Annotated in this window: 116 protein-coding genes, 1 tRNA gene, 3 pseudogenes and 1 riboswitch; of the genes and pseudogenes, 59 read left to right on the top strand and 61 right to left on the bottom strand. The window is 63.6% G+C overall.

The features are described from left to right. Positions 1–158: 158 nt before the first annotated feature. Positions 159–374: a hypothetical protein gene (locus X750_RS141130; protein WP_023690098.1), complete on the top strand. Its 216-nt coding sequence runs from the start codon at positions 159–161 to the stop codon at positions 372–374. Between the two features lie 135 nt (positions 375–509). On the opposite strand, the gene X750_RS141135 is transcribed toward X750_RS141130, so the two are convergent. The 6 genes from X750_RS141135 to X750_RS141160 form a co-directional block, all read right to left on the bottom strand. Continuing rightward, positions 510–878: a hypothetical protein gene (locus X750_RS141135; protein WP_023690097.1), complete on the bottom strand. Its 369-nt coding sequence runs from the start codon at positions 876–878 to the stop codon at positions 510–512. 220 nt (positions 879–1,098) lie between these two features. Continuing rightward, positions 1,099–1,980, bottom strand: a complete 882-nt coding sequence (locus X750_RS141140) for a glutathione S-transferase family protein (RefSeq protein ID WP_023748345.1) — start codon at positions 1,978–1,980, stop codon at positions 1,099–1,101. Positions 1,981–2,005: 25 nt separating this feature from the next. Beyond that, the gene (locus tag X750_RS141145) at positions 2,006–2,587 is read right to left on the bottom strand and encodes a VOC family protein (protein WP_023748344.1); all 582 of its coding nucleotides are present in this window, start codon (positions 2,585–2,587) and stop codon (positions 2,006–2,008) included. Between the two features lie 595 nt (positions 2,588–3,182). After that, positions 3,183–3,257: transfer RNA gene (locus X750_RS141150), tRNA-Glu, on the bottom strand. Between the two features lie 92 nt (positions 3,258–3,349). After that, positions 3,350–3,757: a VOC family protein gene (locus X750_RS141155; protein ID WP_023748343.1), complete on the bottom strand. Its 408-nt coding sequence runs from the start codon at positions 3,755–3,757 to the stop codon at positions 3,350–3,352. A 13-nt stretch (positions 3,758–3,770) separates the two neighbouring features. Continuing rightward, entirely contained in the window at positions 3,771–4,151 is a 381-nt protein-coding gene (locus X750_RS141160; protein WP_023748342.1) for a hypothetical protein, read from the bottom strand. 26 nt (positions 4,152–4,177) lie between these two features. Here X750_RS141160 and X750_RS141165 point away from each other — a divergent pair, with 26 nt between their 5' ends. After that, entirely contained in the window at positions 4,178–5,236 is a 1,059-nt protein-coding gene (locus X750_RS141165; protein ID WP_023748341.1) for an RluA family pseudouridine synthase, read from the top strand. 244 nt (positions 5,237–5,480) lie between these two features. After that, a complete protein-coding gene (gene rpoH, locus X750_RS141170) occupies positions 5,481–6,392 on the top strand; it encodes an RNA polymerase sigma factor RpoH (protein WP_023670124.1) in 912 nt (303 codons plus the stop codon). Between the two features lie 300 nt (positions 6,393–6,692). Here the strand turns inward: rpoH and X750_RS141175 are convergent, their stop codons facing one another. The 4 genes from X750_RS141175 to X750_RS141190 all read right to left on the bottom strand — a co-directional run bounded on the left by X750_RS141175 (position 6,693) and on the right by X750_RS141190 (position 9,211). Continuing rightward, positions 6,693–7,565: an MBL fold metallo-hydrolase gene (locus X750_RS141175; protein WP_023690091.1), complete on the bottom strand. Its 873-nt coding sequence runs from the start codon at positions 7,563–7,565 to the stop codon at positions 6,693–6,695. Between the two features lie 145 nt (positions 7,566–7,710). Then, complete coding sequence (locus X750_RS141180; protein WP_023670126.1) at positions 7,711–8,370, bottom strand: peroxiredoxin; 660 nt, start codon at positions 8,368–8,370, stop codon at positions 7,711–7,713. 190 nt (positions 8,371–8,560) lie between these two features. Then, positions 8,561–8,926, bottom strand: coding sequence for a cell division protein ZapA (locus X750_RS141185; protein WP_023670127.1), 366 nt, complete (start codon positions 8,924–8,926; stop codon positions 8,561–8,563). 12 nt (positions 8,927–8,938) lie between these two features. Next, a complete protein-coding gene (locus X750_RS141190) occupies positions 8,939–9,211 on the bottom strand; it encodes a DUF4164 domain-containing protein (RefSeq protein WP_023670128.1) in 273 nt (90 codons plus the stop codon). 273 nt (positions 9,212–9,484) lie between these two features. On the opposite strand from X750_RS141190, the gene tkt reads away from it, so the two are divergent. The 8 genes from tkt (at position 9,485) to X750_RS141230 (ending at position 19,266) form a co-directional block, all read left to right on the top strand. Continuing rightward, a complete protein-coding gene (tkt, locus tag X750_RS141195) occupies positions 9,485–11,476 on the top strand; it encodes a transketolase (RefSeq protein WP_023748340.1) in 1,992 nt (663 codons plus the stop codon). Between the two features lie 155 nt (positions 11,477–11,631). Then, a complete protein-coding gene (gene gap, locus X750_RS141200) occupies positions 11,632–12,642 on the top strand; it encodes a type I glyceraldehyde-3-phosphate dehydrogenase (RefSeq protein WP_023748339.1) in 1,011 nt (336 codons plus the stop codon). Positions 12,643–12,848: 206 nt separating this feature from the next. Continuing rightward, a complete protein-coding gene (locus X750_RS141205; protein WP_023696439.1) occupies positions 12,849–14,735 on the top strand; it encodes a potassium/proton antiporter in 1,887 nt (628 codons plus the stop codon). Between the two features lie 145 nt (positions 14,736–14,880). Continuing rightward, complete coding sequence (locus tag X750_RS141210) at positions 14,881–16,083, top strand: phosphoglycerate kinase (protein ID WP_023670132.1); 1,203 nt, start codon at positions 14,881–14,883, stop codon at positions 16,081–16,083. Between the two features lie 121 nt (positions 16,084–16,204). After that, entirely contained in the window at positions 16,205–17,230 is a 1,026-nt protein-coding gene (locus tag X750_RS141215) for a class I fructose-bisphosphate aldolase (protein ID WP_023748338.1), read from the top strand. 172 nt (positions 17,231–17,402) lie between these two features. Next, complete coding sequence (locus tag X750_RS141220) at positions 17,403–18,143, top strand: thioredoxin family protein (RefSeq protein WP_023737389.1); 741 nt, start codon at positions 17,403–17,405, stop codon at positions 18,141–18,143. A gap of 63 nt (positions 18,144–18,206) precedes the next feature. Continuing rightward, positions 18,207–18,920 (top strand): SGNH/GDSL hydrolase family protein, encoded by a 714-nt coding sequence (locus X750_RS141225; protein WP_023706280.1) that lies wholly within the window; start codon positions 18,207–18,209, stop codon positions 18,918–18,920. Between the two features lie 25 nt (positions 18,921–18,945). Continuing rightward, positions 18,946–19,266, top strand: coding sequence for a hypothetical protein (locus X750_RS141230; RefSeq protein WP_155922469.1), 321 nt, complete (start codon positions 18,946–18,948; stop codon positions 19,264–19,266). Positions 19,267–19,275: 9 nt separating this feature from the next. Here X750_RS141230 and X750_RS1000000164995 read toward each other — a convergent pair whose 3' ends face one another. After that, positions 19,276–19,437, bottom strand: coding sequence for a hypothetical protein (locus X750_RS1000000164995; protein ID WP_023683991.1), 162 nt, complete (start codon positions 19,435–19,437; stop codon positions 19,276–19,278). A 204-nt stretch (positions 19,438–19,641) separates the two neighbouring features. Here X750_RS1000000164995 and X750_RS1000000164990 point away from each other — a divergent pair, with 204 nt between their 5' ends. The 3 genes from X750_RS1000000164990 (at position 19,642) to X750_RS141240 (ending at position 21,250) form a co-directional block, all read left to right on the top strand. After that, positions 19,642–19,812: a hypothetical protein gene (locus X750_RS1000000164990; protein ID WP_023670139.1), complete on the top strand. Its 171-nt coding sequence runs from the start codon at positions 19,642–19,644 to the stop codon at positions 19,810–19,812. Between the two features lie 181 nt (positions 19,813–19,993). Beyond that, a complete protein-coding gene (locus tag X750_RS141235; protein ID WP_031197101.1) occupies positions 19,994–20,404 on the top strand; it encodes a hypothetical protein in 411 nt (136 codons plus the stop codon). Between the two features lie 126 nt (positions 20,405–20,530). Beyond that, on the top strand, positions 20,531–21,250 hold the full coding sequence (locus X750_RS141240) for a YafY family protein (protein WP_023683994.1): 720 nt from the start codon (positions 20,531–20,533) through the stop codon (positions 21,248–21,250). Between the two features lie 63 nt (positions 21,251–21,313). Here the strand turns inward: X750_RS141240 and X750_RS141245 are convergent, their stop codons facing one another. The 3 genes from X750_RS141245 to X750_RS141250 form a co-directional block, all read right to left on the bottom strand. After that, a complete protein-coding gene (locus tag X750_RS141245) occupies positions 21,314–22,006 on the bottom strand; it encodes a DUF1013 domain-containing protein (protein ID WP_023670142.1) in 693 nt (230 codons plus the stop codon). A gap of 326 nt (positions 22,007–22,332) precedes the next feature. Beyond that, positions 22,333–22,473, bottom strand: a complete 141-nt coding sequence (locus X750_RS1000000164985) for a DUF1127 domain-containing protein (RefSeq protein ID WP_023670143.1) — start codon at positions 22,471–22,473, stop codon at positions 22,333–22,335. A gap of 324 nt (positions 22,474–22,797) precedes the next feature. After that, positions 22,798–23,808, bottom strand: coding sequence for an NAD(P)H-quinone oxidoreductase (locus X750_RS141250; protein WP_031196069.1), 1,011 nt, complete (start codon positions 23,806–23,808; stop codon positions 22,798–22,800). A gap of 146 nt (positions 23,809–23,954) precedes the next feature. Between X750_RS141250 and X750_RS141255 the strand changes: the two genes are divergently transcribed. From X750_RS141255 to X750_RS141265, 3 genes are all read left to right on the top strand, one after another. Then, positions 23,955–24,149 (top strand): DUF1192 domain-containing protein, encoded by a 195-nt coding sequence (locus X750_RS141255; protein ID WP_023748336.1) that lies wholly within the window; start codon positions 23,955–23,957, stop codon positions 24,147–24,149. A gap of 95 nt (positions 24,150–24,244) precedes the next feature. Then, positions 24,245–25,483, top strand: coding sequence for an MFS transporter (locus X750_RS141260; RefSeq protein WP_023748335.1), 1,239 nt, complete (start codon positions 24,245–24,247; stop codon positions 25,481–25,483). A gap of 32 nt (positions 25,484–25,515) precedes the next feature. Continuing rightward, entirely contained in the window at positions 25,516–25,779 is a 264-nt protein-coding gene (locus X750_RS141265; protein WP_023748334.1) for a metalloregulator ArsR/SmtB family transcription factor, read from the top strand. A gap of 29 nt (positions 25,780–25,808) precedes the next feature. On the opposite strand, the gene X750_RS141270 is transcribed toward X750_RS141265, so the two are convergent. The 5 genes from X750_RS141270 to X750_RS141285 all read right to left on the bottom strand — a co-directional run bounded on the left by X750_RS141270 (position 25,809) and on the right by X750_RS141285 (position 28,626). Then, complete coding sequence (locus X750_RS141270) at positions 25,809–26,273, bottom strand: SRPBCC family protein (protein ID WP_023715031.1); 465 nt, start codon at positions 26,271–26,273, stop codon at positions 25,809–25,811. Between the two features lie 16 nt (positions 26,274–26,289). Then, positions 26,290–26,664, bottom strand: coding sequence for a nuclear transport factor 2 family protein (locus tag X750_RS141275; RefSeq protein WP_032904808.1), 375 nt, complete (start codon positions 26,662–26,664; stop codon positions 26,290–26,292). 23 nt (positions 26,665–26,687) lie between these two features. Beyond that, positions 26,688–27,014 carry a metalloregulator ArsR/SmtB family transcription factor gene (locus X750_RS0133515; protein ID WP_031198036.1) on the bottom strand — a complete coding sequence of 109 codons (327 nt, stop codon included), beginning with the start codon at positions 27,012–27,014 and terminating at the stop codon, positions 26,688–26,690. 5 nt (positions 27,015–27,019) lie between these two features. Beyond that, entirely contained in the window at positions 27,020–27,676 is a 657-nt protein-coding gene (locus tag X750_RS141280) for a glutathione S-transferase family protein (RefSeq protein ID WP_023748333.1), read from the bottom strand. A gap of 116 nt (positions 27,677–27,792) precedes the next feature. Further along, positions 27,793–28,626, bottom strand: coding sequence for an alpha/beta hydrolase (locus X750_RS141285; RefSeq protein ID WP_023748332.1), 834 nt, complete (start codon positions 28,624–28,626; stop codon positions 27,793–27,795). Between the two features lie 115 nt (positions 28,627–28,741). Here X750_RS141285 and X750_RS141290 point away from each other — a divergent pair, with 115 nt between their 5' ends. The 3 genes from X750_RS141290 (at position 28,742) to X750_RS141300 (ending at position 30,189) form a co-directional block, all read left to right on the top strand. Then, positions 28,742–29,269 carry a helix-turn-helix domain-containing protein gene (locus X750_RS141290; RefSeq protein WP_023684001.1) on the top strand — a complete coding sequence of 176 codons (528 nt, stop codon included), beginning with the start codon at positions 28,742–28,744 and terminating at the stop codon, positions 29,267–29,269. 79 nt (positions 29,270–29,348) lie between these two features. Next, on the top strand, positions 29,349–29,582 hold the full coding sequence (locus tag X750_RS141295) for a hypothetical protein (protein WP_023748331.1): 234 nt from the start codon (positions 29,349–29,351) through the stop codon (positions 29,580–29,582). Positions 29,583–29,757: 175 nt separating this feature from the next. Further along, on the top strand, positions 29,758–30,189 hold the full coding sequence (locus X750_RS141300; RefSeq protein ID WP_023684003.1) for a heme-binding protein: 432 nt from the start codon (positions 29,758–29,760) through the stop codon (positions 30,187–30,189). 245 nt (positions 30,190–30,434) lie between these two features. Here the strand turns inward: X750_RS141300 and X750_RS141305 are convergent, their stop codons facing one another. The 4 genes from X750_RS141305 to X750_RS141320 form a co-directional block, all read right to left on the bottom strand. Next, complete coding sequence (locus X750_RS141305) at positions 30,435–30,836, bottom strand: hypothetical protein (protein WP_023670154.1); 402 nt, start codon at positions 30,834–30,836, stop codon at positions 30,435–30,437. Between the two features lie 193 nt (positions 30,837–31,029). Next, positions 31,030–31,977 carry an agmatinase gene (locus tag X750_RS141310; protein WP_023748330.1) on the bottom strand — a complete coding sequence of 316 codons (948 nt, stop codon included), beginning with the start codon at positions 31,975–31,977 and terminating at the stop codon, positions 31,030–31,032. Positions 31,978–32,173: 196 nt separating this feature from the next. Beyond that, positions 32,174–32,356, bottom strand: a complete 183-nt coding sequence (rpmF, locus tag X750_RS141315) for a 50S ribosomal protein L32 (RefSeq protein WP_008834724.1) — start codon at positions 32,354–32,356, stop codon at positions 32,174–32,176. Positions 32,357–32,509: 153 nt separating this feature from the next. Continuing rightward, a complete protein-coding gene (locus tag X750_RS141320; RefSeq protein WP_050586887.1) occupies positions 32,510–33,217 on the bottom strand; it encodes a transglycosylase domain-containing protein in 708 nt (235 codons plus the stop codon). A gap of 132 nt (positions 33,218–33,349) precedes the next feature. Here X750_RS141320 and X750_RS141325 point away from each other — a divergent pair, with 132 nt between their 5' ends. Next, positions 33,350–34,267 (top strand): polyprenyl synthetase family protein, encoded by a 918-nt coding sequence (locus X750_RS141325; protein WP_023742782.1) that lies wholly within the window; start codon positions 33,350–33,352, stop codon positions 34,265–34,267. Between the two features lie 96 nt (positions 34,268–34,363). On the opposite strand, the gene X750_RS141330 is transcribed toward X750_RS141325, so the two are convergent. Together X750_RS141330 and X750_RS141335 are read right to left on the bottom strand one after the other, a co-directional pair. After that, positions 34,364–35,365: an NADP-dependent oxidoreductase gene (locus X750_RS141330; protein ID WP_023748329.1), complete on the bottom strand. Its 1,002-nt coding sequence runs from the start codon at positions 35,363–35,365 to the stop codon at positions 34,364–34,366. A gap of 67 nt (positions 35,366–35,432) precedes the next feature. Beyond that, positions 35,433–36,248, bottom strand: a complete 816-nt coding sequence (locus X750_RS141335) for an oxidoreductase (protein ID WP_023748328.1) — start codon at positions 36,246–36,248, stop codon at positions 35,433–35,435. A gap of 102 nt (positions 36,249–36,350) precedes the next feature. Between X750_RS141335 and X750_RS141340 the strand changes: the two genes are divergently transcribed. Next, the gene (locus X750_RS141340) at positions 36,351–36,935 is read left to right on the top strand and encodes a TetR/AcrR family transcriptional regulator (protein ID WP_023748327.1); all 585 of its coding nucleotides are present in this window, start codon (positions 36,351–36,353) and stop codon (positions 36,933–36,935) included. Positions 36,936–37,049: 114 nt separating this feature from the next. On the opposite strand, the gene X750_RS141345 is transcribed toward X750_RS141340, so the two are convergent. The 6 genes from X750_RS141345 to X750_RS141370 all read right to left on the bottom strand — a co-directional run bounded on the left by X750_RS141345 (position 37,050) and on the right by X750_RS141370 (position 43,812). After that, complete coding sequence (locus X750_RS141345; RefSeq protein ID WP_023748326.1) at positions 37,050–37,907, bottom strand: sigma-70 family RNA polymerase sigma factor; 858 nt, start codon at positions 37,905–37,907, stop codon at positions 37,050–37,052. Further along, the gene (locus tag X750_RS141350; protein ID WP_023673089.1) at positions 37,907–38,380 is read right to left on the bottom strand and encodes a carboxymuconolactone decarboxylase family protein; all 474 of its coding nucleotides are present in this window, start codon (positions 38,378–38,380) and stop codon (positions 37,907–37,909) included. Before X750_RS141350 ends, X750_RS141345 begins: the two co-directional genes overlap by 1 nt. Before the next feature lie 98 nt (positions 38,381–38,478). Further along, positions 38,479–39,552: an ABC transporter ATP-binding protein gene (locus X750_RS141355; protein ID WP_023748325.1), complete on the bottom strand. Its 1,074-nt coding sequence runs from the start codon at positions 39,550–39,552 to the stop codon at positions 38,479–38,481. Between the two features lie 44 nt (positions 39,553–39,596). Then, positions 39,597–41,741, bottom strand: coding sequence for an iron ABC transporter permease (locus tag X750_RS141360; RefSeq protein ID WP_023748324.1), 2,145 nt, complete (start codon positions 41,739–41,741; stop codon positions 39,597–39,599). 150 nt (positions 41,742–41,891) lie between these two features. Further along, positions 41,892–42,944, bottom strand: coding sequence for an ABC transporter substrate-binding protein (locus X750_RS141365; RefSeq protein WP_031243336.1), 1,053 nt, complete (start codon positions 42,942–42,944; stop codon positions 41,892–41,894). 34 nt (positions 42,945–42,978) lie between these two features. Next, positions 42,979–43,812 carry an inositol monophosphatase gene (locus X750_RS141370; RefSeq protein WP_031198040.1) on the bottom strand — a complete coding sequence of 278 codons (834 nt, stop codon included), beginning with the start codon at positions 43,810–43,812 and terminating at the stop codon, positions 42,979–42,981. A 218-nt stretch (positions 43,813–44,030) separates the two neighbouring features. Here X750_RS141370 and X750_RS141375 point away from each other — a divergent pair, with 218 nt between their 5' ends. Continuing rightward, positions 44,031–45,050 carry a substrate-binding domain-containing protein gene (locus tag X750_RS141375; RefSeq protein ID WP_031243333.1) on the top strand — a complete coding sequence of 340 codons (1,020 nt, stop codon included), beginning with the start codon at positions 44,031–44,033 and terminating at the stop codon, positions 45,048–45,050. Positions 45,051–45,356: 306 nt separating this feature from the next. Next, positions 45,357–47,699, top strand: a complete 2,343-nt coding sequence (locus X750_RS141380; RefSeq protein ID WP_023748320.1) for a response regulator — start codon at positions 45,357–45,359, stop codon at positions 47,697–47,699. On the opposite strand, the pseudogene X750_RS01000000163290 reads toward X750_RS141380, so the two are convergent. The 6 genes and pseudogenes from X750_RS01000000163290 to X750_RS141400 form a co-directional block, all read right to left on the bottom strand. Then, positions 47,700–48,314 (bottom strand): annotated as a pseudogene (locus tag X750_RS01000000163290) (Stf0 family sulfotransferase); the annotation flags it as partial. It lies immediately after the preceding gene. A gap of 219 nt (positions 48,315–48,533) precedes the next feature. Further along, on the bottom strand, positions 48,534–49,664 hold the full coding sequence (locus X750_RS0133505; protein WP_031196079.1) for a sterol desaturase family protein: 1,131 nt from the start codon (positions 49,662–49,664) through the stop codon (positions 48,534–48,536). A 172-nt stretch (positions 49,665–49,836) separates the two neighbouring features. Next, complete coding sequence (locus X750_RS141385; protein ID WP_023684021.1) at positions 49,837–50,388, bottom strand: chloramphenicol phosphotransferase; 552 nt, start codon at positions 50,386–50,388, stop codon at positions 49,837–49,839. Positions 50,389–50,402: 14 nt separating this feature from the next. Next, positions 50,403–51,260, bottom strand: a complete 858-nt coding sequence (locus tag X750_RS141390; RefSeq protein ID WP_023748319.1) for a lytic transglycosylase domain-containing protein — start codon at positions 51,258–51,260, stop codon at positions 50,403–50,405. Positions 51,261–51,263: 3 nt separating this feature from the next. Continuing rightward, positions 51,264–52,517: a flavodoxin-dependent (E)-4-hydroxy-3-methylbut-2-enyl-diphosphate synthase gene (gene ispG, locus X750_RS141395; protein ID WP_023684023.1), complete on the bottom strand. Its 1,254-nt coding sequence runs from the start codon at positions 52,515–52,517 to the stop codon at positions 51,264–51,266. A 287-nt stretch (positions 52,518–52,804) separates the two neighbouring features. Further along, the gene (locus X750_RS141400; RefSeq protein ID WP_023684024.1) at positions 52,805–52,984 is read right to left on the bottom strand and encodes a YdcH family protein; all 180 of its coding nucleotides are present in this window, start codon (positions 52,982–52,984) and stop codon (positions 52,805–52,807) included. 239 nt (positions 52,985–53,223) lie between these two features. Between X750_RS141400 and X750_RS141405 the strand changes: the two genes are divergently transcribed. Next, entirely contained in the window at positions 53,224–53,427 is a 204-nt protein-coding gene (locus X750_RS141405; RefSeq protein ID WP_023673103.1) for a YdcH family protein, read from the top strand. Positions 53,428–53,451: 24 nt separating this feature from the next. Here X750_RS141405 and X750_RS141410 read toward each other — a convergent pair whose 3' ends face one another. Further along, entirely contained in the window at positions 53,452–54,267 is an 816-nt protein-coding gene (locus X750_RS141410; RefSeq protein ID WP_023684025.1) for an IclR family transcriptional regulator, read from the bottom strand. Positions 54,268–54,423: 156 nt separating this feature from the next. Here X750_RS141410 and X750_RS141415 point away from each other — a divergent pair, with 156 nt between their 5' ends. From X750_RS141415 to X750_RS141450, 8 genes are all read left to right on the top strand, one after another. Then, positions 54,424–55,254, top strand: coding sequence for a transporter substrate-binding domain-containing protein (locus X750_RS141415; RefSeq protein ID WP_023673105.1), 831 nt, complete (start codon positions 54,424–54,426; stop codon positions 55,252–55,254). A gap of 69 nt (positions 55,255–55,323) precedes the next feature. Further along, entirely contained in the window at positions 55,324–55,989 is a 666-nt protein-coding gene (locus X750_RS141420) for an amino acid ABC transporter permease (protein ID WP_023693641.1), read from the top strand. 1 nt (position 55,990) lies between these two features. Further along, positions 55,991–56,641, top strand: coding sequence for an amino acid ABC transporter permease (locus tag X750_RS141425; protein ID WP_023684027.1), 651 nt, complete (start codon positions 55,991–55,993; stop codon positions 56,639–56,641). A gap of 4 nt (positions 56,642–56,645) precedes the next feature. Further along, complete coding sequence (locus tag X750_RS141430) at positions 56,646–57,440, top strand: amino acid ABC transporter ATP-binding protein (protein WP_023673108.1); 795 nt, start codon at positions 56,646–56,648, stop codon at positions 57,438–57,440. Between the two features lie 117 nt (positions 57,441–57,557). After that, positions 57,558–58,019: a RidA family protein gene (locus X750_RS141435; protein WP_023673109.1), complete on the top strand. Its 462-nt coding sequence runs from the start codon at positions 57,558–57,560 to the stop codon at positions 58,017–58,019. A gap of 20 nt (positions 58,020–58,039) precedes the next feature. Next, complete coding sequence (locus tag X750_RS141440) at positions 58,040–59,245, top strand: aminotransferase class V-fold PLP-dependent enzyme (protein ID WP_031200643.1); 1,206 nt, start codon at positions 58,040–58,042, stop codon at positions 59,243–59,245. Between the two features lie 74 nt (positions 59,246–59,319). Then, positions 59,320–59,817, top strand: a complete 498-nt coding sequence (purE, locus tag X750_RS141445) for a 5-(carboxyamino)imidazole ribonucleotide mutase (RefSeq protein WP_023706267.1) — start codon at positions 59,320–59,322, stop codon at positions 59,815–59,817. Beyond that, entirely contained in the window at positions 59,814–60,890 is a 1,077-nt protein-coding gene (locus tag X750_RS141450; RefSeq protein ID WP_023733032.1) for a 5-(carboxyamino)imidazole ribonucleotide synthase, read from the top strand. The genes purE and X750_RS141450 overlap by 4 nt, the downstream gene beginning before the upstream one ends. Before the next feature lie 38 nt (positions 60,891–60,928). Here X750_RS141450 and X750_RS141455 read toward each other — a convergent pair whose 3' ends face one another. Continuing rightward, positions 60,929–61,357, bottom strand: coding sequence for a lysozyme inhibitor LprI family protein (locus X750_RS141455; protein WP_023706265.1), 429 nt, complete (start codon positions 61,355–61,357; stop codon positions 60,929–60,931). Positions 61,358–61,599: 242 nt separating this feature from the next. Here X750_RS141455 and ykgO point away from each other — a divergent pair, with 242 nt between their 5' ends. The 4 genes from ykgO to X750_RS141475 all read left to right on the top strand — a co-directional run bounded on the left by ykgO (position 61,600) and on the right by X750_RS141475 (position 64,122). Further along, entirely contained in the window at positions 61,600–61,725 is a 126-nt protein-coding gene (gene ykgO, locus X750_RS141460; RefSeq protein WP_006327841.1) for a type B 50S ribosomal protein L36, read from the top strand. A gap of 113 nt (positions 61,726–61,838) precedes the next feature. Further along, positions 61,839–62,420, top strand: a complete 582-nt coding sequence (locus tag X750_RS141465; protein ID WP_023706264.1) for a hypothetical protein — start codon at positions 61,839–61,841, stop codon at positions 62,418–62,420. Between the two features lie 165 nt (positions 62,421–62,585). Next, a complete protein-coding gene (locus X750_RS141470) occupies positions 62,586–63,650 on the top strand; it encodes an alpha/beta hydrolase (RefSeq protein ID WP_023706263.1) in 1,065 nt (354 codons plus the stop codon). 7 nt (positions 63,651–63,657) lie between these two features. Further along, the gene (locus tag X750_RS141475; protein ID WP_023733031.1) at positions 63,658–64,122 is read left to right on the top strand and encodes a hypothetical protein; all 465 of its coding nucleotides are present in this window, start codon (positions 63,658–63,660) and stop codon (positions 64,120–64,122) included. A gap of 8 nt (positions 64,123–64,130) precedes the next feature. Here the strand turns inward: X750_RS141475 and pyk are convergent, their stop codons facing one another. Then, a complete protein-coding gene (pyk, locus tag X750_RS141480; RefSeq protein ID WP_023673117.1) occupies positions 64,131–65,576 on the bottom strand; it encodes a pyruvate kinase in 1,446 nt (481 codons plus the stop codon). Further along, entirely contained in the window at positions 65,573–66,061 is a 489-nt protein-coding gene (locus X750_RS141485; protein WP_023673118.1) for a DUF1036 domain-containing protein, read from the bottom strand. Before X750_RS141485 ends, pyk begins: the two co-directional genes overlap by 4 nt. 246 nt (positions 66,062–66,307) lie before the next feature. Here X750_RS141485 and X750_RS141490 point away from each other — a divergent pair, with 246 nt between their 5' ends. From X750_RS141490 to X750_RS141500, 3 genes are all read left to right on the top strand, one after another. After that, the gene (locus X750_RS141490; RefSeq protein WP_023706261.1) at positions 66,308–67,105 is read left to right on the top strand and encodes an N-formylglutamate amidohydrolase; all 798 of its coding nucleotides are present in this window, start codon (positions 66,308–66,310) and stop codon (positions 67,103–67,105) included. A gap of 12 nt (positions 67,106–67,117) precedes the next feature. After that, positions 67,118–67,426 (top strand): DUF1244 domain-containing protein, encoded by a 309-nt coding sequence (locus X750_RS141495; RefSeq protein ID WP_023748318.1) that lies wholly within the window; start codon positions 67,118–67,120, stop codon positions 67,424–67,426. A gap of 157 nt (positions 67,427–67,583) precedes the next feature. Beyond that, entirely contained in the window at positions 67,584–68,759 is a 1,176-nt protein-coding gene (locus X750_RS141500) for an MFS transporter (RefSeq protein ID WP_023748317.1), read from the top strand. On the opposite strand, the gene X750_RS141505 is transcribed toward X750_RS141500, so the two are convergent. Further along, positions 68,723–69,631 (bottom strand): LysR family transcriptional regulator, encoded by a 909-nt coding sequence (locus X750_RS141505; RefSeq protein ID WP_023748316.1) that lies wholly within the window; start codon positions 69,629–69,631, stop codon positions 68,723–68,725. The genes X750_RS141500 and X750_RS141505 overlap by 37 nt on opposite strands. Before the next feature lie 95 nt (positions 69,632–69,726). Here X750_RS141505 and X750_RS141510 point away from each other — a divergent pair, with 95 nt between their 5' ends. The 5 genes from X750_RS141510 to X750_RS141530 all read left to right on the top strand — a co-directional run bounded on the left by X750_RS141510 (position 69,727) and on the right by X750_RS141530 (position 74,667). Next, positions 69,727–70,683 carry an SDR family oxidoreductase gene (locus X750_RS141510; protein WP_023708569.1) on the top strand — a complete coding sequence of 319 codons (957 nt, stop codon included), beginning with the start codon at positions 69,727–69,729 and terminating at the stop codon, positions 70,681–70,683. 110 nt (positions 70,684–70,793) lie between these two features. Continuing rightward, positions 70,794–71,654: a xanthine dehydrogenase family protein subunit M gene (locus X750_RS141515; protein WP_023708567.1), complete on the top strand. Its 861-nt coding sequence runs from the start codon at positions 70,794–70,796 to the stop codon at positions 71,652–71,654. Then, positions 71,654–72,136, top strand: coding sequence for a (2Fe-2S)-binding protein (locus X750_RS141520; protein ID WP_023684040.1), 483 nt, complete (start codon positions 71,654–71,656; stop codon positions 72,134–72,136). Before X750_RS141515 ends, X750_RS141520 begins: the two co-directional genes overlap by 1 nt. Then, positions 72,133–74,397 (top strand): xanthine dehydrogenase family protein molybdopterin-binding subunit, encoded by a 2,265-nt coding sequence (locus X750_RS141525; protein ID WP_023748315.1) that lies wholly within the window; start codon positions 72,133–72,135, stop codon positions 74,395–74,397. Before X750_RS141520 ends, X750_RS141525 begins: the two co-directional genes overlap by 4 nt. A 24-nt stretch (positions 74,398–74,421) precedes the next feature. Next, a complete protein-coding gene (locus X750_RS141530) occupies positions 74,422–74,667 on the top strand; it encodes a MoaD/ThiS family protein (protein ID WP_023684042.1) in 246 nt (81 codons plus the stop codon). 276 nt (positions 74,668–74,943) lie between these two features. Here the strand turns inward: X750_RS141530 and X750_RS141535 are convergent, their stop codons facing one another. The 9 genes from X750_RS141535 to X750_RS141570 all read right to left on the bottom strand — a co-directional run bounded on the left by X750_RS141535 (position 74,944) and on the right by X750_RS141570 (position 85,682). After that, a complete protein-coding gene (locus tag X750_RS141535) occupies positions 74,944–75,786 on the bottom strand; it encodes a DUF3618 domain-containing protein (RefSeq protein ID WP_023715052.1) in 843 nt (280 codons plus the stop codon). Continuing rightward, positions 75,783–76,175, bottom strand: coding sequence for a phage holin family protein (locus X750_RS141540; RefSeq protein WP_023693628.1), 393 nt, complete (start codon positions 76,173–76,175; stop codon positions 75,783–75,785). Before X750_RS141540 ends, X750_RS141535 begins: the two co-directional genes overlap by 4 nt. Continuing rightward, positions 76,172–76,780 (bottom strand): hypothetical protein, encoded by a 609-nt coding sequence (locus X750_RS141545; RefSeq protein WP_023748314.1) that lies wholly within the window; start codon positions 76,778–76,780, stop codon positions 76,172–76,174. Before X750_RS141545 ends, X750_RS141540 begins: the two co-directional genes overlap by 4 nt. Positions 76,781–77,310: 530 nt before the next feature. Then, positions 77,311–77,727 (bottom strand): DOPA 4,5-dioxygenase family protein, encoded by a 417-nt coding sequence (locus tag X750_RS141550; RefSeq protein WP_156932437.1) that lies wholly within the window; start codon positions 77,725–77,727, stop codon positions 77,311–77,313. Between the two features lie 350 nt (positions 77,728–78,077). Further along, positions 78,078–78,236 (bottom strand): DUF3309 family protein, encoded by a 159-nt coding sequence (locus X750_RS1000000164975; protein ID WP_023685825.1) that lies wholly within the window; start codon positions 78,234–78,236, stop codon positions 78,078–78,080. A 96-nt stretch (positions 78,237–78,332) separates the two neighbouring features. Next, the gene (locus tag X750_RS141555; protein WP_023742761.1) at positions 78,333–81,497 is read right to left on the bottom strand and encodes an efflux RND transporter permease subunit; all 3,165 of its coding nucleotides are present in this window, start codon (positions 81,495–81,497) and stop codon (positions 78,333–78,335) included. Positions 81,498–81,564: 67 nt separating this feature from the next. Beyond that, complete coding sequence (locus X750_RS141560) at positions 81,565–82,743, bottom strand: efflux RND transporter periplasmic adaptor subunit (protein WP_023748312.1); 1,179 nt, start codon at positions 82,741–82,743, stop codon at positions 81,565–81,567. 518 nt (positions 82,744–83,261) lie between these two features. Beyond that, positions 83,262–84,392, bottom strand: a complete 1,131-nt coding sequence (locus tag X750_RS141565) for a patatin-like phospholipase family protein (RefSeq protein WP_023748311.1) — start codon at positions 84,390–84,392, stop codon at positions 83,262–83,264. 201 nt (positions 84,393–84,593) lie between these two features. Continuing rightward, positions 84,594–85,682: a citrate synthase/methylcitrate synthase gene (locus tag X750_RS141570; RefSeq protein ID WP_023748309.1), complete on the bottom strand. Its 1,089-nt coding sequence runs from the start codon at positions 85,680–85,682 to the stop codon at positions 84,594–84,596. A 93-nt stretch (positions 85,683–85,775) separates the two neighbouring features. On the opposite strand from X750_RS141570, the gene X750_RS141575 reads away from it, so the two are divergent. Then, the gene (locus X750_RS141575) at positions 85,776–86,915 is read left to right on the top strand and encodes a citrate synthase (RefSeq protein WP_023748308.1); all 1,140 of its coding nucleotides are present in this window, start codon (positions 85,776–85,778) and stop codon (positions 86,913–86,915) included. Here X750_RS141575 and ftrA read toward each other — a convergent pair. Further along, positions 86,912–87,925, bottom strand: coding sequence for a transcriptional regulator FtrA (gene ftrA, locus X750_RS141580; protein WP_198021005.1), 1,014 nt, complete (start codon positions 87,923–87,925; stop codon positions 86,912–86,914). The two genes, X750_RS141575 and ftrA, sit on opposite strands and share 4 nt — an antisense overlap. A gap of 68 nt (positions 87,926–87,993) precedes the next feature. Here ftrA and X750_RS141585 point away from each other — a divergent pair, with 68 nt between their 5' ends. Next, positions 87,994–88,413, top strand: a complete 420-nt coding sequence (locus X750_RS141585; protein ID WP_023748306.1) for a rhodanese-like domain-containing protein — start codon at positions 87,994–87,996, stop codon at positions 88,411–88,413. A 227-nt stretch (positions 88,414–88,640) separates the two neighbouring features. After that, on the top strand, positions 88,641–88,808 hold the full coding sequence (locus tag X750_RS1000000165995; RefSeq protein WP_156932436.1) for a hypothetical protein: 168 nt from the start codon (positions 88,641–88,643) through the stop codon (positions 88,806–88,808). A gap of 172 nt (positions 88,809–88,980) precedes the next feature. Here X750_RS1000000165995 and phaR read toward each other — a convergent pair whose 3' ends face one another. Continuing rightward, complete coding sequence (gene phaR, locus X750_RS141590) at positions 88,981–89,595, bottom strand: polyhydroxyalkanoate synthesis repressor PhaR (protein ID WP_023685813.1); 615 nt, start codon at positions 89,593–89,595, stop codon at positions 88,981–88,983. Between the two features lie 302 nt (positions 89,596–89,897). Between phaR and X750_RS141595 the strand changes: the two genes are divergently transcribed. The 6 genes and pseudogenes from X750_RS141595 to X750_RS141615 all read left to right on the top strand — a co-directional run bounded on the left by X750_RS141595 (position 89,898) and on the right by X750_RS141615 (position 98,252). Continuing rightward, on the top strand, positions 89,898–91,082 hold the full coding sequence (locus X750_RS141595; protein ID WP_023673832.1) for an acetyl-CoA C-acetyltransferase: 1,185 nt from the start codon (positions 89,898–89,900) through the stop codon (positions 91,080–91,082). A 129-nt stretch (positions 91,083–91,211) separates the two neighbouring features. Continuing rightward, positions 91,212–91,948 (top strand): annotated as a pseudogene (phbB, locus tag X750_RS01000000163280) (acetoacetyl-CoA reductase). A gap of 691 nt (positions 91,949–92,639) precedes the next feature. Beyond that, positions 92,640–96,191, top strand: coding sequence for a helicase-related protein (locus X750_RS141600; protein ID WP_023748302.1), 3,552 nt, complete (start codon positions 92,640–92,642; stop codon positions 96,189–96,191). 75 nt (positions 96,192–96,266) lie between these two features. Then, positions 96,267–96,653: an RNA-binding S4 domain-containing protein gene (locus X750_RS141605; RefSeq protein ID WP_023748301.1), complete on the top strand. Its 387-nt coding sequence runs from the start codon at positions 96,267–96,269 to the stop codon at positions 96,651–96,653. A 253-nt stretch (positions 96,654–96,906) separates the two neighbouring features. Next, a complete protein-coding gene (fdxA, locus tag X750_RS141610; protein WP_013529180.1) occupies positions 96,907–97,245 on the top strand; it encodes a ferredoxin FdxA in 339 nt (112 codons plus the stop codon). Positions 97,246–97,670: 425 nt separating this feature from the next. Next, positions 97,671–98,252, top strand: coding sequence for a CarD family transcriptional regulator (locus tag X750_RS141615; RefSeq protein ID WP_023673664.1), 582 nt, complete (start codon positions 97,671–97,673; stop codon positions 98,250–98,252). Between the two features lie 197 nt (positions 98,253–98,449). Here X750_RS141615 and X750_RS141620 read toward each other — a convergent pair whose 3' ends face one another. The 3 genes from X750_RS141620 to X750_RS141630 form a co-directional block, all read right to left on the bottom strand. After that, positions 98,450–99,217 (bottom strand): amino acid ABC transporter ATP-binding protein, encoded by a 768-nt coding sequence (locus X750_RS141620; protein ID WP_023748300.1) that lies wholly within the window; start codon positions 99,215–99,217, stop codon positions 98,450–98,452. Further along, positions 99,214–99,894, bottom strand: a complete 681-nt coding sequence (locus X750_RS141625; protein ID WP_023748299.1) for an amino acid ABC transporter permease — start codon at positions 99,892–99,894, stop codon at positions 99,214–99,216. The genes X750_RS141620 and X750_RS141625 overlap by 4 nt, the downstream gene beginning before the upstream one ends. 136 nt (positions 99,895–100,030) lie before the next feature. After that, entirely contained in the window at positions 100,031–100,804 is a 774-nt protein-coding gene (locus X750_RS141630; RefSeq protein ID WP_023707253.1) for an amino acid ABC transporter substrate-binding protein, read from the bottom strand. 397 nt (positions 100,805–101,201) lie between these two features. Between X750_RS141630 and X750_RS141635 the strand changes: the two genes are divergently transcribed. Then, a complete protein-coding gene (locus tag X750_RS141635) occupies positions 101,202–102,059 on the top strand; it encodes an RNA polymerase factor sigma-32 (RefSeq protein WP_023685806.1) in 858 nt (285 codons plus the stop codon). Positions 102,060–102,151: 92 nt separating this feature from the next. Here X750_RS141635 and X750_RS141640 read toward each other — a convergent pair whose 3' ends face one another. The 4 genes from X750_RS141640 to thiB form a co-directional block, all read right to left on the bottom strand. Further along, positions 102,152–103,558 (bottom strand): M48 family metalloprotease, encoded by a 1,407-nt coding sequence (locus X750_RS141640; RefSeq protein ID WP_245260137.1) that lies wholly within the window; start codon positions 103,556–103,558, stop codon positions 102,152–102,154. A 329-nt stretch (positions 103,559–103,887) separates the two neighbouring features. Beyond that, positions 103,888–104,652 carry a thiamine ABC transporter ATP-binding protein gene (thiQ, locus tag X750_RS141645; RefSeq protein ID WP_031198630.1) on the bottom strand — a complete coding sequence of 255 codons (765 nt, stop codon included), beginning with the start codon at positions 104,650–104,652 and terminating at the stop codon, positions 103,888–103,890. Next, positions 104,649–106,247 (bottom strand): thiamine/thiamine pyrophosphate ABC transporter permease, encoded by a 1,599-nt coding sequence (gene thiP / locus X750_RS141650; protein ID WP_023748297.1) that lies wholly within the window; start codon positions 106,245–106,247, stop codon positions 104,649–104,651. Before thiP ends, thiQ begins: the two co-directional genes overlap by 4 nt. Positions 106,248–106,467: 220 nt before the next feature. Next, entirely contained in the window at positions 106,468–107,475 is a 1,008-nt protein-coding gene (gene thiB, locus X750_RS141655) for a thiamine ABC transporter substrate binding subunit (protein WP_023748296.1), read from the bottom strand. A gap of 43 nt (positions 107,476–107,518) precedes the next feature. Next, a riboswitch (TPP riboswitch) is annotated at positions 107,519–107,633 on the bottom strand. A gap of 162 nt (positions 107,634–107,795) precedes the next feature. Here thiB and X750_RS141660 point away from each other — a divergent pair. From X750_RS141660 to X750_RS141675, 4 genes are read left to right on the top strand one after another with little or no spacing between them, the layout of a single operon-like run. After that, entirely contained in the window at positions 107,796–108,455 is a 660-nt protein-coding gene (locus X750_RS141660; protein ID WP_023685802.1) for a thiamine diphosphokinase, read from the top strand. Between the two features lies 1 nt (position 108,456). Beyond that, positions 108,457–110,277, top strand: a complete 1,821-nt coding sequence (locus X750_RS141665) for an ABC-F family ATP-binding cassette domain-containing protein (RefSeq protein ID WP_023748295.1) — start codon at positions 108,457–108,459, stop codon at positions 110,275–110,277. A 55-nt stretch (positions 110,278–110,332) separates the two neighbouring features. Next, positions 110,333–110,575, top strand: coding sequence for a type II toxin-antitoxin system CcdA family antitoxin (locus tag X750_RS141670; RefSeq protein ID WP_023693600.1), 243 nt, complete (start codon positions 110,333–110,335; stop codon positions 110,573–110,575). Beyond that, positions 110,575–110,874: a CcdB family protein gene (locus X750_RS141675; RefSeq protein ID WP_023673676.1), complete on the top strand. Its 300-nt coding sequence runs from the start codon at positions 110,575–110,577 to the stop codon at positions 110,872–110,874. The genes X750_RS141670 and X750_RS141675 overlap by 1 nt, the downstream gene beginning before the upstream one ends. Positions 110,875–110,900: 26 nt before the next feature. On the opposite strand, the pseudogene X750_RS141680 reads toward X750_RS141675, so the two are convergent. After that, positions 110,901–111,522 (bottom strand): annotated as a pseudogene (locus tag X750_RS141680) (hypothetical protein); the annotation flags it as partial.

Below are 111,522 nucleotides of genomic sequence, written 5' to 3'. Positions count from 1 at the left end.
TTCCTGTAAATTCGCTATTACACTTTTGTTTCAAGATTGCGACGAGGCCAGGCTCGGGCGAGCCCGGGCCGCCGCAATCATCGATCCCGCGTTATCGGGCCCTTGCGGATGAAACCTTTCTCCGGTGTCTCGCGTTGTGTCGGGCAAAGGAGACGAAGATGTCTATTCACTTCACTGTCTCTGGCCTGACCAGGAACCTGTTCCACTCGCTGGGGCTGGACCATGAGCGGGCGCCGAGAGCGCTCGATCCCGAACAGAGCCTGTTGCTGGAATGCTATCTGGCCGGACAGATTCCGGAATCCGCCTGGGCCGACTACGTCTTCGAGACGCCGGAACTGCAGCGGCATGTCGATATCAGACGCCCGCACAACTGATCAGAGCAACTTCAGGAAAAGTGTGAGTCGTTTTTCCGGGAAAAGCGCGTAGCGCTTTCCCCTGGGAATTGCGTCAAGACAACGAGAGAGGGGGTCGCCGTTTCTGTGAAAACGGTGAAACGCTCGCCCGCTCGCCTACTGCTTGGGCGAAGCGAATTGCACGGTGAAGACATTGCCCGCGACGCCTTGCGCCAGCGTCGGCGAGAAGCTCAACGGGAGGCACTTTTGCAGGGCAGTGGTTGCGGCGTCGACGAATGACTTCCTGGTATCGGCATCGCCATCGACCTTGATCGCCGTCGGCCGCGGCGGACCGATCAGCGTGCCGTCGCGCTTGAAGCTGAAGCTCAAGGTGACGCTGGCATTTCCAACACCCGCCGGCGGCGTCCAGCACGCCTGGATGGCATCGCCGACCTCCGCCATCGTGTCGAGCGGCGCGGCATTGCACGGGTAGCCTCCGACCAACACAACACCGGCAATCGCAAACACTCTCGCTACGCCCTTCATCGCAAAGCTCCTCGTGTGTCGTCCGCCGACCATGATGGTAGGGTCGAAGCAGACGATGGCAATATGCCTGATGTCGGACTTTACAGCATGAGACGCGCCTGATGGCGCATCGGCGAAAAGCAAAAGGCCGGCATTGCGCCGACCTTTCCCTTCACCCTTGCGCCAGTACATCCGTGGTCGCGCGGTGCCTTCAATAGACAGCGTTCTGGTTAATGAATCCTTAGCGTTGCGCGCTGGCCTGCGACTTCACATAGGCAATGTAGCCTCTGACATCGCCGGCCGGCTCGGCATAGGCCTGGCCGAGTTTCTTCTCCATCGCCGCGACATACTCCTTGGCCCATTTTGGCAGCGCATAGTCGATGACGGCCAGGAACTCCAGCGTCGATGCCAGGCGTATGTCGGCGATCGACGGGTGCTTGCCGCCGATGAACGGCTTGCCGTCCCTGAAGAAGGAGTGAAACACCTCCAGCGGCTCGGCAATCGCCGCCATGGCGGCCTTCTGCGCCTCGGACTTCTTCTCCGGATGAGCGTCGCTATGGCCGACCTCGCCGGCATAGTGCGGGAAACCCAGCGCCGGATAGGTGGCGCGCGCCACATACGGGTAGAGCGTGCCGATCAGGTAGAACATGGCGCTGTCGACCATCGCCCGCTTGGCCGGTGCCTTGGGATAGAATTTCTCCAGCCCGTGCTTGTTGGCGAGATACTGCATGATGGCACAGCTCTCCCACAGCACGCCGCGCGGCAGCCCCTTGTCCTCGATCATCGGCGTCAGATGCGCCGGATTGCGCGCCATATATTCCGGCGACCGCGTGTGGCCCCAGGCGTCGGTCTCGGCGGCGTCGAACCCGGCTGCACGGGCAAACACCCGAACGGTCATGTTGTTGACGCTTGGCTTCAGCATCGAGAGCTTCAGCGCCGGTTTTTTCGCGGCCTTGGCCTTCGGCGCGGATTTCTTGGCAGCCGGCCTCGTCGCGGTTTTGGCGGCCGGCTTTGCGGCTGCCTTCGGCGCGGCCTTTACGGCCGCTTTTGCCGCCGGCTTCACTGCCTCTTTTACTGCTGGCTTGGCCGCTGGTTTGCCAGCGCTCTTAACTGTCTTTGCCATTGTGGTCCTCCCCTTTTGCTGGCCGTCAGTATGGATTCTTCGGCGTCCGGTCGTCTGACAAGGTCGCGCGCGACCATTCGACCAGCGTCTGGATTGCGTCGGCAAGGTGCACTTCGGCGATGTTGTAGTCGCCGCGCACAACGCGCAGCTTGTGCGCCTGCATCAGCACATCGGCGTGGGTGAAGCCGGCCGGCGGCTCGAAGCGGTAGGACGCCAGCTCGATCAACAGGCCGAGCGGATCCTCGAAATAGATCGAATCCATGAAGCCGCGATCCTTGACGCCGCTGTGCTTGATGGCGCGTTCGTCGAGCCGGGCGACCGCCTGCAGGAAAGTGACGCGCGACACCGAGAACGCAATATGATGGACGCAGCCCGGTTCGGTGGGCGTGCGCCGCTTGACCGGCGTGCGGCTCTCGTCGGTGAAGACGGTGATCAACCTGCCGTCGCCGGGATCGAAATAGAGATGGCTTTCGCTTGGCTTGTCGAGATTGGGTTGCTCGAAAATGAATGGCATGCCGAGCACGCCCTCCCAGAAATCGATCGAGGTCTGGCGGCCGGCGCCGACGAGGGTGATGTGATGGACGCCCTGCGACTGCAGTTTCTGCATCGGTCTCCTCCTCGCCGACCCTCGCCTATGTTCCCCGGCGTCTTGCGCGCCGCAAAGAGCCCTTTGGCTAGGCTTCGTACAGTGATGCTAGTGCAATTGGCAGCGCCGCGCCAGAAGCTCGCGGAGACTGCCGGCGCTGGATGGTGAAAGAGGCTTAAGGTTGCATGACCTGAGGCTACGCAACGGCTCTGAGTTCGGCCTCCGCCAGGGTACCCAGGCCCGCGCATTCGGCACATGCCATGGTCTGCCCGGGACAGCCGGCCCGATGCGTGCCTTGCGGGCAGCAATGCCCTTTCGACTCACGCCATTTCAAGCAATCGAAAACCTGCCCGCTGCCGTGACAGCACGGGCATATCATTTTTGCCGAACTCATACCTGCTATGCCCAACCAAATCCGCGTTGCCGCAGATGCTATCCCCGCACCGCAAGTAACAGAGATCGCTACGCTTTCAAGCGTCGCGGTCTGACTTAAATTGGGTGTATCTGTGACGCGGATTTGCCGGGTTTTCGCTGATGCCGCCGACCCTCGCGGTCACACGCGATCCGCGCGGCTGCTGCCCGAAATTGTCGATGATGCGGAAGGAAAGCGGTTGCTTGGTACGCCCAAGGGGAATCGAACCCCTGTTCCCGCCGTGAGAGGGCGGTGTCCTGACCGCTAGACGATGGGCGCGTTCAAGAACCGGCGATATAGGCTGACGGTTTGGAAAAAGCAACTGGGCTTCGAACGGCCGGACCGCTTCTGTGCAATCTCGGTTTGCGGACTTAGCGTTTCGGCTCGATCAGGTCCCACAGATTGCCGTAGAGATCGGCGAAAACCGCCACGGTGCCGTACGGCTCATGGCGTGGCGTTTCATGGAAATCGCCGCCGTTTTCCAGCATCGTCGCATGGTCCCTGGCAAAATCGTCGGTTTCGAGAAACAAAACCACGCGGCCGCCGGTCTGGTCGCCGACGCGGCTTTTCTGCACATCGTCCAACGCTTCCGCCAAAAGCAGCCGGGGGCCTTGCCCGGCCGACGGCGTCACCGTCACCCAGTGCTTGCCGTCACCGAGATCGATGTTGTCGCAGAGCGCAAAGCCAAGCTTGCCGACATACCAGGCAATCGCCTCGTCATAATCGGCGACGACGAGCGTAACGGTTGCTATGCGGCGATGGTCGGCAAACCCGGTCATTGTTTCGGCCCGCTCATTTGTTGCGGATGGCGAAGCGGCCGATGATACGGCGCTCGGCGATGTCGTAGACGAAGATGGTGCGGCTGCCGTCGCTGAGCTCGGCGTCGATTGAAATTCGATTGCCCGACAGAGCCTGGCTGATCACCTTGGCTCCGACCGGGAGCACTATGTCGGCCGCGAGCGGCTCGCCGGGCGGAATTGGAATGTCGTTGGCGAGCGGCGGGTTCGCGGGCGGCGCTTTGCGCGATTTGTAGACAATGGCCGCGATCACCACCATAAGGGCCAGCAAAAGCAGGCCGAGATTGATGGCCATGAAACGGATGAGCCTGCCGCGCACCTTTTCGATCTCGGGATCGAGCGGCTTTTCTTCTTCATCGGCAACGGGCCGGGCCATGGCAGAACTTTCCGGAACTTTTTTCGATGAGCGCTCATAGCGAAGAGACCCCTGAATTGATAGAGGCTGGACAATTCATAGAGGCGGCGCCGACCGTGCTCGAAGCCGGCGCGGAAGCGGCCGGCCAGCGCCTCGACCAGTGGCTGGCGAGCGCCCTCGGGCCTGACATGTCGCGCAGCCGGGTGCAGATGCTGATCCGGCAAGGTGCCGTTTCGATCGACGGCAAGCCGGTCGACGAGACCAAGCGCAAGATGAGTGCCGGCGAGCGCGTATCGGTCGTCATGCCCGAGCCGGAACCGGCCGAACCGCAAGGCGAGCCCATCGTGCTCGACGTGCTTTATGAGGACGACGAGCTGATCGTCATCAACAAGCCGGCCGGCCTCGTCGTCCATCCCGGCGCCGGCAACTGGACCGGCACGCTGGTCAACGCCCTGATCCACCACTGCGGCAACAGTCTTTCCGGCATTGGCGGCGTCAGGCGGCCGGGCATCGTCCATAGGCTGGACAAGGAAACGAGCGGCGTCATGGTGGTGGCCAAGACCGACCGCGCCCACAAGGCGCTGTCGGAGGCCTTTGCCGACCACGGCCGCACCGGCGACCTCGAACGTGCCTATCTGGCGCTGGTCTGGGGAATCCCGTCGCGGCCGGCCGGAACGGTCGATGCGCCGCTTGGCCGTGCCGCCGACCGCGTGCGCCGCGCCGTCGTGCCGGAAGGCCGTGACGATGCCCGCCACGCCGTGACCCATTTCACCGTCAAGGAGCGTTTCGGCGAGGGCCAGCAGGCGTTCGCCACCGCCAGCCTGGTCGAATGCCGGCTGGAAACCGGCCGCACCCACCAGATCCGCGTCCACATGGCCCATATCGGCCATCCCGTCATCGGCGACCCCGATTACGGCCAGGCCTTCCGCACCAAGGCCAACCGGCTGCCCGAGCGGCTGAAGGGTCAGGTCAAGGCATTTTCCAGGCAAGCTTTGCATGCCTGGCTCCTTGCATTTCGGCACCCGGCTACCCATTTATCGATGAGGTTCGAGGCGCCGATACCGGGGGACATGGAGGAACTCGTCGGCGGCTTTCGCAAACTCTGAACCCGAGCAATTCCAGGAAAAGCGTGAAACGGTTTTCCGTCCGGAATTGCGTCTAAACAAGCCAGCTAAAACCTGAGCGGCATTGTTCACTTCAGCGTGACACACTGTTTCGTGTTGAACAAATGCCTGTCTTTTCTGGTTTTGTTCCTATATAAATCAGCTGCCGCGGGCGAGCCTTTTGGTGCTCGCGTCACATGCCCGCCGCGTTTCGGGGGCATCACTCCAATAGAGAGGGGGCGCAATCATGGCCCAGTCACTACCTAGTATTGTTTCCGGCGAAGGCGGCCTCAGCCGCTACCTGGAAGAAATCCGCCGCTTTCCGATGCTTCAGCCGCAGGAAGAGTACATGCTCGCCAAGCGTTACGCCGAGCATGAAGACACCAGCGCTGCGCACAAGCTCGTCACCAGCCACCTTCGGCTTGTTGCCAAGATTGCCATGGGCTATCGCGGCTACGGCTTGCCGATCGGCGAAGTGATCTCGGAAGGCAATGTCGGCCTGATGCAGGCCGTCAAGAAATTCGAACCCGAGCGTGGCTTCCGCCTCGCGACCTACGCCATGTGGTGGATCAAGGCCTCGATCCAGGAGTACATCCTGCGCTCGTGGAGCCTGGTCAAGATGGGCACGACCGCCAATCAGAAGCGCCTGTTCTTCAACCTGCGCAAGGTGAAGGGCAAGATCCAGGCGCTGGACGATGGCGACCTCAAGCCCGACCAGATCACCGAGATCGCCACCAGGCTGAACGTGTCGGAAGCCGAAGTCGTGTCGATGAACCGCCGCCTGTCGGGCGACGCGTCGCTGAACGCGCCGATCCGCGCCAGCGAAGGTGAATCCGGCGAATGGCAGGACTGGCTGGTCGATGACCACGAAAGCCAGGAAGACATGCTGATCGAGCAGGACGAACTGGAAAACCGCCGCGGCATGCTGTCGGGCGCTCTGGCCGTGCTCAACGATCGTGAGCGGCGCATCTTCGAGGCCCGCCGCCTCGCCGAGGAGCCGCTGACGCTGGAAGAACTGTCGTCCGAGTTCGACATCAGCCGCGAGCGCGTGCGCCAGATCGAGGTGCGCGCCTTCGAGAAGGTGCAGGACGCGGTCAAGGCCGCCGCCAAGCGCCAGATGCAGGCGCTGCGCACGATCGAGGCGCAGCCGGCGGCCTAAGGCTGGGTTCGGTTAAGGAACAGAAGGCGGCGTCGGGAAACCGGCGCCGCCTTTTTTGTTTTGTCGTCCGTCGGCGGTTAGCGAAAGTCGGACAACAGCTGATCTCCCCCCTTGAGGGGGAGATGTCCGGCAGGACAGAGGGGGGCGTGACGGATCGCAGCTTGCGATTTTAACTATCCCCAACCTGGAATTGTTCGAGCACACAGCCAAAGGTCAGCGGGACAGCACCCCCCCNCCCCCTCTGCCCTGCCGGGCATCTCCCCCGCAAGGGGGGAGATCGGCAGCTTCGCCACTGCCTTCTCAAAGCCCATCAAGCGGAAACTTCAGATACCGCCTCCCATTGGCCTCCGGTTCCGGCAGCCGTCCACCATTCATGTTGACCTGCAGCGCATGCAGGATCAGCCGCGGCATCGGCAGTGTCTTGTCGCGCGCTTCGCGCAAGTCGACGAACTCGGCTTCGCTGCGCGCCGCAACGAGGTGGATATTCTTTGCCCTCTGCTCGGCGACCGTGCTCTCCCAGCACGGCTCGCGGCCGCCGGCCTGATAGTCGTGGCCGACGAACACGCGCGTATCGTCCGGCAGCGCCAGAATGCCCTCAATCGAATGCCACAGCCGCGCGGCACTGCCGCCGGGAAAGTCCGTCCTTGCCGAGCCGCTGTCGGGCATGAACAGCGTGTCGTGGACGAAGGCGGCGTCGCCGACGACATAGGTGATCGAGGCGAGCGTGTGGCCGGGCGAGAACAGCACCTTGACCGGCAGGTTGCCGATCATGAACGTTTCGCCTTCCCCAAACAGCCGGTCCCACTGCGAGCCGTCTGCGGGGAAATCCGGCCAGTTGTAGATCGCCTTCCACAGCGCCTGGACTTCGATGATCCTGTCGCCGATCGCCGTCGGCGCGCCGGTCTTTTCCCGGAGATAGTGCGCCGCCGAGAAATGATCGGCATGCGGATGGGTGTCCAGGATCCACTCGAGCTCCAGCCCGTTTTCGCGGATAAAATCCAGCAAGGCGTCGGCATTCTTCGTCGCCGTCGCGCCGGATTTTTCGTCGAAATCGAGGATCGGGTCGATGACGGCGCAGCGTCTCGTCACCGGGTCGGTGACGACATACTGGATGGCGCCGGTCGGCTTGTCGTAGAAGCCGGCGACCTCAGGTTTGGCCGAAGCGATGTCCAATGTCCGGCCCCCCTGCCCCTTGCCCGACAGGAACCGTTTTCTCCGTCGGGTTGAACAAGAGCATGGTCATCTGGCAAAGCGCGCCGGTCAAGCACGCCTTGCCACAAATAGGACTGAAGCCCCAAATAGCTCCGACGGAGAAAACCTAGGCTGACGGCTGCTTGGTCTTCCTGAGATAGGGCAGGATCGTCTCGAAAGCGCCAAAACGCTTGACCGCATCTTCGTTCGAAACCGCGGCGGTGATGATCACATCCTCGCCCTGCTTCCAGTTGGCCGGCGTCGCCACCTGGTGCTTGGCCGTCAGCTGCATGGAATCGACCGCGCGCAGGATCTCGTCGAAGTTGCGGCCCGTCGTCATTGGGTAAGTCAGCACCAGCTTGATCTTCTTGTCCGGCCCGATGACATAGACCGAGCGCACCGTGGCGTTGTCGGCCGGCGTGCGGCCTTCCGACGTCTCGCCGGCGCCCGCCGGCAGCATGTCATAAAGCTTGGCCACCTTGAGGTCCTTGTCGCCGATCAGCGGGTAGTTCACCGTCTGGCCGGTCGCCGTCTTGATGTCGGCCTGCCACTTGTCGTGGCTCGCAACGGGATCGACGGAAATGCCGATGACCTTGACGTTGCGCTTCTTGAACTCGCCTTCGAGCCCCGCCATCGTGCCCAGCTCGGTGGTGCAGACCGGGGTGAAATTCTTCGGATGGCTGAACAGGATCGCCCAGCCGTCGCCGATCCAGTCATGAAACTTGATCGGCCCTTGCGTGGTCTCGGCGGTGAAGTCAGGCGCGATGTCGTTGATACGAAGGCTCATGGCATTATTTCCCCAGCAACAGATTTCGTCAGGAGCGGCCGTGGACGGCGTCAACGCTCCGGCATTCCCGCATCTTAGCGCAAAAATCGCGGCTGCAGGACAATAGGAAACTATTATTGGCGACGGAACGAGCACTTTCGTTCTACGGACCGACGTTGGGCCGACAATCTTTCGTTTGTGCGGGGAAGGCTCAGGCCTTGTTGACCGCCAGCGACGTGGCCAGGTCTTCCATGCGCTGGGCGAGCGCGCCGAGCGCGCTGGTCAGCACGGTGTCGTTCTTGTCGGCCTTGGTCAGCGCTTCGTCGCGAGTCTTGCGCAGCGTCTGCACTTCGGTCTCCATGCCCTTGACCCGCTTCTGCAGCTCCGAAAGCTCGTCCATCACCATGATGCCGGCCATCACCGTCAGCCGCTGGTCGCCGATCTCGCCGAACGAATCCTTCAGATGCGAGACATAACGGTCGAACCGCTCGGCGAGGTCGATCAGGTGCTCTTCCTGACCCTCGTCGCAAGCCATGCGATACTGCTTGCCGTCGATGGAAACCGTGACCTGTGCCATGGCCTGCAGCTCCTACCTGTCCAGCACCGCGCGGATGGTTTCCATGGCGGTCACCAAGCGGCGCGACACTTCCTTGTTGGCATCTTCCAGCCGTTCGGCGCGGGCTTCGGAATTGTCGAGTTCCTGCGCCAGCCGTGAACGGTCGGCGTTCATGCGCTGCACCTCAGCCTCGGCTTCGGAATAGTCGCGCTCGTGCTCGAGCTTGGCCGCGACGGCGTTTTCCAGCCCCTCGATGGCCTTGCCCAGCCTGTGGATGACTTCCTTGAGTGTGGTTTCGCCGGTCATGGCCTTCGTCCTGTGCCCTGCCCATCACCGAATCGCTTCGCGTTCAGAACGCGTTAACAAGGAAACATTAGGCACCGGGTGAAGGCAACGTCAACAAAGCTCTCGCGACTGTCCCCCGCTAACGCTAATGTAGGTCGCCCCATAAGGTCTCAAAGCCATCACAAGACCGGCAAATGTGCAGCCGATTTGTTGACTAAAAGCCCGTGGCTGCTATGTGTCGCGCACTCTTTCCTGGGCTCTGCCAAGCCCACAAATCCCCACCCCGGAGGTACCATGACGTCGCGTGAACAACATGACCGGATGGCCAATGCGATCCGTTTTCTCTCCATGGACGCCGTCGAGAAGTCCCAGTCCGGCCATCCCGGCCTGCCCATGGGCTGCGCCGACATCGCCACAGTGCTGTTCACCCGCTTTCTGAAATATGATCCGAAGAACCCCCATTGGCCGGACCGAGACCGCTTCATCCTGTCGGCCGGCCACGGTTCTATGCTGCTCTACTCGCTGCTGCATCTGACCGGTTACGAGGACATGACCCTCGACCAGATCAAGCATTTCCGCCAGCTGGGTTCCAAGACTGCCGGCCATCCCGAATACGGCCATGCCACCGGCATCGAGACGACGACCGGCCCGCTCGGCCAGGGTCTCGCCAATTCGGTCGGCTTCGCGCTCGGCGAGCGCATCATGAACGCCGCCTTCGGCAACGACCTCGTCGACCACTACACCTATGTGCTGGCCGGCGACGGCTGCCTGATGGAAGGTGTTTCCCAGGAAGCCATCGCGCTGGCCGGCCACCTCAAGCTCAACAAGCTGATCGTCTTCTGGGACAACAACAACATCTCAATCGACGGTCCGGTTTCGCTTGCAGACAACACCGACCAGGTCGCCCGCTTCCAGGCCTCGGGCTGGAACGCCAGCCACATTGACGGCACCGACCCCGAGGCGATCGCCTACGCCATCGAAGCCGCCCGCCATTCCGACAAGCCGACGATGATCGCCTGCAAGACGACCATCGGCTTCGGCGCCCCGACCAAGGCCGGCACCAACAAGGCGCACGGTTCGCCGCTCGGCGCCGACGAGATCGCAGGCGCGCGGAAATTCTTCAACTGGGACTCGCCGCCCTTCGAAATTCCGGCCGACATTCTCGACTCCTGGCGCACCGCCGGCAAGGCCGGCGTCAAGCCGCGCACCGACTGGGAAGGCCGGCTCGCCAAGGCCAAGCCCGAGCTGAAGGCCGAGTTCGAGCGCCGCCTCGCCGGCAAGCTGCCGTCGAATTTCGATGCCGTCATTGCCGACTACAAGAAGAAGCTGTCGGCCGACAAGCCGAAGGTCGCCACCCGCAAATCGTCGGAAATGGCGCTGGAAGTCATCAACGGCGCGGTGCCGGAAACCATCGGCGGCTCTGCCGACCTGACGGGCTCCAACAACACCAAGACCAGCCAGACCAAGAACATCACGCCGGACGATTACGGCCAGCGCTATGTCCACTACGGCATCCGCGAGCATGGCATGGCGGCCGCCCTCAACGGCCTGACGCTGCATGGCGGCCTCATCGCCTACGGTGGCACCTTCATGTGCTTCTCCGACTATGCCCGTCCGTCGATGCGGCTGGCGTCGCTGATGGGCATCCGCTCGATCTTCGTCATGACCCATGATTCGATCGGTTTGGGCGAAGACGGCCCGACCCACCAGCCGGTCGAGCACCTGGCGGCGCTCCGCGCCATCCCCAACCACAATGTCTTCCGTCCGGCCGACGCGGTGGAAACCGCCGAATGCTGGCAGATTGCCATTGAATCGGAAAAGACCCCGTCCACCCTGGCGCTGACCCGCCAGAACCTGCCGACGGTGCGCACCGAGCACTCGGCCAGGAACCTCTCGAGCCAGGGCGCCTATGAACTGGCCGCGGCGAGCGGCGAAGCGGCGGTGACGATCTTCGCGACCGGCTCCGAGGTCGAGATCGCGCTCGGCGCCCGTGATTTGCTTGAAAAGCATGGGCACCCGACCCGCGTCGTCTCGGTGCCTTGCTTCGAACTGTTCGACCGGCAGAGCGACGCCTATCGCAAGGAGACGATCGGCAACGCGCCGATCAAGATGGCGATCGAGGCCGGCATCCGTCAGGGCTGGGATCACCTGATCGGCTCCGACGGCATCTTCATCGGCATGACCGGCTTCGGCGCTTCCGGCACCATCGAGCAGCTCTACCCGCATTTCGGCATCACCGCCGAAGCCGCGGCCAAGGCGGCGGAAGCCCGCCTGCACGGCAAGTAAGATCAGGGTCAGTCCCGCGCACCTCCAAGGCGGATTCGCGGGGCTGGACCAACCTAATCGATTTAAATTCGGCGTTCTGCGGCTGGATTCTTGTGCCATCCGCCGCTATGAAGCTGCGGACCCATCTGCCGCCTCCAGCTCCCAGGGAGAGTAAAATGACCGTCAGAGTTGCCATCAACGGATTTGGCCGCATCGGCCGCAACATCCTGCGCGCCATCCATGAATCCGGCCGCAAGGACATCGACGTCGTCGCCGTCAACGACCTCGGCCCGGTCGAGACCAACGCGCATCTGCTGCGCTATGACAGCGTGCACGGCCGCTTCCCGCACGAAGTGTCGGTCTCGGGCGACCAGATCACCGTCGGCAAGGAGACCTTCAAGGTCACCGCGATCAAGGACCCGGCGCAGCTGCCGTGGAAGGAGCTCGGCATCGACATCGCGCTCGAATGCACCGGCATCTTCACCGCCCGCGACAAGGCTGCCGCGCATTTGACCGCCGGCGCCAAGCGCGTCGTCGTCTCCGCGCCTGCCGAAGGTGCTGACCTCACCGTCGTCTACGGCATCAACCACGACAAGCTGACCAAGGACCACATCGTCATTTCGAATGCGTCCTGCACCACCAACTGCCTGGCGCCGCTGGCCGCAGTGCTGCACGAGACCGTCGGCATCGAAAAGGGCATGATGACGACGATCCACTCCTACACCGGCGACCAGCCGACGCTGGACACCATGCACAAGGATCTCTACCGCGGCCGCGCGGCTGCCCTGTCGCAAATCCCGACCTCGACCGGTGCGGCCAAGGCGATCGGCCTGGTGCTGCCCGACCTCAAGGGCAAGCTCGACGGCATCTCGATCCGCGTGCCGACCCCCAACGTCTCGGTTGTCGACTTCAAGTTCATCGCCAAGCGCGCCACCACCGTGCAGGAGGTAAACGAAGCGGTGATCGCTGCCTCCAACGGCAAGCTGAAGGGCATTCTCGGCGTCACCCATCATCCGAATGTGTCGATCGACTTCAACCACGATCCGCGCTCGTCGATCCTGGCGCTCGACCAGACCAAGGTCATGGACGGCAACTTCGTTTCGGTGCTGTCCTGGTACGACAATGAGTGGGGCTTCTCCAACCGCATGGCCGACACCTCGGTCGCCTTCGGCAAGACCATCGCCTGATCTGAAGGCATCGTCTCGCAGCTTCGAACGCCCGGCTGTGCCCGGGCGTTTTTCGTCAGCGCGCCGGGCAAGGCGCGCCGAGCCGCCAAACGCCGGAAAATCAGCGGCATAAGGCAAAAAGCCATCCTTGCGCCTTGCACCGGCCATTCCTTCGCCCCACTCTCCCGTGAATCGGTAGAAAGAGGAATTCGAGGGGCAAATCACGGATGGAGCATGCGATCTATCTCGTCACGCTGGTCGGCACAGCGCTAGTCGTCGCCGCAGCGTTCTCGAGCCTGATCGCCTTTCGCTTCGGCGCCCCTTTGCTGCTGCTCTTCCTCTGCATCGGCCTCGCCAGCGGCGTCGATGGTCTCGGTATCGAATTTGACAATGCGCGCGTGGCATATTTTGCCGGCTCACTGGCGCTGGCGGTCATCCTGTTCGATTCCGGTTTCGGCACGCCGCTCAACGCGCTGCGCCAGGCGGCCGGCCCGGCGCTGTCGCTGGCGACCTTTGGCGTAATCCTGACCACTGGCCTGTTCGGCGCCGCCGCCTATTACCTGCTCGACCTCAGCTGGCTGGAATCCTTCCTGCTTGGAGCTGCCGTCGCCTCGACCGATGCGGCTGCGGTGTTCTTCCTGCTGCGCGCCGGCGAAATCAATCTGCGCGAGCGCGTGCGCGCGACACTGGAAGTCGAATCCGGCACCAACGACCCGATCGCCATCTTCCTGACCATCACGCTGGTCGAGATCATCGCCGCCCACGCCAATCCCGAGACCCATGTGCTGGTCACCGACCTGATCCTCGGCTTCCTCCTCAATATGGGGCTCGGCGCCGTCGTCGGCGTGCTTGGCGGGCTCGGCATCGTGCGCCTCGTCGACCGGCTCAACCTCGACCATGGCTTGCTGCCGATCTTCGTGCTGACCCTGTCACTGATGGTGTTCGCCGCCGCCGGCGCCATTGGCGGCTCGGGCTTCCTGGCGGTCTATCTCGCCGGGCTGATTGCCGGCAACTCCGACATCCGCGCCGTCACCATCCTGAAGCGCTTCCAGGACGGCATGTCGTGGCTGGCACAGATCATTATGTTCCTGATCCTCGGCCTGTTCGCGACACCCTCGCAGTTTCCGGCGATCATGGTGCCGGCGGTGCTGCTCGGCCTGTTCCTGATGTTTGTCGCGCGCCCTGTCGCCGTCTGGCTCTGCCTGATCCCGTTCCGCCTGCCGCGTCCCGAGATCGCCTTCGTCTCCTGGGTCGGCCTGCGCGGCGCCGTGTCCATCCTGCTTGCCATCACCCCACTGCTCGGCGGACTGGAGAACGGCCGCACCATCTTCAACGTCGCCTTCATCATCGTGCTGGTATCGCTGGTGGTGCAGGGCTGGTCGGTCGGTCCGCTGGCGCGCCGGCTCGGCCTGATCGTGCCGGCGAGACTCGGGCCGCTCGACAAGGTCGAACTCGAACTGCCGGGCTCCGCCCACCACGAACTGCTCGCCTACCGCGTCGCGCCCGGCAGCCCGGTGGCGCGCGGCGAGCGCATCCCGCGCTGGGCACGGCCCTCGCTGGTGCTGCGCGACGGCCGCTCGATGCGTTTCCAGGACATGGGCCGGCTCGCGGCCGGCGACCAGGTCTACATCTTCGTGCCCGACCGCTATCCGCGCCTGCTTGACAAGCTGTTTGCCAGCCGCGCCGTAGTCGACCCCGAGGATGCCGACTTCTTCGGCGCCTTTGCCGTCGATCCCGCCCGCTCGGCCGCAGAGCTCGAGGCCGCATACACTCCGGGATTGAGCGAAGCCGAGCAGAAGCTCACCGTCGGCGCGCTGGTGACGGCGCGGCTCGGCGGCCATGCCGAATATGCCGACCGGGTGCTGATCGGCCCGATCGAATTGATCGTCCGCGACGTCGACGACAAGGGCAAGATCACCGGTCTCGGCCTCTCCTTCGAGCCGACCGCGCCGGTGGCGCGGGTTCCGGTGTTCCTGAGCGCCGGCGAGATCGGCGATCGGGTCTCCGCCTTCATCCGCAACTGGCACAAGCCGACCGAGACGCAGACTGCAGAGGCGATAGCCAATGAGAAGGCCCTTGAGCCGACGGCGGAAAAGATAACGACCGAAGGCTGACAAGCGATCGGTTCACGCTGACGTCCCGCATCATCACGACAGCCTTCGCCTTGATCTCAAAATTTAGCTCGCACCCCGGCTCAAGCCTTGCATCGTCATCGATGCGAGGTATGGTCCCGGCGATTTTTCACGGAAAGGTATCAGCATGGCCGCCTTCAAGACACTCGACGATATCGGCAATATCAGCGGCAAGCGCGTGCTGGTGCGCGTCGACCTCAACGTGCCCGTCGCCGACGGCAAGGTCACCGACGCCACCCGCATCGAACGCATTGCGCCGACCATCGCCGAACTGTCCGGCAAGGGCGCCAAGGTCATCCTGCTCGCGCATTTCGGCCGCCCGAAGGATGGTCCCTCGCCCGAATTCTCGCTGGAGCCGATCGCCAAGGCTGCCGCGGAGGTGCTTGGCCGCCCCGTCGGCTTTGCCGGCGACTGCGTCGGCGACACGGCGGGCAGTGCGGTCGCCGCCATGAACAAGGGCGATGTGCTGCTGCTGGAAAACACCCGCTTCCACAAGACCGAGGAGAAGAACGACCCGGCCTTTACAGAGCGGCTCGCCGCCAATGGCGATATCTTCGTCAACGACGCCTTTTCCGCCGCCCACCGGGCGCACTCCTCGACCGAAGGCCTGGCGCGGCTGTTGCCGTCCTATGCCGGCCGCACCATGCAGGCCGAGCTCGAGGCGCTGGAGAAGGGGCTCGGCAATCCGGTCCGCCCTGTCGTCGCCATTGTCGGTGGCGCCAAGGTGTCGACCAAGATCGACCTGTTGATGAACCTGGTGAAGAAGGTCGACGCGCTGGTCATCGGCGGCGGCATGGCCAACACTTTTCTCGCTGCGCGTGGCACCGCTGTCGGCAAGTCGCTGTGCGAGCATGACCTTGCCGCGACCGCCAAGCAGATCATGATCGAGGCCGCCGAAGCCGGCTGCGCCATCATCCTGCCTGTCGACGGTGTCGTCGCCAAGGAATTCAAGGCGGGTGCCGCCAGCGAGACCGTTGCCATTTCGGATGTCCCGGCTGACGGCATGATCCTCGATGTCGGCGAAAAGACCGTGAAGACGATCGGTGAATGGATCGACCGCGCCGCGACGCTGGTCTGGAACGGCCCGCTCGGCGCCTTCGAGATCGAGCCTTTCGACCACGCCACGGTGGCGGCGGCCAGGCACGCGGCGGCCCGCACCAGGGCCGGCAAGCTGGTCTCGGTCGCCGGTGGCGGCGACACGGTGGCCGCCCTCAACCATGCCGGCGTCGCCGACGACTTCACCTATGTCTCGACCGCCGGTGGCGCTTTCCTGGAATGGATGGAAGGCAAGCCGCTGCCCGGCGTCGACGTCCTGAAGAAGCAGGCCTGATCGGGACGAGGGCGTCAAACGAGGCGCTGGAAACTTTCAATCGATTCGAGCTTTCCGATGCCATTCCTTTGGCGGTAGACTTCCCTTAAGCGCGGAACAACACCGTCAAGGAGAAGCAAAAATGAGCGAACGTCTCGAAGACATTGCCGCCGCGATGGTGGCCGGCGGCAAGGGCCTGCTGGCCGCCGATGAGAGCTCCGGCACCATCAAGAAGCGCTTCGACGTTATCGGCGTCGAATCGACCGCCGATAGCCGCCGCGACTACCGCGAGATGATGTTCCGCGCCAAGGACGCAATGACGAAGTACATCTCCGGCGTCATTCTCTACGACGAGACCATCCGTCAGAAGGCTGCCGACGGCACGCCTCTGGTCGACATCATCAAGGCGGCGGGCGCCATTCCCGGCATCAAGGTCGATGCCGGCGCCAAGCCACTCGCCGGCTTTCCCGGCGATACCGTTACCGAAGGCCTCGACGGCTTGCGCGAGCGGCTCGCGGATTATTACAAGCTCGGCGCCCGCTTTGCCAAATGGCGCGCGGTGATCGACATCGACACCGGCAAGGGCGTGCCCTCGGCCAATTCGATTGCCTCCAATGCCCATGCGCTGGCCCGCTATGCCGCACTGTGCCAGGAGGCCGGCATCGTGCCGATCGTCGAACCGGAAGTGCTGATGGACGGCGCGCACGACATTGCCACCTGCTACGACATCTCGAAGGCAACGCTGATCAAGCTCTATGACGAGCTGCATGCGGCGCGCGTTGTGCTGGAAGGCACCATCCTGAAGCCGAACATGGTGCTGGCCGGCAGGAAGTCGGGCAAGGTGAGCAGCCCCGAAGAGGTCGCGGAAAAGACCATAAAACTGTTCCGCGAAACCGTACCGGCAGCGGTGCCGGGCATCGCCTTCCTTTCGGGCGGGCAGTCGGACGAGGAGGCTACCGCCAACCTCAACGCCATCAACGCCATCGGCCCGCATCCGTGGAAGCTGACCTTCTCCTATGGCCGCGCCTTGCAGGCCGCCCCGCAAAAGGCCTGGAGCGGCAAGGCATCGAACGTCGCCGCCGGCCAGGCCGCCTTCACCCATCGTGCCCACATGAACCATCTGGCGGCGCTGGGACAATGGACGGCGAGCCTCGAACAGGCCGCCTGAGCGCAGTCCTCCCGTTGTCATACAACCCGGGCCGATGCGCCCGGGTTTGTTTATGCAAAGCCCGGCTTGGACGGAGTTCGTCCATCCTTATCTCCTTTTCGGCAAAAGCTGACGGCGATGTCGGTTTCTGCCCACCCCAAACGTCCTTGGGTGAACAGACAGGGAGAACTTCATGACTCGCAGCAAGGTGGTTTCGCGTGAAGACTGGTTTGAGGCGCACAAGGCGCATCTGGCGCGCGAGAAGGAATTGACACGGTTGCGTGAGCGCATCGCCGCCGAGCGGCGTGAACTGCCCTGGATGAAAATCCGCAAGGACTATGTCTTCGAGACCGAGCAGGGTCCGAAGAACCTGGCCGGACTGTTCGGCGCCAACAGCCAACTGATCGTCTACCACTTCATGATGACGCCAGGATCGAACCACCGCTGCGAAGGCTGCTCCTTCCTTGCCGACCATATAGACGGCGCCGATCAGCATCTCAGGCACCACGACGTGTCGCTGGTGGTGGTTGCGCGCGCGCCGCTGGCGGAACTGCTGCCTTACAAGCAGCGTATGGGCTGGAAATTCGACTGGGTGTCGTCCTACGCCTCGGATTTCAACTTCGACATGCAGGTCTCCTTCACCGACAAGCAGATCGCGGGCGGCGACACCACCTACAATTTCGAGACGCGTCCGCGCACGTCAAAGGACCTTCCCGGCACCAGTGTTTTCTACAAGGAAGAGAACGGCGACATATTCCTTACCTTTATGTCGCGCGCCCGCGGCGGCGAGGCGCAGATCGGCACTTACGACTATCTCGACATGACACCGAAGGGCCGCGGCGAAAATGGCCCTTATCATAGCCTGATGGACTGGGTGCGGTTGCATGACGAATATCAGGACAAGCAGGCGGACAAGCCGAACTGCTGCGACTAGAAGCTCGTTCACCTCAGGCGAAACTTGCGCTAAGGCTGCCGCTGATCTCTAAACGGTATCGCCATGCGCTTCCCGGCCCTTCTTACCTGGCTCGCCTACCCCGTTTATGTCTGGCAGGGCCTCGGCGTGCGCCGCCGCACCACCCGCATGCTGCCGGCACAAGGGCCGGTCATGCACGAAATATCGGGCAAGGCGCCGGCCATCTCGCTGCTGGTGCTGGGCGATTCCTCGGCCGCTTCCGTCGGCATCGGCAATTCCGAGAACGGGCTTGCCGCGCAGCTTGCAATGCTGGTCGCAAAACGAACCGGCCTTGCCGTGCGCTGGCGCGCCGCCGGATTCAACTCGGCAACGTCGGGCCAGATCCGCGACCATGTGCTGCCCAATCTGTCGGCCGATCGGTGGACGCACATCGTGCTCGCCATCGGCACCAACGACACCAAGAATTTCCACTCGGTGCCGCGCTTCAAGAAAGAGTTCGGCGGCCTGCTTTACGCGCTGCGCGCCAAATGGCCGGAGGCCCGCGTCGTCTGGTCGCCGGTGCTGGAATTCACCCGTGCGCCGGCCATGCCGCCGCTGCTCGGCAAGATACTCGAAATCCGCGCTACCGCAATGAACCGCATGGGCGAGCGCCTCTGTTTCGAGCGCGGCGCCGTGCCGGCGCCACGGCTGCCGATCACCAACCCTGAGGCCGGCTTTGCCTCCGATGGCTTTCATGCCTCGGAAGCCGGTTACCGCGCCTGGGCCGAACATCTGGTCGGATGGGTGCTCGCCGATTGACCTGAGGGGGCACAAGCTCGGACTGGTGGGCTTCAGAGAACTGACGCGAGTATTTCCAAATACTGTTGATTGCAGCCTGCTTCCAATGGATCTGAGCCAGAATATCATCCAGCAGCAATGGATGAGCTACGGCCTGGATTCCGAAACCGGCAACGACACCTGCACGCTGACCGGCAACCGCGCCGAATCGAGCAAGCATGTCATTCCGGCCGGCCCGGCCAACGCCACGCCTTTTATTGCGGCGAACCTGCCGGAATTCATGACGACGCGCGGTGGCGATTACTTCTTCGTGCCCAGCCTCAACGCCATCCGGATGATTGCCATGGGAACGGTGGACCCGACCTGACCCTCAAGGCTATGCCCAGTGCCCCAGCGCACCCGCCAGCGCGATGGCCGCCATGGCGATCAGGGCCAGCTTCCAGAAATCGCCGCGCCGCTTCAGGCCCGGCCAGCCGAGCGGCTTGATCAGCTGAATGGCCATCATGCCGATGATGACGAGCGCGAGGAGTTTCGACATGCCCGCCTTTGAGCAGCATCGCGACAGGCTGTCAAAGCGGTTCTTGCATGGTCTCGGTCGACTTGGCCATTCCTGACAAAAGGCTCGTTTCCGAACCGACCGCCAAGCACCTCGCAGCTTTCTTCAACGAGCTGACATGCTCCTGACAGACTGCTGTCAGGAGGGGTATGCAATAGTGTCTCCATCAGAGAAGAGGAGATGGTCATGAACAGCTTTGGTATTTTGAACAGCGTACAGCACTATGTCGGCAAGATCCGCACGATGCGCAATGAAGTTCGTACCCAGCGCTTCCTGAACTCCTTGCCGGCGGACATCCGCAAGGACATTGGCTGGCCGGATATGTATGAGGGTCACAGCCGCATTCGCGAGATCTGAGGCGTTTTACATGACAATGCTTGGATGCGGACCCCGCAACGCCCGGATCATTGACATCGACCCCCGGGCGGCGACCCCTCGGGCTGGCGCAAAAACTTTGGCGCCTGCTACGGACAATGCTGAAGGCTCCTGACAGAATGCTGTCAGGAGCACCATGCCATAAACGTGTCAGGAGACATGAATGGTGAAAAGCTGGAACGACAGGCTGAACACGCCGGGCGTCAACGGCGTGAAGCCGACGCCACGCACAATGGGCGACGTCGTCGAGGGCCAGCCGATGCTGGTGCCGACGGCCCGTCAGGTCGATGATTTCATTCGCACGATCCCCAACGGCGTCGAGATGGATGTACGCGCCTTGCGCACCGCCCTCGCCATCGAGCATGGGGCGCAAGTGACATGTCCGGTCACCATCGGCTATCATCTGCGCACCGTCGCCGAAGCCGCCAATGAGGATCTCGAACGCGGCATGACGCTGAACGATATCACGCCGTACTGGCGTGTGCTCGACGTGAACACGCCGACAACGAAGAAGTTGTCCTTCGGCGCGGAATTCGTCGCCGTGCAGCGCAGGCGCGAAGGACTTAAACCATAATGCGTGTCGCCCAAAAGTGCGCAGCGGTTTTTGGGAGAACGACAAGCATAAAACAGGACATGGATGTCACCCGGAACCGGTTTTGGGACCATGACATTCATAGACAAGCAGCCGAGGGACCATACGATGCGACGTGCCGACAGGCTCTTTCAGATCGTGCAGCACCTGCGTGGCGGCCGGCTGGTCACCGCCCAGAAGCTCGGCACATGGCTCGAGGTTTCCGAGCGGACCATCTACCGCGATATCGCCGATTTGCAGTCGACCGGAGTGCCGATCGACGGCGAGGCCGGCGTCGGCTACATGATGAGGGAGGGTTTCGACCTTCCGCCGCTGATGTTCACGCGTGACGAAATCGTCGCGCTGGTCGCCGGCGCCCGCATGGTGCGGGCCTTTGGCGGCGCGGCCATGGCGCGTGCGGCCGACGAGGCGCTGGTCAAGATCGGCGCCGTCCTGCCCGACGCCGAGAAGGACCGCATCGCCCGCACCGAGATCCACACGCCGATGTGGGTGGTGAGCGACGCCGCGCGTGAGGCGATCGACGTGATCGAGCGCGCTGTCGAGAAGCGACAGGTGCTGACCATCGACTACCGCGACGAGGCCGGCCGCGGCACCGGGCGTGACATCCGTCCGCTCGGTCTGTGGTTCTGGGGCAAGGTATGGACGCTGGTTGCCTGGTGCGAGATGCGCGACGATTTCCGCGCCTTCCGCATCGACCGCATCGCCTCGGTGGTCATCGCCGGCCGCATCTTCAAGCCTGAGCGAGGCAAGCAGCTTGCCGACTTCTACCGCGCCGTCGAACGCTCGGAGGACTATGGCATGACGCCGGACCGGGCGGCGCGCAGCTGAGACTTCGATAATCAATGAAAAAGCCCGCTCGAAGCGGGCTTTTTTGATGAACTGTCGCAAACCTTACTCGTCGTCCGCATCTTCCTTCTTGGACTTGAGCGCCGAGAGCTTGGCGAACACGGCGTTTGCGTCGAGCTCGGCATCCTCGTCCTTCGGCTTCTCCGGCGCCGGCACCAGGCGCTCGGTCACGGCAGCCGGCAGCAGCGTGTCGCCGACAGGCTGCGCCTGCTCGCGGCCGCGCGAGGCGCGGTTGACTTCCATGTCGAGGTCGATCTGCGAAGCGAGACCCAGCGTCACCGGGTCCATCGGCTGCAGATTGGCCGAATTCCAGTGCTTGCGCTCGCGGATCTGTTCGATCGTCGACTTGGTCGTGCCGACCAGGCGCGAAATCTGCGCGTCCTTCAATTCCGGATGGTTGCGGACCAGCCACAGGATGGCGTTGGGCCGGTCCTGGCGCTTCGACAACGGCGTGTAGCGGGGACCCTTGCGCTTGGATTCCGGCACCCGCACCTTGGGGTCGGATAGTTTCAGGCGCTGGTTCGGATCCTTCTCGGCGCGTGCGATCTCGTCGCGGGTCAGCTGTCCCGTCATGATCGGATCCATGCCCTTGATGCCCTGCGCCGATTCGCCGTCGGCGATCGCCTTGACCTCGAGCGGATGCAACCCGCAGAACTGCGCGATCTGCTCGAAGGACAGCGCGGTGTTGTCGACCAGCCAGACGGCGGTCGCCTTGGGCATCAGCAGCGTATTGGCCATTTCAAAAATCCTTCTCGTTCGCCCGCGTTCCCGCGCGGGCGGTGGTTTAGAGCCACCAAAATGGGAAATTCGCGGCCTGTATAACCGCTCCGTTGCCGTTTCGCAATGTTTTTGGCGCAGGGCGCAGCCGTCGGACACCGGACAGCAGGGGAGGCCAGGAGGACCTCGGCTCCGGCGATCATTGATGCCGAGTTGTAACAGGGGTCCAAAACGACAAAACCCGCCGGACAGGGTCCAGCGGGCTCGGAACCGGCGACGGGATACCGTCTGCGGCGGCTCTTGCTTCTGCCGCGTGGTCAGGCCTCACTGGCCGACCATGCTTCGAATTAGATGGCCTTGCGGGCAATCCTCTCGATGTCGCCGCGGCTGATGCCGAGGTCGCTGAGCTGACGGGCGTTGAGCTTGTTCAGCTCGCGCACGGTTTCGTTGTACATACGCCAGTTACGGAAAGCGCGGATCGGGTTCATGGTTGTCCTCCAGTTGTTGGATCAAATCGTTTCGATGACGCTTAGATAGGCAGTGCTGCCCACGAATTGAACAGACGTCTTTGCATAGCCGCAATGCAAATGCTGCATTGCAGCATTAAGCTTCTGTTCATCTTGCCGACAGGCTGAGCGCGGAGGATGAGCGAGATTCAGGTCAGGCCGAGCCGAGAATGGCGGCTCCCGAGAACCGGCCTACGCCGGCCGTAGCCTTAACTGCCGCAACCCCTCATGGGGGCTTCGGCCGGCGGAGGCGGGAAGCGCAGGGAGCCGCCATTCGCAGGCCGGCCTCACCTGACTCTCGCCCATCTACCCGACGTCGAGAACGATCTTGCCTATATGCTCGCCCTCTTCCATGCGCTCATGCGCCCGCCATGCGTCGGTCAGCGGGAAGATCATGTCCATCACCGGCGCTACCTTGCGGGTGCCGAGCAGCGGCCACACCTGTGCTTCCAGTGCGGCGGCGAGCGCCGCCTTGAACTCGACCGTGCGAGGCCGCAGCGTCGAGCCGGTGTGGGTCAGCCGCTTGACCATGATTTTCGAGAAATCGGCGCTCGCCATCGCGCCGGCCTGGACGGCGATCTGGACGATCCTGCCCTCGACCGCGGCGGCCTCGTAGTTGCGCGCGATATAGTCGCCACCGACCATGTCGAGTATGACGTCTGCCCCGTTGCCGCCGGTCGCATCCTTGACCGCCGCGACGAAATCCTCCTCGCGGTAGTTGATCGCCCGGTCGGCGCCGAGCTTCAGGCATGCGTCGCATTTCTCCTTCGAGCCGGCGGTGGTGACGACATACGCGCCGAAGGCCGACGCCAGCTGGATCGCCGTGGTGCCGATGCCCGATGAGCCGCCATGGACCAGCAGCGTCTCACCCTTTTTCAAGCCGCCGCGCTCGAACACATTGTGCCAGACGGTGAAATAGTTTTCCGGAACCGCGGCCGCCTCCGTGTGGGTGAAGCCGGCGGGCAGCGGCAGCACGCTGCCGGCATGAACCTTGACATATTCGGCATAACCGCCCCCCGGCGTCAGCGCGCAGACCCGGTCGCCGATACGCCAGCGCGATATCTCGTCGCCAAGGGCGGCCACTTCGCCCGATGCTTCGAGGCCGGGCAGGTCGGAAGCGCCGGGCGGCGCCGGATAGGCGCCCTTGCGCTGCTGCACGTCGGGGCGGTTGACGCCGGCCGCACGCACCCGGATCAGGATTTCGCCGGGACCAGGCACCGGCACGTCGCGCGTTTCCGGTTTCAGCACCCGCGGCCCGCCCGGTTGCGAGATTGCGATGGCCGTCATCGTGGCTGGAATTTTATGTCCGCTCGCCATGAAATTTCCCGTCTCGGTCCGCCGGTCTGTCGCCGGCTGCCAGCTTCTTGCCGGCTGTTTGCATCTGCGCCCCTGCCCTATGTATGCTGATTGCCGGATCAGGCAAATGGCCAAATCAGCCCAATACTGAATAGGGAGGAGCGACGATGGCGATCTTCGACGACGAACCCAAAAAGAAAGCCCGCCCGCATGAGATCGGACAGGATCTGTCGCTGCTTTCGGTCGGTGACCTTACCGAACGGATCAGCATCCTGCGCGACGAGATTGCCCGGCTCGAAGCCGAGCTCCAGACCAAGGGCAGCACCAAATCGGCGGCCGAAGCCCTGTTTCGCCGCGGCTAGTTTTCGCGTTAGTTTCGGCGTTGAGCATCCGCCGCCGAAAGCCCGAATGCGCCTGTCTTCAGACCCCGCCACCGAATCTCCAGACGGATCAAACAATGTTTGCAAGCTACAGGCCGATCCTCTCGCTGCTTCGCGGCACCGCTTTCCTGCTCGCGGCTTCGGGACTGCACGGCCTGTTGTTGCCGTTGCGAGGTCAACTCGAAGGGTTTTCGACCGCATCGCTCGGTCTGATGGGCACGGCCTGGGCCGGTGGCTTCGTCACCGGCTGCTTCTTCGCACCGCGCCTGGTGCGCCGCGCCGGCCACGTCCGGGCGTTCGGCGCCTTTGCCGCTTCGGGCGCCATCGTGGCGTTGCTTACCGGCCTGATCATCGACGAATATGTCTGGATCCTGCTGCGTGCCTTCACCGGCTTCACCATGGCCGGCGCCTTCATGGTCATCGAAAGCTGGCTGAACGAGAAGGCCACCAACGAGAACCGCGGCACCGTCTTCGGCCTCTACATGATGGTCACCTATGCCTCGATCATGGGCGGCCAGATGATCGTTGCCAGCGGCGACGTCAGATCGGCGTCGCTGTTCATGATCACCGGCATATTGTTCTGCCTATCACTGATCCCGACCGCGGTGTCGTCGGCTTCGTCTCCCAAGCCGCTGCAGGACGTCAAGCTCGACGTCAAAGGCCTCTACGCCAACTCGCCGGTGTCGGCGATCGCCTGCCTGTTGGTCGGCATCGCCAATGGCGCCTGGGGCACGCTTGGCGCCGTCTACGGCGCCCGTATCGGCATCTCCACCGCCCAGATCGCACTGATGATGAGCCTTGTCGTTATTGCCGGCGCGGCCATGCAGCTTCCGGCCGGACGCCTCTCCGACAAGACCGACCGCCGTTTCGTGCTGGCGGGCGCGGCTTTCGGCGCCGCACTGTTCGCCATCCTGATCTTCCTGTTCGAACCGCGTTCCGCCGTCCTCGTCATTGTCTTCGCCGCCACCTACGGCGCCTTTGCCTACACGCTCTATTCGATCGCCGTGGCGCATGCCAACGACCACGCCCGATCGGAGGATTTCGTCAAGGTCTCGGGCGGCCTGCTGCTTCTGTATGGCTTCGGAACCATGATCGGGCCCTTGCTGGCTGCCGCCCTGATGGGCTGGCTCCGCCCCGAAGGCCTGTTCCTGGCCACCGCGCTGGCGCATCTCAGCCTCGCCGCCTACACGCTGCTGCGCATCAGCCGCCGCGCGCCGGTGCCGATCGAAGACCGCGATGCCTTCAAGACCCAGCCGGCCGATCGCTCGGTCACCCCTGAAGCACTGCGGCTCAGAAAAGCGGAAGCCGACGGTTGAGATTTGAAAAGCTTTGCCCCACAAGTATAGGCATGATCTTTTCTGACGCCTTCATGGCGATTGCCGACCCCAGCCGGCGCTATCTTCTGGAAGAGCTCCGGCGCGGCCCGAAAACCGTCAACGAACTGGCTTCGGGCCTGCCAGTCTCCCGCCCGGCCGTGTCCCAGCATTTGAAAGTGTTGCTGGACGCCGGTCTGGTTCAGGCCAAGGCCGAGGGCACGAGGCGGGTCTATACAGTCAGCAGTGGCGGCTTCCTCAAGCTCAATATTTGGCTTGATCAGTTCTGGGAAGCATAGGCCGCGATTCCAGCTCGCCTCCCTGGCTTTCAAGTGTCCGTTGCCAGCGCCTTGCCCAGCGCATCGAGCAGGAATCCGGTACCATGCTCGCGCGATGACGGTGTGTCGTGCCCATCGAGAAACGCGCCCTGCTCGGTGAGCACCAGACGCGTGCCCGTGCCTTCCGGGCGAAGCTCAATTGTCGCCAGCGAAACCGAGATTCTGACATCACCGAACAGCATGTCGTAGCTGTAGACGATGCGCTGGTTGGGCACGATGTCCTGATAGGTGGCGGTATAGGTGTGGATCGGCCCGTCCTTCGGCCCGCCGGCATTGACCTCCTGGCCGCCGACGCGAAAATCCATTTCGTGCCTGTGGGTCATCGGGTTGTCGGGGTCGGCGAACCAGCGCCGCTTGGCGGCCGGATCGCTGAGCGCGAAATAGACTTTCGCCGGCGCAACTGGATAGAGGCGCTCGAGGACGAAGGTGGAGTGGACGACGGATCGTTCGGCCATGGTCGGGTCCTCTTGGTCAGCTTGATGGTTTCTGCGCGACGAAGACGCCGTCGCGATAGGACGCGCCGAAATAGACTTCGACGGCGCGCAACCTGTCGCCATGGAACAGATGCAGTTCGGTGTTGCGGAAGGTCTTTCCGTCCGCCGTCTCGCAGCGATAGAGGACAAAGGCGGCGTCCTCGTCCTCGCATATCCGCTCGATGACGATCGAGCTGAAGGCCGGGCTGTCCGGCCAGCAGCGCTCGAAATAGGTCGCACGGTCGATGGCGTCGTCATAGGGGCTGGTGAAGGTGAAATCGTTGGCGAGCACCGCCGCGACGGCAGGCTTGTTATTCGCCTGGTAGGCGGAAAAATAGCCGCGGATCAACTCCGCTCTGCTTTTGCCGGGCATGGTCATTTCTCCTCTGCTTCAGGTCATTCGGTCTCGGCGAGAAAATCGCCGAGCCGGTCGAGCCGACGCTCCCATGTCAGCCGCCGTTCGTTGATCCAGTGTTCTGCACTGCGCAGCGCCTGCGGCGCGATCTGGCAGGTGCGCACGCGGCCGAGCTTTTCCGAGCGCACCAGCCCGCTTGCTTCGAGCACGTTGAGATGCTGGACGACGGCCGACAGCGACATCGCCAGCGGTTCGGCCAACTGGCTGACCGAGGCCGGCCCACGCGACAGCCGCTCGACCATGCTGCGCCTGGCCGGGTCCGCGAGCGCCTGGAACATCAGGTCGAGCTGGGCGGGATCGTGCAGCATCGCGATCAGCCGTTATTGTAGGGAAAGAACTTGAAGTAGGGCTGCGCCTCCTCGATCACCCGGGCGAAAGACGGCCGCTTGAGCAGGCGGTCGTGGCAGCGTTTCACGGCCGGATAGCTGTCGCCGAACGGCTCGACCTTGTTGGCGTAGAACAGCGCCGGCGAGGCCGCGCAGTCGGCCATGGTGAAGGTGGGGCCGGCCGCCCAGAGTTTCGAGCGCATCTCCTCCTCGATGATCGCATAGGCGTTGCGCAGTTGCGCGCGCGCCTCGTCGACCCCGAACGGATCGGTCTTGTCCTGCGGGCGCAACTTGTCGCCGACGATCTTCTGCATCGGCGCCTGCACGTAGAAATCGTAGAAACGGTCGGCCTGGCGGACCTGGAGAGCAAGGTCGGCCTCGGCCGGGATGAGCTCGACCGGCCCGGGATAATGCGCGGCCAGATATTCGATGACGATGGTCGATTCCAGCACCGTGCGATTGCGTGCATCGTCACGCAGCGCGGGCATCTTGCCGGTCGGCGACACCTTCAGGAGTGCTGCCCGCGACTGCTCGTCGCCGAGGTCGACGATAACCGGCGTAAAGGGCGTATCGTTCTCGTAAAACGCAATCAGCGGTTTCCAGCAGAACGATGCCAGCGGATGGAAATGGAACGTCAGGGACATTTTTTGCTCGTCTGTTTGCGGTTCGTCGATACTGGAGCGGTGCCAGCCAGCGCCAATACTGAAGCATTTACTTAACTATTTCCGTGAGGCGAATGTGTCAAGGTTCGAGACTGCCTTCAGGGCTTGGTATGCGTGACGATGGCGGCAACGATCGTGCCCCAGTCGTCGGGATGCAGTTCGTGGCCACCGCCTTCGACGCGGACAAGCCGCCCGCCGGCAACAGCGTCGGCAAGGGCTGCGCCATGCTCGACCGGAAAGATCGGATCCGATGTCCCGTGAATGACGAGCAGCGGAACCTTGATCTCGCACAGGCGTCCTTTCAGATCCTCGCAGCTCTTCAGCATGAAATGGTTGGTCGCGCTCAGGAAGCCGCCGGATCGGTCGTAGTCCTGTTGGACGAACGCGCGCATCGCCTTCTCGTCGAAGGGATGCGCGTTGCTGGCGATCGCACGCGCATCCTTGACGACGAAGCCGATCACCTGGTCGCGGTCCGACCAATCGACCTTGGCGCCATCGGCCGAGTGCTCCATATAGGCCTCGGTCGTCCCCGGCAGGTGCGATGTATCGATCCCCACCGGCGAACTGCTGATCACCGTCAGTGTGATGACACGCGAGGGATGTTTCAACACCAGTCGTTGCGCGATCATGCCGCCCATCGACATCCCGACCACATGCGCCTTGCCGATGCCGCAACCGTCGAGGACGCGCACCGCATCGTCCGCCATGTCGTCGAACGTATACGGCGGCTCGCCCGGCGTATATTTGGTCGACAGGCCGGTGTCACGATTGTCGTAGCGGATCACGAAGTGGCCTTCGCCGGCGAGCTTTTTGCAGAGCGCCTCCGGCCACCAGAGCATCGAGGCCATGGCGCCCATGATCAGCAGAATGGCTGGATCTCCGGGATCGCCAAACGTCTGGGAGACGATTTCGGGTGCTGCGGCCCTTGTCATGGGACTCTCCTCCTATCGGCCAATCAAAGGCCAATCAAACTGGTTGCATTTTGCAATCGGTTGCACGATAATAAAACTGATACGATAATGCAACCGGTTTTTTGAGGAGAGTCGGATGAAAACCGAACACCGCTCGGGATGCCCTATCAATCTGTCGCTGGAAGTGTTCGGCGATCGCTGGAGCCTGATCATCCTGCGCGACATGATTTTTGGCGGCAAACGCCACTTTCGCGAACTGCTCAACGGCTCGATCGAGGGCATCGCTTCCAATATCCTGGCCGACCGGATGAAGCGGCTGATGGAACTCGGCATGCTGACCAAGGCCGACGACCCCTCGCACAAGCAGAAGGCGATCTACAGCCTGACCGAGATGGCCATCACGCTGGTGCCGATCATGGCGCATCTCGGCGCTTGGGGCCGCGTCTGGCTGCCGGTGAGCGAGGAGCTTTCGATCCGCGCCGAGCTGCTGGAGAAAGGCGGGCCGCCAATGTGGGAGCAGTTCATGGACGAGTTGCGCCACGACCATCTGGGCACGCCTGTCGCCACACCCGCGCAGCCTTCCGTCCGCGCTACATTGCAGGCCGGATATGAGGCGGTGGTAGCCCGCAAGGCGTCGAGCGGCATCGAGGCCCCGGCCGCTTGACCAACTTATTTCCCCATTATCAGGCCGGCTCTGCTATCAAGGGGCTGAAAAACATAATTTACGGGATTGGATAACGCTCTTGGTCGAGAACTCTAAGGATGCTGCCCGCGCCAGGGCAGATATGCGTTTCAAGAAGCAGGAAGAGGCAGCCACGGTGCGGCAAAAGGCGATGGCGGAGTATGTCGCCGAGGCCGACGCCCGCCAGGCCAAGACCAACAAGCTCCGGGCATTGCGCCTTGCCAAGGAAGCGGAAGACCTCGCCAACGCCCCTGCCGTTCCGGTCAAGAAAGCGCCCCGAGCCAAGAAAAAATAGCGCGGCCTTCTTCATCGACGCCCGATCTGGATGCCGGCGGATCGTATCCGCCATGTGCCACGATCAGCAATGCCCGCCATTTCCGCTTTCCCACGCGAAGCAATTTCAACCGCAACCGGGATTTCGCATCCCGCATGTCAGGCGATGATTGACGCGTTTTGATCAGGAGACAGCCATGACCGCACTGACCCTCGAAAAAGCCAAGCACATCATCGACGCCGCCTTCGCCAAGGGCGCCGAGCTGAAGCTCAAGCCGCTCGGCGTTTCCGTGCTGGACGCCGGCGCGCATCTCGTCGCCTTCCAGCGTCAGGACGGAGCCTCGTTCCTGCGCCCGCAAATGTCGGCCGGCAAGGCCTATGGCGCGCTCGCCATCGGGATGGGCTCGCGCCGTGTCGAGGCTTTCGCCAAGGAGCGGCCGCATCTCGTCGCCGGCATTTCCGACGTCTCGGGTGGACGCGTGTTGCCAGTCGTCGGCGGCGTGCTGATCCGCGACAAGGCAGGCGCCGCCATCGGCGCCGTCGGAATTTCGGGCGATACGTCGGACAATGACGAGGCCGCCGCCATCGCTGGCATCGAAGCCGCCGGCTTCACCGCCGATCCGGGCTGAGGGGGAGCTTCGTCATCCCAGGGCGAAGCAGGAGCGAAGCTCCGTCGCGAAGACCCCGGGATCCATGCCGCGACCTTTGCCGCAAGTGTAAGCGGAGCAGAATTCTGAACCGTTGCAACGCCTTAGCTTCACGGAATGGATCCCAAGGTCTGCGCCGCGTCGCTTCGCTCCTTGCTTCGCCCCAGGAGGACCAGAAAGAGCAGCCACGCCAATCGCGAACGGATGCGACCATCCAACGAAGGCGGCTAGTTCAAATTTATGTCTCTACTCGCCGACCGCATCGACACCGAAAACCCGGCCAGCACATCGAACAGGGCGATCACCATCAGCGTGAAGAAGACGGAGTGCGCCGCGCCCTTCACCAGCAGGAACTCGACCAGGAACGCCACGAAGACCAGCGTCGACAACAGATGGTCCATGATCGAGGCGTTCGTGGTGCGCACCGACTTCACCATTTCGAGGAACAGGAAGATCAGCCCGATCACCACCATCAGGTCGCCGAGCGTCATCGAGAACACCCCGCCCGACATCATGCTGAACGAGAAGATCTCGGTCGCCCACGGATCGTCGCCGCTGCCGAATATTCCGAGGAGTCCGAGATTGTAGGCCACGAAGGGCACGATCAGCAGCGGGATGGCACCGAACATCAGGCGTCTCCTCTAGCAATTCCAGGAAAGCGGTTTCCCAAGGAATTGCCTAAACAATGGGGGCACCTTCTGTAGAATGCCCCGCAGGCACGCCGTCAAGATTTTTCGCTAGCGCCCGCAAACACGGAAAAAGACCGCGCGAAACAACCCTGTCAGCCACAGTTGCCCCGGCTGACCACCGACACGCCGGGATTCAGCGCTTGAACTGGCCTGTCCGCACGGCGGCGCCGATAGCGTTGAGGATGAAAAGGCCGGCGGTCATCGAGGTGATCTCGTTGACGTCGCGCGCCGGCGCGATCTCGACGATGTCGATGCCGACGACACGTCCCTTGGCGAACAGCCCCTTGACCAGTTCGATCGTCTGCCGGTAGCTGATGCCGCCAGGCGCCGGGCCTTCGACCGCCGGCATGACAGCGGGATCGAGACCGTCGGCATCGATGGTCAGGTAATAGCGGCCACGGTCCGGGATGCGCTTGAGCAGCGCCGCCGTACCGATATCCTGCCATTCATTGGCGGTGACGATGTTGGAGCCGTAGGCGCGGGCCGCCTCGACCTCCTCGAGCCGGGCGCTGCCCTGGCCGCGGATGCCGAGCAGGAAAATCCCGGCTATATGCGCCATCTCCGAAGCGCGGCGGATGGGGCTGGAATAGCCTTCCCTGACCCCGTTGACATTGTCGCGCCAGTCGAGATGGGCATCGATCTGAACCAGGGTGATCGGCCCTTCGCCGTCAAGCGCCCGCAGGATCGGGATCGGAATGCCGTGATCGCCGCCAATGGTGATCGGCAAGGCGCCGGCGACGCGGATCTTTCGGATCGCCGCTTCGGCCAACCTGTAGTGGCCGCCGGCGGCATCGCCGGGGACATCGCCGACATCGACCACCTTGACGTCCTGCCCGTCAAACAGGGTTCCGCCAATGTCGAAATCATAGCGGTCGAGCCCGAGGCTGATGCGCTGCGAGGCGCGCCGCACCGCCGTCGGCGCGTTGGTCTGGTCGTTGACCAACTCGTCGATCGTGTAGGGACTGCCGTAAGGCATGCCGATGATGGCGACATCCGCCTTCAGCGCATCGAGGTCCTCGACCAGCGGGAAGTTCATGAAGGTCTGGAAGATATCGCGCGGTGCTGTGGTGAGCTTGGTCATGCGGTCCCTCTGAAGCCGGCCGATCATCGCGCGGAAGCGCCGCGACAAGGCATCACTCAATACAGCACCGCCGCCGCAGCTTGTATCGCCACGGACGCCCGGTCTTTGGCATAGTTGGCGGCGCGACGCGCACCAAACGCAAAAAAACCGGCCAATGGCCGGTTCTTTTGGCATTCAAACCCTTCGAAAGCTGGTCTCAGCTTTCCTTGGGCGTCAGCACCTGGCGACCGCGATACATGCCGGTCTTCAGGTCGATATGGTGCGGGCGGCGCATTTCGCCGGAATTCTTGTCCTCGACATAGGTCGGGGCCTTGAGAGCGTCGGCCGAGCGGCGCATGCCGCGCTTGGACGGAGAGGTTTTTCGTTTCGGAACGGCCATGGATATGCTCCACTACATGGTCAAAATGCCCCGATAGCCCTCGTGAAAGGGCCGCGTCAGGGCCATAATCTGAGAAAGTCGGGTGCCTATACACGCCCTGCGCCGTTTTGGCCAGCACCGTGGCGATTTTTTTTGAACTGGCAGCGGTTCTACCTAATCAAGACAACCGACATACGCGCCCGAACGGCCGGCGCGGCGTTCGATCAGCGACGCCAGGCGCCGCAGACCCGGACCGGGCTTGGCCGGATTGCGGGCGATCGGATTGGGCAACGAGACGGCGAGCAATGCCGCCTGCCGCCGCGACAGCTGTTTGGCCGAAACCCCGAAATGATGCTGCGCCGCCGCCTCGATGCCGTAAATGCCCGGCCCCCATTCGGCGATGTTGAGGTAGATCTCCATGATCCGTCGTTTTGACATCACCGCGTCGAAATAGACGGCCAGCGGCAGTTCGACCACCTTGCGCACCGAGCCCAGCGGCCGCGACCACAGGAAAAGGTTCTTCACCGTCTGCATGGTGATGGTGGAGGCGCCGCGCGTCGCTTCGCCGGCCAGCGCGTCGTCGACGACGCCGCGCAATTCGCCGAGATCGATGCCGCGATGGAAGCAGAACTGCCCGTCCTCCGACATGATCACCGAATTGGCCAGCACCGGCGACACATCGTCGATCGACACCCAGCGCCGGTCGTAACCGGAGAAGGTCGCGAGGTCTTTGACCATCAAGGTCGATATCGGATGCACGAAGGACGGCAGATAGAGGAAGGTCAGCCCAATGGGTATCGCCGCCAGCACGACGGCGACGACCAGGCCACGCCGTGCCAGGCGCTTCAGACCGGCGCGGTTCACGCGCCTTGGTCGCGCCATCTCAAACCCTTCGGTTTCATGATCGACGATCGGTTCCGTCAAGCCGCCCCCACCCGCGCCACTCTCCCGCCTCCGGCATAATGGCGCGAGGCTTCTTGCGCAACGTCTGAGTGTCGGCTACCGCTCCCGGCCATGACGAAAGACGAGCAATTGGCCTTTGAGGCCGCACTTCTGGGGCGGGCGGCGGCGATCGAGGCCGGGCTCAGGCTGCTGCTCGACGGCCGCACGCTTGCCGGCGAGATCGCCCGGCCGGAGCGTCTGATGGCGGCCATGCGCCATGGCGTGCTGAACGGCGGCAAGCGGCTGCGCCCCTTCCTGGTCATGGAAAGTGCCGCCCTTTTTGGCGCCGATGGCGAGGCGGCGATGCGCGTGGCGGCGGCGCTCGAATGCGTGCATTGCTATTCGCTGATCCATGACGATCTGCCTGCCATGGACGACGACGATCTGCGCCGCGGCCAGCCGACCGTGCACAAGGCCTTCGATGAAGCCACCGCCATACTTGCCGGCGATGCGCTTCTGACGCTTGCCTTCGATGTCCTCGCCGATGAGGCGACGGCGCTGCCGGCGGAGCGCAGGGCGGCGCTGGTGCTGGCGCTGGCGCGCGCCGCCGGCACGGGGGGCATGGTCGGCGGGCAGACGCTCGATCTCGAAGCCGAGCGCAACAGGCCGGACGAGGCCGGCATCGTCCGGCTGCAGGCGATGAAAACCGGCGCGCTGATCCGCTACGCCTGCGAAGCCGGCGCGATCATTGCCGGCGCTGCACCGCAGGACCGCGACCGGCTGGCCGAATTCGGCTCGGCGGTCGGGCTTGCCTTCCAGCTTGCCGACGACCTGCTCGACCTGACCGCCGATGCCAGCCAGATGGGCAAGGCGACCGGCAAGGACGCAGCCGCCGGCAAGGCGACGCTGGTCGCGCTGCATGGCGCGAACTGGGCGCGCAGCCAGCTCCATGGGCTGGTCAAGCAGGCCCATGAATTGCTTGAGCCTTACGGTGAACAGGCAGCCTTGCTGAAGGCAGCGGCAAGCTTCGTGGCAATCCGCAACAACTGAGGTTTGGGCAATCGGATGCCGAACCGTTTTCGGAATTTGTCGGCCTTGCGCTGCCTTGCTTGGTGTCTCTCAAATGCCCCAAAGCAACTGGGCGCGCTATCTGACCTTGACGACGACCTTGCCCTTGGCGCGTCCTGTTTCGACGTAAGCCAGCGCCTCATTGGTCGCTTCAAAAGGAAAGACCCTGTCGACGACCGGGCGAATCGCCCCATCTTCGATGAGGGACGTGATTTTGCTCAGCTGCTCACCTTGCGCCGACATGAACAGGAACGAAAATCCCACGCCCCGGCGCTTGGCTTTGGTCCTGATACCACGGCTCAGCAGCCGCAGCAGCAGCCTTAGCACCACGTTCAGTCCCTGTTTCCAGGCAAATTCGGGATCCGGAGGACCGGAAATCGAGATGAGCTTCCCACCCGGTTTCAGCACAGTCAGGGATTTCTCAAGCGTCTTGGCGTCCTGGCTGTTCAGGACGACGTCGTAGCCCGACAGGATTTTCTCGAAGTCGTCCTTCCTGTAGTCGACGACGACATCGGCGCCGAGATCCCTGACCAGATCGTTGCTTGCCGCGCCCGCTGTTGTCGCAACGATCGCGCCGAGGTGCTTTGCCAACTGGATGGCGAATGTCCCCACGCCGCCGGAGCCAGCCTGGATGAAGATCTTCTGGCCTGTCTTCAGACCCGCCCTCTCGATGAGAGCCTGCCAGGCGGTCAGACCGACCAGCGGGATCGAGGCCGCCTCTTCCATGCTGAGGTTCGCCGGCTTCAGCGCCACGTCGGCTTCATCGATTGCGATGAATTCGGCGAATGTCCCGATCCGGCCGTCGCGCGGCCGCGCATAGACGGCGTCGCCGGGTTTGAATTTGCGGACTTTCGAGCCCACCCTGACAACCCTCCCGGCAACGTCGTGACCGAGGATGAAGGGCCGGCGATAGGGAAGGACGAGTTTGAATTCGCCGGTCCTGATTTTGGAATCCAGCAGGTTCACCCCGGCGGCATGGACCTCGACCAGGACGTCATTGTCCAGCAGCTCCGGCTCCGGCATCTCGGCCAGCCGCAAAATGCCTTTCTTGCTATATTTATCGACAACGAATGCCTTCATGGCAGTGACTTTCTGAGAGTGTCCGTTGGTGTGCCGTTTGTGTGTGAATTCTCCGTCCCACCGTTGTTCAGACCGGCAGGCGGAACTGCTTGCGCAAGGTCTTGTCGAACATCCCCGCGGGGGCGAAGCGGCGCAGCAGGCTGACCTGGCGCGCTGCCTTCCCTGCGGTATAGCGCCGTCGCGGACGGGCGTCGGTCGCTGCCTTGACGACCACATCCGCCACCACTTCCGGCCGATCGGCTTTGGGCATCACATCGGCAAGCAGCGCCTTGAGACCGGCGCGCGCCTGATCGTAGTCCTTCAACAGGGAATCCGGCTCGATGCCGTTCTGGTCGAAGACGGTGCGCACGAATGCCGGCTCGATGACCGAGACGCGAATGTTGAAGGCGCGAACCTCATGATCGAGCGATTCCGAATAGCCCTCCAGCGCGTGCTTGACCGCCGAGTAGTGCGCTGAGTATGGCGCGGGCACCAATCCTAGAATCGAGCCGATGTTGACGATGCGCCCTTGGCCGCGGCGCCGCATCGACGGCAACACCGCATTGGTCATGCGCATGACGCCGAACAGATTGACGTCGAACAGAGCCTGCACCTGTGCGACCGAAGATTCCTCGGCGCCGCCAAGCAGGCCGACACCGGCATTGTTCACCAGCAGATCGATACGACCGGTCTGGGCCAGCACGGTTGCAACGAGGGCGCTGACGGACTCCCCGTCGGTCACGTCGCAGGTCAGCATGGACACCTTAGCCGGGCCGTTGCCGGCCTTGCTGCGGCTTGTCCCGAAGACGGTATACCCCGCCCGCGCCAAGGCCTCGGCACTGGCGCGGCCGATGCCCGAAGAGGCTCCGGTCACGACTGCGGTTCTTCCCGAAAGGGTACTCATTTGATACTCCACAGACATGAGGGCTAGCTTTTTGCCGTTGATTGAATTATGATCGTAATATCACATTACACCTATAATGCAATAGCAGAAAGGAAGAGCGCCATGCGCTACGAAAAGGGCCGAAAGGACGCCTCTCGCGATCGCATCGTGGCGGTCGCAGCCCAGCGTTTTCGCGGTGACGGCATCGCCGCGTCCGGACTGGCAGCCATTATGGGCGACGCCGGACTGACGAACGGAGCCTTCTATCCGCATTTCCAGTCCAAGGCGGAGCTCGTGCGTGAAAGCCTTGTAGCGGCACTGGAGAGCCAGGTGCAGCAACTGCAGGAGGTATTGGCCGCCGGTGGTCCGGAGATGGGCATAGCGGCGTATCTGTCAGCTGCGCACCGGGACAACCCGGGAACGGGCTGCGCCAACGCCGCGCTGCTCCCGGAACTCGCGCGTCAGCCGCTCGAAACGCGACAAGTCTATACCGAACGCTTGCTGGTTCTGGTGCGCCAGTTGTCTGCAGCGCTTCCGCACGCCAGGGATCCGGAAGGCGTTGCCATGGGCGTCTTTGCGACCCTCATCGGCGCGCTTCAACTGGCCCGCGCGGTGGCAGGGACCGAATTGTCGGATCGCTTCCTTGCGGCAGGAGCAGATGCCGCGCGCAGGCTGATCCAGACATCTGAGGGTGAGAAGGCATCCTAGGTTGGGGGCGGCAACCGCAAAAGGCCCCCTGACATCGTCATGCGGGTCGCACACAGGAAAGGCCGGCCTTTGGAGGCAGGCCGAACCGCTATTTCGCCCGATTCAATCTCAGGTCTAGTGCAGATGCCTGAGCTTGTCGGGATTGCGCATGACATAGACGGCCGCGATCTTGCCGTCCTCGATGTCAAGCGCGGTGGTCTGCAATTCGCCATCGGCCTCCCGCGTGACGAACCCCGGCAGTCCATTGACGAAGCCGATGCGCACCAGCGTCGAGCGATTGTCGCGCAGCCAGGCCGCGACTTGCGCGTATTGCTTCATGACGGCGTCGAAGCCCAGCACCGGCGCCAAAGCCGCCGGACGCTTGCCGCCGCCATCGGCATGAGCGCTGACATCTTCCGTCAGCAGCGCGCCGAGCGCCTGCATGTCGCCGCTGCGCGATGCCGCGAAAAAAGCTTCGGCGATCTCCAGGCCACGCTGCTTCTCCACCTTGAAGCGGGGCCGCGCCTGGCGGACATGGCCCCGTGCGCGAGCGGCAAGCTGGCGGCAGGCGGCTGAATCGCGCTCGATGGCGGTCGCGACCTCCTCGAATTCCAGCCCGAACACATCGTGCAGGAGAAAGGCCGCCCGCTCAAGCGGCGAAAGCCGCTCCAGCGCCAACATCAGCGGCAAGGTGACATCTTCAAGATCGTCCTCTTCCACAATCGGCTCGGGCAGCCAAGGGCCGATATAGGTCTCGCGCTGGCGCCGCGTGGATTTGAGCTGGTCAAGGCAAAGCCGCGTCACCGTGCGGCGCAGGAACGCTTCTGGCTCGCGAACCTGCGAGCGGTCGGTCCCCATCCAGCGGATGAAGGCATCCTGCACGACATCCTCGGCGTCGCTCACCGAGCCCAGCATGCGATAGGCGACCCGCATCAGCTTCGGACGCAGCGGGCCGAAGCCCGCTGCCGCGTCGTCGGGTGCCGTCGCCGTCATCAGGCCGCCTTGGCGCTGGCGCGTATCGTTGCTGCGTCGGTGTAGAGCCCGAAGCCAACGGCGATGCGGTTCCAGCCATTGATGATGTTTATCAAAACGGTGAGCTTCACCTGCTCCTCCTCGGTGAAATGCGCCTTAAGATCATCATAGGCGCTTTCGCGGTCCTGTCCTTCCGAGAGGCGCGTCAGCGCATCGGTCCAGCCGAGCGCGGCACGCTCGCGGTCGCTGTAGCAGGGCGCTTCGCGCCAGGCCGGCAGCAGATAGATGCGCTGCTCGGTCTCGCCATTCTCGCGCGCTTCGGTGGCATGCAGATTGATGCAGTTGGCGCAGCCATTGATCTGCGACGCCCGAAGCTTCACCAGCTCGTTGAGGCTGTGCTCGAGCCCGGCGGCGACGGAGAGTTCGGTCGATGCGCGCTGCCACTGCTTGATCAGCGCAGGGGCGGCGGCGAAGAGGTCGATTTTGGCGGTCATGATTGCAGTCCTTGTGTTGGGTACGCCATCATGACGAGGCAGGTCCGGCCGGTGTGACATTCAGGCTGGATTTTTTCGAAGGTGCTTTCCCGGCGCGTTCAATCGTCTTTGATCAGCACGATCTTCGCCGGATCGAAATCGATCCCGACCATCGTCCCTTCCGCCACAGCGGGTGTGACATCAGGCGATGTCGCGAACAGTTCGACCGCCGGATCGCTGATCGCGATCCGGTATTCCATGTGGTCGCCGAGATACGAGCTCTTGATCACCCGGCCCCTCATCCGGCCGGTGGCTGCCTGGTCGGCCAGGATGCGCACGGCATTCGGGCGCACAGCGAGCATCGCCGGTCCCGGAGCGTTACCGCGAGCCGGCATGTCGAGCAGCAAGGGTCCGACCTTGACCCTGGCACTGGTCGCATTGCTGGAAAGCACCTCGACATCGAGCAGATTGGCGTCGCCCATGAAGTCGGCGATGAAACGGTTGGTCGGCTCGTTGTAGAGGTCGCGCGGCGTGCCGTCCTGGGCGACGCGAGCGGCGTTCATGACGATGATGCGGTCGGAGACGGCGAGCGCCTCTTCCTGGTCATGCGTCACATAGACCATGGTCAGTGCCAGATCCTGCTGCAGGCCGCGGATTTCGTCGCGCACCCGCCGGCGCAGCTTGGCGTCGAGATTGGACAGCGGCTCGTCGAACAACAGCACCTTCGGCTCCAGCACGATAGCGCGCGCCACCGCGACACGCTGCTGCTGGCCGCCGGACAATTCGCTCGGCTGGCGTTTCTCGTAGCCGGACAGGCCGACAAGCGACAGCTTTTCGGCGGCGCGCTCGGCTGCCTGCGCCCTGCCAAGCCCCATCGCCCGCAGGCCGTAGCTGACATTCTCCATCACGTTCATATGCGGAAACAGCGCATAGGACTGGAAAACCATGGAGACATCGCGCTCGGCGGCGGACAGCAAGGTGACGTCCTTGTCGTCGATCAGGATGCGCCCGGTGCTGGTCTGTTCCAGCCCGGCGATCAGCCTGAGCGTCGTCGTCTTGCCGCAACCCGAGGGCCCGAGCAGCGTCACCAGGCTGGCCGGCGCGATGTCGAAGCTGACGTTGTCGACGGCGGTCACCGCGCCATATTTCTTGGTGACGCCCTCGAACCGCACCGCTGGCCTGTCCGTCGCAATCGGGGCAACAGTCTTCGCCGTCTGATCCACGCCGCTTCTCCCCATCAGATTGCTGCCACAACGGCTTCCGGACCAGGCCGGCGCCGGCCGAGCCGGCGTTCGCCGACCAGCAGCTGGATGCCGATGAGGATGACCATCATGACGACGATCATCACCGCCGAATAGACAATCGCGATGCCGTATTCGCCGACATCTGCGCGCCCGACAATGTAGACCGTGGCGAGGTTGAACCGGCCGCTCGCCAGGAAGATGACGGCGCTGACCGCCGTCACCGCGCGCACGAAACTGTAGATCATCGCGGTCACGATCGCCGGCTTCAGGATCGGCAGGATCACCCGCCGCAAGGTAGCAAAAGACCGCGCCCCAAGCGTCAGCGATGCCTCGTCCAGGCTCTTGTCGATCTGGCCCAGATTGGCGAGCCCGGCACGGATCGCCACCGGCATGTTGCGGAAGATGAAGGAGATCACGATGATCAGCCCGGTGCCGGTCAATTGCACCGGCGGCACGTTGAAGGCAAGGATATAGCTGACGCCGATTACCGTGCCGGGAATCGCGAAACTCATCATGGCCAGGAACTCGAACATGGTGCGCCCGGCGAAACGCTGCCGGTCGAGCAGATAGGCCGTCAGGATGCCGAGCGCCGCGGTGAACGGCATCGCCACCAGCGCCAGGCCGATGGTCATCAGCAGCGACGGCCAGGCCGAGCCGCTGAAAAACCAGCCATTGACGCCTTTCTCGATCGAAAAGGCGGTGAGGAAATATTCGAGCGTCGGCGTGTTGTCGCGCCCGATCGATTGCACGAAACCGCCGCTCAGGATGATGCCGTAGACCACGATGGTCAGAACCAGCCACGGAACGACGGCGGCGTAGCAGCCGATCCGCAAGGCCTTGGGCAGCGTCGCCGGTACGCCGCCATCGCCCTTGCCTGCGACGGTGACGTAGCTGCGGCTGCCGATCCAGCGGCGCTGGATGACGAAGGCTGCCAGCGTGAACATCAACAGCACGATCGCCAGCACCGCCGCGCGGCCCTGGTCGTGCGCCGCGCCAACCACCGCGAAGAATATATCGGTCGACAGCACGTTGAAATTGCCTCCCAGCACCAGCGGATTGGCGAAATCGGCCATGCTCTCGATGAACGAGATCAGGAAGGCGCTGGCCAGGCCCGGCCGGATCAACGGCCAGGTGACGGTGCGAAACGTCCGCCAGCGACTGGCGCGCAAGGTCTGCGACGCCTCCTCCATGCTCGGGCTGACCCCTTGCAGCACGCCGACCAGAACCAGGAAGGCGATCGGCGTGAAGGCCAGCACCTGCGCGATGGTGATGCCGGCCATGCCATAGATCCAGCGGCTGCGCGGAATGCCGAGATGCACCGACATGAGGTTGGTGACGATGCCGGCGCGGCCGAACAGCAGGATCAGCGCCAGGCCGATGACGAAGGGCGGCGTGATGATCGGCAGGATGGACAGGCCGCGCAGCAGCCATTTGGCCGGCAGCTTGGTGCGAAGCGCAATCAGCGCCAGAGCCAGCCCAAGCGCCGTGCAGAAAAAGCCGACGAGGACTGCGATCGCCACCGTGTTCCACGCCACGCCGCAGGAGCCCTCGCCATAGAGGCAGCGCAGGCTCCATATGTTGGCGCTGAAGATCTTTTCGACGAACAGCGCCGGCACGACATTGCCGTCATTATCCTTGATGGCCGAGGTGAGGATCGACAGCAGCGGATAGGCGACGAACAGGATCAGCGAAGCAATCACGATTGAGAGCGAGCCGACGACGAAACGGTCGCCCTTGCACCAGCCGCGCGCGGCGAGCGCCTCGGCGATGAACATCAGCATCGCCACGGCATAGAGCGCAGCGCCCCAGCCGAGCCCCGGCTGTATCGGTCCCGGCGTGCCGGCGACCTGGGTAAGCAAGCCAAATCCCCAGCCCGAATGGATGATGGAAAAGCCTTCGATGGCCAGCCACAGCAGGCCCGCCGCGCCTGCAATCGCAAGGCTCTTGGGTTTGTTGCGCGCCACCAGCCAGCTCGCCAGCAGAAGCGGCAGGACAAGCGGCAACAGCCAGGGCCGGCCACCGAGCGCCAGTATGATGGCCGGCGTCGCATCCGCCGGCTGTGCCAGCCAGTCGAACGACAGGAAGCGGCCTTCGACCTTGTACCAAGGCAAGAGCACGAAGCTCGCCCACGCGGCCATTACCCAGGCGAGCGCGCTGCGTCCAGGAGCGGAACTGACCATGGAACCGGCCGCGGCCATTCAATGTCTTTCTGTGCCAAAGGATGGTGCGCCAGCTGCCGCGAAGGGCAGCCGGCGATCAGATGCTAGAGTGAGCACGAAAGAACGCGCTCAGCCGCCATTGCGGACCTCGTCGGTGAACTTCTTCAACAGCCGCTTGCGTTCGGCCGACGAGCCGTATTTGGCGAAGTCGTAGTCGATCAGCTTGATCTTCGAGAGGTCCGGCGCCTCGGGCGGCACCGGCGTGGCGGTGTTCGACGGAATCTGGAAGCTGCCGTTCGGCGCCGCGAGCTTCTGCGCATCCGGGCTCAGCGCCCAGTCGTAGAATTTCTGCGCCTCTTCGGCATGCTTGGCGCCCGTCACGATGCTCATCGAGCCGATCTCGAAGCCGGTGCCTTCGCAAGGCGACACCACCTTCACGGCAGGGTTCTGTTTCGCGGCATTGATCACGTCGTGCTGGAAGGAGATGCCGATCAGCGTCTCGCCCTTGCCGACGGCGAGCGCCGGCGCGGCCCCTGCCTTGGTGTATTCGGCGATGTTCTTGTTGAGCTGCTTGAGATAGTCGAATGCCTTGTCCTCGCCCATCAGCTGGACGATGGTGGCAAGCATGGTCCAGGCCGTGCCCGATGAATTCGGGTCGGCCATCTCGATCTCGCCCTGGAATTCCGGCTTGACCAGATCGGCCCAGCACGCCGGCGCGGTCAGCCCGCGCTGCTTCAGATCTTCCTCATTGTAGCCATAGCCGAGTGCACCGAGATAAATGCCGACCGTGCGGTTCTTCGACCTGTCGGCCTGCTTCAGCGCCCAGTCGCGCAAGTTTGCCAGTTGCGGCGACTTGTATTCCTGGGTGAGGCCCTCTTCCGCCGCCTGCAGATGCGGGTCGCCGGTGCCGCCCCACCAGATATCGGCTTGCGGATTGTCCTTCTCGGCCCGGAGGCGGGCGTAGATTTCGCCGGCGCTCATGCGGGTCATGTCGACGCTGACGCCCGTCTCCTTCTGGTAGGTGGTCGCCATCGCCCGGCACCAGGCCTCGTCGACGGCGCAATACATTGTGAGGCTGCGGTCGGCCGCCTGGGCGGCACTCGCCAATCCGAACATGGCCAGCGCCGCGCCAAGGCCAAGCCAGGCGGCGCGCAAGCCTCGCTTACTGTCAAATGTCTTCATCGATATTCCTCCCTGTCTTCTCACTGGAAACGATCTACCCGTCGTCGAGCGGCACTCCGATCACCTGGGACAATGTCGCCGCAACGCCGGGTGCTGCCGCTAGCACGGGATTGCCCTTCGCCATGCCGTCGCCGTCGAGGAACCGGTTCACACGGCCGCCGGCCTCCTCCACCAGCAGCAATCCGGCCAGGCAGTCCCACGAATTGATGTGCAGCTCGGCATAGGCATCCGAGCGGCCGTCGGCCACATAGGCCAGCCCAAGCGCTCCGGAGCCGGAGCGGCGTACATTGGCGCCGAGCGCCCACACCAGGCTCACCTTGTCGAGATACTCACGGTTCGGAATCCTCGGCGACCAGCCGAACTCCACAAAGGCACGGTCGAACGCTTGCGTCGGCGAAACATGGATCGGCGCGCCATTGCGTGTCGCGCCTTGCCCGCGACGGGCAAAATACGTTTCGCCGATGGCCGGATTGGCAATGCCGCCGATCTCGCTGCGGCCGTCCTCGACGAAAGCTATCGAAATGCAGAAATGCGGAATACCGCGCATGAAATTGGCGGTGCCGTCGATGGGGTCGACGACCCACATGCGGGCAGAGCCGATGCCACCGCCTTCCTCGCCCAAAAACCCGTCCTGCGGAAAAGCGTCTGCCAGCGTCGCGCGGATGTGCTCCTCGACCTTGCCGTCGGTTTCAGTGAGAAAATCCTGCGGGCCTTTCATCGCCACCGGCTGGACGGCGCCCTGCCGGGCATAGCCTTCCATCGCCAGTTGCCCGGCCGTGACAAGCAGTTTCCGGCAGACCTCGGCACGCCTGTCCATCTCGGCCTCGGACAGCCGGTCCGCCTTCGGATGCGCCGCCGCCCTGCTCATGCAGCCGGTCCGGACAGTCGCGCCCTCAATGCCGTCTTCGGCGAAATGGACAGGGTATTCCTCCGATGCCACTCTTGAGCCGGCTTGTATTGCACGGCTGTGCAAAGCTGTTGCATTCCGCCATGCCTGTCAAGTGCGGTGGGTGGCAATGGCAGAAGAGTTGCATTACATTGCACGGGCGTGCAAAGAATCACGAAAACAGCAGCGAGAGCGTTCGCTTGACGGTTCCGAGAATCCGCACCGGTTTTTCCAGCGCCCAGCAGGTTGCCGACCTCGCCGGGGTTTCGCGCTCGGCCGTGTCACGTACCTTCACGCCCGGCGCTTCCGTTTCCGGGGAAACCCGCGAACGGGTGATGCTGGCGGCCGAGCAACTCGGCTATCACGTCAACCATCTGGCTCGCGGCCTGATGCGGGCTTCGACCGGCATCGTCTGCCTCATCGTTGCCGATGGCGACACGCCCTATCATGCCCGCCTGCAGAAGGCGCTGACCCAACATCTGCGGGACGCCGGCAAAATGGCCATGGTGTTCAACACCTCCGGCCCCAGCCACCATGTCGACCAGGCGCTGCGCAACACGCTGAACTATCGCGCCGATGCGAGCATCGTTCTGTCCGGCTCGCCGCCGCAGTTGCTGATCCGCACCTGTCTTGAGAACGGCCAGCGGCTGGTGCTGATCAATCGCGATGACCGCTTCGACGGCCCGCACAATATCGGTGTCGACAACGCTGCAGCCGCAGAGGCAGCGCTGCATGCCTTCATCCGGGCCGGCTGTACCCGCCCCGCTTTGGTGACCTCGGCTGCCGGCACGCCCAGCCTGCTCTCCCGCGAAACCGCCTTCCTTACCGCCGCGCAGAAGGAAGGGCTGGAGGTGACCGTGTGGCGCGAGGGCCGCACCGGCTATGCCACCGGAGCCGATGGCGCCAGGCGGCTCTTTTCCGGCCGGCAGCGGCCGGATGCGGCGTTCTGCGTGACCGACCTGATTGCGTGCGGCTTTCTCGATGCGGCCCGCCACGAGTTTGGCATCAACGTACCCCGCGATCTCTGCGTCATCGGTTTTGACGACATCGAACAGGCCGACTGGGCCTCTTACCGGCTGACGACGTTCTCGCCGCCGATCGAGGAGATCGCCAGGCGCGCCGTGCGGCTCGCGACCGGCGTGCGGGAGGAGGCTGGCAGCCGCCTGATCTGCCATGCGCCCATGGTCTGGCGCAGCACGGTGAGGCCAGGCCAGGGCTGATGCGAAACATGTGCCGGTCAAGACGGGAAACGAACTGATGTCCAAGAAAGGCCAGGAAGACCCGCCAGGAGGCAAGACCGGTGGAGATAGCTGTAGGCCCCGAAATCCGGAGCATGATGCGCAAGTTTGGCCTGACCGAGGAAGAAGCACTGCGCATGATGCGCGAATGCGATGCCACCCTCTATGGCGCCAACTCCGGGCACGTGCAGCCAGGATCTTGACGGCCCGCCAGGCGCGAACGGAATTTTAATGTAAATCAAGCGTAATCCCGACCGTTAAAATGATGCGTATGTGTTGGGGTTGCGCATGCCGGAATATTCTTTCTTCATCCGCTCGATCCGGATCCGCTACATCTCGGGATTGCTCATCTTTGCGCTGGCTTCCACCGCGGTGATGTTTGCGCTCAATCGCGTCAATTCCTTCCGCCACGACATCGACGCGCTGAGCAGCAATCTCGTCGTCTTCACCCGCGACCTGCGCAACGCCTCCAGCTTTGCCGAAACCGCCAGCACGACCTGGCGCACCGAAACCCGTGACGGCCTTGCCGCCGCCGCGCGCGGCCATTCGCAACGCCTGACCAGCGAGATCGAAACACTGTCCGCGGAGTTGGCCGCGATCAAGCCGAGCCTATCGGCCAAAACGCTGGACGAACTCTCGTCGGCCGCCGTCAACGGCGACCTGTTCTGGTCGTCGCGCGACATCGTGCGCAACTTCAACCTGATGTCGGCGGCGCAACAGACCGACGAATGGAGTTCGCGCGAAATCCTCAACCAGAACGACCTGTTCGTCCAGCCGATGCTGGTGCGTGTGCGGACCGCCATGGATGGCGAACGCCATCTGGCCGACGCCTCCAGCGACAGGCTGCTGTTGTGGGCAAGCGGCCTTCTGTTCGCGGTTCTTGCCATCGTTGCCCTCTGGATCTTCCGGCCGATGGAAAAGGCGATCCGCCGCGCCTTCACCGAATCCGCCGCATCCTTGTTCAAGGCCGAAGCGGCCGACCGCGCCAAATCGGAATTCCTGGCCAATATGAGCCATGAGATCCGCACGCCGATGAATGGCGTGCTGGGCATGGCCGAACTGCTCGCCAAGACCGAGCTTAACGCGCGCCAGAAGACCTTCACCGAAGTCATCGTCAAGTCCGGCAATGCGCTGCTCACCATCATCAACGACATCCTCGATTTCTCCAAGATCAATGCCGGTCAGCTGACGCTCGATCCTGCACCCTTCCGGCTTGCCGAAGCGGTCGAGGACGTGGCCACACTGGTGTCGGCGCGCGTCGCCGAAAAGAACCTCGAGCTGATCGTGCGTGTCGACCCGCGCCTGCCTGCCCATGTCGTCGGCGATGCCGGACGGTTTCGTCAGATCGTCACCAATCTGCTCGGCAATGCGGTGAAGTTCACCGAGAAGGGCCATGTGCTGATCGATGTCGGCGGCGAGGTGGTCGACGGCATCGTCCAGCTCAAGGTCCGCGTCGAGGACACAGGCATCGGCATTCCTGCCGAGAAGCTCGAGAACGTGTTCGAGAAATTCGCGCAGGTCGACGGCTCGTCGACGCGCCGCCATGAAGGCACCGGCCTCGGCCTTGCCATCGCCGCCCGCCTCATCGACCTGATGGGCGGCAAGATCGGCGTCGAAAGCGAGATCGGCCGCGGCTCGGTGTTCTGGTTCGCCGTGCCGCTGCCGGCGCATCAGCAGGACACGCGCAACGAGATCGTGCCGGTCGATGTCACCGGCGCCCGCGTGCTGGTCATCGACGACAACCCGGTCAACCGCGAGATCTTGCTGGAGCAGCTCAGAAGCTGGAGCTTCGACTGCGCGGCCGCCGAAAGCGGCGCCGTCGGCCTCGCCTTTCTAGACCGGGCCAGCCAACTCGGTGCTGCGGTCGACTGCATCATCCTCGACTACCAGATGCCCGGCATGAACGGCGCCGATGTCGCCAAGGCGATTTCCGCCGACAGCCGTCTCTCCGCCATCCCGGTGGTGCTGCTGACCTCCGTCGACCAGGTCGATTTCGGCAAGATGGTCATCGATTTCGGCATCGCCGCGCATCTCACCAAGCCGGCGCGCTCGGCCATCCTGCTCGGCACCGTCATCTCGGCCATCCAGAAAGCGCGGGCCCAGATCGGCAAGGCCCAGTTCGTTCGCGAGCCTGTTGTTCAGCAGGCGGCACCCGTGACGCCACCCGCCTTCACCGTCATTCGCGGCCCGGCAATTCCGGCGGCCACAGTGCCTGAATCGATCGCCACGCCAAACGGCCCGATCGATATTCTGATCGCCGAGGACAATGACGTTAACCAGCTGGTGTTCGGCCAAATCCTCAATGGGCTTGGCCTCAGCTACCGCATCGCCAGCAATGGCCGCACGGCCGTTGAGATGTACCGGGCGCTGCGGCCGAAGCTGATCCTCATGGACGTCTCCATGCCGGAGATGAACGGCTACGAGGCGACCCGCGCCATCCGGGCGGCGGAGGCAGCGAGTGGCAATCACACACCAATCATCGGCGTCACCGCTCACGCACTGAAGGGCGACCGCGACAAATGTATCGAGTCCGGAATGGACGACTATCTGCCCAAGCCGGTGTCGCCCGACCGCCTCGGCAGTAAGATCGGCACATGGCTCAGCGAAACGGTCGCGGTAAAGAGGGCTTGATCAAATCGCCGCGTCCAGACGATAGCGGCGCATCCAGTCCAGACTAATCTCGTCCGAGAGCTTGGCGACGCCCGGCTTTACGTCGGCGGCATTCGGCGCCGGAACGCCCAGGGCCTTGCAGATGGATGCCAATGCCGCTGCCGGATCGCCTGACAGGCGCTCATAGCCGATGCGCAGCGGGACGATCCCCTGCTCCGCGAACCAGACGTTCCAGCCCGCGTCATAGGCTTCGAGTTCGGCAAGCTCGCGCTGGATCCGCTTGAAATCGTAGCGGGGTTCCTGCGGCGGTGCGACCCGTTCGATCTCGGTTCCGTCGGGCGCGATGTGCCAAAGCCCAGTCTGCTCGGCCTTGATCAGCGACACCGCCTGCGCCAGCTTGTTTTCGCGCGAAAGATGGATGTAGAGGATCCGGCCGAAGGCCTTTTCAAAGCGTGCTTTGTCCGATGGCAGGTCTGGGTAGATCCGGTCGAGGATGGCCGAGAGTTCACCCAGGTTTTCCCGCATCAGGCGCAAGCCGAAGACGGCTGTTCCGCCCTTTCCCGCGCTGATTGCCGCCTTGAGGTAGGCGACATCGAAGTCATGCGCGCTCATCGTATCGGGATGCGGCAATTTCCACTCTTCTGCCCATTCCGCCTTGTCCTGCCGCCGGTAGAACGAGTGCGGATCGCCGGCTGTTTTTCGTCGAGGCCAGAAGGCCGCACAGCAAGGTGCTTCCGGTTCTCGGCGTGCCGCAGATTATGTAGCCGTCACGCATCTCGGGGCTCTGTCGCTTGTCATGGATTGGGCTAACCTCGCCAGGCGCGGTGACACGCGCGCTTCGCGAAGGACTCCAGTCTAGCCGCGCCGGAAGGGATAGAGGAATTGCTGCCAGTATCCGTTCGGAACGGGATGTCCGTGAATGCCGTAGCCGTTCGGCCAGCGCCCTTCGGGCATATGGTGGGTACCGAACAGCCGGTCGAGCAGCGGGAAATGGATGGCGAAGTTTACGTCGATCGCTTCTTTCTCGAGGCCGTGATGCCAGTGGTGGTAACGCGGCGACACCAGCACCTTTTCGACTGGACCGAAACTGGTTCCGATGTTGGAATGGATGAAAGACGAATAGACGTAGACGATCAATATATACGTCTGGATAGCCGATTCATCGAACCCCAGCACGAACATCGGGGTGGCCGTCAGGCTGCGCAGCACGATGATTTCCAGGAAATGCATGCGCGCACCGGCAATCCAGTCCATCGACTTGGCGGAATGGTGCACGGCATGGAACTTCCACAGCCAGGGAATGCGATGAAAGGCCCGATGCACCCAATACTGGGCAAGGTCGGTCAGGAACATTGCCGCCAGCAGTTGCACCAGCCACGGCAAGTCGTGGACCCAGGCGCGCACCGAACCAAGGGCGCCCTGCGCATTGACGAAGTTGGACGGCGCCAAGGTCAGGTAGGTCAAAATCTGCACCAGCAGCGATGAGACCAGATAGTAGAACAGGTCCTCGCGCCATTCGTCGCGGAACACGGTCTGATCCTTGTTGCGCGCGAAAAGACGTTCGAGCGGAACGAACAGCACACCCATGAACAGGGCGTTCAGGATGAAGAAATCAAGCCCGAAGAACACCCCTTCGATGTGCAGTTGATGGCGCACCGGAAGCATGCCGACCAGCGACGCCAGCAGCACAGTGAACATCGCTGCCGCGCCGAGCGTCTTTTGCCTGCGCAGCGTCATGCTGAGGATCGCCAGGATATAGCCGGAGATGAGGACGAAATAGAGCACCGGCTTGAAGAACAGCATCTGGTGGATGGGGGCCAGATCCGGCATCGATGTAAGCGACGGGTAGCGCAGCACGATGACCATCAGCAGGGCGGTGACCCCGGCAAGCAAGCCAATCGAGCCGGACAGCCAGCCAGAACCGAACGGCCGTTTGGCGCGCGGCGTTTCAAGTTCACTTACAACGCGTCTAAGGAAATTTGCCACCGCCCCCATGCCCCGCCTTTTTGACGATCGCAAAAGCTCTCGTCGAGATATCGACCTCTTTTGCTACAGCAGGGCTCATTAATATTTAATCGCCACGACCCTGCACATGACGGGTGACTATCGCTTTCGGGCGATTGGAAGAGCTATGATTGCAACAAAAGAACACCGGCCACTATAGTCGGAATCTTTCCTGGATGCGACGGGCGCATTCAAGCGGCGTCAGCCGGCTGGTGTCGACTTCGAGGTCGTAGTCTATGCCGTTGTGGACGCGTCCATATTGCCAGCGCGCCAGGCCAGGCAGCCTGTCGGCGCGCGCGGCCTCGCGCGCTCCCAGCACCTCCAGCGGCGCCATGACGCCGACCAGATGCAGGTCGAAACCCGACAGCAGCATGCGGTGCTCCGCTATCTCGTCATTGAAGATCACGTCGTCGACAATGAGATTGTTGCCTTGCCCGGCCATGGCGGCGATGGCATGGCGCATGCCGCGCATGGCTCGCGCGCCGACCGGCCCGCTCCTGATCACCACCGACGGCTTGCCGTCTTCCAGCACGGTCTCAAAGGAAAACCCGTCGGCATGATCCTGCAGCGCCGGCGGCAGCATGTCGATGAAAGCATCCATCTGGACATGCAGGAAGGGCTCGGTGGCGATTGTTTGCAGCGCCCTGGCGATCGAGCTTTTGCCGGCGCTGCCGACGCCATTAAGCAGGACGATTTTGGCCGTCATGTCGCCCCCTCGGCCTATCGGTTGCGCACGACGATACAGGCGCCCCCGACGCTTTGCAGTTTCTGGCAGATGACGTTGGCGGCGGCACGGTCGTCGACGCCGATCCTGACGGCGTAGATGCCGCGTCGGCCGATCGGCGTGCGCACCCGGCTGACCACCGGGTCACGACCGGAAAGCAGCGCCGGAAACCGGCTCCTGACCCGCAGCCACTGATTGATCGCCGCGCCCCTGCGGAAATTGCCGGCCACCTGGACGCCCCATGGCTTCACAGTGATCGAGGCCATCGCCACGGTTCTGGACATGATCACCGGCAGCTTGCGGCAGGCGACGGGAAAGCTGGTTTTCGCGTCGAGCGGCTCGACCGTCCCGGCGTAAGCGCTGTCGGAAAACTTGTCGGCCGGTTCGCCCATGATGTCGAAGACGTAGCTCTCGGTCTCCATCGGCAGGAAACCGCCGGAATCCAGCCAGCGCGAAACGCGGCTCTCGCCGGCATTGTAGGCAGCCGCCGCCAGGCCGAGATTGCCGAAGCCGGTCTTCATTTCGGCGAGATATTTCGCCGAAGCCGGGATCGCCTGGTCGATGTCGAAAGGATCGGCCAGCCCGCGCATCTTGGCGGTGCCCGGCATGAACTGGGCGATGCCTTCGGCACCGACCGGGCTCACCGCATTGGGGTCGAAGCGGCTTTCCTTCCAGATCAGCCGGGCGAAGTAATCCTTCGGCAGGCCGTTCCGCTCGGCATGCGTCTCGATCAGGTCACAGACACGGCCGATCAATCGTTTCGCCGCCGAGCGCGATTGCGGTGGATCGGCGAGCGCCTGTCCGGCACCCAGCCCGCAGAGCAGGATCACACCGGCTTTGAGCAGCCCCCGCATGGCTTATTCGGCCGCAGCCTTGCCGTGCTGGCCAAACCGCTGCTCGATATAGTCGGCAACCATTTTTTCGAAATCGGCGGCGATCGACGGACCGCGCAGCGTCGCCGACTTCTTGCCATCGACGAAGACGGGCGCGGTCGGCGTCTCGCCGGTGCCGGGCAGCGAGATGCCGATATCGGCGTGCTTGGATTCGCCGGGGCCGTTGACGATGCAGCCCATCACCGCGACCTTGAGGTTCTCGACGCCGGGATATTTCTCCCGCCAGACCGGCATGTTCTTGCGCAAATCGGCCTGGATGTTCTGGGCGAGTTCCTGGAACACGGTGGATGTCGTGCGGCCGCAGCCGGGGCAAGCGGCGACGATCGGCACGAACTGACGGAAGCCCATGGTCTGCAGCAGTTCCTGCGAGACCTGCACCTCGCGAGTGCGATCGCCATTCGGCTCCGGCGTCAGCGAGATGCGGATGGTGTCGCCAATGCCTTGCTGCAAGAGGATGCCCATGGCCGCTGACGAGGCGACGATGCCCTTGGAGCCCATGCCGGCTTCGGTGAGGCCGAGATGCAGCGCATGGTTGGAACGCGTGGCAAGCTCGGTGTAGACGGCGATCAAATCCTGCACGCCGCTGACCTTGGCCGACAGGATGATCTTTTCGCGGGCGAGGCCTATCTCTTCAGCCATTTCGGCCGACAGGATCGCCGACTGCACGATCGCCTCGCGGGTTACTTCCTGCGCCGTCAGCGGGAAGCCTTGGCGCTGGTTCTCGTCCATCAGCCGGGTGAGCAACTCCTGATCGAGCGACCCCCAATTGACGCCGATGCGCACCGGCTTGTCATGCCTGATCGCCATTTCGACGATCGCCGCGAACTGGCGGTCCCTCTTGTCCTTGAAGCCGACATTGCCGGGATTGATGCGGTATTTGGCCAGCGCCTCGGCGCAGTCCGGATGGTCGGCCAGCAGCTTGTGGCCGATATAGTGGAAGTCGCCGACCAGCGGCACGTTGATGCCGAGCCGCTCGAGCCGTTCGCGGATGCGCGGCACGGCGGCAGCGCTCTCGTCACGATCGACGGTGATGCGCACGATCTCGGAGCCGGCGCGATGCAAAGCCGCAACCTGCGCGACGGTCTGGTCGATATCGGCCGTGTCGGTGTTGGTCATCGACTGCACGACGACCGGCGCGCCGCCGCCGACGACCACGCCGCCGACATCGACGCCGACCGATGTCCGGCGCGCAAAGGGGGAGGAAAAATACCCGGTCATGCCGGCAGCCTCTTGATCACCCGAGCGACATACGTCCACGTCGACGCACGCTCAAACAGCTATCAGCGCATAGCGCTGAGGTTCGGGCATGAGGTGGAGGAGCAAAGATGGCTTGTCAATGGCGACAGACAAGCAGAGCCGCCAAATCGCAGTAGCGCGGCGATCCCACAGACGGGTTTCGCCGGCCAACAGTATCGGAACCAGTAGCAAAAACAGGCCTCCGGCGGCATGTCGCCACCGGAGCGATAGTCACGCGCCAAGGCGGCGCGTCTAATCCTGGAAGGGCGTCAGTGTCTCGTCGGTTTCGCCTTCAGTTTTTCAATCTCGTCCTTGAGTGCCAGCTTGCGTCGCTTCAGATTCACGATTTCGAGGTCGTCGACCGATGGATGGTTCATCGCATCGTCGATCTCGCGTTCGATATCACCGTGTTTCCGCTGCAACTCATCAAGATGGGATGCAAGAGACATGATTGGTTCTCCCTTTCATGGTTTCCTCGATTGCAGCCGTCAAAGGCACGTCCACCGCAGGTCGCATCTGTGACGGCACCATGACAGTCTGCCACCATCCGGCTGCGATGTCGAATGCTGCGTGGTAGCATTCCACGACAATGTGATATGTGATATTGGCTGCGCGCCGGCGGCAATTGATGCCGCCCCCGCCCAATCATGCCCATTGCCGGGCGCCGCAGACATGCAGACGGTAGAGAATGTCCGACCAGGAAAAGGCCGATGTCCGCCTCGAATTTTCCCGCCTGAAGCAGGAGCATGCCGATTTCGACGCGGCCATCAATGCGATGATCGCCATGGGCTGCGACCCCTTGCAGATCCAGCGCATGAAAAAGAAGAAGCTTTTCCTCAAGGACCGGCTGATGGCGCTGGAAGACAAGATCATTCCGGACATCATCGCTTAGCCGACGGCCTCGGGGCCTAACTGCTCACCCCGCTATCGACAGCCGCGCCGCGCGATGGCGCAGCAACGTCAGCAATTCGTCGGTCTTCTCCGCTGAAGTGTCGATCGGCACCACCAGGCACATCGTCGCCTCGACCTTGCCGGCGGCCGCGAAGACAGGGGCGGCCAGGCATTTGGTGTAGGCGTCGACCAGCCCCGAAGTGATGCAATAGCCGGTCGTTCTGGCCGTCGCGATATCGGCGATGAAGTCGTCGAACTGCAGCCTGCGGCCGTCGGGCAGCAAAAGGTCGTCTTCCGAGACCATGTCCTGGATGGCGGCCCTTTCCAATCCGGCCAGAAGCAGCCGCCCCGATGCCGTCCATGGCAGCGGGATCTGCAGGCCGGTGGCCGAGCTGATGCGGAACGGCCTGGTGCCGGGGCTGGAATGGACGATGGTATAGCGCCCGCTTTGCAGCATGCACAATTCGGAGGTCTCGCCGGTCTCGCGCGACAGATTGTCGACCTCCTGCCGGCCCCGCCTAAGCAGGTCGTTGCCCCTGACATAGTCCATCCCATAGAGGTAGAGCTTCTTGCCGAAATAGACCCGGTTGCCGTCGCCCTCCATCTCCAGGAGACCCGCATCGACCAGCGAACGCACCAGCGTATAGGTGGTGGAGCGCGGCGCATTCACCCCCTTGGCGAGATCGCCAATGCCGATGGCGCGCTGCGTAACATGCAGGAAGTCCAGGATCTCCAGCACCCGGTTGAGGCCCTTCTCGCGCGAGCCGGAGGTCTTGTCGGGCGTCGGGCTCTCGGCTGGACCAAGCTCCGCCCGATCCGTGAGTCCATTGCTGTCTTGCATAACTGATTCCTGATGTTAGTATCTGTCTTGTACAGGATACATGTGTCTATTGTAAGAGACAATTCAGGTCGGCGACACGTGTGTCTGTAAGGGGAACTCAAACAACAGGAGGTCGCAGTGAACGACGCATCCAAGCGAGATTTTCTGAAACTGGGCATGGCCGGGCTTGCAACGGCGGGCGTGATGACCGCTGTCAGCGCCGAAAAGGCGGCGGCACAAGCCGCATCCGACAGCGTTCTGCGCACCGCGCTTGACCGCGGCAAGCTGATCGTCGGCACCGGCAGCACCAACGCGCCATGGCATTTCGAAAACGATGCCGGCGAGCTGGTCGGCATGGACATCACCATGGGCCGCATCCTGGCCAAGGGTCTGTTCGACGATCCGAGCAAGGTCGAGTTCGTCATGCAGGATCCGGCGCAGCGCATCCCCAATGTCACCACCAACAAGGTCGACATTACCATCCAGTTCATGACCATGACCGCGCAGCGCTCGCAGCTGATCCACTTCTCCAGGCCATACTATGTCGAGGGCGTCGCCCTGCTGACGCTGCCGACGGCGGAAAACAAGACCTTCGACAAGCTGCTCGCCGGTGGTTCGGCGACGCGCATCTCGATCCTGCAGAATGTCGATGCCGAAAGCTCGGTCCATTACGCCCTGCCGGAGGCGCAGGTGCTGCAGATCGACACCCAGGCCAATGTGCTGCAGGCACTGGAATCGAAACGCGCCGATGCCGCCGCTGTCGATCTTTCAACCGTGCGCTGGCTGGCCTCGCGCAACCCCGACAAATATTTCGATGCCGGCAAGAGCTGGTACTCGATGCTCTACGGCGCGGCGGTCAGGCAGGGCGACCTGGACTGGCTGACCTTCGTCAACCAGACCTTCACCATCGCCATGTTCGGCCATGAGACCGCACTCTACGACGCCGCCTTCAAGGACTATTTCGGCCAAGAGCCGCCGGCCCGCCATCCCGGTTTCCCGGTTGTCTGACAAGTGCTGGCGGAAGGGTTAGCCCTTCCGCCTTCTAGTTCGCATCCCCTTGGTTATTGCGGGAGACGCATGGGCTATACGCTCAACTTCAACCTGATCTGGCGCCATTTCGACAAGCTGTGGGGCGGCCTTCTGCTCAGCCTCGAGCTTGCCGTGATTTCGATTGCCATCGGCGTCGTCATCGGCCTGGTGCTGGCGGTCTGGTATGTCTCGGCCGGACGCGTGGTGCGCGCCATCATTGCGGCTTACGTCGAATTCATCCGCAACGTGCCGCTGATCCTGCTCGTCTATCTTGTCTTCTACGGCCTGCCGACGGTGATCGACGTCGCCTACGACGCGCCGACCTCGTTCGTGCTGACGCTGTCGGTCTATAGCGGCGCCTATCTGGTCGAGGTGTTCCGCTCCGGCCTGGAAGCCGTGCCGCGCGGCCAGCTCGATGCCGGCAAAGCCATCGGCCTGACGCCCTGGCAGCGGCTGGTTCATGTGCGCCTGCCGACCATGCTGCGCATCACGCTGCCGGCGCTGTCCAACACCTTCATCTCGCTGTTCAAGGACACGTCCATCGCATCGGTCATCTCGGTGCCCGAGCTCACCTTCGGCGCCCAGTGGATCAACTTCAACACCTTCCGCATTGTCGAGGTCTATCTGGTGACGACGGCGATGTACCTGGTGACCGGTTACACCCTGCTCTTCGGGCTGCGGCTGGTCGAACGCCGGTTCAGGGCTGCGCGCTGACATGCTGAGCCAGATCCTCTACGCCGTACCGTTCCTCGCCCAGGGCTTCGCCATCACTTTGTGGGTGTCGCTGCTGGTCGTGGTGCTGTCGCTGATTGCCGGCGTCGCGCTCGGCGTCGGCCTGGTCTACGGCCCGGCGCCGCTGCGCTGGGCCGTGCGCATCTTCTCCGACACCATCCGCGGCATCCCGATCCTGGTGCTGATGTTCTTCGTCTATTACGGCCTGCCGGCCATCGGCCTGCATCTGCAATCCTTCTCGGCGGCGGTGCTGGCGCTGACCTTGTTCAAGACGGCGCAGGTCATTGAGTATCTCCGGGGCGCCGTCGGCTCTATTCCCAAGGGCCAGTCAGAAGCGGCGATGGCCATTGGGCTGACTTTTCGCCAGCGGCTCACCTACGTCATCTTTCCGCAGGCCTTCCGGCGCTTCCTGCCGCCCTGGATCAACGGCGTCACCGATGCGGTCAAGGGCAGCGCCCTGGTCTCGCTGCTCGGCATCACCGACCTGATGCAGGCGATCAACCAGGTCATCGGCCGCACCTATGAGGCGATGCCGCTCTACATCCTCGGCGCCTTGATCTATTTCGCCGTCAACTATGCGCTTTCCTACGCCAGCCGGCGGCTGGAACGGCGCTTTGCCTTCATCCGGGACTAGCACGATGGCCACAAGCTCGAACGACAATGCTGCCCTTCTCGACATTGCCGGGGTCTCGAAAGCCTTTGGTTCGGTCGAGGTGCTTCGCTCGGTCAGCCTCAAGGTGGACAGGGGCGAGGTGGTCACCGTCATCGGCCCTTCCGGCAGCGGCAAGACCACCCTGCTGCGCTGCGTCAACTTTCTCGAAAGCTACGACTCAGGCTCGATCCGAATCGACGGCAAGGAGGTCGGTTTTCGTGAGGCCGGCGCGCGCCAGCGGCGCAGCGAGCGCGACCTTGCCAATATGCGCGCCGAAACCGGCATGGTGTTCCAGAGCTTCAACCTGTTTCCGCACCTCACCGCCGCCGGCAACATCATGCTCGGCCTCACCAAGGTGCGCGGCAAGAGCAAGGCCGAGGCGCGCCAGATCGCCGAGCATTGGCTGAGCCGCGTCGGCCTGGCCCACAAGGCCGACAGCCTGCCGGCGGAACTCTCCGGGGGCCAGCAGCAGCGCGTCGGCATAGCGCGGGCAGTCGCCATGGAGCCGAAGATCCTGCTGCTCGACGAGATCACCTCCGCGCTCGATCCCGAATTGGTCGGCGAGGTGCTGGCCGTTGTGCGCAGCCTGGCCGAAGACGGCATGACCATGGTGATGGTCACGCACGAGATGGCCTTCGCCCGCGACGCTTCGAGCCGCATTGTCTTCATGGCCGATGGCGGTGTCAGCGCTGTTGGCCCGCCGAAGGAGATCCTTGCCGAAGAGACCACCAATGAGCGCCTCCGCTCTTTCCTGGCGCGCTTCCGCGCCTCCCATTTCTGACATGGGCGGCCCAAAGCAATTCCAGGAGAAGTGTAAGCGGTTTTCCCGGGAAAAGCGCGAAGCGCTTTCCCCTGGGAATTGCGTAAAACAACAGGCCGGCCCAAGGAGAATTCTTCCATGACGCCTTACATCCGGCTCGCCGAACTCGGCCTGACGCTGCCCGAGCCGCCGACGCCGATCGCCAATTTCGTCACCCATGCGGAAAGCGGCCGGCTGATCTTTCTTTCGGGTCAAGGGCCGTTGCGCGCCGACGGCACGCTGTGCACCGGCAAGGTCGGCGAGGACGTCACCGTCGAGCAGGCCTATGAGCATGCCCGCCTCACCGGCCTCAACCTGCTCGCCGTCATGCACGCCGCCGCCGGCGATCTCGGCCGCATCGTGCGCGTCGTCAAATTGCTCGGCTTCGTCAATGCGACGCCGACCTTCAGCGACCACCCGAAAGTGGTCAATGGCTGCTCGGACCTGTTCGCCAGCGTCTTCGACAAGATCGGCGGCCATGCCCGCTCGGCGATCGGGGTCGGCTCGCTGCCTGGAAACATCACCGTCGAAATCGAAGCGGTCGTCGAGATCGCCGCCTGACCGTCAAGGGATTGCTGAACATGAAAACCTATTCCGACACCGGCTCCAACACCACGATCCGTGAACGGCTGGGACTGCGGCCGATCATCAACGTCTCCGGCACGATGACGACGCTCGGCGCCTCGATCATCGTTCCCGAGGCGATCAGCGCCATGGCCGAGATCGCCTCGCAATGGGTGGAGATGGACGATCTGCAGCGCGCCGCAAGCGTGATCACCGCCCGCCTCACCGGCGGCGAGGCCGGCTTCATCACCGCCTGCTGCGCCTCAGGCATCACAATGGCGATCGCCGGGGCAATGACCGGCACCAATTTGCTGGCGATCGAACGGCTGCCCGACGACACCGAAGGCCTGAAGTCCGAAGTCGTCATCCAGCTTGGCCATATCGTCAATTACGGCGCACCGATCGACCAGTCGATCCGCGTTGCCGGCGCCAAGGTCATTCCGGCCGGCACGGTCAGCGTCACGCAGGATTATCATGTGCGCGAGGCTATCAACGAGCGCACCGTGGCGGCGCTCTACGTCGTGGCGCACCACACCGTGCAATACGGCATGCTTTCCCTCGAGGAATTCTGCGATATCTGCCACGCCAGGGGCGTGCCGGTGATCGTCGACGCGGCTTCCGAATATGACCTGCGCAGCTTCCTGGCGCGCGGCGCCGACATCGTCGTCTACAGCGGCCACAAATTCCTTTCGGGGCCGACCAGCGGCATCGTCGCCGGCCGCAAGGATCTCGTCCGCGCCGCCTATCTGCAAAACCGTGGCGTCGCCCGCGCCATGAAGGTCGGCAAGGAAAGCATCGCCGGCACGATGGCGGCGCTCGAAGCCTGGGAAAAGCGCGACCATGCCGGCATCCGCCGACGCGAGGAAGCGGCGCTCAATCTATGGAGGGATTCGCTGCAGGGAATACCCGGCATCGTCGCAAACATCATTCCCGACCCGACCGCCAATCCACTTGACCGGCTGCAGATCTTCGTCTCGTCCGAAAGTCGCTTCAATGCCGCCGGCCTCGCCTCGGCATTGGCGGCAGGATCGCCGCCCATCATCGTGCGCAACCACGAGGTCGAGCGTGGCCATTTCTTCCTCGACCCGTGCAACCTGCACCCAGGCGAGGCCGAGATCGTCGCCGAACGCCTCCGCGCCGTGCTCACCGCGGCCGACAGGCCGGCGGATGCGATGAGACAGCCGCGAAAGGATTCATCCGGCGCCCTGCGCTGGCCGGACTAGGCTGCGGCGGCCGCCATCCTTGCGGGCCAGCCCGAATTCCGCTAAGGCGCGCCTTTACCGCCGGGAGCATGCGCTTGACCGACCACCGCGCCGACGTCGCCATCATCATGGGCAGCCAGTCCGACTGGGCGACGATGCGCCACGCCGCCGAAACGCTGGAGGCGCTGGGCATTCCGCACAAGCGGCTGATCGTCTCCGCCCACCGCACCCCGGACCGCCTCTATGATTTCGCCAAAGGCGCCAAGGCGGCCGGCTACAAGGTGATCATCGCCGGCGCCGGCGGCGCCGCCCACCTGCCCGGCATGACGGCGGCGATGACGCCGCTGCCGGTGTTCGGCGTGCCGGTCGAATCGAAGGCGCTGTCAGGCCAGGATTCGCTGCTCTCCATCGTCCAGATGCCGGCCGGCATTCCGGTCGGCACGCTTGCCATCGGTAAGGCGGGTGCGGCCAACGCCGCCCTTCTGGCGGCCGCCGTGCTGGCGCTACACGACGAAGAACTTGCCGCCCGCCTGGATGCCTGGCGCACCGCCCAAACCGCCAGGGTCGCCACCGAACCGACGGACGCGCCGTGAGCCTGCCCGCGGGATCGAGCATCGGCATCATCGGCGGCGGCCAGCTCGGCCGCATGCTGGCTGTTGCCGCAGCGCGCCTCGGCTACCGCACAATTATCCTCGAACCGCAGGCCGATTGCCCGGCGGCTCAGGTCGCCAACCGCCAGATCACCGCCGCCTATGACGATGCGGACGCCCTTGCCGAACTGGCGGCAGTCAGCGCCGTCGTCACCTACGAATTCGAGAATGTGCCGGTAGCGGCTGCCGGCGCGCTCGCCGCCAAGGTCCCGGTCTATCCGCCGCCCAGGGCGTTGGAAGTCGCCCAGGACCGGGTGGCGGAGAAGCTATTCCTTAACAGCATCGGCATCAGGACAGCGGATTTCCGCTCCGTCGACAATGACGACGAACTGACGGCGGCGCTGAGAGAGTTCGGTGGCAGCGGCATCTTGAAAACCCGCCGCATGGGCTATGACGGCAAGGGCCAGCGCGTCTTCCGCAACATGGAGACGGGCGGCTTTGCCGGCACATGCGAGACCATGGGCAATGTGCCGCTGATCCTCGAATCCTTCGTCGCTTTCGAGCGCGAAATCTCGGTCATCGCCGCGCGCGGGTTGGACGGCGCGGTCGCCGCCTACGATCCGGCTGAGAACGTCCACCGCGACGGCATCCTGCATACCTCGACCCTGCCGGCCCAGATCAGGCTGGAGACGGCGGCGACGGCACAGGGGTCGGCAGCGAAAATCCTGTCGGCCCTCGACTATGTCGGCGTCATCGGCGTCGAGTTCTTCGTTCTTGCCGATGGCACGCTGCTGGCCAACGAAATGGCGCCGCGCGTGCACAATTCCGGCCACTGGACGGAAGCCGCCTGCATCGTTTCGCAATTCGAGCAGCATATCCGCGCCATTGCCGGCCTGCCGCTGGGCAACCCTGGCCGGCATTCAAACTGCGTCATGGAAAACCTGATCGGCGACGATGTGCTGCGCGTACCCGCTTTGCTCGCCGAGCCCGATCTGATGCTGCATCTCTACGGCAAGGCGGAAGCGCGCCCAGGCCGCAAGATGGGCCATTTCACGCGCATCAGCCGCCGTAGCTAAGCCATTCCGGCACTTTGCGCGAGGGCGTGGCTCGAGCCCTATTGCAGCTCGTCGTTCAGATCTCCGTCCTCGTCGGGGCTGGCGCAACTCGCATCGCCTTCCCTACAATTGGCGCCCGCGGTGAGCTGTTTGATGCGCTGGTCCGTCAGTTCGGTCAGGCATTGTGAAACCTCCATCGGATGGATGGAGCCGCCCTCGCTGTCTGTCGTCGTATAGCCGCATTCGGCGTCGCGGAAGGCGATCCAGGCGCGTTGCGCGACCTGCAGCAGCTTCCTGCCCTTGTCGTCGTTGCGACCGACGAGATCCTTGTAGGCCTGGTTGAGCTTGGCATCGGCCGCCCGATAGTCCTCGCCGGCGCAGATGTTCATCATCTGCTGGCTGTCGTCGTTGCGGTCGCATTCCTGCGCCTGCGCGATGGAGGCGGCTGCCAGAACGGCAAGGCTCGCGGACACAAACAACAGGCGCATAGAGGTCTCCAAATCGGCTTGCGGGTGCCGCACCATTCCAGCCCGCCTTCGGCCGCGCAATGGCGTGGAGCCGAGATGGCGGATATTTGATGGCCAAAGCCATTCTCGGCCTCTATCCAGCACGCTTGCGGTTGACACGGGCAAGGCTCCTCGTTTATGAGCCACCGCAAGTTCAAAGGCGCGCTTTTCAGGCGCGCCTTAATAATTCGGCCCGGACAGGGCCCAGACCGACGGGCAAGACCATGAAGATCAAGAATTCGCTCAAGGCGCTGAAGGCGCGTCACCGCGACAACCAGCTGGTTCGCCGCAAGGGCCGCGTCTACATCATCAACAAGACCGCTCCACGCTACAAGGCGCGCCAGGGCTGAGTGTTCGGCCGGAGGCTCGTTGCCTCCGTCCATACGATGGTAATTGCCTGGTTCCAGGCACTTTCACGCTAATTTCAGTTTGACGATCCGCCGTCCGGGGTTAGATTCCGGCGATGCGGATTCTTTTTGCATTTTTGGCCACCCTCTTTCTTTTCGGCGTCACTCCGGCGTCGGCGGACGATCCGCCGGCAAAGCCGCCGGTTGCCCTGACCAGGGAAGCCAGGCTCGACCAACTGTTTGCCGAGCTGAAGCGCGAGCGCAACGAAAAGGCGGCCGAGCGCATCGCCGGGCGCATCTGGGGCGAATGGTTCCAGTCCGGCAGCGCCTCGATCGACCTGATGATGCAATGGTCGCAAAAGGCGATTGACGACCAGAAGTTCGACGTCGCCCTCGACTTCCTCGACCAGGTCGTCATCCTGCAGCCAAAATATGCCGAAGGCTGGAACCGGCGCGCCACCGTCCATTACATGATGAAGAATTTCGGGAAATCGATGTCCGACATCGACCAGACGCTGCAGCTTGAACCACGCCATTTCGGCGCGCTTTCCGGCCTGGCCCAGATCATGGCCGCCACCGGCCACAAGCAATCGGCGCTCGAAGCCTGGCAGAAGGTGCTTACCATCTATCCGATGATGCGCAGCGCCCAGGACCAGGTCGCGGCAATTTCGGAAGAGCTTGCCGGCGAAGGAATTTGATTAGGCAGTAGGAATTAGGGATTAGTGAGTAGTCAGTAGAGAAGATTGGTCGAGACGCCACCTCCCTACTCCCTACTCCCTACTCCCTACTCCCTACTCCCTACTCCCTACTCCCTACTCCCTACTCCCTAGAACTTATCCCCCTCCACCCCCGTATCTCCGCGCATGAACCTCATTTACGCCGCCTGTGCTTTGCTCCTCGCGCTCGTCTTTGCCCTGGCCGGTGTCACCCGCGCCGGCACGTGGCTGATCGAGTGGCGGAACCCGCCGGCCGGCGAATTTGCCGACATCGACGCCACCCGCATCCACTATGTCCACGTACCGGCGCCTCAAAATGCCGAGCTGCCGGCGATCGTCTTCATCCATGGCGCCAGCGCCAACCTCAGGGATCAGATGCTGCCGATCAGGCCTTTGCTCGAAGGCCGCGCCGAGATGGTCTTCCTCGACCGGCCGGGCTTCGGCTGGTCGGCGCGCGGCCCCGGCAATGAGAGCCCGTCGGGGCAGGCCGACACCATCGCCAGGCTGATGGACCGTCTCGGCATCCACAAGGCGATCATCGTCGGCCATTCGTTTGGCGGCGTGATCACCGCCGCCTTTGGCCGCGAACACCCGGAGAAGACGCTCGGGCTGGTCTTTCTGTCGCCGGTCAGCCACCCCTGGCCGGGCGGCGCGACCGCCTGGTACTACAAGCTGACCGCCACCCCCATCATCGGCTGGCTGTTCTCGGAGACATTGACCTATCCGGCAGGCACGCTGCAGATGGACGGCGCCACGGCCTGCGTGTTTTCTCCCAACAAGGTGCCGGAAGGCTATGTCGGCAATGCCTCGATTCCGCTGGTGCTGCGTCCCGGCGCTTTCCGCGCCAACGCCATCGATGTCGCCGGCCTCTACGACTATACGCTGAAGGCCGCGCCGCATTACCGCGACATCACAGCGCCGACCATCGTCATCTCGGGCGACCGCGACAAGGTGGTCTATGCCTCGATCCATTCGGTCGGCCTGGTCAGGGACATCCCCGGCGCCGAACTGATCTGGGTCCACAATCTCGGCCACAAGCCGGATTGGATCGCCTCCGACCTCGTCGTCGGCGCGATCGAGAAAGTCGCCGGCAAGGTCGTCGACCTGCAGGCAATGGCAAAAACCGTGGAAGCACGCATCGCCGGCGATGCGTACAACGATGCACAGTGCCCCGACATTACGGTGCCCGACGCGCAACTCGCCCCGACGTGACGGCCGCATGTATGTCCTGAAGTACGGAATCAAGAAAAACCCCGAAGCGTTCTGGGCGCTACCGGATAGCATCTTCTTCGGCTACGGCGCCTGCCACATCCTTGCGGGCACCTTCCTCAGCCATCCTCCCCTGGACGGATTCTGCGGCGAACGGATCATTCCGGGCGAGGATTTCTACGGCAACCATATCTACATGACGAACGGCGTGATCGCCTTCGACTATCACGGCTATTCCAGCCGAGAGCGGCTTCTGCAGCACCACGGAAGGGGATGGGCTTCGCATAGCGCAGGCTGGCACTGCACGCTGGAAAGGGTCGATTTCGACCTGCTCGACACCGCCGACCTCAACCGGCGAAAGATGCGCGGCCCGGATCAGTATCTCTATGACCCAATCCCTCGCGCACACCGCTTCCTTCAGCGTATCGATCACGCCGAAGGTGCGGCAAGAGCGCTGCGAACTGTGATGAGTTGAAGCCTCTGTCAACCTATGTTGCGGGTGGCCTGCACGTCCGACCCGACATAGGCGATGCGCAGCATGTTGGTCGAACCCGGCGTCCTCAGCGGCACGCCCGCCGTGATGATGACGCGGTCGCCCGGCTGACCGAACCCCTCTTCGAAAGCGATGCGGCAGGCGCGGTCGACCATGTCGTCGAGGTCGCTGGCGTCGGGCGAGACGACGCAATGCGTGCCCCACAAGAGCGACAGCCGCCGCGCCGTGTTGAGGATCGGCGACAGCGCGATGATCGGCACTTGCGGCCGCTCGCGCGCGGCGCGCAGGCCCGTGGTGCCCGACGCCGTATAGGTTATGATCGCCGACAGTTTCAGAGTCTCGGCAATCTCGCGGGCGGCGAGCGAAATGGCGTCGGCGCCGGTTGCTTCCGGTTCCGAGCGCTGCGCGTTGATGATGCCGGCATAGGTCGGGTCGGTTTCGACCTTGGTGGCGATGCGGTTCATCATCGCCACCGCCTCGACCGGATAGGCGCCGGCAGCGGATTCGGCTGAAAGCATGATGGCGTCGGCGCCCTCGAACACGGCGATCGACACGTCGGACACCTCGGCGCGGGTCGGCACCGGCGCGGTGATCATCGATTCCAGCATCTGCGTGGCGACCACCACCGGCTTGCCGGCGCGGCGCGCGGCGCGCGTGATCTGCTTCTGGATGCCGGGCACCGCTTCCAGCGGCATTTCCACACCGAGATCGCCGCGGGCGACCATCAGCGCGTCGGAGAGTTCGATGATTTCGGCCAGCCGGGCGACGGCCTGCGGCTTTTCAATCTTGGCCATGATCAGTGCCCGGCCGCGCGCGATCTTGCGGGCTTCCGCCAAATCCTCCGGCCGCTGCACGAAGGACAGCGCCACCCAGTCGACGCTTTCCGCCAGCACCGCATCGAGGTCCTTGCGGTCCTTTTCGGTCAGCGCACCGACCGGCAGGTCGGTGTCGGGCAGGCTGACGCCCTTCTTGTCGGAAATGGTGGTGCCGGCGACGACGGTGCAGGTGATAGACTTGCCGTCGCTCTTCACCGCCCTGAGCTCCAGCTTGCCGTCATCGATCAACAGACGGTGGCCGGCCTCGACCGAGCTCAGGATTTCGGGATGCGGCAGGTAGACCCGGGTCGACGTGCCGGGCTCGGGATTGTTGTCGAGGGTGAAGGTCTGGCCCGGCGTCAGAACCTCCTTGCCGTTGGCGAACTTGCCGACGCGCAGCTTCGGTCCCTGCAAATCGGCCAGGATGCCGATCGGACGGCCAACTTTCTCCTCGACCGCGCGGATGCGGCCGACCAGCGTGCGCATCAACTCGTGATCGGTGTGGCTCATATTGATGCGGAAGACATCGGCGCCGGCTTCGAACAGCTTCTGCAGCATCTCCTCGGACGAGGAGGCAGGACCGATGGTGGCGAGGATCTTGACCTTGCGGCTACGTCTCATTGACTGTTTGTTCCCGGGGCGGCTGGAGCGCCTCCCGTTGTGGACTCATCGGTCAGCTGGACCATCCAGCTTGCCTGCTCGCCCGTGTCATATTCCTGGAATCCGGCGCGCTGGAAGCCCCGAGCGACGCAATCGGTAACGCCTGCGATCTTGAACTCTTTTTCAGCCACGCACATGTTGATCGGGCCATCCCAGCGCCCGCCGCGCTCGGCGTCTTCTGCATAAAGATAGTAAAACCTCGATGACAGCGGACCTTCGATCAGCGTCTTGCAGCTCGATCCTTCGATGTGCCACCACCCCTCGGTGATCCAGCCTGCCTTGGCGCGGTAGCCGATGCCGACGCCGACCAGGTTCTGCGTGGCGTTGCAGACGCGGAAATCGGCGCGGGCGGGCGAAGCCGCGACCAGCGCGGTGAGCCCTAGCGTCAGGGTCAGGAGCGGCACGGCAAAGGCGGTGCGCGCACGCGGCCTGCCGGCGGAACCCATCCCGAAACCCCTCAATAACGTCATCTGCATCTCTCAACGCCCCTTTTCGGAAAAGTCCGGGCGCATGTCAACGCGCCGTTCTGTCCAATTCCAATCGATTTAGAAAGGCCCCCGACACGCGATCTGCCGCGCGTCACGGGATTTTCGCAGAAACCGTGGCCAAACAACGGCATTGCGCAACAGTCCTCTTCGTGGGAATGACGATACCACCCTCCCCGGAAGCCAGCGAACAGACCTTTCCAGCCAATGACCCGATCCACAGTTTTCGCGCCTTTCGATATTGTCGAAGGCGACCGCAAGCGAGGCATCGTGCTTGTCGCCGACCATGCCCGCCGCGACCTGCCGGAGGAGTATGGCAGTCTAGGCCTGCCGGCGGCGGAACTCGATCGCCATATCGCCTACGACATCGGTGTCGAGACGGTGACGCGCGAACTTGCCGCAGCGCTCGACGTGCCGGCGGTGATCGCCAATTTTTCGCGGCTGCTGATCGATCCCAATCGCGGCGAGGACGACCCGACGCTGATCCGCCAGCTCTATGACGGCACCGTCGTGCCGGGAAACTATCCCATGGCACCGGCCGAACGCGAAAGGCGGCTCGACGGCTTCTACCGGCCTTATCAGGACGCGGTCGGCGCCATGATCGCGTCGGTGGCGCACGCCTCAGGCAAAGCGCCGTTCATCTTCTCCGTACACTCCTTCACCCCTGTCATGCAGGGCTTCATCCGCCCTTGGCATGTCGGCATATTGTGGGACCTCGACGACCGCGTGGCGCGGCCGCTGATCGACATGCTGGCGCAGGATAAAAACCTCGTCGTCGGCGACAATGAACCTTATGACGGCGCGTTGCGTGGCGACACCATGTTCAAGCACGCCATCGTCAACGGCTTTGCCCATGCGCTGATCGAGATTCGCCAGGACCTGATATCAGACAGCAAGGGGGCGCTGGCCTGGGCGCAACGGCTGGCGCCGATCGTTGACGCCATCGACCGCCGTCCCGATATACATCAGGTGAAGATGTTCGGCTCGCGCACCGGGCCGCTGTGAGGATCCAAGGCAATGACCGAACTCAGCGATGACCAGAAACGCGATTTCGAGGCCGCGGCCTTCCGCCGGCTGGTCGAGCATCTGCGCGAGCGCAGCGATGTGCAAAACATCGACCTGATGAACCTCGCCGGCTTCTGCCGCAACTGCCTGTCGAACTGGTACCGCGAAGCGGCCGAGGCTGAGGGCGTCGATCTCGGCAAGGACCAGTCGCGCGAAATCGTCTACAGCATGCCCTATGCGCAATGGCAGGCGCTGAACCAGACCGAGGCTTCGGACGCCAAGAAGGCGGAATTCGAGGCGAGGCGGCCGAGGGATCATTGACGATTGGCTAGGCCCTACGCGACTTCGTCATCCTAGGGTGGAGCAGTCGCGAAGCGACGTCGCGGAAACCGTAGGATGACGAAGAGAAAGGCGCTTGACGAGAAATTGAATCGATCTAATTTGCCGCGCAAAGCCATTCCTTGACCGGATTCGGGCCATGAACGCGCAAGACACCATGCAGAGCGCCCTTCAGGGGCGATGGGCCGTAGCCGCGATCTTCCTCGCCAACGGCTTCCTGACCGGCAGCTGGGCGCCGCAGATTCCGGTGTTCCTGACCCGGCTCGACATCTCGAAATTCACCCTCGGTCTGCTGATCCTTCTGTTCGGCGTCGGCGCGGTCGCGGCCATGAGCTGGTGCGGCCATCTGATCTCCAGGCATGGCTCGCGCGCCGTGTTGCGCTGGTTCGGCCTGTGCGGCAGCCTCGGCCTGCTGATCGTGGCGCTGGCGCCCAACGTGCCGCTGGCGGCGATCGCCATGATCATCTTCGGCGGCTCGATCGGCGGCATGGATGTCGCCATGAACGCCAATGCCGTGGTGGTCGAGCGCCGGCTGTCCCGCGCCATCATGTCGTCCTCGCACGGCTTCTGGAGCCTCGGCGGTTTCGCCGGTGGCGGTCTGGGCGGTTACGCCATCCAGACTTACGGCCACCTCGCCCATGCGGCTGTGGTCACGGTCATAGCTTTTGCCGTCATTGCCGTGGCGGTCGGCTACCTCATCGCCGAGGACAAGCCGCAGGCCGCCGAGCATCACAGATTAACGCTGCCGGCCAACCCGCTGGTCTATCTTGTCGGGCTGATGGCGCTGCTGACGATGATTTCCGAGGGCGCCGTGCTCGACTGGGCAGCGCTTTATCTCCGGCAGGAGCTCGGCGCCGACCTCGCCATCGCCGGCCTTGCCTACGCCGCCTTCTCCGGCGTCATGGCTGTCATGCGCTTTTTCGGCGACGGCGTGCGCAACCGCTTCGGCGCGGTGGCCACGCTGCGCGGCTCGGCGGTGGTCGCCGCCGCCGGCATGCTGGTCGCCGGCCTGTCGCCTTCGCCCTGGATCGCCATCGCGGCTTTTGCCCTGTGCGGCTTCGGCATCGCCAATATGGTGCCGATCATCTTCTCGGCCGGCGGCAATCAGGAAGGCATGTCGTCGGGCACCGGCATGAGCGTCGTCACCACCATGGGCTATTCCGGTATATTGGTGGCGCCGTCGGCGATCGGCTTCGTTGCCGAGCATTCGAGCTTCGGCCCGATTTTCGTCGCCATGTCGGCGCTGCTGGTCGTCGTGCTGTTGATGGCCGGGCTCGCTCACCGCGCCGAATTCGCGGCCGCCCCCGCCGAATAGCGCTTCAGCTCCTCGTAGAGGAAATCCGCTACGCGGCGGATGCGCACGCTGGTGCGCACGTCGCGATGCATGGCCAGCCACACCGGCAGGCTGGGCAGTGGCAGGCCGAGCAGCAGTTTCTCCAGCGACGGGTCGCTGTCCGCCAGCGGCTCCTGGCCAAGACCGACGCCGTTTCCCGCCCGCAGCGCTTCCCACAGAACGATCTGGTTGTCGGTCCTGAAGCGGAAACTGCTTCGGGTGACGGGGATGCCGGCCTGGGTAAAGCCCCGGATCATCTCGTCGCTGCGGTCGAAGCCGATCAGCGGATGGTCGAGAAGGTCCGCAGGCTTGAGCGGGCGTCCGTGCCTGTCGAGATAGGATTTCGCCGCGCAGCAGCAGAGCTTGATATCGCAGACCTTGCGCGCCGTCAGCTCGTTCTGCGCCGGCTTGACCATGCGGATGGCGATGTCGGCATCCCTTCGCAGCAGGTTCTCGACCTGGTTCGAGGCGACGATCTCGACCTCGATGCCGGGTTCCTCGATGCCGAGCCGCGCCGTCATCCTCGGCAGCACATAGGCCGCCACCACCTCGCTGGCGGCAATGCGCACCGTGCCTTCGATCGCCTCGACCGAGCCCAATGCCAATAGTGAGAACGCGCTCGCCTGCTCGCTCACCGCTCTGCCGCGTTCGAACAGCGTGGCGCCTGCTTCCGTCAGTGCATAGCCGCGCCGCCCGCGCCGGAACAAGGTGACGCCCAACGCCTGTTCGAGCTCACCGATGTGACGCCCGAGCGTCGGTTGGCTGGCCGACAGTTTGCGCGCCGCGGCCGACAGGCTGCCGGTCTCCGCCACGGTGACGAAACTCTTGATCAGGTTCCAGTCGATGTCTTCCATTCATTTATGAATAACAAATCTGCATCCATAGTCAATTTTCATTCGCGTATGAACGCATCATATTCGCCGTGCAAACACAGACACGGAGAAGAAAAATGACCAAGATCGCAATTCTAGGCGCCAATGGCCGGCTCGGCCGCGTGGTTGGCAAGGCCTTCATCGACGCCGGTTTCGACGTCCGCGCCGTCACCCGCACCGGCAAGGTGCCGGCCGAACTCAAGGGCGCCACCGCCGTCACCGGAGATGCACTCGACCGCGAGGCGCTGATCCGCGCCACGCAGGGTGTCGACATCGTCTTCAACGGTCTCAACCCGATCTACACCGACTGGGGCAAATGCCTGCCGATGGCGGAGAACGTCATGGCCGCCTGCCATGCCAATGGCGCGCTGCAACTTTTCCCCGGCACCGTCTATAATTACGGCTCGCCGATGCCTCAGCTCGTCACGGAAGACACGCCGTTCCGCCCGACCACCGAGAAGGGCCGCATCCGCTGCGCCATGGAAGCGCTGTTTCGCCGCGAGGCCAATGCCGGCCGCGTCCGCACCATCATCCTGCGCGCCGGCGATTTCTTCGGCGGCACCGGCAGCGGATCATGGTTCGACCTCGTCGTCACCGCCAAGATGAACAAGGACGTCTACACAGCGCCTGGCCCCGCCAACCTCGTGCACGAATGGGCCTATTTGCCGGACTTCGCCATCGGCTTCGTCGGCCTGGCGCGTAATCAGGGCAAGCTCGGCTTCTTTGAGACGCTCAACTTCCCCGGCCACGCCGTCACCGACATGGACATCAAGGCCGCGGCCGAGAAGGCGCTTGGCCGCCCGCTGAAACTGACCTTCATGCCCTGGTGGGTGCTGCGCGCCGGCAGCCCGTTCGTGGCGATGTGGCGCGAGATCGTCTCGATGTCCTATCTGCGCTTCGAACCGCACCGGCTCGTGTCCGACCGGTTGGAAGGCATCATCGGCGAAGTCCCGCACACCCCGCTGGACGAGGCCGTGGCCGAGGCCTTGAAGGACATCGGCATCAGCCTCGACCGTGCAAAAGACGCCGCCTAGACAAAATCTCTCGCGGTGCTGGCCCAATCGCTGGAAATCAGCAACCGGATGGTCATTATGAGGAGACTGTTTATAACGGTCGGCGAGATCACCATCACCAAGGGGAGACGATGCGTTACATACGTCCGCTTTCAATCGAAGACGCCGTTGGCCTGCTGGCCGACGCTTCCGGCACATCAGCCATTCTCGCTGGAGGCAGTGACCTCCTCGTTCGGATGAAGGGCGGGTTTGTCAATCCCGACCTGATCGTCGACATCAAGGCGATCGAGGGCTTGAGCGAGATCAGGGAGACGGCCGACGGCTTCAGCATCGGCGCCGCCGTCCCCTGCGCCGTCCTGGGCGAGAGCTCGGTTCTGAAGAAGGCCTGGCCCGGTGTCGTCGAAGCGGCGAAGCTGATCGGCTCCAAGCAGGTCCAGGGCCGCTGCACCATCGTTGGCAATCTGTGCAACGCATCGCCGGCCGCCGACAGCGTCCCGGCCTTGGTGGCCGCCGCCGCAAAGGCCGCGGTTGCCGGTCCCTCGGGCAAGCGCACCATTCCGGTCGAGGCTGTGCCGATCGGGCCTGGCAAGACCTCGCTCACCAAGGGTGAGATCGTCGAGGCGATCCTGCTCGACAAGCGCGCGCCGCGTTCGGGCGACGCCTACCTCAGATTCATTCCGCGCACCGAGATGGACATCGCGGTGGTCAGCGCCGGCGTGAAGCTGACGCTCGACGAGCATGGCGTCATAACAGCCGCCCGCGTCGCGCTGGGCGCCGCGGCCCCGACCGTGCTTCTGGTGGAAGAAGCAGCCGAGGCTCTCATCGGCAGGAAGCTGGATGAGGCGGCACTTGAGCGGCTCGCCAAGATCTGCGCTGGGGCCTGCCGCCCCATCGACGACAAGCGCGGTACCATCGAGTTCAGACGAAAAGTTGCGGGCGTGCTGGCCGGACGGGCCGCGACGACCGCCTACGCACGCGCAGGAGGCAAATGATGGCCGGTGTAGCAGTTTCAACGACAATCAACGGCGATCACGTCGAATACCTTTGCCAGCCCGACGAGACGTTGCTCGACGTCCTGCGCGATCGGCTCGGCCTGACCGGCGCCAAGGAAGGCTGCGGCACGGGCGACTGCGGCGCCTGCTCGATCATTCTCGACAATCGGCTGGTCTGCTCCTGCCTTGTGCTTGGCGCTGAAGCCGAAGGCCGGCATATCGAGACCGTCGAAGGCATGGCGCATGGCGATCAGTTGCATCCGCTGCAGCAGAAATTCCTCGAACACGCAGCCTTGCAATGCGGCATCTGCACGCCGGGCTTCCTGATCGCGGCGAAGGACCTCCTGGCCAAGAACCCCGATCCGACCGAGGAAGAAATCCGCTTCGGCCTCGCCGGAAACCTCTGCCGCTGCACCGGCTACGACAAGATCGTGCGCGCGGTGCAGGATGCGGCCAACGTGATGAAGGGAGCACACGCATGAACTTCGATCCACGCTTTTCGGGCCGCAAATTCTCATCCGTCGGCACGCGGCCTATCCGTCCCGACGGCGTCGACAAGGTGACCGGACGCGCCCGCTACGGCGCCGACTTCAACATGGCTGGACAGCTGGTCGGGCGTGTTCTGCGCAGCCCGCACGCCCACGCGAAAATCCTCAAGATCGACACCTCGAAGGCGGAAAAGCTCCCCGGCGTGAAAGCGGTGATCACCGCCGCCGACCTGCCCGATCTCACCGATGGCGATGCCGCCATGTACGACGTCCTCGACAATTGCATGGCGCGCGGCAAGGCGCTCTATGACGGCCACGCCGTGGCCGCGGTCGCCGCCGTCGATGCCCGCACGGCCAGGCAGGCGCTGAAGCTCATCGAGGTCGAATACGAGCTGTTGCCGCATGTCACCGATGTCGACGAGGCGATGAAGCACACCGCCCCCTTGATCAACGACACCATCTTCACCGAGGGTCTCGAGGAAAAGCCGGTAAAGCCGTCCAACGTCACCAAGCGCAGCCAGTTTGGCCATGGCGATGTCCATCAGGGCTTTGGCCACGCCGATGTCATCGTCGAGCGCTCCTTCAAGACCGAGCAGACGCACCAGGGCTATATCGAGCCGCATGCCTGCGTGGCGAGCGTCTCGTCCGACGGCACCGCCGACCTCTGGGTCTGCACGCAGGGCCATTTCGTCTACCGCCAGCATTGTGCGCAATTGCTCGGGCTGGAAGCCTCGAAGCTGCGCGTCACCTCGTCTGAAATCGGCGGCGGCTTCGGCGGCAAGACCCATGTCTGGGCCGAGCCGGTGGCGCTCGCTTTGTCGCGCAAGGCAGGCCGGCCGGTGAAGCTGGTGATGACCCGCGACGAGGTGTTCCGCGCCTCGGGTCCGACCAGCGCGACCTCGATCGACGTCAAGATCGGCGCCCGCAAGGATGGCACCATCACTGCCGCCGAAGCGACGCTGCGCTACACCAGCGGCCCCTATGCCGGGACCTGGGCCGAGATCGGCGCCATGACGGCGTTCGCCTGTTACAAGCTGGATAACGTCCAGACGGTCGGCTTCGAAGTGCTGGTCAACCGACCGAAGACTGCGGCCTATCGCGCACCCTCGGCACCCATGGCTGCGTTCGCGGTGGAAAGCGCCGTCGACGAACTGGCCAAGGAGCTTGGCATGGATCCGGTCGAGTTCCGCATCAAGAACGCCGCGCAGGAAGGCACCCGCTCTTCCTACGGCCCGGTCTACGGCCCGATCGGCATCGGCCCGACGCTGGAGGCGGCCAAGCACCATCCGCACATGAAGGCGCCGCTGGGCAAGAACCAGGGGCGCGGCATGGCCTGCGGCTTCTGGTTCAACTTCGGCGGCCAGACCTGCGTGGACCTGAACATCGGCATGGACGGCTCGGTGTCGCTGGCCGTCGGCACGGTGGATGTCGGCGGTTCGCGCGCGTCGCTGTCGCTGGTGGCGGCGGAGGAGCTCGGCATCGACTATGCCCAGCTCAAGGCGGTGGTCGCCGACACGTCCTCGCTTGGCTACAACGACATGACCGACGGCAGCCGCGGCACCTTCTCGTCCTCGATGGCGACCATCTCGGCCGCCCGCAACGCGATCAAGATCCTGCGTGAGCGCGCCGCCCAGACGTGGGACATCCCCGTCGACGACGTGGTCTGGGAAAACGGCCACGCCATCGCCAAGGGCGAGAAATACGGCAACCTTGCAGCCCTGTCGCTGAAGGAGATCGCCGCCGCTTCCGGCAAGACCGGCGGGCCGATCGCCGGCCACAGCGAGCTCGTCGCCGACGGCGCCGGCGTCTCCTTCGCCACCCATATATGCGACATCGAGGTCGACCCCGATACCGGCTCGACCAGGGTGATCCGCTACACGGTGATCCAGGATGCCGGCAAGGCGGTGCACCCCACCTATGTCGAGGGCCAGTACCAGGGCGGCGCCGCGCAAGGCATCGGCTGGGCGCTCAACGAGGAGTATATCTACGGCAAGGACGGGCGCCTCCAGAATGCCGGCTTCCTCGACTATCGCATCCCGGTCTGCTCGGACCTGCCGATGATCGACACGCAGATCCTCGAGATCCCCAACCCCAACCACCCCTATGGCGTGCGCGGCGTCGGCGAAACCTCGATCGTGCCGCCGCTGGCGGCGATCGCCAACGCGGTCTCCAACGCCGCCGGCGTGCGCATGACCCACATCCCGATGTCGCCGCCAAGGGTCCTCGCCGCGATCGAGGCGGAACGGGGAGGCTAGGGCAAAAATGAGGTTCTTGCCCTAATGGTCGAAGTGACGCTCTGGGGCGCGCTGGGCCAGCTCGCCGGCGGCCAGAGCAAGGTCGAGGTCGAGGCCAAGGACATCAGGGAGCTGTTCAGGAAACTGGCTGAACAGTATCCCGGCATCGAGCCCTGGATCGAGAAGGGCATCGCGGTGGCGATCGACGGGACGATTTATCGCGATACGTGGTCGAAGGAACTGCCGCCGGGGGCGGAGATTTTTCTGCTGCCGCGGCTGGCTGGGGGGTGAAGTGGGGTGTCGCCCTACGTCCCAGAGCGGACCGGCATCCTCGGTCTGCGAACTTCAAGTGCAATGTCGGTCCTCGCCTAGATGCCAGTTTTGCTGACCGCGTCTTATCGGCGGCGGGTTGGCCAACAATCCAGAGAACCTGATCCGCTGGATTACTATCGGCAAGGGACATCAGTCCGCACACGGCTCTGAAGTGACTCGAGCGGGTCACCGTTTGACGGACAACACCGGCCCCTTTCTGGAGAGGCCGGCTATCGTTGATCCAGGATCATCAAGCTAGGTTTGGCGCTGAGACGTATCGGAAATTCGTTCGCGCACGGCATGCTCGGTCTTGTCTGCTGTGGACTTCACGATCTCGCCGAGCTGATCGGCTATCGTGTCTGCTTCCATATCTTGCCGGCCAGCTTCCTGCTTGATGGTCTCATAGGCTTCGGCGGCGACCTGCTTGGCCTCATCGAGGCCCCTATTGAGCAAAGTTTCGGCGGAATCGCGAAGCTTGTCGCCATAGGCGCCTAGTTGCTCGTCCTCCGTTGCGGTATGGGGCAGCATTGCACCTATAGCGGCGCCGATGGCGAGACCGACGGCCGCTACGGCCAAGGGTTGGTCCTCCAACAGATCTTGCGCGGAGCGGCTGGCTTTCGCCGCCATGTCCCCAGTCGTCGAGCTTGCATTGGCAGCGCTTCCCGTCAGACCCGCCGCAGCGGCTCTTGCGGTGCTCGATATGGTGTCGCCGACGCTGGTAGCGCTCGAGGAGAGCGATTCCGCGGCGTCGGACAGCGTGCCGCCCAAACCGCCGCGCTCCCCTGCTACATCATGTCGTCCCGGCGCTGAAGGCAATGGATAGCCAGCCGAACGGTGGGCGGTGTTTGAGGCACCGCTGCCGAACATCAGCCAGGCCAGACCTGCGCCCACCATGGTGACCGGCAAAGGATTGTCTCGGACCTGCGTTCTGAGATTGCTGAGCATGGCCGCGCTCTCCCCTCCCGAGAACAGCCCGGTGAACTCATCCAGCAATTGTCCCGGCGTCATCTTGCCTCGAATGGATTCGGCGGTCTCCATCACCCGGGCGCGAGCCGCCTCGGCCTCGCGTTCAAGTTCGGCTGCGGATTTCTCTTTCATCTCACCTGTTCCTTAATCGCGCTCGCGTCGCGCTTCAGCTGTCCCTGGGTCCGGTCGGGGGTAAGTTCCGAAGGCGCCATGCTGGCCGTCCCGGTCCGCAGCAGGATGACGCCGAGGACCGCCACGACCACACCGACCAGCAGGGAAGACCACCCCGCGCCAAGCCCTGCCCGCGTCAGTGCGATAATGAGCGCCTGCAGCAACACCAAGAGCGCGGCGAGCAGGCAAATCGCGCCGCCCAGCACTTCCGCGGCACCTGCTCCGGCTTTGGTAAGCTTTTCAGAGAGCTCGGCCCGAAACAGCCTCGCCTCGGTTTGCACCAGAGTGGTGACATTCTGGGCCAAATCGGTGACTAGCCCGGCAAGGCTGGGATTGTCCTGGTTATTCATCTGTCCTGCTCCGCGATCTGCGTGGCCCCATCATCGCCGACCACGCCAAAATCTTGTGGACGATCAGCGGACCAACCCTGTGGCTGATCGGTGTGTGATTTGAGGCTTCCCGGAGCGGCCTCAGAATCGGGCCTTGCCGGCGGAGAAGCCTTGATGAACCGCCCGAGAGCCAATCCGGCCAACACCGATCCCGCAAGCAGGACACCGGGATTTTGCCGGCCGAAGGACTGCACGTCATCAAGGACTTGGCTAAAGGGCTTCTGTTTCAAGGACGATGAAAGCCGCTCAAGGCCACTGGCAGCATCCAAAGCGAACTTCGATGCGTTCCTTTCATCGTTGCTGGCAAGGTGATCGCTGGCCGCTCGCAGTGCACCACCCAACGCCGCCAAGCTCGATCCGATGTCGCGCTGCGCCTCCTCCGCCTTGTCGGAGATGACCTGCGTGGCTTCAGATGCATAGTCGCCAGCCTTGCGGGTCACCTCGTCCCGCGCGTCGTGAAGCAACTCGCTGGCACGCTCATTTTCCTGGCGAAGTCTTTCGGAGACGTCGCTTTTCGCCTTGTCGAAATCGGTGGGCTGTCCGCCCTGATCCTTCTCATGCTGCATGAGGCCACCTAGTGAAAACCGAGGAAGGAGAGGACCGCGAGCACGACGACGATAAGGCCGATAAGATAGATTACACTGTTCATGTGCACGTCCTCCGTGGCTTTCCAACTTCGACGAACCTGCGATGTTCCGTAAGTGAGAGCATTTATCTCAGCCGAAACGAAGAGCTTCGTCAGGCACGCACCCAGTCACCAGTGAGTTGCCCTGTCCCTCGTGCGGAGCGCCAGTTGCTCCGTCCGAACGGGTGCGCCCGACCCTGCGGGAACGAGTGCCGGCTGCCTCCTCTATTGCAATCTTTGCCTATTCGGCGACCCCGCCTCGGCGTACCGGCGACCAAGGAGAACTCTCCCTTGCCATCAATTGACGGTCCATCGCTCCAACGGCCCCGCGCTGGTTCGGCACCTTCGACGAAGCAATGATGAAGGCATAGGATACGGCTTGAGGCGCAAAGCGGCCTGTCATGCATGCCTGAGCTAGGCTACTGGCGAACGCGTCTCCAAGGCCAAGTCTCTACTTTGCAGAACGCCTCCCTAAGCCCCCAGCGTCGGCTCCGTGTTCACCTCCAGCGCCTCCTCCGCCTCGTCCTCCTCACCCAGCACATCCCCATGCACCCCCAGCGGCCGCCCGATCCAGATCGGATCGACCAGATGGTCGCGCTTGGGGTTGGTGGTATTCGGGTGGATGAGGATGCTGAGGCCGCCATGGTTCAGCATCAGCCAGGGAACCAGCGTGGCGAAAATCTCGGTGGCGAAGGAGACCTGGTACATGCCCTGCTCGTGCGGGCCGACCGGCTCGTCGCGCCAGTTGCCGAGGCGCACGCGGAAACGTTCGCCGATGCGCAGGCGCAGCCATTCGGCGTGCTGCCGCTCGGCTTGCCCGTCATAGTAGATGTGGGCGTGATAGCTGGCGATCTCGGCGAGAGGCCTTGGCGGGCTGGCGGTGTTCACCTTGATGGCTCCCTCGGTGATTGTGGTGCGGGCAGCGTATACGCAAGCGGGCGGGGTGGCCAAGGGGGACCCAGCGTGTGCTCGTCATCTCGATTTCGGGCCAATCGCATATGGAGCTCCCCCACTCCGTCTCGGCTTCGCCCAGCCACCTCTACCCCCACATTCGTGGGGGAGAGGAAATGCTAATCGCCAAGATCGCTGCCTTGAAAAGCTTGGCATTTCCTCTCCCCCATGGACATGGGGGAGAGGTGGCCGCGCAGCGGCCGGAGTGGGGGCTGGCACCGCCGTATGCCTATTGCCTGCACTTCGTGGGGCGAGGAAACGCTAATCTCCGATATCTCAGGCTCCGATCAAACCCTGCCCATCAGCACCAGGATCAGCAGCACCACAAGCACAGCGCCGGCGATGCCCGACGGCCCATAACCCCAGGAGCGTGAGTGCGGCCAGGCCGGTACGGCGCCGATCAGGATCAGGATCAAAACGATGATGAGGATGGTGCTGACGGTCATTAAGAGTCCCTCGCCTTGCTGGTCGGATATGAGGGGACAATGCAAAAGGCCGCCCGGTTGTTCCGGACGGCCTTTTGTCCGACTGGTTGAATGCAGCTATTCCGCGGCTTTCGGGAAGGCGATTGCCGGTTCATCGAGCGGGCTCGGCCCCACAGGCGCATCGGGCTTCTTGTCGCGGCCGAACAGCCGGCGGAAGAACGCGTAGAAGCGGCTGTTCTTGCTGCGCGTGAAGATCATCAGCATCGACGGCGTCACCACCAGCGTCAGCAGCGTGGCGAAGGACAGGCCGAAGACGATGGCCGAGGACAGCGAAATCCACCATTGCGTCGACGGCGCGTTGATCGTCGTCTCGTGATGGAAGATTTCGAGGCCAAGACCAAAGGCGATCGGCAGCACGCCGAGGATGGCCGATACCGCCGTCAGCACCACCGGGCGGGCACGTTCGCGGCAGGTCTGCAGCACCGCCTCCATCTTGTCCCAGCCCTCTTCGCGCAGCCGGTCATAGGTGTCGATGAGCACGATGTTGTTGTTCACCACCACGCCGGCCAGCGCGATGACGCCGATGCCCGACATGACGATGCCGAAGGCTTCGCCTGTCAGCAGCAGCCCCAGGAACACACCGATCGTCGCCATGACCACGCAGGACAGCACCAGAAGCACGCTGGTGAACTTGTTGAACTGCATCAGCAGCACCAGGAAGATCAGGAAGATCGCCGCACCGAAGGCCTTGCCGAGGAAGGCGCTGGCTTCAGCGCTGTCCTCGTTGGAACCGGCCAGCTTCCAGCGTATGCCGCTGTCGAGCTTCATGTCGGTGACCGCCTTGGTCACCTCCGCCTGCACCGCCGCGACCTGGTTACCGGCGGCGACGTTGGCCTGGACGACCACGGTGCGGGCGCCGTCGATGCGGTTGAGGATGCCGACCGTCGGCTCCGGCTTGCGCACGACGAAGTTGGAGATCGGCACCGAGCCTTGCGCGGTCTGCACCCTGAGCTCATCGAGCGTCGACAGCGTGCGCCGGTCTTCGGGCAGGCGCAGCCTGATGTCGACGGCGTCGTCGGCGCCGGCGGGCCTATATTCCGAGAGCTTCAAGCCATTGGTCACCAACTGCACCACGGTGCCGACCGCGGTCGGGCTGATGCCGTACTGCGCCGCCTTGGCGCGGTCGACCTCGAGCGCCCAGTCGACGCCGGGCGGCGGCAGGCCGTCGGAAACGTCGATGACGCCGGGCACCTTGGCGATGCGCGCCGCGACCGCACGGGCCTGGTCGTCAAGCCCTTTTGGATCGATGGCTGAAAGCCGGAGCTGGACCGCCTTGCCTGTGGGAGGACCGGCCTCCGGCACGCGCACTTCGACATCGACGCCGGGAATGCCGGCCATGACGGTGCGCAGCTCATCCAGGATATTGTTCGCCGATTTGCGCTCGCGCCAGTCGATGAACTCATACTGGATGACGCCGACGACGTCCTCCGGCACGTCCTGTCCGCCGCCCTGCGTCTTGCCGACGCGGGTGTAGACCGATTTCACGCCGGGCCAGCCGAGCAGCCGGTTTTCGGCGATCCTGGTTGCCGTATCCATTTCGGCCAGCGAGAGATTGCCGCGGGCATGCACATAGAGCAGGCCGTAGTCGGGCTCGACGCTGGGGAAGAACTCGACGCCGGCGCCGTATTTGGAATAGGCGAAGCCAACGCCGGTCAAAAGCACGGCGGTAAGCACCAGCACGGTGATGGGGAAGCGCACCGCCTGCTTGACCAGCGCCATGTACCAGCCGTCGCGATTGTGTTCCTCGTGATGCTCCGGCGCCTTGGCGAAGAGCGCGCCCAGCGTCGGCGCGAACACCAGCGCATAAAGCATCGAGGCCGACAGCGTGACGATCAGCGTGATCGGCATGTATTTCATGAAGTCGCCGATGATGCCGGGCCAGAACAGCAGCGGCGAAAACGCCGCGATGCGCGTCATCGTCGCGGCGATGACCGGACCGGCCATGCGCTTGGCGGCCAGCGTGAAGGCTTCCGCCTTCGGCATGCCTTCGCCCATGCGCCTTTCGGCGAATTCGGTGACGATGATGGCGTCGTCGACCAGCATGCCGACCGCCAGGATAAGGCTGAACAGCACGATCATGTTGATCGTGTAGCCCATCATCGCAAGCAGCAGGATGCCGATGAGGAAGGATGACGGAATGGCAAGCCCGATCAGCAGCGAGGCGCGTCCCGACAGTGCATAGAGGATGACGATGAACACCAGGATGACGGCGATCATCACGTGGTTCTGCAGGTCGCCCAGCAGCTGGTTGACGAAGACGGACTTGTCCTGCGTGTAGGTGATGTTCATGCCTTCCGGCATGGTCTTGACGTAGGCGTCGGACACTTCCCGCACCTTGGCCAGCGTGTCGATCAGATTGGCGCCGATGCGCTTCTTGACTTCAATGGCGATGGCCGGCTTGCCGTTGAGGCGGGTGATGGTCGTGGCATCGGCAAAGGTCGACCGGATCGTGGCGATGTCCTTGGCCTGGACGACGGCATTGGGTCCGGCAACCACCGGCAGCGACGCCACATCCTCTGGTGTTTCGATCAGCGACGGCACCTTGACCGCGTATTTGCCTTCCGAACCCTCGATATTGCCGGCGGCGACCAGGCTGTTGGAAGCGCCGACCGCGCCGATCAACTGGTCGAGCTGCAGGCCGTAGGAGGACAGCTTCATCGGGTCGATGACGACTTCGACAAGATCGTCGCGCGCGCCTTGTATGGTGCCCTCAAGAACGCCCGGTACTTCCTCGATGCGGTCGCGCAGTTCGCGCGCCGCCGCCGTAAGCACACGCTCGGGCACATCGCCGGACAGCGTGACGACCAGGACGGGAAACTCGGAAATGTTGACCTCGGTAACAACCGGTTCTTCTGCCGCTTGGGGCAGGTCAGCCTTCGCGTCCTGAACCTTCGAGCGTGTATCTGTCACCGCGGTGTCGACTTTTATAGACGGCAGAAACTCAAGAAAGACAAAGGCGCCGCCCTGATAGGCGGATGATTTCATCTCCTTTAACCCCTTAAGACTCTTAAGCTTTGCCTCCAGCGGCCTAAGCAGAAGTCTTTCAGCGTCTTCGGGCGCAATGCCTTGATAGGCGACATTTATATAAACATAAGGGGTAGGAACGTCGGGTTCCGCTTCCTTCGGTGTCGACTGATAGGCGACCCAGCCCGCCAGCAGCAGGAAGACCAGCACCGCAATGGTCAGCCGGGCATTGTTGATCGCGAGTTTGACGATATCCATGGCCTGTTCTCAAGATTTCAGGAGCCGCATTGCGGCGGGGACGGCTCCGGCCGGGGCCGCTCCGGCGCTACTGCGTTGTCGCTTCGCCCAACAGTTTCTGGATGGTCGCCTGGTCGGCCTCGACCGGCTTGACGACGTCGCCTTCCTTGACGAGCTCCTGGCCGGCGACGATGACGCGGGCATCGGCGGGAATGCCGCCAAGCACGAGCCCCTTCGGCGAGTCGTCGACCAGGTCGATCGGGAAGAACACCACCTTGTTGTCCTTGTCGACGGCACGGATGCCGAGGTCGCCCTTGTCGCCCAGCGTCACCACGGAGCGCGGCAACATGACGGCATCGGTCGGCTGCGCGCTGAGCGAAATCTCGGCCGTCATGCCCGCCGGCACGGAGCCATCGGCATTGGGCACGGCGATCTCGACGCGGAAGGTTCGGGTGGCCGACGAGGCGTCGCGGCTGATGTAGCGCACCGTGCCTTCGACGGTCTGGCCGCTGACCAGCCGGACAGTGGCCTTGTCGCCGAGCTTGAGATAGCCGAGGTCGCGTTCGCTGACTTCGCCGCGCGCAATCACCGGATCGAGCTTGAGGATGGTTGCCACCTCGCCGCCCTGCATGACGGAACTGCCGAGCTCCACCGGCACCCGGTCGATGACGCCGTCGAAGGGCGCCTTGACCAGATTGCGGTCGAGCTCGGCCTGCGCCGTTTCCAGCTGCGACTGCGCAGCGGTCAGGTTCGAACGCGCCGTGTCGAGCTGCAGCTTGGGCAGATTGCCGGTCTTCATGAGCCGCAGCGATGCGTCGAGTTCAGCCTGGCGCTGCGCGACGAGCTGCCTGGCACTGTCGACCATCGAGATCTTTTCTTCGGCCGCCAACATCAGCACCAGGTCGCCGGTCTTGACGTGATCGCCCTGCTTGACCGGCAGCTTTTCGATGACGCCGGCGACGCGCGTCGCCAGCACGGCGCGCTTGTCGGCCTCGGTCAGCCCGGAAATGCGGATGGCGCGGGCATAGGTCTTGCGCGGCGGCGTCACCACAGCGACGGTGCGCAGCGGCGCCTTCGGTTCGGCCTCGGCGGTCTTGGCTCCATCCGGCGCCTTGGCCTGATCGCCCGGCTTGGCCTGATCGCCTGCCTTGCCAGCACCTTCGACAGCGGCGCTGCCGACCGACGAGAACGCGCCTGTTCCCATCCAGGCGGCGAAGCCGATGAGCACGACAATAGCGGCAAGCTTGTGAAACCTGATCTTCGGCATCATTTTTTTCCACTGCGGGGTTCGGCCAAGTCGTTATCCAACAGGAGTCCGTCGTCTAACAGCTACCGTGTCTTCCAACTCGGGCGCGTCGCCGATATGGGTGCGCGCCAGGCCGTGTTCAATTTGCCGTGAACGGCGAAGCCGCGCTTCTACATCAAAGTTGCATCGCAATACAGTCGAAAAGTTGCAGGAACATTGTGCCAGGCGATGTAGTGTGGCCAACGAAAACGGTTTTGTCGGCGCCCCGTCAGGCGACAGAACGACAGTCTCGGAACCATACGGGTGTTGGAGGCGCTTTGTTTTCAAGGCGTTTTGAGCACTGATACCCCCCTGTGCCCGCACTAGTTTTTGACGCTCAAATGTGGGCGCGACCTGCGTAGCCACTCAGTGAATGGCAGCAGGCGTCAGTATGATTTTGTATACCGTCACACGCAACGGTTGTTCCGGGACGGAAAGTCATCGGCGCTACTCCGATTTTCCGAACACTTCGCTGATCGTCTTGATCGATCCGGGCGGACTCAGGCCCGCCGGCGTTCCGCGTCCGGCTTCTTGCGGGCGGCGAGGAATTCCTTCACCCGCCGTCCCGGTGCCGGCCCGCGCACCGGTTTGAAGCCGTCATCGAGTTCGCCGGAAAGATCGAGCGTCGGCCGCTTGCCGACGGCGTCGTAATTCTCCTCCAGCCAGTCGCTCGCCGCTATGCGGCCAAGGTCGCGCAAATAGGTCAAAAAAGCCCATTCGGCGTTGACCTTGGACGACGCCGACAGATCCTTGAACGCCTCGTCGGCATCGATGCGGTGCATGCGGATGTCGCGGTATTCGCCACGCGGCAGCCGGCCGGCGGCGATCAGCTCCTTGACGAAGGCGATCGAGCGGAATTCGTTCAGCAGCCCGGCATTGAAGGTGATCTCGTCGATGCGGTTCTGGATTTCGTTGGCGCTTCTCGGCGTGCCTTCGCGCACCACCGGATTGATCTGCACCAAAAGCACATCCTCGGTCGCCGCCGTCTTGAAGAACGGGAACAGCGCCGGATTGCCGCCATAGCCGCCATCCCAATAGGGCACGCCCTTGATCTCGACGGCGCGGAACAATTGTGGCAGGCAGGCCGAGGCCATCACCGTGTCGAGGTCGATCTCGCCATCGGAAAAGACGCGCAGCTGGCCGGTCTCGACATTGGTCGCCGAAATGAACAGCTCCATCGACTTGCAGGCGTGAACATTTTTGAAATCGATCTCCTGCTCGACCACGTCGCGCAGCGGGTTCAAGCCCAGCGGATTGGCGACATAGGGCGAAAACACTCGGGACATGGTGTCGAAGAAGAAATAGCCGGGCGTGTTCTCGATCGACCAGTTGCCCCAGGCGACGTCCCACGGCATGCGCTGCACCGGGCTGAAGCGGCCCTTGGCCGCCACCGCGCGCCAGAAGTCGTCGAGCTTTTGCCGTGCACCCTCGACGCCGCCGCGCACAAAACCATCGGCCAGCGCCACCGCATTCATCGCGCCGGCGCTGGTGCCGGACACGGCTGAAATGTCGAGCCTGCCATCCTCCAGCAGCCGGTCGAGTACGCCCCAGGAGAAAGCCCCGTGCGAGCCGCCTCCCTGCAGCGCAATGTTGATCTTTTTCGTTTCCTCCGCCTTGCCGTTTTTGGTCATGGCGTTCCTGTTCGGTTTGGTCGCTGCTGCCACAACCCGCCCGGGAATCGGGAGGGTTCGACTGCAGCGGACTTATGTTGCAGCGCAGCATATAAGGGATGACGAAGGCAAGAACACGAACACGGTCGCGTGATCACATGAAATTTCGGTCATGAAGAAAGCCCCGCTTTGAAGGGGCTGCTCCACCGAAACAGGCGGGCCTCAGGCCACGAGGTCCGGCACCGGCCCGACATAGCGCGACTGTGGACGGATCAGCCGCCCCGTCGTCTGCTGTTCGCGCGCATGCGCGATCCAGCCGGCGACACGTCCGGCGGCAAAGACATTGCTGAACGCCTGTGGCGGAAAGCCAGCCGCCTCAAGCACAAGCGCTGTGTAAAACTCGACATTGGTCTGCAGCGAGCGCTGCGGCTTGGCGATCCGCAGCACTTCGAGCGCCGTGTGCTCGACCTGTTCGGCGAAGGCCAGGCGGCGGCCGGCTTCACCCTCGCTGCCGAGCTGCCGCACGACGGCCTTCAGCACATCGGCGCGCGGATCGCGCACGCGGTAGATACGGTGGCCGAAACCCATGATGCGCTCGCCATGCGCGACCTTCTCGCGCAGCCAACCGGCCGCGTCGCCATGCGCCTGGATTGCATCCAGCATCTCGATCACCGGGCCGGGCGCGCCGCCGTGCAGCGGCCCCTTGAGCGCGCCGAGCCCGGCCAGCACCGACGATGTCAGCCCTGCCAGCGTCGAAGCGACGACGCGGGTGGCGAAGGTCGAGGCGTTGAGGCCGTGATCGCAGACGGTGACCAGATAAGTGTCGAGTGCCCTTGCCAGCGCCGGCGACGGGACGGATCCCTCGAGCATCCTCAGCATGTCGGCGGCATGATCGGCCTTCGCGTCAGGTGCGATCGGCTGCTCGCCACGCGCCAGGCGCAGCAGAGCCGGCGTCAGCACAGCGGGCGCCGCGATCAGCCGCAAGGCGTCCGTCGGTGTCTCGCCATCCGGCAGCAGCGCCATGCCGGCGCGCATGGCGCCATAGATCTCAAGCGGTGCGAGCTGCGGCAGCGAGGGTGCAAGCCGCTCGAACAGCTCGACGCGAGCCTTGCCCAGCCTCGCTGCCAGTTCGGCATCGCCGGGAAGGCCGTCGAAGAAGCCGTCGAGCAACAGGCGAACCACTTGCGCATAGCGCCAGCGTCCCGCCAATTCCGGCAGCGAATGACCGCGGATCGTCAGGCGGCCGCCAAGGCCATCGACATCGGAGAGCACGGTCTCCGCCGCCACCACATCATCGAGCCCGTTCGCCATATCTCGCCTCCTTGCAGCTTTTCTGTATGCGAGATAAGGGTTAGGCTGCGCCTAGATCAATCTTGATCAATATAATCAATGTATGGGCTAAAAATGTCCGAATGGCTGTCGCGGGAAGAGGCGCTGGGAAGGCTCGAGATCCGGCCACAGACGCTTTACGCCTATGTCAGCCGTGGCCGCATCGGCATGCGGCCGGATGAGAGCGACCCGCGCCGCAGCCAGTACCGCGCCGACGACATCGCGGCATTGGCGACCCGCCGGGCGCGGGGCCGCAGTCCCTCGGCCATCGCCGAGAGTGCGATCGCCTGGGGCGAACCCTCGATTGTCACCGCGATTTCGACTGTGCTGCACGGTCGACTGATCTATCGAGGGCAAGACGCCGTTGCGCTCTCCAAAGCGGCGACGCTGGAGGAAACCGCTGCTGTGCTCTGGGCCTCGCCTGAACCGGTGGCTTTCAAAGCTCCGTCATCTGAAGCGCCTCATCCAGTCGGCCGCGCCTCGGCCTTTGCGCAGCTTGCCATGCTTGCAGGCCACGGGCGGCTTTCGCTAGGACGCAGCGCCGCCTCGCTGTGCACCGAGGCCGCGCGCACAGTCGGAGCGCTGGCGCAGTCGCTGGGCGCTGAAGCCGGCACAGCGCCCGTCCATAAGCGCCTGGCGCAGGGCTGGTCGGTGGATGATGCCGGCGCGGAAGCGATCCGCTGCGCCCTCGTCCTGCTCGCCGATCATGAACTCAACGCATCGACCTTCGCCGCCCGCGTCGCAGCGTCCACAGGCGCCTCGCCTGCCGCATGCCTGCTGGCCGGCCTGGCAACGCTGTCCGGCCCGCGCCACGGTGGTGCCGGCGAAGCGGTGATGCAACTGGCTGAAGATGCAGCAGCCCACGGTGCGGATGCGGCGATCCGGCGCTGGCTCGGCCATGACCGGCCCTTGCCGGCGTTCGGCCATCCGCTCTATCCCGACGGCGATCCCCGTGCCACCGCACTTCTGGCAGTCATCCCTGTCGACGAGACACTGCAACAGCTGCAAAAAGCCGCCATGGCGGCGGCCGGGGCCCAGCCCAACATCGACTTCGCCCTGGCCACACTAACGCGCGGCCTTGGCTTGCCGCGCGATGCACCGTTCCAGCTGTTTGCGCTCGGACGCAGTGTCGGCTGGGCCGCGCATATGGTCGAACAGATCATTAGCGGCAGCATCATCAGGCCGCGTGGCCGCTATGGGGGACGCGTGACTTAATCCGACCTGGCCGTGTTCCCGAACCGCGCACGGTACGCGACGGGCGTCGTGGCGAATTGCCGGCGGAAGTGATGCCGCAACGTGCCTGCCGCGCCAAAGCCGGCGGTCTCGGCAATCCGTTCGATCGGCATGGCGGTGTCTTCCAGCAGCGTGCGCGCCCGCGAAAGCCGTTCCGACAGCAGCCAGCGCGCCGGCGTGACGCCGGTCGCGGCCGCGAACCGGCGCAGGAACGTCCGCTCGCTCATCCCGGCAAGCTCGGCCAAGATGGCGGCGGGATAGTCGGCAGAAATATCGGCGCGCATCCTGTCGATCAACGGTCCAAGCCGGCTGCGCTCATGTGGCTCGGGTACGGAACTCTCGACATACTGCGCCTGGCCGCCGTCGCGATGCGGCGGCACCACCAGGCGGCGCGCCACCATGTTTGCAGCCTTGGTGCCGAAGTCGCGCCGAACCAGATGCAGGCAAAGATCGATGCCCGCGGCACTGCCTGCCGATGTCAGCACATTGCCCTCATCGATGTACAAAACGTCCGGAATCATGGTGATGTCGGGGTACATCTCCGTCAGCTTCTCGCTGTAGCGCCAATGCGTGGTCGCTCTTTTGCCCGCAAGCAGGCCGGCGGCGGCAAGCACGAACACGCCCGAACAGATCGAAAGAATGCGAGAGCCGCGCTCGTGTGCCTTTCGAAGCGCCTCGATCAGCGCCGGCGGCACCGGAGCCTCCGTTCCGCGCCATCCCGGTACGATCACCGTGCCGGCCTGGCCGATCAGATCGATCCCGCCGTCGGCAACAATACGCACGCCGCCCAGCGCGCGCATTTCACCGGTATCAATACCGGCAACCGCAAAACGGTACCAATCCTCACCCATTTCCAGCCGGGGCAAGGCGAAGATCTCAACCGCCACGCCAAACTCGAACGTGCACAGCCCGTCATAGGCAACGGCAACGACAAGAGGGTTGGCAGGGCGCGGATTCGCAGAGGATGGCATGATCTTGACGATATATGGCAAAGCTGCCAGCTGCAATCGCCCTGCTTCCTGTCTTATCTCTCCGTCGCATCAGCAATGGAGATACGAGGATGAGCCACGTGACAGACATTCCGGCGGCATCGCCGGATATCGCCCGCGACCATTTTCTGCGCCGGCTTTCCGTCGAGACCGACTGTTCCGACGTCGCCGCCGCAATGCGTGCCGGGGAGCCGGACTTTGTTCTCCTGCATGTGGTCGGTTCGCCGGAAGCCTTTGGACGCCGCCATGTGCCGGGCGCGCTGCATCTGCCCCACCGCGAAATATCGGCCGGGCGGATGGTGCAATGGCCCGAAAGGACGCTGTTCGTCGTCTATTGCGCGGGACCGCATTGCAATGGCGCGGATCAGGCGGCCTTCAAGCTGGCCAGCCTCGGTCGTCCCGTGAAGATCATGATCGGCGGCATAACCGGTTGGCAGGACGAGGACCTTCCTTTCGCTTCAGGCAAGGAGCCCGGTGTCTTGCACGCGTGAGGCCAAGGCCAGGCTGCGCGGCAGCGTCCACGCGATATGGTCGGGCTGGAGTAAGCATGCAGAAGGCGATGGTTAGAATTCGTCCATTCGAGCGCCAGGATGTCGGTGCGGTGCTCGCCCTCATGCGGGCGCTAGCTGTCTTCGAGGGTTATGACGACTAGCTTCGCGTCACCGAAGCGAACCTCATCGAGCACGGGCTGGGGCCATCGCCCCGGTTCGGCGTGTTGGTGGCGGAGCGAGAGGGCGTGATCGTCGGCATCGCCGTCCACTACCTCATCCCCTGGACCTACGACCTGAAGCCGGTTGTCTGGCTGAAGGAACTCTACGTCACTGAAGCGACGCGCGGGATGTGGTCGGCCATGCGCTTGTTGAACAGCTTCGCCAACACGCTTTGAGCATTGGCGCCTCCGCATCAAATGGACGGTGCTGAAATCCAACTCGCCGGCCAAAGCCTTCTACCGCTCGCTCGACGGCCAGCCCGAGGATATCTGGGAACCGTGGCAGCTGAAAATCGACCCGTGACAGCCGCCTCACCAAACTGAGGGCGGTCGACCATGCGGTGGTCGCTTACGACATGGTGTCAAGCTTGCGCTGCATGGCGGCGATCTGTTGCTTCAGTTCCTGAAGGTCGTCGCCGCTCTTTTCCGGGACATCCTTGCGGGCCGGCTCGGGTGCAGCCGCAGCCGCAGCATTTGTGGCGGCGGTCGGGAACGGCGTGAACAGGCGCATCGCGTTCTGGAACATTTCCATGTTGCGGCGTGTCTGCTCTTCCAGCGCCTTGATCGGAGTGGCGATCTTCATCACATCCAGCGGCGACTTGCCGATCGCGCCCTTCATCTGCTCGCGGAATCGCTCCTGTTCCTTGGAGAAGGCCATCATCGACTGTTCGAGGAAGCTCGGCACGATCTGCTGCATCTGGTCGCCATAGAAAGCGATCAGCTGACGCAGGAACGGGATCGGCAGCATGTTCTGCCCATCCTTGTTCTCCAGTTCGAAGATGATCTGCGTCAGCACCGGATGGGTAATGTCGTCACCGGTCTTGGCGTCCTGGACGGTGAACTCCTCGCCCTTCTTGACCATCTCGGCCAGATCCTCGAGCGTCACATAGGTGCTGGTGCCGGTGTTGTAGAGCCGGCGATTGGCATATTTCTTGATAATGATAGGGTCGTCTTTCGCGGCCATCAGCATCCTCCCGGGACACCGGCGCGCCTGAGTAAGCCGCCGGTAACGATTGCGCCATTTTTAAGGATATGCGCAAAAGCTCTATAATTCCAAGCGCTTTGTGCAGTGCGGCATCATTTATTGCTGCATGGCGGGCTAATTATGCTGCGCAGCAAAGGTTGGGCGATCCCGCCGGCCGCCCGCGCCCTGCTTGCGGCGCTTGGCCGGCATGCCCATTTCCGGTTTGACTTGGTGTGTGGAACGGGCAAGAAAAGTCCCAACAAGCCCCCAATAACACGACACCTCGAAGTCTGGAGAGAAAAATGTCCGCTTCCAATTCAATCGTCGTTGCCAGCGCCGCACGCACGGCTGTCGGCTCTTTCAACGGCGCCTTCGCCGCCACCCCGGCGCATGAACTTGGCGCCGTCGTCATCAGGGAGCTTTTGGCGCGCGCCGGCGTCGAGCCGGGCGAAGTCGACGAGGTCATTCTCGGCCAGGTGCTGACCGCCGCGCAGGGCCAGAACCCCGCCCGCCAGGCGTCGATCAATGCCGGCCTGCCCAAGGAGACGACCGCCTGGGGCCTCAACCAGGTTTGCGGCTCGGGCCTGCGCGCCATAGCGCTCGGCATGCAGCAGATCGCTGCCGGCGACGCCACGGTGATCATCGCCGGCGGCCAGGAATCGATGTCGCTGTCGCCGCACGCCGAGCACCTGCGCGCCGGCGTCAAGATGGGCGACTACAAGATGATCGATACCATGATCAAGGACGGGTTGTGGGACGCCTTCAACGGCTACCACATGGGCAACACCGCCGAGAACGTCGCCCGCCAGTTCCAGATCACCCGCGACGACCAGGACCAGTTTGCGCTGGCCTCGCAAAACAAGGCCGAGGCCGCGCAGAAGGCCGGCAAGTTCAAGGACGAGATCGTCGCCTTCACGATCAAGGGCAGGAAGGGCGACACTGTCGTCGACCAGGACGAGTACATCCGCCATGGCGCCACCATCGACGCCATGTCCAAGCTGAAGCCGGCTTTCGACAAGGACGGCACCGTGACCGCCGCCAACGCGTCGGGCATCAATGACGGCGCCGCCGGCGCGCTGCTGATGAGCGAGGCTGAAGCCACAAGGCGCGGCATCACCCCGCTGGTGCGCATCGCCTCATGGGCGACGGCCGGCGTCGATCCGGCGATCATGGGCACCGGACCTATTCCCGCCTCGAAGCGGGCGCTCGAGAAGGCCGGCTGGTCGGTCAAGGACCTCGACCTTGTCGAGGCCAATGAAGCCTTCGCCGCGCAGGCCTGCGCCGTCAACAAGGGCATGGGCTGGGATACGTCGATCGTCAACGTCAATGGCGGCGCCATCGCCATCGGCCATCCGATCGGCGCGTCGGGCGCCCGCGTCTTCAACACGCTGGTTTTCGAGATGCGCCGCCGCGGCGCCAAGAAGGGCCTTGCCACGCTGTGCATCGGCGGCGGCATGGGCGTCGCTCTGTGCGTGGAAGCGCTGTGAACAAGAAGTGAGTAGTGAACAGGGAGTAGTGAATAGGGAAGAAGGAACAGTGCGGCGGGATATCCATCCCTACTCGCTATTCCCTACTCCCTATTCCCTTCTTCCTGCCAAGGGGAGGAAGAACTTTCAATGACCAAAGTAGCGCTCGTCACCGGTGGATCGCGCGGCATCGGCGCCGCCATATCGATCGGCCTGAAGAATGCCGGTTACACCGTTGCCGCCAACTATGCCGGCAATGACGAGGCAGCGGGGAAGTTCAGCGCACAAACCGGCATCAAGGCCTACAAATGGTCGGTCGCCGACTACGACGCCTGTGCCNCGCCTGTGCCGCCGGAATCAAACAGGTCGAGGCCGATCTCGGCCCGGTCTCGGTGCTGGTCAACAATGCCGGCATCACCCGCGACGCCATGTTCCACAAGCTGACGCGCGAGCAGTGGAAAGAGGTCATCGACACCAATCTGTCTGGGGTCTTCAACATGACGCATCCGCTGTGGGGCGGCATGCGCGACCGCAAATTCGGCCGCGTCATCACCATCTCCTCCATCAACGGCCAGAAAGGCCAGGCCGGCCAGGTCAACTATTCCGCCGCAAAGGCCGGCGACATCGGCTTCTCGAAGGCGCTGGCGCAGGAGGGCGCGCGCGCGGGCATCACAGTCAATGTCATCTGCCCCGGCTACATCGCCACCGAGATGGTCAAGGCGATCGACGAGAAGGTGCTGAATGAACGCATCATCCCGCAGATCCCGGTCGGCCGCCTCGGCGAACCGGAAGAGATCGCGCGTTGCGTCGTCTTCCTCGCCTCTGAGGACGCCGGTTTCATCACCGGCTCGACCATCACCGCCAATGGCGGCCAATATTTCGTCTGAACGACAGCATCGCCCGGTAAGACGGGCCGGCTTATGGCCGTTTTTCATCGCCGGCCGGCCATGTTCCCCAGGCTGCGCGCGAGACATTGACCCGTTCCGGCACGCAAAGATTAACGATTTCCAGGCGCCCTGTGCAAAACCCGGTTCGCAAGCTGTGAATTCTCGGTGGACAAGCTGTGGATAACACAACATGTTGGGGTGAACAAACCAGGAAAATCCCGCCATCGCTGATTCATCGCCGATTCGTTCCGGCTTTGAGCGCAACGTTAACGACCAAGGCCGAAAATCACCGGCAAATGGTTAAGGCCGATTAAGAAAATTCAACAATTTCATAATGTTGGCCGAGGCGTATCGGATCACGACGATGCCCCGCCGGCAAAGGTTAACGCCAATGGTCGCCTTGCAGGAATCGGGCCAGTTTCCGCGATTCAGCATATGGTGAGACTCAGGCTCGCAAAATCCACATGTAGCCGTGAACAAAAGCTGAATCTGCCGGAGTCACTGATTCGTCGCCGATTCGTTCCAGACTCGTTCCAACTGTTAATTGAGACCTCAAAGACGAACCGTGGGACTGCCGGCCGGAACATTCCGCTTTCGCTTCGCGCCTGAAATCCCTATGTGTCGCCTGTCATACGCGCCATGCGAGGCGCGCTCCCGACAACACGATGCAGAAAGCCTCATCTCCAGGCCGATGAACATCCAGCCGAAACACACCGAGCCGCTGATCCTGTCGGGCCGCGACGTGACTGCCGTGCTGGGTCCGACCAACACCGGCAAGACCCATCTCGCCATCGAGCGCATGGTGGCGCATGAGAGCGGCATTATCGGCCTGCCGCTCCGCCTTCTGGCGCGCGAGGTCTATGCCCGCGTCTGCGAAAAGGTCGGCGCCCACAAGGTGGCGCTCGTCACCGGCGAGGAAAAAATCCAGCCGCCCGGCGCGAAATATTCGGTCTGCACCGTCGAAGCCATGCCGCGCGAGACCGACGTTGCCTTCGTCGCCATCGACGAGGTGCAGCTCGCCGGCGACCTCGAGCGCGGCCACATCTTCACCGACCGTATCCTGCACCTGCGCGGCCGCCAGGAAACGCTGCTGCTCGGCGCGGCCACCATGCATGGCATCCTGCAAAAGCTGCTAAGAGGCGTCTCGGTGGTGACGCGCCCTCGCCTATCGCACCTGGCCTATGCCGGTTCGAAGAAATTGACCCGCCTGCCGCGGCGTACGGCGATCGTCGCTTTCTCCGCCGACGAGGTCTATGCCATCGCTGAGCTGATCCGCCGCCAGCAAGGAGGAGCGGCGGTCGTGCTCGGCGCGCTGTCGCCCCGCACCCGCAACGCCCAGGTGGCAATGTTCCAGGCAGGCGACGTCGACTATCTCGTCGCCACCGACGCCATCGGCATGGGCCTCAACCTTGATCTCGATCATGTCGCCTTCGCCCAGAACCGCAAATTCGACGGCTACCAGTACCGCAACCTGACGGCGGCCGAGCTCGGCCAGATCGCCGGCCGCGCCGGCCGGCATCTGCGCGACGGCACCTTCGGCGTCACCGGCCAGGTCGATCCGCTGGACGAGGAACTGGTCAAGCGCATCGAGGGGCACGAGTTCGATCCGGTGAAGGTGCTGCAATGGCGCACCGCGCATTTCGACTTCGCCAGCCTCGACGCGCTGAAGCGCTCGATCGAGGCCAACGCGCCGGTCGAAGGCCTGACGCGCGCGCTGCCGGCGGTCGATGCGCAGGCGCTCGAACATCTCTCCCGCGACGAGGACATCCGCGCGCTGGCTACCAATGCCAAGCGCGTCGCGCTGCTGTGGGAAGCCTGCGCGTTGCCGGACTACCGCAAGATCGCGCCGGCCCAGCACTCCGACCTGATCGCTTCTATCTACACCGACCTCGCCAAACACGGCCATGTCGACGAGAACTACATGGCCGAGCAGGTGCGCCGCGCCGATACGACCGAGGGGGACATCGACACGCTGTCGCACCGCATTGCGCAGATCCGCACCTGGACATTCGTGTCCAACCGGCCGGGCTGGCTGGCCGATCAGGCACACTGGCGGGAAAAGACGCGCGAAATCGAAGACAGATTGTCGGATGCGCTGCATGAGCGGTTGACGAAACGGTTTGTAGACCGCAGGACTTCCGTCCTCATGCGGCGCCTTAGAGAAAATACAATGCCTGAAGCCGAAATCAGTCCTACCGGAACCGTCCTTGTCGAAGGCCATCATGTCGGCGAGTTGCAAGGGTTCCGCTTCACCGCCGACCAGAGCGCCGGCGGCGAAGACGCCAAGGCCGTGCGTACGGCAGCGCAAAAAGCGCTGGCCGCCGAGTTCGAGGCGCGTGCCGAACGCTTCGGCGCCTGCGCCAATGGCGACCTTGCGCTCGGCTCCGACGGCACGCTGCGCTGGATCGGCGCGCCGATCGGCACGCTGGTTGCCGGCGAGGACGCGCTGAAGCCGCGCCTGGTGCTTTTGGCCGACGAGCAGTTGACCGGCCCCGCCCGAGACAAGGTCGCCGCGCGCGCCGAGCGTTTCGTCAATTTCCAGATCGAGTCGCTGCTGAAGCCGCTGGTCGACTTGAAGAATGCCGAGCAGATCGCCGGCATCGGCCGTGGCATCGCCTTCCAGCTCGTCGAGCATTTCGGCCTCATCAACCGCCGCGACATCGCCGAGGAAATGAAGTCGCTCGACCAGGAGGGTCGCGCCGCCTTGCGCCGGCTCGGTGTGCGCTTCGGCGCCTACCACGTCTTCGTGCCGGCGCTGATCAAGCCGGCGCCCGCCGGACTGATTACGCTGTTGTGGGCGCTGAAGAACGACGGCAAGGACAAGCCGGGCTTTGGCGACGTGGTGCACGCCCTGGCTTCCGGCCGCACCTCGGTGGTCATCGATCCTGCTTTCGACAAGAGCTTCTACAAGCTTGCCGGATACCGCAATCTCGGCCGCCGAGCCGTGCGCATCGACATTCTGGAACGGCTGGCCGACCTGATCCGGCCTGCGACCAACTGGAAGCCCGGTCTGGGACAGCGCCCGGACGGCGCCTATGACGGCCAGTCCTTCATGGTGACGCCGCCGATGATGTCCATCCTCGGCGCCACCGCCGACGACATGGAAGAGATCCTGAAAGGTCTCGGCTATCGCGCCGAGCCGAAGCCGCCGGCAGAGGTCAAGGCGCGGCTCGAAGCGCAGGACAATGCCGCGCGGGAAGCGGCTGCCGCCAAGCTGGCTGCGGACGCGGCTGCAAAAGCTGAACAGGCCAAGGCGGCGGAAGCCGCTGCAAGCGAAGCCGTCGCTGAAGCGCCGGCCGTTGGATCGGAGCCGGATGCGGTTGCCGCCGCTGAGCCTGCGGCTGAGCAGCCCGTCGCCGAAGCCGCAGCGGAGGCTGTTGCTGCGGACGCTCAGCCGGGCGGGCCTCAAGAGGGTACGGAGCCAACTCCGGCCGCTGAAGCTACCGCCGAAGCTCCAGCCATCGCGGAAGCAACGGCAGAGCCTGTCGCGGACGAGCAAGTCGAAGCTCACGCAGAAATCGCGGAAGAAGCTCCGGCTGTTGCGGGAGCTGACGACACTGCCGACGCCACCGTCGCCGAAAACGCCGACGCCCTTACCTCCCCCTCGATGGGGGAGGCCGCGGCGCGAAGCGACGCGGGTGGGGGTGACAGCGTTGACGAAGCAGGTGCAGACACAGCAGACACTTCAGGCGCAACCGCCGAAACCGGCGCTGCCCCCACCCCGGCGCTGCGCGCCGACCCTCCCCACGAGGGGGAGGGTGGAAGCGCTGAGCCTGTCCCCGAGGCCGAAGCGCCAAAGCCCATCTTGCTGTGGCGGCAGGGTCGTTTCGAGCAGCGCCCGCGCCCTCGTCAAGGCCGGGACAATCGCCCGCGTAACGGCCAGGCTGCCCGCGCCGACGCGCCGGCCGACGCTGCCGGCGGACAGCCCGCAACGGGCGAGCGGCCGGCCTACCAAGGCCGGCGCGACCAGCGCGACGGTGCCGCCAAGCCACGCTTCGACCGTTCGAAGTTCAAGCCCAAGCCGCAGGCCGAGGGCGAACAGCGCCGCGACGGCAAGCCGCAAGGCGAGCGTCCGCGCGAGGGCCGGCCTGACTGGAAAGGCGGCAGGCCGGAAGGCAAAGGCGGACCGCAAGGCGCCAAGCCGGCTTTCCAGGCCAAGCCACGCGAGGAACGCCCGGCGCGCTTCGATCCGGACTCGCCCTTCGCCAAGCTCGCCGCCTTGCGCGACCAGCTGAAGAAGTAGGCTCTGAGCATGATCCCGAAAAGTGGAACCGGTTTTCGGACAAGATCATGCTCCAACAAGAGATAACTCGCTGCGATGGTTGCTGAAGGTCGTCAGCGCATCGACAAGTGGCTGTTCTTTTCGCGCGCGATAAAATCGCGCTCGCTGGCGGCCAAGCTGGTCGTCGCCGGACGCGTCCGCATCAACAGCGACAAAGCAGCGCAGGCCTCCGATCTGGTCAAGCCTGGCGACGTTTTGACCATTACGCACGAGCGCCGCATCTTCGTTTGGAAGGTGCTTGGCACCGGCGTGCGGCGCGGTCCGGCCGAGGAAGCGCGCACGCTCTACGAGGACATGTCCCCGCCGCCGGTCCCAAAAGGCGAGGCTGTTGCCGATGCCATTCCGGCGCTGCGCGACGCCGGCAGCGGCCGGCCGACCAAGAAAGAGCGCAGGCAAACCGACCGGCTGTTCGGCGAAGACTGAAGCCTTGGCTGTCTGCGCCATGCCGGCGGTCTGGAATTTCATTCCGGACACGCGGGCCCCGCCTGCAATGGCTGCCCTTGCAAGCGGCAGGCAAAGGCGTTACCTCACCAAAAAAGCCGCCGCATCGGCCCGAAAATCGGAAATCGATTTTTCGGAAGGCACGATGCGCAGATTCAAAGTGTCAGAGCGTACTTTATGCGTCCAAGTGGACGCACGTCGCTCTAGCAAGAACGGGACGTCCCGGAGCCGACCAATGACCTATGTCGTGACCGACAACTGCATCAAATGCAAGTACATGGACTGCATCGAGGTCTGTCCGGTCGACTGCTTCTACGAGGGCGAGAACATGCTTGTCATACATCCCGACGAGTGCATCGACTGCGGCGTCTGCGAACCCGAATGCCCGGCCGATGCAATCAAGCCCGACACCGAGCCGGGCCTCGACAAATGGCTGCAGGTCAACACCGAATACGCCGAGAAATGGCCCAACATCACCGCCAAGAAGGAGCCTCCGGCAGATGCCAAGAGCTTCGACGGCGAGGCCGGAAAGTTCGAGAAATATTTCTCCGCTGAGCCCGGCGAAGGCGACTGAGCGCATGACCCTGGAATCGGAATCGATTTCGGAAAGGGTGATGCGCAAAGCAAAAAAGTGCGGCCTATTGGATCGTCATAACGCTGCGTAACGCGCATCATACATTAACTGCCTTGACAGGCGGCGATGGCGCTCCACCTTCGCGTTTGCAGCAAAACCTTGATTCTTCCGACTTTTTGTGCTACACCCGTTGAAACATGCCGGTGACACAACGTCGATTTATGGCGCAAGCGCCCAAAATCACTGAAAGGTGAAATCCCCAATCGGACCAGAGCGATCTGGGCCAGGCAGTCGCTATGTATGCGGTTTGCCGGCTCCGGCTTTTCCGATGGGTTCATCTGTTGTGCGGCTAACGATCGGTGTCCCCGGTCGCATGCGTTCGGACCGGCAGGCCGCCGGTGCCACAACAAGGAGTTCAGGGCGTAATGGCAACGATCACCCCGCAGAAGAAGTCCACCTCGGCACGCCACGGTTTCAAGACCGGCGAGTACATCGTCTATCCGGCACACGGCGTCGGCCAGATCGTCTCGATCGACGAGCAGGAAGTTGCGGGCCACAAGCTGGAACTGTTCGTCATCGACTTCCAGAAGGACAAGATGCGCCTGAAGGTTCCGGTCGCCAAGGCGACCTCCATCGGCATGCGCAAGCTGTCGGAAGAGGATTATGTCGAGCGCGCGCTGAAGGTCGTCCAGGGCCGCGCCCGCGTCAAGCGCACCATGTGGTCGCGCCGTGCGCAGGAATATGATGCCAAGATCAATTCGGGCGACCTGATCTCGATCTCGGAAGTCGTGCGCGACCTCTACCGTGCCGACAACCAGCCGGAACAGTCCTATTCCGAGCGTCAGCTCTATGAGGCGGCACTCGACCGCATGGCGCGCGAGATCGCGGCAGTCAACCGCATGTCGGAAACCGAAGCCGTGCGCCTGATCGAGGTCAACCTCAACAAGGGCCCGAAGCGCGGCGCCAAGGCCGACAATGAGGAAGCCGAGCAGGAAGAAGCTGCCTGATCGCTTTCACCGTCGAATTCATGAAAAACCCGGCCTTGTGCCGGGTTTTTGTTTTTACCCCCTTGTGGGGTTCCAAGGACGGGCGAGACCCGTGGCTCGCCCAGGCAGGGTCGCTGCGAAGCAGCGAGGATGGGGGACGGCACCAGACCCGACCCGGACCTTCCGTCCGACCTCCCCACAAGGGGGAGGTAGAAGGCTCAGCCGCCGGCTTCCTTCTCCGCCTCCTGCTTCAGCGTCGCAATAAAACGCTTCGTCCGTTCACGCTCCGGGTTGGAGAACACCACGGTGGACGGCCCCTTCTCGACGATGACGCCGGCGTCGAGGAACACCACTTCCTGCGCAATCTTGGAGGCAAGGCGAAGGTCGTGCGTGGCCATCACCATGGTCGTGCCTTCGCTGGCGAGCTTTCCCAGCACGTCGACCACTTCCTGCGCCAGTTCCGGATCGAGCGCCGAGGTCGGCTCGTCGCAAAGCAGCACTTTCGGCGACGGCGCCAGGGCGCGGGCGATGGCCACACGCTGCTGCTGGCCGCCCGACAGCGTTGCCGGCCAATCGTCCGCCTTGTGCGCCATGCCGACCTTCTCGAGCAGCGCCAATGCCCGCTCGCGCGCCTTTGCCGTCGGCCATTTCAGCACCGTCACCAGGCCTTCCATGACGTTCTCGATCGCGGTGCGATGCGGGAACAGCTGGAAATTCTGGAACACCATGCCGGTCTGCAGCCGCAGGCGCTGGATGTCGCGGCTGGGGATCTTGACGCCGGGACGGAATTCCAGCGTCTCGTCGCCGATGCGCACCATGCCCGAGGTCGGGATCTCCAACAGGTTGATGCAGCGCAGCAGTGTGCTCTTGCCGCCGCCGGAGGGGCCGACAAGCGCGGTGACGCTGCCTTCGGCAATGGTGACCGTCACGCCCTTCAGCACCAGATTGTCGCCGAAGCGCTTTTCGATGTCGGTGAGGCCGATCATGAGCGCGCCTCCAGGAAGCCGCCATAACGGTTGAGCCGCTCCTCCAGCCGCATCTGCAAGGCCGAAAGCACCGAGCTCATCGCCAGATAAAGGATAGCCGCCTCGACATAGAGGATCAGCGGCTCATAGGTGGTGGCGACGATGCGCTGCGCCGCCTGGAACATCTCCGGCACGGTGATGGCGGCGGCCAGCGACGTATCCTTGACCAGCGAGATGAAGGTGTTGGACAGCGGCGGCACGGCGACGCGGCCGGCTTGCGGCAGGATGGTACGCCGCATCGCCTGGCTCCAGGTCATGCCGATCGAATAGGCCGCCTCCCACTGGCCCTTCGGCACCGAGCCGATCACGGCGCGGATAATTTCCGAACTGTAGGCGCCTATGTTGAGGGTGAAGCCAATCAGCGCCGCCGGAAAAGCGTCCAGCAATATGCCGACCGAAGGCAGGCCGTAAAAGATCAGGAACAGCTGCACCAGAAGCGGCGTGCCGCGAAAGATCCAGACATAGAAGCGGACCACGGCAACCAGAGGCTTGGGACCGAACAGCCGCACCAGGGCGACAACCAGGCCGACGAACAGGCCGAGTGCGAACGATAGCAATGTCAGCGGTACGGTGAAGATCAACGCCGCCCACAGCAGTGTCGGCAACGAGTCCAGCATCAGGTGTAGCCAGTGCGGCACGAACGGCTCCTCCTTCACAGACCGCCGCGGTGACGGCAGTGCGATTGTGTGCTTCTCATATCATGCGAAAAACGGCGAGCCGTCAAAGACGGCCCGCCGCTATTGGTCATTGCCGGCAACCGCCGGGAGATGGTCTTTACTGCGAGACATCCTGGCCGAAATAGGTATCGGCGATCCTCTTGTAGGTGCCGTCGGCCTTGATGTCGGCCAGCGCCTTATTGATCGCCGCGACCAGCTCCGGATCACCCTTGCGCACGATGACGCCGGAATAGTCGGCGTTCTCTTCCTGCGCGGCGATCTTCACATTGGCGTCCGGCTTGTGCTTCTTGAAGTCGAGGAAAGACAGGCTGTCATTGATGGTGGCGTCGGCGCGGCCGGTGAGCAGCAGCTGGATCGACTGGTCGAAGCCGTCGGTGCCGACGAGTTCGGCGCCGTTGGTCTCGGCGAGCTTGCCGAAATTCGATGTCAACGACTGTGCCGACTTCTTGCCCTTGAGGTCGGCGAAGGTCTTGATGTCGGTGTTGTCGCCGCGCACGATCAGCACGGCCTTGGAGGCGATGTAAGGATCGGAGAAATCGTACTTGGCCTTGCGCGCGTCGGTGATGCCGACCTCGTTGATCACGGCGTCGTAGCGGTTGGCGTCGAGGCCGGCGATCAGCCCGTCCCATTTGCCTTCGAGGAACTCGACCTTGACGCCGAGCTTGTCGCCGATCGCCTTGGCGATCTCGACGTCGAAGCCGACCAGCGCGCCGGAAGCATCATGATAGGTGAAGGGCGCATAGGTGCCTTCGGTGCCGACTTTGAGGGTGCCGGCCTGCTTGATCTGGTCGAGATTGGCGCCGGCATGGCCTGATGTAACAGCCAGAACCTGAAGCGTTCCGGCGACGATGAGCGAATTGAGCCATTTCATTTCTATGTGATCCCGTCCTTGGCCGGTGTCCGGCGCTTGTGAGAGCCGGAAACTGACAGATACAGCGCAGCAAAATAAGGAACCAGATTTCAAAAAAACGGCGATCCAGAAATCAGATTCTCAAAGCAGCTCGGATCGGTGCCAATAGTCCCGATCTGCGGTGTCGATGCGCCCTGTCGGACCGCACAAAACAACCGCCATCGGCGGCGGAACCAATCCCCGGTGTGGCACGTTCATGGCTTGTTGTAGGGCGCCGCGTTTCCATTTCAAGAACCCTTGGCTGCGCTAGGCCCGAAGCAATTCCAGGAAAGTGGGAAAGCGGTTTCCTTCGGAATTGCGTCAAACAGAGATAACGGCCGCCAGGCCGTCCGAAAATGTCCGGGAGCAGGAGCGCGGCATGATCGAAGACACGGCAGGACGGACCATGGTCCGCACGGCAATGAAAGCCCCCTACCTCGAGCGCGATGAGGAACATGTTCTCGCCTTGCGCTGGAAGGAAGACCAGGATCAGCAGGCGCTGCATCAGATTACCGTCGCCCATATGCGGCTGGTCATCTCCATGGCTTCGAAATTCCGACATTACGGCCTGCCGCTCGGCGATCTGGTCCAGGAGGGCCATGTCGGGCTGCTGGAAGCAGCCGCGCGTTTCGAGCCGGAGCGCGAGGTGCGCTTCTCGACCTATGCGACATGGTGGATCCGCGCTTCGATGCAGGACTACATCCTGCGCAACTGGTCGATCGTTCGCGGCGGCACCTCTTCGGCGCAAAAGGCGCTGTTCTTCAACCTGCGGCGCCTGCGCGCCCGTCTTGCCAATGGCGCCGAGCCGATCTCCAACGCCACGCTCTACCGCGAAGTCTCGGTAGCCCTAGGCGTCTCCGAGGCCGATGTCGCGAAGATGGATTCCAGGCTTTCAGCACCTGACTCTTCGCTCAACGCACCGCTCGCCGACGAAGCTGGCACCACCGAGCGGATGGACTTCCTGATTTCGGACGATCCATTGCCTGACGAGGTCGCCGGCGACACCATCGACGTCGAACGGCGCCTGATGTGGCTGAAGACGGCGCTCCGCGCGCTCAATGCCCGCGAACTCAGGATCATCGAGGAGCGCCGGCTGAGCGACGAAGGTGCGACGCTTGAGGCGCTTGGCGAGACGCTCGGCATTTCCAAGGAGCGTGTCCGGCAGATCGAGGCCCGCGCCATGGAAAAGCTCAAGCTCGCGCTGGTGAAGCAGAATCCGGAGTTCATGGCGGCCTGAGATTGCCAGGAACGGGGTACCCCGAGTTATCTCAGAAAAGTTATCTCAGAAAAAAGCACTACGAAGGCTGGGGTTTCTGACGAAGACCGGCGCTATCTGTCCGTGACGATCTTGACCTTGTCGCCGGCCGAAACCGAGGCGCCCGGCGACATCGCGTTGAGCACGCGGAACAGATCGAGCTTGCGGTCGACGCCGACCATCTGCGCCGAAAGTGTGCCCATCGTCTGCCCGGCCTGTACCGTGACGACGCGGATATGCAGCGGCTTCAGTGCCGCCTTCTCGGCGGGGCTGAGCACGCGGAACGAACCGCTGACCGAGCGTGCCACCGGATCGAGTGTCGTGCTGGCCGAGGGGGCCGCTGTCAAAAGCCGGTAGACCTGACCGCCGGCGCGGATCACCGCAATGTCGAACTGCCAGCCATCGGCGCCGGCGTGCGCGGTCGCCGCCTGGTTGCCGTCGATCGTCTCCTGGCGCACACTGGTCTCGTCGAGACCGGCCACCCAGCCGCTTCTGATGTAGTCGGTCAGCGCACGATCCTTGTCGATCGACACACCGTCGAAGCGGATCGCCATGTCGCCGGGACCGGTCGCCGTCACCGCCGCCGCCGAATTGTCGATGATGAAGCCGTCGGGCACCGTGAACGAAACGCCGAGGCCCGGATGCAGGAAGGTCTGGCCGCGCACATAGCCCTCTTCCGGCGTGTCGCCATAGAGCAGGCCGTCTATCCCGGCCAGGAAGGAATCGCGGTCGCGGGTGCCGATGCCCGGCGCGCCGAACTGGCGGGCGTGGCGCTGCGCCAGATCAATTCGCTGCGGCGTGTTGGGGTGCGTGGCCAGGAAGTCGAGGCTGGCGTCGGTGGCGCCGCTGATCGAGCGGAAATCGGTGTAGGCCGACATCGACTGCAGGAAACGCCCGGCGGCATAGGGATCGTAACCCGCCTCGCCGATCGACTTGATGCCGATGGCGTCTGCCTCCAGCTCCTGGTTGCGCGAGAACTGCGCCAGCCTCAGCTTGCCGCGGATCAATGCCTGCTTGGCGGTCGGGCTGTCGCCCAGCACATCGGAGACCACCTTGGTCGCCAGGCCTTCCTCGGCCTCGAGCTGCTGTCGCTGCAGACCGTGATTGGCGGTGACGTGGCCCATCTCATGCGCGATGACGGCGGCGAGTTCGGCCGAATCATTGGCCAGCGCCAGCAGGCCGCGGGTGACGTAGAGATAGCCACCCGGCAGCGCGAAAGCGTTGACGTTGGGCGAATTGAGGATGGTGATGCGATAGGTCTGGGTCGGATTGGCCGACACCACGGTCAGGCTGCCGACAACCTTGGCCACCATGCGCTCGAGCTTGGGATCGGAATATTCGCCGCCATAGGTGGCAAGGATGCGCGGATGCTGTGCCTTCGCCAGTTCGGCAAGCTTGCTGTTGGCGGCGACATTGTCGACCGTGATCGGCTTGTCGGAAGGCTGGAAGCCGGATTCCTGCACTTCGGGAGGCGTGAACATCTGGCAGCTGGCCAGCGCCACGGCAAGGCCGGCCAGCGCGAGGAAGCGCACCAGCGGTCTGCGTTTCAAAGTGTCAGTGCCGGTCGGCAGCACGGCGTTCCTTCAGCTCTCGGCGCATGATTTGGACCGGGGTCCGCGCCAGCGAAAAATCGGTTTCGTTGGCAATCCTGCACACATCAAAAAACCTACAGCGTTTACGCATCCGGCCGGGTGCGGCGCTGTAGGGGCAAATCACGGCTCGTGCCGGACCAGTACTAAGCGGACCTAGCCACATCGACTGGACCATGGCAAGCAAGCGCCACATCACCTGTAGCCGGTTTGGTCGTAAATTATGTCCGCTTCCGGGCAATATCGCGTGATCCGCCCGAACTTGCGCCGATATAGCGCCGAAACGCTTCAGGGCCAGTGCCGTCGAAAAAATCGGCGGCAGGTCCCGTCGCGGCAACCCTGCCATTGTCCAGAAAAACCATCTGCTCGCCGATACGGCGAGCGTCTTCCGGCTGATGCGTGACGAACAGCACCGTCATCGCCCGCTCGGCATGAACGCCGGCCACCAGGTCGAGCATGTCGTCGCGCAGTGCTGGCCCGAGCGAAGCGAACGGCTCGTCGAGCAGCAGCACCGGCCGGTCGCGCACCAGAACGCGGGCGAGCGCCACGCGCTGCCTTTCGCCGCCGGAGAGTTCGCGCGGCAGGCGCATTTCCTTGCCGGCCAGGCCGACGCGGTCAAGCGCCTCGGCGATTGCGGCGCGATCGGCGTCGGTCAGGTTGAGCGATGGCGAGCGGCCGAGCCCGACATTCTTCTCCACCGAGAGATGAGCAAACAGATTGTTTTCCTGGAATACCATCGACACCGGCCGCGCCGAAGGCGGCTTGGCGCCGACATCGGCGGCGCCGATCAGCACGCGACCGGACTCCGGCGTCTCGAAACCAGCCACCAGATTGAGCAAGGTCGATTTGCCCGAACCACTTGCCCCCATGATGGCGGTGATCTTAGATGTATGGAATTCGACATCGAACAGGAATGACGTTTCGCCATAGCTGAACGAGACCTTGTCCAGCCGGACAGTCGTGCCTTTCTCCACAGCGGACGTCACGATCTCTCTCCCCGTCCCAGCCAGTCTGCCGCGACCACCAATGCAAGGCAGACCGCCCCGAGCAGCAAAGCCAGCCCGGCAGCATCGGCCGTGCGATAGCTGCCCATGCGCGCCAGCAGGAGATAGGGCAAGGTCTGCACCGAATCGCTGCCGAACAGCGCGATGACGCCGAGATCGCCGAGCGACAGCGCCATGGCGAAGGCAAAGCCGGTGGCCAGCGGCCGCCGGAGCGATGGCCAGTCGACCAGAAGCAGCCGGTTCCAGCCCGCAATGCCGAGCTGCGCGCACAGCTTTTCGTGGCGCTCGCTCGCCGCATCATAGGCCGGGCGCATCGCGCGGATGGCAAAGGGCATCGCCATCACCGCATTGACGGTGACGACCATGACCGGAGCGATGGCAAAGACATCGCTGACCGTGCGCAGCAGGAGAAACCAGCCGGCGCCGATGACAATGGGCGGCACGACGAGGACGAAGCCGGCGCCGGTGTCGGTGGCATGTTCGAGCAATGAACGGGCACTGGACCGGCGGCGCAGCGACAGTGCCCGCCGAGCCATGATCAGCGACAGCGACAGCGCCACCGAAAGTAGCGCCGCCGAGAGGGCGAGACCGGCGCTGGTCAGGGTCGCCTGACGCACGGCACTCTCGCCCGCCAGCCGGCCGAGATCGGCGTCGAGGCCGGACGCGACGGTGGCCGCCATTGGTCCGGCGACGAACAGCAAGGCGAGCACGATCAGGACGGCGTTGAACGCTGTTTCTGCTTTGCCGGCCAAGTGATAGCGGCGCGGCGCGACAGGCAAATTGGCGTCGCCGGTCACATTGGCGCCGAGCCGCGTCAGCGCCGGCATGACGGCAAAAGTCAGCGCGATCTGCAGCACCGTCAGCGTCACCGCCCGCGCCGGATCGAAGTCGAAACGCAGTGCCTGATAGATGGCGACTTCCAGCGTCGTCGCCGCCGGCCCGCCGCCGAGGATCAGGACGATGGTGAAGGAGGTGATGCAAAGCATGAAGACAAGCCCCGCGACGCCCGGCAGCGCGGCGCGCAGCACCGGCCACTCGATCAGCCGGAAGGCTGGCCTCGCCCCCATGCCGAGCTGGCTCGCCAGCCGCCATTGATCGGCCGGCACCGTGCCCAGCGCTTCGAGGAACAGCCGGGTGGCCAGCGGCAGGTTGAAGAAGACGTGGGCGACGAGGATGCCCGGCAGCCCATAGATGTCGGGCCAGCTCTGGCCACCGATCGCGGCGAAATAACCGGCGCGGCCATAGAGCGCCAGTATGCCCAGCGCTGCGACAATCGCCGGCAAGGCAAGGGGCACAGTAAACAGCTGCAGGATGAAGCCGCGTCCGAAGAAGCGCGGATGCCGCGACAGCGCGCGGGCGACGAACAGCGCCGGTACGACGGAAAGCAGCATCGAGAGCGCAGCCTGCCAGAGCGTGAAGCGGACAACGCGCAGGAGATAGAGGTCAAAGGCGGACGCGGCGCCGGAAAGGTCGTGCGCGCCTTCGCGGATAAGGCCGGCGAAGGCGCCACCGATCAGCAGCGCGATTGCCGCAAGCGCGACAATGCCGGCCGTGATGCGGGGGTCAGAGCGTTGCACTCTTTACCGGGCGTCGCGTTCCTTCGCGCCCCCCTCTGTCCTGCCGGACATCTCCCCCACAAGGGGGGAGACCAGCTATTTCCGCGCCCCGCTTATTCCTGCAACCTTGGCGACTGGCGAAATCGCCGACGATAGCCAATCTCCCCCCTCGTGGGGGAGATGTCCGGCAGGACAGAGGGGGGCGCCGTAGGGCACTCATCTTTCGATCATACAGCCAAAGCTACTTGCTCATCACCGCCAGCCATTCATCCACCCAGGCCTTGCGATTTGCCGCGACCTCTTCCGGGCTGAACAGCAAGGTCTTCGCCGGCTTGACCAGCCTATCAAAAGCCGGATTGAGCGGCTTGTCGGTTTTCCCGGCCGGGAACATCCAGTTGGTCTCCGGAATGACATCCTGGAATTTCGGCCCGGTCATGAAGGCCAGGAACTTCGCCGCCAGCGGGCTCTTCGCGCCCGTGGTGGTGATGCCGGCGACCTCGACCTGCAGATACTCGCCCTCCTCGAACGACGCCGCCTGGAAGCGCCCGGTGTTCTCGGCCACCATGTGGTAGGCCGGCGACGTCGTATAGGAAAGCACCATCGGCGCCTCGCCCTTGGTGAACAGGCCATAGGCCTCGCTCCAGCCAGGCGTCACCGTCAGCACTTTGCCCTTGAGTTTCGCCCAGGCTTCCGGCGCCTTGTCGCCATAGACCGACTTGACCCACAGCAGCAGGCCGAGGCCCGGCGTCGACGTCCTCGGATCCTGGATGACGATCTTGTCGGCGGCATCGCCCTCGACCAGTTCCTTCAGGCTCTTCGGCGGGCTCTTCAGCTTTTCGGTGTCGTAGACGACGGCGAAATAACCATAATCATAGGGCACGAAAGTGTCGTCGCTCCAGCCGCCCGGCACGTTGTTTTCAGCCACCGCGCCATGTCGGACAAACAGGCCGGAAGCCTTGGCTTCCGCGGTGAGGTTGGTGTCGAGGCCAAGCACGATATCTGCTTTGGTCGAGGCACCTTCGAGCTTGACGCGGTTGAGCAGCGCGACGCCGTCGGCGACCGAGACGAAGTCGACGCTGCAGCCGCACTCGGCCTCGAATTCCTTCTTCACCTGGGGGCCTGGACCCCAGTCGGCAGTGAAACTCTCATAGGTATAGATCGTGAGTTTTTCCTGCGCGCACGCAGGGCTTGCCAGTAGCGAAACAGCAAGCCCCAGCGCTGGGACAAGACGGGACAAAAAAATGCGCATCGGCGCCTCCTTCATTCGTGTTGAAAGGAATTGAGGCGTCGGGCTGTCCGAAGCGTCTAATCCCTCCGCCGGTACAAACCGGATCAGGTTCAGCGGGTTGGCGAGACTGCCTCTCAGCCGGTCCGCGAAGATCGCGTCCGGCACCCCGTTAGAGCGTTTCGACACATAGGCCCGGCCAAGGTGCCACGCAAGCGGAAGTTTGCCCGAGCATGATCCCGGAAAGTGGAATCCGTTTCCGGAAAAAGATCATGCTCCAACAAAGAGTGACGGTGCCGCTCGGCCTTCCGTTTCGTCGGCGGGGCTGGTAAGGGCCAGCGGATATGAGCACATTCACCATCCTGCTTGGCGGCGATCTCGTCCGCACGCCGCGGCTCGACCGCCAGGTCGCGGGCACGCGCGTCATCGCCGCCGACGCCGGCATCGGTCATTGCCGCCTGATCGGCCTGATGCCGGAGCTGTGGGTCGGCGATTTCGATTCTGTGCCGGCGGACCTGCCTGCCGATCTCGCCGCCGTGCCGCGGGAGGTGTTTCCTCCCGAAAAGGACAAGACCGATGGCGAACTGGCGATCGCGGCGGCATTGGAACGCGGCGCCACCAGCCTGGTGCTGGCCGGCGCTTTCGGCGGCAAGCGCGCCGACCACGCCTTCCTGCATCTGGCGCTCAGCCTTCAACTGGCAGAGACAGGCACAAAAGTGCTGTTGACCAGCGGAGCGCAGGAAGGCGCCCCTTTGCTGCCCGGCAAGGCCGGCTTCGACTATGCCGACGGAACGCTGTTTTCGGTGCTCGGCTTTTCCGATCTTTCGGGCCTCACCGTGTCCGGCGCGAAGTGGCCGCTCGACCATGTCGAGGTCGTGTTCGGCTCGTCGCTGACCATCTCGAACGAGGTCAAGTCCAACAAGACCGGGGGCGGCCTCGAAATTGAGCTCGGCCATGGCCGCGCGCTGCTGCTCGCCCACCCCTACCCCTTGCCTGAAAGCTGACATGGCCCCGCCCCTTCTCAACCTCGACGGCATAAGACTGACCTTTGGCGGCACGCCGCTGCTCGATGGCGCCGAACTGACGGCGTCCGCCGGTGACAAGATCGCGCTCGTCGGCCGCAACGGCTCCGGCAAGTCGACGCTCCTGAAGATTGCCGCCGGTCTGATCGAGCCGCAAGACGGCGAGGTCTTCCGCCAGCCTTCGGCAACGGTGCGCTATCTCCCGCAAATGCCCGACATGGACGGCTTTGCCAATGTGCGTGCCTATGTCGAGGCCGGGCTTGGGCCTGCCGACGATCCCTACCGCGCCACATATCTGATGGAGCATCTCGGCCTCGCCGGCACGGAGAACCCCAACGATCTCTCCGGTGGCGAGGCGCGCCGCGCAGCACTTGCCCGCGTCATGGCGCCCGAACCCGATATTCTGCTGCTTGACGAGCCGACCAACCATCTCGATTTGTCGATCATCGAATGGCTGGAAGAGGAGCTCGTCCGGACGTCTTCGGCGCTGATCGTCATCTCGCACGACCGTCGCTTCCTCGAACGCGTCTCGCGCGCCACTGTCTGGCTCGACCGTGGCCAGACCCGCCGCCTCGACAAGGGCTTTGGCCATTTCGAGGAATGGCGCGACCTTGTGCTGGAAGAGGAAGAGCGCGAACAGCACAAGCTCGGCCGCCAGATCGTGCGCGAGGAGCATTGGCTGCGCTATGGCGTGACGGCTCGCCGCAAGCGCAACATGCGCCGCCTGGGCGAACTGCAGACCATGCGCCAGCGTTTTCGCGGCCATCGCGGCGCCGAGGGCTCGGCCACCATGGTGGCCAGCGACGCCGCCGAATCCGGCAAGCTGGTGATCGAGGCCAAGAACATCGAGAAGAGTTTTGGCGACCTGACCGTGGTCAAGGGCTTCTCGACCCGCATCCAGCGCGGCGATCGCGTCGGCCTTGTCGGGCCGAACGGCGCCGGCAAGACGACGCTGTTGAAGATGCTTACCGGCGAGATGAAGCCCGATGCCGGCTCGGTGCGGCTCGGCACCAATCTGGAAATCGCCAGGCTCGACCAGGAGCGCGAGGCGGTCGATCCGGCCGAGACCCTGGCGCAGTATCTCACGGACGGGCGCGGCGAAAACCTCGTCATCAATGGCGAGCAGCGCCATGTCGTGTCCTACATGAAGGATTTCCTGTTCAAGCCGGAACAGGCGCGCACCCCGGTGCGCGAGCTGTCCGGCGGCGAACGGGCGCGGCTGCTCCTGGCGCGTGTTCTGGCGCGGCCGGCCAACCTTCTGGTGCTCGACGAGCCGACCAACGATCTCGACATGGAGACGCTGGAACTGTTGCAGGAACTTGTCGCCGGCTTTGCCGGCACGGTCATCCTGGTCAGCCACGACCGCGACTTCCTCGACCGCACCGTCACCAGCATCATCGCCCCGGACGGAGGCGGCCGCTGGATCGAATATGCCGGTGGCTATTCCGACATGCTGGCGCAGCGCGGCGGCACCCGGCTCGACGACCGCAAGGCGCGCGCCAAGGCCGAAGCCAGCGATGCGCCGGCGCCGGGCAAGAGCGAGCCGGCAGCGCCAAAAGGGCCGTCGAAGAAACTGTCGTTCAAGCAGAAATTCGCCCTGGAATCGCTGCCCAAGAAGATCGAGGCGGTAATGGCCTCGATCTCGCGTTTGGAAAACAACATCGCCGATCCCGCCTATTACGAGCGCGACCCGACCTCGTTCCAAAAGACCATCGCCGCCCTCGACAAGGAACGCGCCACGCTGGCCGCACTCGAGGAAGAGTGGCTGGAACTGGAAATGCTGCGTGAGGCGATGGAGGGGTAGCATTGCCTGCGGTCTTTTATGCGCGTATATTGTGCGCATGAAAGGAGGCATCTCCGTGCTTCAATCGACGCCAAAAACTCAGCGGACCTCTGTCAACACGTCCATTGACTCTCAGTTGATCAAGGACGCCAAAGCGTTGGGCATCAACATCTCCCGCGCTGCCGAAGCAGGGATCGCGAAAGCGATTGCGGCGGAGAAAACGCGTCGATGGCAAGAAGAAAACAGGGAAGCCATCGAAAGCTCCAACGAATATGTCCGAAAGAACGGACTGCCATTGGCTAAACACCGGCCGTTCTGATGGCGCGTTACGATTTCTATCGGAGTACCGAGAGCGACGGTTATCTTCTCGACGTGCAGTCAGATATGCTTGAAGGGCTGAGCACGAGGGTGGTCGTTCCTTTGATGCCGCCCGAGATTGCCCCGCTTCCTGGCCGCCGCCTGAACCCGACCTTCGCTATAAACGGCAAAGATCTTGTGATGGTCACACAGTTTGTGTCGGCCTTCAGCGCGTCCGAATTGCGGATGCCAGAGGGAAACCTTTCTAGACATCACGACGACATCGTCGCCGCGCTCGACATGCTGTTCCAGGGCTTCTGAGCGAAGGCAGCCGCCACTGCCGCCCGTCAACCTGCCGTCTTGGCCTGCCAGGCCTTCAGCGCCTCGTCGAACACCTTCTCGCCCGGAATGCCCTTTTCCATGGTCAGCAGCGCCCGGCGTCCGGTCTTGTAGACCACCGGCACGTCGATCCAGTCCTGGCCTCGAAGCAAGGTCATGTTGGCGTCCTCGTCGGCCTTGGTGTCGTTGAGCGCCACCAGGAAGAAGCCGTCGGCGATCTTGGCCGGAATCCCGATCAGCGGGCTGCCGGCATCCTGTTCCGAACTCTTCATGGCGACGCGCAGGATGTTGTCGACGCCACCGCCGTCAAAGCCCTCGGGCGTCAGGAAGATCATCTCGATGATGTGGCTGGCCGGCAGCGTCTGGTCGGTATTGCGGCGGATGGTCATGCGCAGCTGGATGTCCTTGCCGGGAATGGTCGCCTCGGCGCGGATCGCCGGCTCGGGCGGCAGGTCGCCGCCGGGCGATTCCTGCACCAGCGACCAGACGATGCTGCCGGGTTCGGCCGAACCTTGCGCGGTCGAGGTGCGTTCCTCGTAGAAGATCGCCTTCTGGCCGACCGCAACGGTCGGCGCGGGAGCGGCGGCCGCCGGCGCAGCGGGCGGCGTGGCGGCGGCATCAGCCGGTGCT

The sequence above is a fragment of the Mesorhizobium sp. LNJC391B00 genome (assembly GCF_000502535.1).
Classification (GTDB): domain Bacteria; phylum Pseudomonadota; class Alphaproteobacteria; order Rhizobiales; family Rhizobiaceae; genus Mesorhizobium.
This window is presented reverse-complemented; position numbering and strand designations above follow the sequence as displayed.

Bases quoted from the DNA above. Each gene is read 5' to 3' on its own strand.
- X750_RS141305 (WP_023670154.1), bottom strand. From the start codon at position 30,836: ATGTTCGGTGCCATCCCGCTGCTGATCGTGCCCTTCGTGGCCTACAAT.
- X750_RS141155 (WP_023748343.1), bottom strand. From the start codon at position 3,757: ATGACCGGGTTTGCCGACCATCGCCGCATAGCAACCGTTACGCTCGTC.
- X750_RS141410 (WP_023684025.1), bottom strand. From the start codon at position 54,267: ATGCAAGACAGCAATGGACTCACGGATCGGGCGGAGCTTGGTCCAGCC.
- gap (WP_023748339.1), top strand. From the start codon at position 11,632: ATGACCGTCAGAGTTGCCATCAACGGATTTGGCCGCATCGGCCGCAAC.
- X750_RS141285 (WP_023748332.1), bottom strand. From the start codon at position 28,626: ATGACAAGGGCCGCAGCACCCGAAATCGTCTCCCAGACGTTTGGCGAT.
- X750_RS141520 (WP_023684040.1), top strand. From the start codon at position 71,654: ATGGCCGGTGTAGCAGTTTCAACGACAATCAACGGCGATCACGTCGAA.
- X750_RS141365 (WP_031243336.1), bottom strand. From the start codon at position 42,944: ATGAAGACATTTGACAGTAAGCGAGGCTTGCGCGCCGCCTGGCTTGGC.
- X750_RS141475 (WP_023733031.1), top strand. From the start codon at position 63,658: ATGTATGTCCTGAAGTACGGAATCAAGAAAAACCCCGAAGCGTTCTGG.
- X750_RS141360 (WP_023748324.1), bottom strand. From the start codon at position 41,741: ATGGCCGCGTGGGCGAGCTTCGTGCTCTTGCCTTGGTACAAGGTCGAA.
- X750_RS141675 (WP_023673676.1), top strand. From the start codon at position 110,575: ATGGCGCGTTACGATTTCTATCGGAGTACCGAGAGCGACGGTTATCTT.
- X750_RS141145 (WP_023748344.1), bottom strand. From the start codon at position 2,587: ATGCAGAAACTGCAGTCGCAGGGCGTCCATCACATCACCCTCGTCGGC.
- X750_RS141215 (WP_023748338.1), top strand. From the start codon at position 16,205: ATGAGCGAACGTCTCGAAGACATTGCCGCCGCGATGGTGGCCGGCGGC.
- X750_RS141340 (WP_023748327.1), top strand. From the start codon at position 36,351: ATGCGCTACGAAAAGGGCCGAAAGGACGCCTCTCGCGATCGCATCGTG.
- X750_RS141130 (WP_023690098.1), top strand. From the start codon at position 159: ATGTCTATTCACTTCACTGTCTCTGGCCTGACCAGGAACCTGTTCCAC.
- X750_RS0133515 (WP_031198036.1), bottom strand. From the start codon at position 27,014: ATGCTGCACGATCCCGCCCAGCTCGACCTGATGTTCCAGGCGCTCGCG.
- X750_RS141515 (WP_023708567.1), top strand. From the start codon at position 70,794: ATGCGTTACATACGTCCGCTTTCAATCGAAGACGCCGTTGGCCTGCTG.
- X750_RS141545 (WP_023748314.1), bottom strand. From the start codon at position 76,780: ATGCAGCATGAGAAGGATCAGGGCGGACAGCCCACCGATTTCGACAAG.
- X750_RS141490 (WP_023706261.1), top strand. From the start codon at position 66,308: ATGACCCGATCCACAGTTTTCGCGCCTTTCGATATTGTCGAAGGCGAC.
- X750_RS141510 (WP_023708569.1), top strand. From the start codon at position 69,727: ATGACCAAGATCGCAATTCTAGGCGCCAATGGCCGGCTCGGCCGCGTG.
- X750_RS141405 (WP_023673103.1), top strand. From the start codon at position 53,224: ATGTCCGACCAGGAAAAGGCCGATGTCCGCCTCGAATTTTCCCGCCTG.
- X750_RS141140 (WP_023748345.1), bottom strand. From the start codon at position 1,980: ATGGCAAAGACAGTTAAGAGCGCTGGCAAACCAGCGGCCAAGCCAGCA.
- X750_RS141630 (WP_023707253.1), bottom strand. From the start codon at position 100,804: ATGAAATGGCTCAATTCGCTCATCGTCGCCGGAACGCTTCAGGTTCTG.
- X750_RS141495 (WP_023748318.1), top strand. From the start codon at position 67,118: ATGACCGAACTCAGCGATGACCAGAAACGCGATTTCGAGGCCGCGGCC.
- X750_RS141350 (WP_023673089.1), bottom strand. From the start codon at position 38,380: ATGACCGCCAAAATCGACCTCTTCGCCGCCGCCCCTGCGCTGATCAAG.
- X750_RS141280 (WP_023748333.1), bottom strand. From the start codon at position 27,676: ATGTCCCTGACGTTCCATTTCCATCCGCTGGCATCGTTCTGCTGGAAA.
- X750_RS141585 (WP_023748306.1), top strand. From the start codon at position 87,994: ATGAGCCACGTGACAGACATTCCGGCGGCATCGCCGGATATCGCCCGC.
- X750_RS141430 (WP_023673108.1), top strand. From the start codon at position 56,646: ATGGCCACAAGCTCGAACGACAATGCTGCCCTTCTCGACATTGCCGGG.
- X750_RS141455 (WP_023706265.1), bottom strand. From the start codon at position 61,357: ATGCGCCTGTTGTTTGTGTCCGCGAGCCTTGCCGTTCTGGCAGCCGCC.
- X750_RS141485 (WP_023673118.1), bottom strand. From the start codon at position 66,061: ATGGGTTCCGCCGGCAGGCCGCGTGCGCGCACCGCCTTTGCCGTGCCG.
- X750_RS141185 (WP_023670127.1), bottom strand. From the start codon at position 8,926: ATGGCACAGGTCACGGTTTCCATCGACGGCAAGCAGTATCGCATGGCT.
- X750_RS141180 (WP_023670126.1), bottom strand. From the start codon at position 8,370: ATGAGCCTTCGTATCAACGACATCGCGCCTGACTTCACCGCCGAGACC.
- ispG (WP_023684023.1), bottom strand. From the start codon at position 52,517: ATGACCGGGTATTTTTCCTCCCCCTTTGCGCGCCGGACATCGGTCGGC.
- X750_RS141220 (WP_023737389.1), top strand. From the start codon at position 17,403: ATGACTCGCAGCAAGGTGGTTTCGCGTGAAGACTGGTTTGAGGCGCAC.
- X750_RS141400 (WP_023684024.1), bottom strand. From the start codon at position 52,984: ATGTCTCTTGCATCCCATCTTGATGAGTTGCAGCGGAAACACGGTGAT.
- X750_RS141265 (WP_023748334.1), top strand. From the start codon at position 25,516: ATGATCTTTTCTGACGCCTTCATGGCGATTGCCGACCCCAGCCGGCGC.
- X750_RS141255 (WP_023748336.1), top strand. From the start codon at position 23,955: ATGGCGATCTTCGACGACGAACCCAAAAAGAAAGCCCGCCCGCATGAG.
- X750_RS1000000164985 (WP_023670143.1), bottom strand. From the start codon at position 22,473: ATGAACCCGATCCGCGCTTTCCGTAACTGGCGTATGTACAACGAAACC.
- X750_RS141330 (WP_023748329.1), bottom strand. From the start codon at position 35,365: ATGAAGGCATTCGTTGTCGATAAATATAGCAAGAAAGGCATTTTGCGG.
- X750_RS141540 (WP_023693628.1), bottom strand. From the start codon at position 76,175: ATGAATAACCAGGACAATCCCAGCCTTGCCGGGCTAGTCACCGATTTG.
- phaR (WP_023685813.1), bottom strand. From the start codon at position 89,595: ATGGCCGCGAAAGACGACCCTATCATTATCAAGAAATATGCCAATCGC.
- X750_RS141665 (WP_023748295.1), top strand. From the start codon at position 108,457: ATGGCCCCGCCCCTTCTCAACCTCGACGGCATAAGACTGACCTTTGGC.
- X750_RS141370 (WP_031198040.1), bottom strand. From the start codon at position 43,812: ATGAGCAGGGCGGCGGCGCATCCGAAGGCGGACCGGCTGTCCGAGGCC.
- X750_RS141290 (WP_023684001.1), top strand. From the start codon at position 28,742: ATGAAAACCGAACACCGCTCGGGATGCCCTATCAATCTGTCGCTGGAA.
- X750_RS141530 (WP_023684042.1), top strand. From the start codon at position 74,422: ATGGTCGAAGTGACGCTCTGGGGCGCGCTGGGCCAGCTCGCCGGCGGC.
- X750_RS141235 (WP_031197101.1), top strand. From the start codon at position 19,994: ATGGTGAAAAGCTGGAACGACAGGCTGAACACGCCGGGCGTCAACGGC.
- X750_RS141190 (WP_023670128.1), bottom strand. From the start codon at position 9,211: ATGACCGGCGAAACCACACTCAAGGAAGTCATCCACAGGCTGGGCAAG.
- X750_RS141260 (WP_023748335.1), top strand. From the start codon at position 24,245: ATGTTTGCAAGCTACAGGCCGATCCTCTCGCTGCTTCGCGGCACCGCT.
- rpoH (WP_023670124.1), top strand. From the start codon at position 5,481: ATGGCCCAGTCACTACCTAGTATTGTTTCCGGCGAAGGCGGCCTCAGC.
- X750_RS141555 (WP_023742761.1), bottom strand. From the start codon at position 81,497: ATGGATATCGTCAAACTCGCGATCAACAATGCCCGGCTGACCATTGCG.
- X750_RS141640 (WP_245260137.1), bottom strand. From the start codon at position 103,558: ATGTTCACGCCTCCCGAAGTGCAGGAATCCGGCTTCCAGCCTTCCGAC.
- X750_RS141435 (WP_023673109.1), top strand. From the start codon at position 57,558: ATGACGCCTTACATCCGGCTCGCCGAACTCGGCCTGACGCTGCCCGAG.
- X750_RS141420 (WP_023693641.1), top strand. From the start codon at position 55,324: ATGGGCTATACGCTCAACTTCAACCTGATCTGGCGCCATTTCGACAAG.
- X750_RS141560 (WP_023748312.1), bottom strand. From the start codon at position 82,743: ATGCCGAAGATCAGGTTTCACAAGCTTGCCGCTATTGTCGTGCTCATC.
- tkt (WP_023748340.1), top strand. From the start codon at position 9,485: ATGACGTCGCGTGAACAACATGACCGGATGGCCAATGCGATCCGTTTT.
- X750_RS141275 (WP_032904808.1), bottom strand. From the start codon at position 26,664: ATGCCCGGCAAAAGCAGAGCGGAGTTGATCCGCGGCTATTTTTCCGCC.
- X750_RS141385 (WP_023684021.1), bottom strand. From the start codon at position 50,388: ATGACGGCCAAAATCGTCCTGCTTAATGGCGTCGGCAGCGCCGGCAAA.
- X750_RS141440 (WP_031200643.1), top strand. From the start codon at position 58,040: ATGAAAACCTATTCCGACACCGGCTCCAACACCACGATCCGTGAACGG.
- X750_RS141245 (WP_023670142.1), bottom strand. From the start codon at position 22,006: ATGGCCAATACGCTGCTGATGCCCAAGGCGACCGCCGTCTGGCTGGTC.
- X750_RS141240 (WP_023683994.1), top strand. From the start codon at position 20,531: ATGCGACGTGCCGACAGGCTCTTTCAGATCGTGCAGCACCTGCGTGGC.
- X750_RS141135 (WP_023690097.1), bottom strand. From the start codon at position 878: ATGAAGGGCGTAGCGAGAGTGTTTGCGATTGCCGGTGTTGTGTTGGTC.
- X750_RS141335 (WP_023748328.1), bottom strand. From the start codon at position 36,248: ATGAGTACCCTTTCGGGAAGAACCGCAGTCGTGACCGGAGCCTCTTCG.
- rpmF (WP_008834724.1), bottom strand. From the start codon at position 32,356: ATGGCCGTTCCGAAACGAAAAACCTCTCCGTCCAAGCGCGGCATGCGC.
- X750_RS141605 (WP_023748301.1), top strand. From the start codon at position 96,267: ATGGTTGCTGAAGGTCGTCAGCGCATCGACAAGTGGCTGTTCTTTTCG.
- X750_RS141600 (WP_023748302.1), top strand. From the start codon at position 92,640: ATGAACATCCAGCCGAAACACACCGAGCCGCTGATCCTGTCGGGCCGC.
- X750_RS141250 (WP_031196069.1), bottom strand. From the start codon at position 23,808: ATGGCGAGCGGACATAAAATTCCAGCCACGATGACGGCCATCGCAATC.
- X750_RS141595 (WP_023673832.1), top strand. From the start codon at position 89,898: ATGTCCGCTTCCAATTCAATCGTCGTTGCCAGCGCCGCACGCACGGCT.
- X750_RS141210 (WP_023670132.1), top strand. From the start codon at position 14,881: ATGGCCGCCTTCAAGACACTCGACGATATCGGCAATATCAGCGGCAAG.
- X750_RS141575 (WP_023748308.1), top strand. From the start codon at position 85,776: ATGTCCGAATGGCTGTCGCGGGAAGAGGCGCTGGGAAGGCTCGAGATC.
- X750_RS141500 (WP_023748317.1), top strand. From the start codon at position 67,584: ATGAACGCGCAAGACACCATGCAGAGCGCCCTTCAGGGGCGATGGGCC.
- X750_RS1000000164990 (WP_023670139.1), top strand. From the start codon at position 19,642: ATGAACAGCTTTGGTATTTTGAACAGCGTACAGCACTATGTCGGCAAG.
- X750_RS141535 (WP_023715052.1), bottom strand. From the start codon at position 75,786: ATGAAAGAGAAATCCGCAGCCGAACTTGAACGCGAGGCCGAGGCGGCT.
- X750_RS141165 (WP_023748341.1), top strand. From the start codon at position 4,178: ATGAGCGCTCATAGCGAAGAGACCCCTGAATTGATAGAGGCTGGACAA.
- X750_RS141620 (WP_023748300.1), bottom strand. From the start codon at position 99,217: ATGATCGGCCTCACCGACATCGAAAAGCGCTTCGGCGACAATCTGGTG.
- X750_RS141390 (WP_023748319.1), bottom strand. From the start codon at position 51,260: ATGCGGGGGCTGCTCAAAGCCGGTGTGATCCTGCTCTGCGGGCTGGGT.
- X750_RS1000000164975 (WP_023685825.1), bottom strand. From the start codon at position 78,236: ATGACCGTCAGCACCATCCTCATCATCGTTTTGATCCTGATCCTGATC.
- X750_RS141270 (WP_023715031.1), bottom strand. From the start codon at position 26,273: ATGGCCGAACGATCCGTCGTCCACTCCACCTTCGTCCTCGAGCGCCTC.
- fdxA (WP_013529180.1), top strand. From the start codon at position 96,907: ATGACCTATGTCGTGACCGACAACTGCATCAAATGCAAGTACATGGAC.
- X750_RS141470 (WP_023706263.1), top strand. From the start codon at position 62,586: ATGAACCTCATTTACGCCGCCTGTGCTTTGCTCCTCGCGCTCGTCTTT.
- X750_RS141615 (WP_023673664.1), top strand. From the start codon at position 97,671: ATGGCAACGATCACCCCGCAGAAGAAGTCCACCTCGGCACGCCACGGT.
- X750_RS141300 (WP_023684003.1), top strand. From the start codon at position 29,758: ATGACCGCACTGACCCTCGAAAAAGCCAAGCACATCATCGACGCCGCC.
- X750_RS141505 (WP_023748316.1), bottom strand. From the start codon at position 69,631: ATGGAAGACATCGACTGGAACCTGATCAAGAGTTTCGTCACCGTGGCG.
- X750_RS141525 (WP_023748315.1), top strand. From the start codon at position 72,133: ATGAACTTCGATCCACGCTTTTCGGGCCGCAAATTCTCATCCGTCGGC.
- pyk (WP_023673117.1), bottom strand. From the start codon at position 65,576: ATGAGACGTAGCCGCAAGGTCAAGATCCTCGCCACCATCGGTCCTGCC.
- X750_RS141345 (WP_023748326.1), bottom strand. From the start codon at position 37,907: ATGACGGCGACGGCACCCGACGACGCGGCAGCGGGCTTCGGCCCGCTG.
- X750_RS141160 (WP_023748342.1), bottom strand. From the start codon at position 4,151: ATGGCCCGGCCCGTTGCCGATGAAGAAGAAAAGCCGCTCGATCCCGAG.
- thiB (WP_023748296.1), bottom strand. From the start codon at position 107,475: ATGCGCATTTTTTTGTCCCGTCTTGTCCCAGCGCTGGGGCTTGCTGTT.
- X750_RS141225 (WP_023706280.1), top strand. From the start codon at position 18,207: ATGCGCTTCCCGGCCCTTCTTACCTGGCTCGCCTACCCCGTTTATGTC.
- X750_RS141465 (WP_023706264.1), top strand. From the start codon at position 61,839: ATGCGGATTCTTTTTGCATTTTTGGCCACCCTCTTTCTTTTCGGCGTC.
- X750_RS141310 (WP_023748330.1), bottom strand. From the start codon at position 31,977: ATGACCAAGCTCACCACAGCACCGCGCGATATCTTCCAGACCTTCATG.
- X750_RS141425 (WP_023684027.1), top strand. From the start codon at position 55,991: ATGCTGAGCCAGATCCTCTACGCCGTACCGTTCCTCGCCCAGGGCTTC.
- X750_RS141325 (WP_023742782.1), top strand. From the start codon at position 33,350: ATGACGAAAGACGAGCAATTGGCCTTTGAGGCCGCACTTCTGGGGCGG.
- X750_RS141565 (WP_023748311.1), bottom strand. From the start codon at position 84,392: ATGACCAAAAACGGCAAGGCGGAGGAAACGAAAAAGATCAACATTGCG.
- X750_RS141415 (WP_023673105.1), top strand. From the start codon at position 54,424: ATGGCCGGGCTTGCAACGGCGGGCGTGATGACCGCTGTCAGCGCCGAA.
- X750_RS141380 (WP_023748320.1), top strand. From the start codon at position 45,357: ATGCCGGAATATTCTTTCTTCATCCGCTCGATCCGGATCCGCTACATC.
- X750_RS141570 (WP_023748309.1), bottom strand. From the start codon at position 85,682: ATGGCGAACGGGCTCGATGATGTGGTGGCGGCGGAGACCGTGCTCTCC.
- X750_RS1000000164995 (WP_023683991.1), bottom strand. From the start codon at position 19,437: ATGTCGAAACTCCTCGCGCTCGTCATCATCGGCATGATGGCCATTCAG.
- X750_RS141205 (WP_023696439.1), top strand. From the start codon at position 12,849: ATGGAGCATGCGATCTATCTCGTCACGCTGGTCGGCACAGCGCTAGTC.
- ykgO (WP_006327841.1), top strand. From the start codon at position 61,600: ATGAAGATCAAGAATTCGCTCAAGGCGCTGAAGGCGCGTCACCGCGAC.
- X750_RS141320 (WP_050586887.1), bottom strand. From the start codon at position 33,217: ATGGCGCGACCAAGGCGCGTGAACCGCGCCGGTCTGAAGCGCCTGGCA.
- X750_RS141635 (WP_023685806.1), top strand. From the start codon at position 101,202: ATGATCGAAGACACGGCAGGACGGACCATGGTCCGCACGGCAATGAAA.
- X750_RS141660 (WP_023685802.1), top strand. From the start codon at position 107,796: ATGAGCACATTCACCATCCTGCTTGGCGGCGATCTCGTCCGCACGCCG.